Source organism: Sabulicella flocculans (assembly GCF_045449635.1).
GTDB lineage: Bacteria > Pseudomonadota > Alphaproteobacteria > Acetobacterales > Acetobacteraceae > Roseococcus.
Genome location: NZ_JBJJBR010000002.1, coordinates 217,365 through 325,653, shown reverse-complemented (window position 1 = coordinate 325,653; position 108,289 = coordinate 217,365). Strand labels below are relative to the sequence as shown.

The 108,289-nt window shown below is 73.9% G+C and carries 112 protein-coding genes, 1 tRNA gene and 1 pseudogene (2 of these 114 only partly in view); 59 read left to right on the top strand and 55 right to left on the bottom strand.

Going from position 1 to position 108,289, the window contains the following annotated elements; translation table 11 throughout:
* On the top strand, positions 1–998 hold the 3' portion of the coding sequence (locus ACI6QG_RS04445) for an NAD(P)-dependent oxidoreductase (RefSeq protein ID WP_407023358.1). 37 nt of this gene lie to the left of the window's left edge; the window shows 998 of its 1,035 coding nt (coding positions 38–1,035); its start codon lies off the left edge, out of view; it ends in the stop codon at positions 996–998.
* Between the two features lie 7 nt (positions 999–1,005).
* On the opposite strand, the gene ACI6QG_RS04440 is transcribed toward ACI6QG_RS04445, so the two are convergent.
* On the bottom strand, positions 1,006–1,953 hold the full coding sequence (locus ACI6QG_RS04440; RefSeq protein ID WP_407023357.1) for a Bug family tripartite tricarboxylate transporter substrate binding protein: 948 nt from the start codon (positions 1,951–1,953) through the stop codon (positions 1,006–1,008).
* Positions 1,954–2,106: 153 nt separating this feature from the next.
* Between ACI6QG_RS04440 and ACI6QG_RS04435 the strand changes: the two genes are divergently transcribed.
* The gene (locus ACI6QG_RS04435) at positions 2,107–3,093 is read left to right on the top strand and encodes a cysteine synthase A (protein ID WP_407023356.1); all 987 of its coding nucleotides are present in this window, start codon (positions 2,107–2,109) and stop codon (positions 3,091–3,093) included.
* Complete coding sequence (cysE, locus tag ACI6QG_RS04430; RefSeq protein ID WP_407023355.1) at positions 3,090–3,734, top strand: serine O-acetyltransferase; 645 nt, start codon at positions 3,090–3,092, stop codon at positions 3,732–3,734. Before ACI6QG_RS04435 ends, cysE begins: the two co-directional genes overlap by 4 nt.
* Here cysE and curA read toward each other — a convergent pair.
* Both curA and aroB read right to left on the bottom strand, forming a co-directional pair.
* A complete protein-coding gene (curA, locus tag ACI6QG_RS04425) occupies positions 3,724–4,737 on the bottom strand; it encodes an NADPH-dependent curcumin/dihydrocurcumin reductase (protein ID WP_407023354.1) in 1,014 nt (337 codons plus the stop codon). The genes cysE and curA overlap by 11 nt on opposite strands.
* Positions 4,734–6,431, bottom strand: a complete 1,698-nt coding sequence (gene aroB, locus ACI6QG_RS04420) for a 3-dehydroquinate synthase (protein ID WP_407023353.1) — start codon at positions 6,429–6,431, stop codon at positions 4,734–4,736. The genes curA and aroB overlap by 4 nt, the downstream gene beginning before the upstream one ends.
* Positions 6,432–6,486: 55 nt before the next feature.
* On the opposite strand from aroB, the gene ACI6QG_RS04415 reads away from it, so the two are divergent.
* The gene (locus ACI6QG_RS04415) at positions 6,487–6,633 is read left to right on the top strand and encodes a hypothetical protein (protein WP_407023352.1); all 147 of its coding nucleotides are present in this window, start codon (positions 6,487–6,489) and stop codon (positions 6,631–6,633) included.
* 7 nt (positions 6,634–6,640) lie between these two features.
* Positions 6,641–7,555, top strand: a complete 915-nt coding sequence (locus tag ACI6QG_RS04410; RefSeq protein ID WP_407023420.1) for a tyrosine recombinase — start codon at positions 6,641–6,643, stop codon at positions 7,553–7,555.
* On the opposite strand, the gene ACI6QG_RS04405 is transcribed toward ACI6QG_RS04410, so the two are convergent.
* Genes ACI6QG_RS04405 through ACI6QG_RS04395 form a run of 3 tightly spaced genes read right to left on the bottom strand, consistent with a single transcriptional unit; the run spans position 7,523 to position 10,595 of the window.
* Positions 7,523–8,485: an NAD(P)H-dependent flavin oxidoreductase gene (locus ACI6QG_RS04405; protein ID WP_407023351.1), complete on the bottom strand. Its 963-nt coding sequence runs from the start codon at positions 8,483–8,485 to the stop codon at positions 7,523–7,525. The two genes, ACI6QG_RS04410 and ACI6QG_RS04405, sit on opposite strands and share 33 nt — an antisense overlap.
* Positions 8,482–9,438 (bottom strand): tripartite tricarboxylate transporter substrate-binding protein, encoded by a 957-nt coding sequence (locus ACI6QG_RS04400; protein ID WP_407023350.1) that lies wholly within the window; start codon positions 9,436–9,438, stop codon positions 8,482–8,484. Before ACI6QG_RS04400 ends, ACI6QG_RS04405 begins: the two co-directional genes overlap by 4 nt.
* Positions 9,435–10,595 (bottom strand): acyl-CoA dehydrogenase family protein, encoded by a 1,161-nt coding sequence (locus tag ACI6QG_RS04395; RefSeq protein ID WP_407023349.1) that lies wholly within the window; start codon positions 10,593–10,595, stop codon positions 9,435–9,437. The genes ACI6QG_RS04400 and ACI6QG_RS04395 overlap by 4 nt, the downstream gene beginning before the upstream one ends.
* 120 nt (positions 10,596–10,715) lie before the next feature.
* Between ACI6QG_RS04395 and ACI6QG_RS04390 the strand changes: the two genes are divergently transcribed.
* Genes ACI6QG_RS04390 through ACI6QG_RS04360 form a run of 7 tightly spaced genes read left to right on the top strand, consistent with a single transcriptional unit; the run spans position 10,716 to position 17,078 of the window.
* A complete protein-coding gene (locus tag ACI6QG_RS04390) occupies positions 10,716–11,123 on the top strand; it encodes an ATP-binding protein (protein WP_407023348.1) in 408 nt (135 codons plus the stop codon).
* A gap of 31 nt (positions 11,124–11,154) precedes the next feature.
* On the top strand, positions 11,155–11,478 hold the full coding sequence (locus ACI6QG_RS04385) for an STAS domain-containing protein (RefSeq protein WP_407023347.1): 324 nt from the start codon (positions 11,155–11,157) through the stop codon (positions 11,476–11,478).
* Between the two features lie 49 nt (positions 11,479–11,527).
* Positions 11,528–12,232 carry a CheR family methyltransferase gene (locus ACI6QG_RS04380; protein WP_407023346.1) on the top strand — a complete coding sequence of 235 codons (705 nt, stop codon included), beginning with the start codon at positions 11,528–11,530 and terminating at the stop codon, positions 12,230–12,232.
* A complete protein-coding gene (locus ACI6QG_RS04375) occupies positions 12,225–13,127 on the top strand; it encodes a hypothetical protein (RefSeq protein WP_407023345.1) in 903 nt (300 codons plus the stop codon). The genes ACI6QG_RS04380 and ACI6QG_RS04375 overlap by 8 nt, the downstream gene beginning before the upstream one ends.
* Positions 13,124–14,131, top strand: coding sequence for a chemotaxis protein CheB (locus tag ACI6QG_RS04370; RefSeq protein ID WP_407023344.1), 1,008 nt, complete (start codon positions 13,124–13,126; stop codon positions 14,129–14,131). Before ACI6QG_RS04375 ends, ACI6QG_RS04370 begins: the two co-directional genes overlap by 4 nt.
* A complete protein-coding gene (locus tag ACI6QG_RS04365) occupies positions 14,128–14,766 on the top strand; it encodes a response regulator (RefSeq protein ID WP_407023343.1) in 639 nt (212 codons plus the stop codon). Before ACI6QG_RS04370 ends, ACI6QG_RS04365 begins: the two co-directional genes overlap by 4 nt.
* Positions 14,763–17,078 carry a chemotaxis protein CheA gene (locus ACI6QG_RS04360; RefSeq protein ID WP_407023342.1) on the top strand — a complete coding sequence of 772 codons (2,316 nt, stop codon included), beginning with the start codon at positions 14,763–14,765 and terminating at the stop codon, positions 17,076–17,078. Before ACI6QG_RS04365 ends, ACI6QG_RS04360 begins: the two co-directional genes overlap by 4 nt.
* Positions 17,079–17,096: 18 nt before the next feature.
* On the opposite strand, the gene ychF is transcribed toward ACI6QG_RS04360, so the two are convergent.
* The 9 genes from ychF to ACI6QG_RS04315 form a co-directional block, all read right to left on the bottom strand.
* Entirely contained in the window at positions 17,097–18,191 is a 1,095-nt protein-coding gene (gene ychF / locus ACI6QG_RS04355; RefSeq protein WP_407023341.1) for a redox-regulated ATPase YchF, read from the bottom strand.
* Positions 18,192–18,203: 12 nt separating this feature from the next.
* Positions 18,204–18,629, bottom strand: a complete 426-nt coding sequence (locus tag ACI6QG_RS04350) for a hypothetical protein (RefSeq protein WP_407023340.1) — start codon at positions 18,627–18,629, stop codon at positions 18,204–18,206.
* Positions 18,626–19,192 (bottom strand): aminoacyl-tRNA hydrolase, encoded by a 567-nt coding sequence (gene pth, locus ACI6QG_RS04345; RefSeq protein ID WP_407023339.1) that lies wholly within the window; start codon positions 19,190–19,192, stop codon positions 18,626–18,628. The genes ACI6QG_RS04350 and pth overlap by 4 nt, the downstream gene beginning before the upstream one ends.
* Positions 19,193–19,207: 15 nt before the next feature.
* Positions 19,208–19,882, bottom strand: a complete 675-nt coding sequence (locus tag ACI6QG_RS04340; RefSeq protein WP_407023338.1) for a 50S ribosomal protein L25/general stress protein Ctc — start codon at positions 19,880–19,882, stop codon at positions 19,208–19,210.
* 149 nt (positions 19,883–20,031) lie between these two features.
* The gene (locus ACI6QG_RS04335; RefSeq protein WP_407023337.1) at positions 20,032–22,230 is read right to left on the bottom strand and encodes a xanthine dehydrogenase family protein molybdopterin-binding subunit; all 2,199 of its coding nucleotides are present in this window, start codon (positions 22,228–22,230) and stop codon (positions 20,032–20,034) included.
* Positions 22,231–22,233: 3 nt separating this feature from the next.
* Positions 22,234–22,701 carry a (2Fe-2S)-binding protein gene (locus tag ACI6QG_RS04330; protein ID WP_407023336.1) on the bottom strand — a complete coding sequence of 156 codons (468 nt, stop codon included), beginning with the start codon at positions 22,699–22,701 and terminating at the stop codon, positions 22,234–22,236.
* Between the two features lie 122 nt (positions 22,702–22,823).
* A complete protein-coding gene (locus ACI6QG_RS04325; RefSeq protein ID WP_407023335.1) occupies positions 22,824–23,399 on the bottom strand; it encodes a hypothetical protein in 576 nt (191 codons plus the stop codon).
* 129 nt (positions 23,400–23,528) lie between these two features.
* Positions 23,529–24,416 (bottom strand): hydroxymethylglutaryl-CoA lyase, encoded by an 888-nt coding sequence (locus ACI6QG_RS04320; protein WP_407023334.1) that lies wholly within the window; start codon positions 24,414–24,416, stop codon positions 23,529–23,531.
* Complete coding sequence (locus tag ACI6QG_RS04315) at positions 24,413–25,564, bottom strand: CaiB/BaiF CoA transferase family protein (protein ID WP_407023333.1); 1,152 nt, start codon at positions 25,562–25,564, stop codon at positions 24,413–24,415. The genes ACI6QG_RS04320 and ACI6QG_RS04315 overlap by 4 nt, the downstream gene beginning before the upstream one ends.
* Positions 25,565–25,847: 283 nt before the next feature.
* Between ACI6QG_RS04315 and ACI6QG_RS04310 the strand changes: the two genes are divergently transcribed.
* The 4 genes from ACI6QG_RS04310 to ACI6QG_RS04295 are packed head-to-tail and all read left to right on the top strand — an operon-like array spanning position 25,848 to position 28,860.
* Positions 25,848–26,471 carry a phosphorylase family protein gene (locus ACI6QG_RS04310; RefSeq protein WP_407023332.1) on the top strand — a complete coding sequence of 208 codons (624 nt, stop codon included), beginning with the start codon at positions 25,848–25,850 and terminating at the stop codon, positions 26,469–26,471.
* Positions 26,472–26,502: 31 nt separating this feature from the next.
* Entirely contained in the window at positions 26,503–27,477 is a 975-nt protein-coding gene (locus ACI6QG_RS04305) for a Bug family tripartite tricarboxylate transporter substrate binding protein (RefSeq protein ID WP_407023331.1), read from the top strand.
* Between the two features lie 40 nt (positions 27,478–27,517).
* The gene (moaA, locus tag ACI6QG_RS04300) at positions 27,518–28,504 is read left to right on the top strand and encodes a GTP 3',8-cyclase MoaA (RefSeq protein ID WP_407023330.1); all 987 of its coding nucleotides are present in this window, start codon (positions 27,518–27,520) and stop codon (positions 28,502–28,504) included.
* Positions 28,504–28,860: a hypothetical protein gene (locus ACI6QG_RS04295; RefSeq protein ID WP_407023329.1), complete on the top strand. Its 357-nt coding sequence runs from the start codon at positions 28,504–28,506 to the stop codon at positions 28,858–28,860. The genes moaA and ACI6QG_RS04295 overlap by 1 nt, the downstream gene beginning before the upstream one ends.
* On the opposite strand, the gene ACI6QG_RS04290 is transcribed toward ACI6QG_RS04295, so the two are convergent.
* Positions 28,841–29,812: an asparaginase gene (locus ACI6QG_RS04290; RefSeq protein WP_407023328.1), complete on the bottom strand. Its 972-nt coding sequence runs from the start codon at positions 29,810–29,812 to the stop codon at positions 28,841–28,843. The genes ACI6QG_RS04295 and ACI6QG_RS04290 overlap by 20 nt on opposite strands.
* Positions 29,813–29,930: 118 nt before the next feature.
* Here ACI6QG_RS04290 and ACI6QG_RS04285 point away from each other — a divergent pair, with 118 nt between their 5' ends.
* The 5 genes from ACI6QG_RS04285 to ACI6QG_RS04265 all read left to right on the top strand — a co-directional run bounded on the left by ACI6QG_RS04285 (position 29,931) and on the right by ACI6QG_RS04265 (position 37,570).
* A complete protein-coding gene (locus ACI6QG_RS04285) occupies positions 29,931–31,550 on the top strand; it encodes a DcaP family trimeric outer membrane transporter (protein ID WP_407023327.1) in 1,620 nt (539 codons plus the stop codon).
* Between the two features lie 44 nt (positions 31,551–31,594).
* Positions 31,595–32,728 carry a patatin-like phospholipase family protein gene (locus tag ACI6QG_RS04280; protein WP_407023326.1) on the top strand — a complete coding sequence of 378 codons (1,134 nt, stop codon included), beginning with the start codon at positions 31,595–31,597 and terminating at the stop codon, positions 32,726–32,728.
* Between the two features lie 89 nt (positions 32,729–32,817).
* Positions 32,818–34,203, top strand: coding sequence for a M20/M25/M40 family metallo-hydrolase (locus ACI6QG_RS04275; RefSeq protein ID WP_407023325.1), 1,386 nt, complete (start codon positions 32,818–32,820; stop codon positions 34,201–34,203).
* A complete protein-coding gene (locus ACI6QG_RS04270) occupies positions 34,200–35,738 on the top strand; it encodes an AbgT family transporter (protein ID WP_407023324.1) in 1,539 nt (512 codons plus the stop codon). Before ACI6QG_RS04275 ends, ACI6QG_RS04270 begins: the two co-directional genes overlap by 4 nt.
* Positions 35,738–37,570, top strand: coding sequence for an SLC13 family permease (locus ACI6QG_RS04265; RefSeq protein WP_407023323.1), 1,833 nt, complete (start codon positions 35,738–35,740; stop codon positions 37,568–37,570). Before ACI6QG_RS04270 ends, ACI6QG_RS04265 begins: the two co-directional genes overlap by 1 nt.
* 2 nt (positions 37,571–37,572) lie before the next feature.
* On the opposite strand, the gene ACI6QG_RS04260 is transcribed toward ACI6QG_RS04265, so the two are convergent.
* From ACI6QG_RS04260 to ACI6QG_RS04240, 5 genes are read right to left on the bottom strand one after another with little or no spacing between them, the layout of a single operon-like run.
* Positions 37,573–38,064 (bottom strand): hypothetical protein, encoded by a 492-nt coding sequence (locus tag ACI6QG_RS04260; RefSeq protein WP_407023322.1) that lies wholly within the window; start codon positions 38,062–38,064, stop codon positions 37,573–37,575.
* Between the two features lie 24 nt (positions 38,065–38,088).
* Positions 38,089–38,943: a UPF0280 family protein gene (locus tag ACI6QG_RS04255; protein WP_407023321.1), complete on the bottom strand. Its 855-nt coding sequence runs from the start codon at positions 38,941–38,943 to the stop codon at positions 38,089–38,091.
* Positions 38,940–40,403 (bottom strand): 6-hydroxynicotinate reductase, encoded by a 1,464-nt coding sequence (locus ACI6QG_RS04250; protein WP_407023320.1) that lies wholly within the window; start codon positions 40,401–40,403, stop codon positions 38,940–38,942. The genes ACI6QG_RS04255 and ACI6QG_RS04250 overlap by 4 nt, the downstream gene beginning before the upstream one ends.
* Positions 40,396–43,008 (bottom strand): molybdopterin-dependent oxidoreductase, encoded by a 2,613-nt coding sequence (locus ACI6QG_RS04245; protein ID WP_407023319.1) that lies wholly within the window; start codon positions 43,006–43,008, stop codon positions 40,396–40,398. Before ACI6QG_RS04245 ends, ACI6QG_RS04250 begins: the two co-directional genes overlap by 8 nt.
* Positions 43,005–43,763 (bottom strand): FAD binding domain-containing protein, encoded by a 759-nt coding sequence (locus ACI6QG_RS04240; protein ID WP_407023318.1) that lies wholly within the window; start codon positions 43,761–43,763, stop codon positions 43,005–43,007. Before ACI6QG_RS04240 ends, ACI6QG_RS04245 begins: the two co-directional genes overlap by 4 nt.
* Before the next feature lie 85 nt (positions 43,764–43,848).
* Between ACI6QG_RS04240 and ACI6QG_RS04235 the strand changes: the two genes are divergently transcribed.
* The 11 genes from ACI6QG_RS04235 (at position 43,849) to ACI6QG_RS04185 (ending at position 56,634) form a co-directional block, all read left to right on the top strand.
* The gene (locus ACI6QG_RS04235; RefSeq protein ID WP_407023317.1) at positions 43,849–45,000 is read left to right on the top strand and encodes an amidohydrolase family protein; all 1,152 of its coding nucleotides are present in this window, start codon (positions 43,849–43,851) and stop codon (positions 44,998–45,000) included.
* Positions 44,997–45,563, top strand: coding sequence for an amino acid synthesis family protein (locus ACI6QG_RS04230; RefSeq protein ID WP_407023316.1), 567 nt, complete (start codon positions 44,997–44,999; stop codon positions 45,561–45,563). The genes ACI6QG_RS04235 and ACI6QG_RS04230 overlap by 4 nt, the downstream gene beginning before the upstream one ends.
* Before the next feature lie 31 nt (positions 45,564–45,594).
* Positions 45,595–46,929 (top strand): FAD binding domain-containing protein, encoded by a 1,335-nt coding sequence (locus ACI6QG_RS04225; RefSeq protein WP_407023315.1) that lies wholly within the window; start codon positions 45,595–45,597, stop codon positions 46,927–46,929.
* 160 nt (positions 46,930–47,089) lie between these two features.
* Positions 47,090–49,309, top strand: a complete 2,220-nt coding sequence (gene xdhB, locus ACI6QG_RS04220) for a xanthine dehydrogenase molybdopterin binding subunit (RefSeq protein WP_407023314.1) — start codon at positions 47,090–47,092, stop codon at positions 49,307–49,309.
* 113 nt (positions 49,310–49,422) lie between these two features.
* Positions 49,423–50,199, top strand: a complete 777-nt coding sequence (locus ACI6QG_RS04215) for an ABC transporter ATP-binding protein (protein WP_407023313.1) — start codon at positions 49,423–49,425, stop codon at positions 50,197–50,199.
* Positions 50,192–50,896 (top strand): ABC transporter ATP-binding protein, encoded by a 705-nt coding sequence (locus tag ACI6QG_RS04210; RefSeq protein ID WP_407023312.1) that lies wholly within the window; start codon positions 50,192–50,194, stop codon positions 50,894–50,896. Before ACI6QG_RS04215 ends, ACI6QG_RS04210 begins: the two co-directional genes overlap by 8 nt.
* Before the next feature lie 26 nt (positions 50,897–50,922).
* Complete coding sequence (locus ACI6QG_RS04205) at positions 50,923–52,161, top strand: ABC transporter substrate-binding protein (protein ID WP_407023311.1); 1,239 nt, start codon at positions 50,923–50,925, stop codon at positions 52,159–52,161.
* Between the two features lie 69 nt (positions 52,162–52,230).
* Complete coding sequence (locus ACI6QG_RS04200) at positions 52,231–53,463, top strand: ABC transporter substrate-binding protein (protein WP_407023310.1); 1,233 nt, start codon at positions 52,231–52,233, stop codon at positions 53,461–53,463.
* A gap of 66 nt (positions 53,464–53,529) precedes the next feature.
* Positions 53,530–54,750, top strand: coding sequence for an ABC transporter substrate-binding protein (locus ACI6QG_RS04195; RefSeq protein ID WP_407023309.1), 1,221 nt, complete (start codon positions 53,530–53,532; stop codon positions 54,748–54,750).
* A gap of 9 nt (positions 54,751–54,759) precedes the next feature.
* A complete protein-coding gene (locus ACI6QG_RS04190) occupies positions 54,760–55,644 on the top strand; it encodes a branched-chain amino acid ABC transporter permease (RefSeq protein ID WP_407023308.1) in 885 nt (294 codons plus the stop codon).
* A 3-nt stretch (positions 55,645–55,647) separates the two neighbouring features.
* The gene (locus ACI6QG_RS04185) at positions 55,648–56,634 is read left to right on the top strand and encodes a branched-chain amino acid ABC transporter permease (protein WP_407023307.1); all 987 of its coding nucleotides are present in this window, start codon (positions 55,648–55,650) and stop codon (positions 56,632–56,634) included.
* 78 nt (positions 56,635–56,712) lie between these two features.
* On the opposite strand, the gene dksA is transcribed toward ACI6QG_RS04185, so the two are convergent.
* Positions 56,713–57,129 carry an RNA polymerase-binding protein DksA gene (gene dksA / locus ACI6QG_RS04180; protein WP_407023306.1) on the bottom strand — a complete coding sequence of 139 codons (417 nt, stop codon included), beginning with the start codon at positions 57,127–57,129 and terminating at the stop codon, positions 56,713–56,715.
* A gap of 123 nt (positions 57,130–57,252) precedes the next feature.
* Positions 57,253–57,657: a flagellar assembly protein FliX gene (locus ACI6QG_RS04175; RefSeq protein WP_407023305.1), complete on the bottom strand. Its 405-nt coding sequence runs from the start codon at positions 57,655–57,657 to the stop codon at positions 57,253–57,255.
* 129 nt (positions 57,658–57,786) lie between these two features.
* Between ACI6QG_RS04175 and ACI6QG_RS04170 the strand changes: the two genes are divergently transcribed.
* The 18 genes from ACI6QG_RS04170 to ACI6QG_RS04085 all read left to right on the top strand — a co-directional run bounded on the left by ACI6QG_RS04170 (position 57,787) and on the right by ACI6QG_RS04085 (position 69,778).
* Positions 57,787–58,890 (top strand): flagellar basal body P-ring protein FlgI, encoded by a 1,104-nt coding sequence (locus tag ACI6QG_RS04170; RefSeq protein WP_407023304.1) that lies wholly within the window; start codon positions 57,787–57,789, stop codon positions 58,888–58,890.
* Entirely contained in the window at positions 58,890–59,201 is a 312-nt protein-coding gene (locus tag ACI6QG_RS04165; protein ID WP_407023303.1) for a rod-binding protein, read from the top strand. Before ACI6QG_RS04170 ends, ACI6QG_RS04165 begins: the two co-directional genes overlap by 1 nt.
* Positions 59,198–59,599, top strand: a complete 402-nt coding sequence (locus ACI6QG_RS04160; protein ID WP_407023302.1) for a hypothetical protein — start codon at positions 59,198–59,200, stop codon at positions 59,597–59,599. The genes ACI6QG_RS04165 and ACI6QG_RS04160 overlap by 4 nt, the downstream gene beginning before the upstream one ends.
* Positions 59,600–59,612: 13 nt before the next feature.
* Positions 59,613–60,326, top strand: a complete 714-nt coding sequence (locus ACI6QG_RS04155) for a RibD family protein (RefSeq protein ID WP_407023301.1) — start codon at positions 59,613–59,615, stop codon at positions 60,324–60,326.
* On the top strand, positions 60,323–61,276 hold the full coding sequence (locus ACI6QG_RS04150) for a zinc-dependent alcohol dehydrogenase (RefSeq protein ID WP_407023300.1): 954 nt from the start codon (positions 60,323–60,325) through the stop codon (positions 61,274–61,276). Before ACI6QG_RS04155 ends, ACI6QG_RS04150 begins: the two co-directional genes overlap by 4 nt.
* Positions 61,276–61,674, top strand: coding sequence for a 6-pyruvoyl trahydropterin synthase family protein (locus ACI6QG_RS04145; protein ID WP_407023299.1), 399 nt, complete (start codon positions 61,276–61,278; stop codon positions 61,672–61,674). The genes ACI6QG_RS04150 and ACI6QG_RS04145 overlap by 1 nt, the downstream gene beginning before the upstream one ends.
* Positions 61,674–62,699 (top strand): glycosyltransferase family 4 protein, encoded by a 1,026-nt coding sequence (locus ACI6QG_RS04140; protein WP_407023298.1) that lies wholly within the window; start codon positions 61,674–61,676, stop codon positions 62,697–62,699. The genes ACI6QG_RS04145 and ACI6QG_RS04140 overlap by 1 nt, the downstream gene beginning before the upstream one ends.
* Positions 62,692–63,564, top strand: a complete 873-nt coding sequence (locus tag ACI6QG_RS04135; protein ID WP_407023297.1) for a class I SAM-dependent methyltransferase — start codon at positions 62,692–62,694, stop codon at positions 63,562–63,564. The genes ACI6QG_RS04140 and ACI6QG_RS04135 overlap by 8 nt, the downstream gene beginning before the upstream one ends.
* Complete coding sequence (locus tag ACI6QG_RS04130) at positions 63,561–63,746, top strand: hypothetical protein (RefSeq protein ID WP_407023296.1); 186 nt, start codon at positions 63,561–63,563, stop codon at positions 63,744–63,746. Before ACI6QG_RS04135 ends, ACI6QG_RS04130 begins: the two co-directional genes overlap by 4 nt.
* On the top strand, positions 63,747–64,301 hold the full coding sequence (dcd, locus tag ACI6QG_RS04125; RefSeq protein WP_407023295.1) for a dCTP deaminase: 555 nt from the start codon (positions 63,747–63,749) through the stop codon (positions 64,299–64,301). It abuts the gene before it with no gap.
* A 10-nt stretch (positions 64,302–64,311) separates the two neighbouring features.
* Positions 64,312–65,565, top strand: coding sequence for a UDP-N-acetylglucosamine 1-carboxyvinyltransferase (gene murA, locus ACI6QG_RS04120; RefSeq protein ID WP_407023294.1), 1,254 nt, complete (start codon positions 64,312–64,314; stop codon positions 65,563–65,565).
* 41 nt (positions 65,566–65,606) lie between these two features.
* Positions 65,607–66,290: an ATP phosphoribosyltransferase gene (hisG, locus tag ACI6QG_RS04115; protein ID WP_407023419.1), complete on the top strand. Its 684-nt coding sequence runs from the start codon at positions 65,607–65,609 to the stop codon at positions 66,288–66,290.
* Complete coding sequence (gene hisD, locus ACI6QG_RS04110) at positions 66,278–67,570, top strand: histidinol dehydrogenase (RefSeq protein WP_407023293.1); 1,293 nt, start codon at positions 66,278–66,280, stop codon at positions 67,568–67,570. The genes hisG and hisD overlap by 13 nt, the downstream gene beginning before the upstream one ends.
* Before the next feature lie 96 nt (positions 67,571–67,666).
* Entirely contained in the window at positions 67,667–67,885 is a 219-nt protein-coding gene (gene infA, locus ACI6QG_RS04105; RefSeq protein WP_026033499.1) for a translation initiation factor IF-1, read from the top strand.
* A gap of 13 nt (positions 67,886–67,898) precedes the next feature.
* Positions 67,899–68,477 (top strand): Maf family protein, encoded by a 579-nt coding sequence (locus tag ACI6QG_RS04100; RefSeq protein WP_407023292.1) that lies wholly within the window; start codon positions 67,899–67,901, stop codon positions 68,475–68,477.
* Positions 68,462–69,499, top strand: coding sequence for a ribonuclease E/G (locus tag ACI6QG_RS04095; protein WP_407023291.1), 1,038 nt, complete (start codon positions 68,462–68,464; stop codon positions 69,497–69,499). The genes ACI6QG_RS04100 and ACI6QG_RS04095 overlap by 16 nt, the downstream gene beginning before the upstream one ends.
* Positions 69,492–69,671, top strand: a complete 180-nt coding sequence (locus ACI6QG_RS04090; protein ID WP_407023290.1) for a DNA gyrase inhibitor YacG — start codon at positions 69,492–69,494, stop codon at positions 69,669–69,671. The genes ACI6QG_RS04095 and ACI6QG_RS04090 overlap by 8 nt, the downstream gene beginning before the upstream one ends.
* A gap of 31 nt (positions 69,672–69,702) precedes the next feature.
* A tRNA-Phe gene (locus ACI6QG_RS04085) sits at positions 69,703–69,778 on the top strand.
* A 139-nt stretch (positions 69,779–69,917) separates the two neighbouring features.
* Here the strand turns inward: ACI6QG_RS04085 and ACI6QG_RS04080 are convergent.
* From ACI6QG_RS04080 to ACI6QG_RS03975, 22 genes and pseudogenes are all read right to left on the bottom strand, one after another.
* Positions 69,918–70,934: pseudogene (locus tag ACI6QG_RS04080) on the bottom strand (tyrosine-type recombinase/integrase); the annotation flags it as partial.
* Positions 70,931–71,173: a helix-turn-helix transcriptional regulator gene (locus ACI6QG_RS04075; protein WP_407023289.1), complete on the bottom strand. Its 243-nt coding sequence runs from the start codon at positions 71,171–71,173 to the stop codon at positions 70,931–70,933. The gene ACI6QG_RS04075 and the pseudogene ACI6QG_RS04080, both read right to left, overlap by 4 nt.
* Positions 71,174–71,282: 109 nt before the next feature.
* Entirely contained in the window at positions 71,283–72,440 is a 1,158-nt protein-coding gene (locus ACI6QG_RS04070) for a phage portal protein (protein WP_407023288.1), read from the bottom strand.
* On the bottom strand, positions 72,437–72,973 hold the full coding sequence (locus ACI6QG_RS04065) for an HK97 family phage prohead protease (protein ID WP_407023287.1): 537 nt from the start codon (positions 72,971–72,973) through the stop codon (positions 72,437–72,439). The genes ACI6QG_RS04070 and ACI6QG_RS04065 overlap by 4 nt, the downstream gene beginning before the upstream one ends.
* On the bottom strand, positions 72,973–74,241 hold the full coding sequence (locus ACI6QG_RS04060; RefSeq protein ID WP_407023286.1) for a phage major capsid protein: 1,269 nt from the start codon (positions 74,239–74,241) through the stop codon (positions 72,973–72,975). Before ACI6QG_RS04060 ends, ACI6QG_RS04065 begins: the two co-directional genes overlap by 1 nt.
* A 130-nt stretch (positions 74,242–74,371) precedes the next feature.
* The gene (locus ACI6QG_RS04055) at positions 74,372–75,103 is read right to left on the bottom strand and encodes a hypothetical protein (RefSeq protein WP_407023285.1); all 732 of its coding nucleotides are present in this window, start codon (positions 75,101–75,103) and stop codon (positions 74,372–74,374) included.
* 57 nt (positions 75,104–75,160) lie between these two features.
* Positions 75,161–75,490 (bottom strand): hypothetical protein, encoded by a 330-nt coding sequence (locus tag ACI6QG_RS04050; RefSeq protein WP_407023284.1) that lies wholly within the window; start codon positions 75,488–75,490, stop codon positions 75,161–75,163.
* A 292-nt stretch (positions 75,491–75,782) separates the two neighbouring features.
* On the bottom strand, positions 75,783–77,216 hold the full coding sequence (locus ACI6QG_RS04045; protein WP_407023283.1) for a terminase large subunit: 1,434 nt from the start codon (positions 77,214–77,216) through the stop codon (positions 75,783–75,785).
* A 161-nt stretch (positions 77,217–77,377) separates the two neighbouring features.
* A complete protein-coding gene (locus tag ACI6QG_RS04040) occupies positions 77,378–77,746 on the bottom strand; it encodes an HNH endonuclease (protein WP_407023282.1) in 369 nt (122 codons plus the stop codon).
* Between the two features lie 277 nt (positions 77,747–78,023).
* Positions 78,024–79,151 (bottom strand): AAA family ATPase, encoded by a 1,128-nt coding sequence (locus ACI6QG_RS04035; RefSeq protein WP_407023281.1) that lies wholly within the window; start codon positions 79,149–79,151, stop codon positions 78,024–78,026.
* Positions 79,135–80,085, bottom strand: a complete 951-nt coding sequence (locus ACI6QG_RS04030; protein WP_407023280.1) for a DUF7146 domain-containing protein — start codon at positions 80,083–80,085, stop codon at positions 79,135–79,137. Before ACI6QG_RS04030 ends, ACI6QG_RS04035 begins: the two co-directional genes overlap by 17 nt.
* A 193-nt stretch (positions 80,086–80,278) precedes the next feature.
* Entirely contained in the window at positions 80,279–80,656 is a 378-nt protein-coding gene (locus tag ACI6QG_RS04025) for a hypothetical protein (RefSeq protein WP_407023279.1), read from the bottom strand.
* Entirely contained in the window at positions 80,656–82,893 is a 2,238-nt protein-coding gene (parC, locus tag ACI6QG_RS04020; protein ID WP_407023278.1) for a DNA topoisomerase IV subunit A, read from the bottom strand. The genes ACI6QG_RS04025 and parC overlap by 1 nt, the downstream gene beginning before the upstream one ends.
* A gap of 28 nt (positions 82,894–82,921) precedes the next feature.
* Positions 82,922–83,674, bottom strand: a complete 753-nt coding sequence (gene recO, locus ACI6QG_RS04015) for a DNA repair protein RecO (RefSeq protein WP_407023277.1) — start codon at positions 83,672–83,674, stop codon at positions 82,922–82,924.
* Between the two features lie 19 nt (positions 83,675–83,693).
* Complete coding sequence (locus ACI6QG_RS04010; RefSeq protein WP_407023276.1) at positions 83,694–84,218, bottom strand: hypothetical protein; 525 nt, start codon at positions 84,216–84,218, stop codon at positions 83,694–83,696.
* Between the two features lie 81 nt (positions 84,219–84,299).
* A complete protein-coding gene (era, locus tag ACI6QG_RS04005) occupies positions 84,300–85,214 on the bottom strand; it encodes a GTPase Era (RefSeq protein WP_407023275.1) in 915 nt (304 codons plus the stop codon).
* Complete coding sequence (gene rnc, locus ACI6QG_RS04000) at positions 85,211–85,879, bottom strand: ribonuclease III (protein ID WP_407023274.1); 669 nt, start codon at positions 85,877–85,879, stop codon at positions 85,211–85,213. Before rnc ends, era begins: the two co-directional genes overlap by 4 nt.
* A complete protein-coding gene (gene lepB / locus ACI6QG_RS03995; protein WP_407023273.1) occupies positions 85,876–86,631 on the bottom strand; it encodes a signal peptidase I in 756 nt (251 codons plus the stop codon). Before lepB ends, rnc begins: the two co-directional genes overlap by 4 nt.
* A gap of 50 nt (positions 86,632–86,681) precedes the next feature.
* Positions 86,682–87,089: a holo-ACP synthase gene (gene acpS / locus ACI6QG_RS03990; protein WP_407023272.1), complete on the bottom strand. Its 408-nt coding sequence runs from the start codon at positions 87,087–87,089 to the stop codon at positions 86,682–86,684.
* A complete protein-coding gene (locus ACI6QG_RS03985) occupies positions 87,086–89,335 on the bottom strand; it encodes a RelA/SpoT family protein (protein WP_407023271.1) in 2,250 nt (749 codons plus the stop codon). The genes acpS and ACI6QG_RS03985 overlap by 4 nt, the downstream gene beginning before the upstream one ends.
* A 9-nt stretch (positions 89,336–89,344) precedes the next feature.
* Entirely contained in the window at positions 89,345–89,743 is a 399-nt protein-coding gene (gene rpoZ / locus ACI6QG_RS03980; protein WP_407023270.1) for a DNA-directed RNA polymerase subunit omega, read from the bottom strand.
* 112 nt (positions 89,744–89,855) lie between these two features.
* On the bottom strand, positions 89,856–90,440 hold the full coding sequence (locus ACI6QG_RS03975; protein WP_407023269.1) for a hypothetical protein: 585 nt from the start codon (positions 90,438–90,440) through the stop codon (positions 89,856–89,858).
* A 109-nt stretch (positions 90,441–90,549) separates the two neighbouring features.
* Here ACI6QG_RS03975 and ACI6QG_RS03970 point away from each other — a divergent pair, with 109 nt between their 5' ends.
* Positions 90,550–90,975 (top strand): hypothetical protein, encoded by a 426-nt coding sequence (locus tag ACI6QG_RS03970; protein ID WP_407023268.1) that lies wholly within the window; start codon positions 90,550–90,552, stop codon positions 90,973–90,975.
* A 13-nt stretch (positions 90,976–90,988) separates the two neighbouring features.
* Here the strand turns inward: ACI6QG_RS03970 and secA are convergent, their stop codons facing one another.
* The gene (secA, locus tag ACI6QG_RS03965) at positions 90,989–93,694 is read right to left on the bottom strand and encodes a preprotein translocase subunit SecA (protein ID WP_407023267.1); all 2,706 of its coding nucleotides are present in this window, start codon (positions 93,692–93,694) and stop codon (positions 90,989–90,991) included.
* Between the two features lie 189 nt (positions 93,695–93,883).
* Between secA and ACI6QG_RS03960 the strand changes: the two genes are divergently transcribed.
* From ACI6QG_RS03960 to ACI6QG_RS03940, 5 genes are read left to right on the top strand one after another with little or no spacing between them, the layout of a single operon-like run.
* Complete coding sequence (locus ACI6QG_RS03960) at positions 93,884–94,840, top strand: peptidylprolyl isomerase (protein ID WP_407023266.1); 957 nt, start codon at positions 93,884–93,886, stop codon at positions 94,838–94,840.
* An 8-nt stretch (positions 94,841–94,848) separates the two neighbouring features.
* Entirely contained in the window at positions 94,849–95,391 is a 543-nt protein-coding gene (locus ACI6QG_RS03955; protein ID WP_407023265.1) for an NADPH-dependent FMN reductase, read from the top strand.
* Positions 95,391–96,623: a bifunctional glutamate N-acetyltransferase/amino-acid acetyltransferase ArgJ gene (gene argJ / locus ACI6QG_RS03950; RefSeq protein ID WP_407023264.1), complete on the top strand. Its 1,233-nt coding sequence runs from the start codon at positions 95,391–95,393 to the stop codon at positions 96,621–96,623. Before ACI6QG_RS03955 ends, argJ begins: the two co-directional genes overlap by 1 nt.
* A complete protein-coding gene (locus tag ACI6QG_RS03945) occupies positions 96,604–97,548 on the top strand; it encodes a bifunctional GNAT family N-acetyltransferase/(deoxy)nucleoside triphosphate pyrophosphohydrolase (protein WP_407023263.1) in 945 nt (314 codons plus the stop codon). Before argJ ends, ACI6QG_RS03945 begins: the two co-directional genes overlap by 20 nt.
* A 10-nt stretch (positions 97,549–97,558) precedes the next feature.
* Positions 97,559–98,344, top strand: coding sequence for a competence/damage-inducible protein A (locus ACI6QG_RS03940; protein WP_407023262.1), 786 nt, complete (start codon positions 97,559–97,561; stop codon positions 98,342–98,344).
* Between the two features lies 1 nt (position 98,345).
* Here ACI6QG_RS03940 and ACI6QG_RS03935 read toward each other — a convergent pair whose 3' ends face one another.
* Genes ACI6QG_RS03935 through ACI6QG_RS03920 form a run of 4 tightly spaced genes read right to left on the bottom strand, consistent with a single transcriptional unit; the run spans position 98,346 to position 102,410 of the window.
* Positions 98,346–99,656, bottom strand: coding sequence for an MATE family efflux transporter (locus ACI6QG_RS03935; protein WP_407023261.1), 1,311 nt, complete (start codon positions 99,654–99,656; stop codon positions 98,346–98,348).
* On the bottom strand, positions 99,653–100,894 hold the full coding sequence (locus ACI6QG_RS03930; protein WP_407023260.1) for an NAD(P)/FAD-dependent oxidoreductase: 1,242 nt from the start codon (positions 100,892–100,894) through the stop codon (positions 99,653–99,655). The genes ACI6QG_RS03935 and ACI6QG_RS03930 overlap by 4 nt, the downstream gene beginning before the upstream one ends.
* The gene (locus ACI6QG_RS03925; RefSeq protein ID WP_407023259.1) at positions 100,891–101,268 is read right to left on the bottom strand and encodes a nuclear transport factor 2 family protein; all 378 of its coding nucleotides are present in this window, start codon (positions 101,266–101,268) and stop codon (positions 100,891–100,893) included. Before ACI6QG_RS03925 ends, ACI6QG_RS03930 begins: the two co-directional genes overlap by 4 nt.
* A complete protein-coding gene (locus ACI6QG_RS03920; protein WP_407023258.1) occupies positions 101,265–102,410 on the bottom strand; it encodes a nucleotide sugar dehydrogenase in 1,146 nt (381 codons plus the stop codon). The genes ACI6QG_RS03925 and ACI6QG_RS03920 overlap by 4 nt, the downstream gene beginning before the upstream one ends.
* Positions 102,411–102,482: 72 nt before the next feature.
* Here ACI6QG_RS03920 and ACI6QG_RS03915 point away from each other — a divergent pair, with 72 nt between their 5' ends.
* The 3 genes from ACI6QG_RS03915 to ACI6QG_RS03905 are packed head-to-tail and all read left to right on the top strand — an operon-like array spanning position 102,483 to position 104,989.
* Positions 102,483–103,430, top strand: coding sequence for a Bug family tripartite tricarboxylate transporter substrate binding protein (locus tag ACI6QG_RS03915; protein WP_407023257.1), 948 nt, complete (start codon positions 102,483–102,485; stop codon positions 103,428–103,430).
* 9 nt (positions 103,431–103,439) lie between these two features.
* Positions 103,440–104,294: an isocitrate lyase/PEP mutase family protein gene (locus ACI6QG_RS03910; protein WP_407023256.1), complete on the top strand. Its 855-nt coding sequence runs from the start codon at positions 103,440–103,442 to the stop codon at positions 104,292–104,294.
* Positions 104,291–104,989, top strand: a complete 699-nt coding sequence (locus tag ACI6QG_RS03905; protein WP_407023255.1) for a haloacid dehalogenase type II — start codon at positions 104,291–104,293, stop codon at positions 104,987–104,989. Before ACI6QG_RS03910 ends, ACI6QG_RS03905 begins: the two co-directional genes overlap by 4 nt.
* Here ACI6QG_RS03905 and ACI6QG_RS03900 read toward each other — a convergent pair.
* From ACI6QG_RS03900 to ACI6QG_RS03880, 5 genes are all read right to left on the bottom strand, one after another.
* Complete coding sequence (locus ACI6QG_RS03900; RefSeq protein WP_407023254.1) at positions 104,977–105,804, bottom strand: inositol monophosphatase family protein; 828 nt, start codon at positions 105,802–105,804, stop codon at positions 104,977–104,979. The genes ACI6QG_RS03905 and ACI6QG_RS03900 overlap by 13 nt on opposite strands.
* The gene (hflX, locus tag ACI6QG_RS03895) at positions 105,801–107,096 is read right to left on the bottom strand and encodes a GTPase HflX (protein ID WP_407023253.1); all 1,296 of its coding nucleotides are present in this window, start codon (positions 107,094–107,096) and stop codon (positions 105,801–105,803) included. Before hflX ends, ACI6QG_RS03900 begins: the two co-directional genes overlap by 4 nt.
* A 19-nt stretch (positions 107,097–107,115) precedes the next feature.
* Positions 107,116–107,451 (bottom strand): RNA chaperone Hfq, encoded by a 336-nt coding sequence (gene hfq / locus ACI6QG_RS03890; protein ID WP_407023252.1) that lies wholly within the window; start codon positions 107,449–107,451, stop codon positions 107,116–107,118.
* A gap of 72 nt (positions 107,452–107,523) precedes the next feature.
* The gene (locus tag ACI6QG_RS03885) at positions 107,524–108,186 is read right to left on the bottom strand and encodes an HAD family hydrolase (protein ID WP_407023251.1); all 663 of its coding nucleotides are present in this window, start codon (positions 108,184–108,186) and stop codon (positions 107,524–107,526) included.
* Positions 108,173–108,289, bottom strand: partial view of a D-amino-acid transaminase gene (locus ACI6QG_RS03880; protein ID WP_407023250.1) — the 3' end only. 756 nt of this gene lie beyond the right edge of the window; the window shows 117 of its 873 coding nt (coding positions 757–873); the start codon falls outside the window, past its right edge; its stop codon occupies positions 108,173–108,175. Before ACI6QG_RS03880 ends, ACI6QG_RS03885 begins: the two co-directional genes overlap by 14 nt.

Here is a 108,289-nt window from a genome sequence, read left to right as displayed (position 1 = left end):
CGCACCCCAGCTTCGCCGCCACCGTCGCGCAGGACCCGCTGCTGGAGCGGGTGGAGATCCCCCTCGACGCGCCGCTGGAGGCGCAGCTGGAGGCGCTGGCGTCCTGCGACGCCTATTACTGCATGGCCGCGCGCGACGAGCTGCCGCCGCCGCTGCACGTGCACGACGCGCTGCTGGCGCGCCTGCCGCGGCTGCTGATGGCGGCCTCCTACGGCGCCGGCTACGACGCGCTGGACCCTGCCGCCTGCACGCGCGCGGCGGTGGTGCTGGTGAACCAGGCCGGCGGCAATGCCCGCGGCGTGGCGGAGCACGCGGTGGCCATGATGCTGGCCTGCCTGAAGCGCATCCCCGAATCGCACGCGCGGATGCGGGCCGGCACGGCGCGCGACCGCACCGACCAGATGGGCCGCGAGCTGTCGGGGCGCACCGTGGGGCTGGTGGGCTGCGGGCACATCGGCACGCTGGTGTCCGCCATGCTGCGCGCCGCCTTCGGCTGCCGCATCCTGGCCTGCGACCCGGCGCTGGACGCCGCCGCCCTGGCCGCGCGCGGCGCCGGGAAGGTGGTGCTGGAGGAGCTGCTGGAGCGCAGCGACGTGGTCAGCCTGCATTGCCCGCTGGCGCCCGACACCCGCGGCATGCTGGGCGCGGCGGAATTCGCGCGGATGCGTCCGGGCGCGGTGTTCGTCACCACCGCGCGCGGCTCCATCCACGACGAGGCGGCGCTGTTGGCGGCGCTGGACTCCGGGCACCTGGCCGGGGCCGGGCTGGACGTGTGGCAACTGGAGCCGCCGCCGCCGGACCACCCGCTGCTGCACCACCCCAAGGTGGTGGCCAGCCAGCACATCGCCGGCGTGACGCAGGAAAGCCGCTCCAACATCACCCGCATCGCCGCGCTGGCCTTCTCCGACCTCGCGGCCGGCCGGCTGCCGCCGCGCATCGTCAACCCGGACGCCCTGCCCGCCTTCGAGGCGCGGTGGCGGGCGCGCCTGTCGCGCTAGGCGTGGCCTAGCTGGGCTGCATGCCGGTGCGCTGCACCACCGGGGCCCAGCGTTCGTAGTCGGCGCGCATCCGGGCGCCCAGCGCCTCCGGCGGGGCGTCCACCGGCTCGATGCCCAGGGCGCGCAGGCGCTCGGCCACCTCCGGGTTGCGCAGCACCTCGCCCACCGCGGCGTTGACGCGCGCGATCACCGCCGGGTCGGTGCCCTTCGGCGCCACCAGCCCGTGCCAGCCGGCGGCGGCGATGCCCGACAGCCCGGCCTCGGCCAGGGTCGGCACGTCCGGCAGGGCCTGGGTGCGGGCGGGGGTGGACACGGCCAGCCCCTTCAGGCGGCCGCCGCGCACGTGCTCGGTCACCGCGCCGATGTTGATCATCACGCCTTGCAGGGTGCCGCCCAGCAGGTCGTTCACCGCCAGCGCGCCGCCACGGTAGGGGGCGTGGGTCCAGCTGGTTTCCGTGGCCTGCTGGATGACCTCGATGAGCAGGTGGGACAGCTGGCCATTGCCCGGCGTGCCGACCGCCACGGGGCGGCGGCGAGACAATTCCACGAATTCGGCGAGGGTATTGGCGGCGAAATCCGCCCGCACGACCAGGATCTGCGGCACCGACGTCACCTGCGCCACCGGCACCAGGTCGGCCAGGGGATCGAAGGTGAGGCGGGGGAACAGCGCCTTGTTGATGGACAGGCTGTCGGCGCCGGCCACCAGGGTCAGCCCCTCCGTCCGGGCGCGGGCGCCGGCCTCGTAGCCGATGTTGGAGGCGCCGCCGGGCAGGTTCTCCACCAGGATGGAGGTGCCCAGCGCCGGACCCAGGTGCCGCGCCACCAGACGCGCCACCACGTCCTGCGAGCCGCCGGGGGCGACCGGCACGATGAGCCGGATCGGGCGGTCATACTGCGCCAGCGCCGGCAGCGGCAGCAGGGCGGCGGAAGCGGCGAGCAAGGAACGGCGGTTCATCGGAACACCCCATGAAGCACGATGTTGTCGCGTGTTATATGGCGGATTGCGCGCTTCAGCAACGTAGAAACACCTGCGTGCGCCGCACCCCCCTCTGCGATTTCCGCGGGACGGGGATTTCACGGCGGCGCGCGGGTCCATAGATTGCGCGGCATGACCATCGCTCCCGGCCTGCTCGGCGCCATCGGCAACACCCCCCTCATCCGGCTGGAGCGCGCCTCGGCCGCCACCGGCTGCGAGATTCTCGGCAAGGCGGAGTTCATGAACCCCGGCGGCAGCGTGAAGGACCGCGCGGCGCTGGCCATCATCCAGGCCGCGGAAGCGCGGGGCGAGCTGCGGCCCGGCGGCACCATCGTCGAGGGCACCGCCGGCAACACCGGCATCGGCCTGACGCTGGTGGGCAATGCGCGCGGCTACCGCTGCGTCATCGTGATGCCGGAGACCCAGAGCCAGGAGAAGATCGACTTCCTGCGCATGATCGGCGCCGAGCTGCGCCTGGTGCCGGCCAAGCCGTTCCGCGACCCGGGCAACTACGTCCACGTGTCGCGCCGGCTGGCCGAGGAGCAGGGCTGGTTCTGGGCCAACCAGTTCGACAACCTGGACAACCGCGAGGGCCACCGCGCCACCACGGGGCCGGAGATCATCGCCCAGGCCGGCGGGCGGCTCGACGCCTTCACCTGTGCCTGCGGCACGGGCGGCACGCTGGCCGGCGTCGCCATGGCGCTGAAGGCGCACGACCCCGCCACCCGCGTGGTGCTGGCCGACCCGCTGGGCAGCGCCCTGTACGCCTGGCGCAAGACCGGCGAGCCGGTGATGAGCGAGGGCACCTCCGTCGCCGAGGGCATCGGCCAGTCCCGCGTGCCGGCGAACCTGGAGGGCGCGCCGATCGACGACGCCATCCAGGTGACGGATGCCGAGGCGCTGGAACAGGTGTTCGACCTGACCCAGCACGAGGGGCTGTGCGTGGGCGGCAGCGCCGGCATCAACGTGGCGGCGGCGGTGAAGCTGGCCCGCGCCATGGGCCCGGGCCACCGCATCGCCACCGTGCTGTGCGACGGCGGGGCGCGCTACCAGTCCAAGCTGTTCAACCCGGAATTCCTGCGCGGCAAGGGCCTGCCCGTGCCACCCTGGCTGGCATGAGCGCACCCGAGTTCATCGAGCTGGCCCGCGCCATCCGCGCGCGCGACCCGGCCCGGCCGGGCTGGGGGGAGGTCATCCTCTCCTACCCCGGCTACCACGCCGTGCTGTGGCACCGGTTGGCGCACCGGCTGTGGCGCTGGCGGCTGCGCACGCTGGGGCGCTTCGTTTCCCACCTGGGCCGCATGCTGACCGGCATCGAGATCCATCCCGGCGCCACCATCGGCCGCCGACTGTTCATCGATCACGGCATGGGCGTGGTGATCGGCGAGACGGCGGAAATCGGCGACGACGTGCTGATCTACCACGGCGTCACCCTGGGCGGGCTGTCGCTGAAGCCCGGCAAGCGCCACCCCACGGTGCGCGACGGCGCAGTGATCGGCGCCGGGGCGGCGGTGCTGGGGCCCATCACCGTGGGCCGCGGCGCCCGGGTGGGCGCGCATTCCGTGGCGGTGGACCCGGTGCCGGACGGGGTGACGGTGGTGGGCATCCCCGCCCGCTGCCCGCCCGGCCAGTGCGAGGACGAGCGCACCGTCGGCTACGGCATCGCCGAGAGCAAGCCCGACCCGGTGGGCGAGCGGCTGGAGGCGATGGAAGCCGAGATCCGCGCCCTGCGGCAGGAGCTGGCGCGCGTCAGACCTTGACCACCAGCTTGCCGAAATTCTCCCCGCGCAGCAGGCCGATGAAGGCGCGCGGGGCCTTCTCCAGCCCCTCCACCACGTCCTCCCGCCACTTCAACTTGCCGGCGCGGATCATGCCGTCCATCTCGGCCAGGAACTGCCCGTAGCGCGGCCAGCCGGTGTCGAACACGATGAAGCCCTGGATGCGCAGCCGCTTGCGCACCACCGCGCCCAGGTTGGGCCCCGCCGCGGCGCCCGAGGTGTCGGCCCCCGGGGCAGTGTTGTACTGCGCGATCATCCCGCACATCACCATGCGGCCGAAGTCGCGGAAGCGCGGGAAGACGGCGGCCTGCACCGCGCCGCCCACATTCTCCCAGTACACGTCCACCCCGTCCGGGCAGGCGGCGTCCAGCTGGGCGCCGAGGTCGCCGCGGTGGTCCAGGCAGGCGTCGAAGCCCAGCTCCTCCACCGCGAAGCGGCACTTGGCCGGCCCGCCGGCGATGCCCACCACCCGGGCGCCGCGCGCCTTGGCGATTTGCCCCACCACCTGGCCCACCGCGCCGGTGGCGGCGCTGACCACCACGGTCTCGCCCGGCTTGGGCTGGCCGATGTCCTCCAGCCCCACCCAGGCGGTCAGCCCCGGCATGCCCAGCACGCCGGTATAGGCCGAAAGCGGGGCGATGCCGGTGTCCAGCTTGCGCAGCGCCTCGCCGGGCACCACGCAGTACTGCTGCCAGCCCTTGCCGCCCGCCACCAGGTCGCCCACCGCGAAGCGCGGGTCGTTGGAGGCGGCGACCTCGCCCACCGTGGCGCCCTCCATCACCTCGCCCAGCTCGACCGACTTGGCGTAGCTCTTGGCGTCGCTCATCCGCCCGCGCATGTAGGGGTCCAGCGAGAGGAAGTGCGCGCGCACCAGCACCTCGCCCGGGCCGGGCGCGGGGATGGGCGTGCGCACCACCTCGAAGTCGGCCTCCACGGGCTCGCCCACCGGGCGGCGGCGCAGCAGGACCTGGGTGTTCTCGCTCATGGGGTGGCTCCCTCCTCCTCCAGCAGCCGGCGCACCGCGTCCTCGGGCACGTCATCGGCGGTGAAGCATTGGCCCGGGCCGCGCAGCAGCACGAAGCGCATCCGGCCGTCCCGCGCCTTCTTGTCGGCCTTCATGCGGCCGAGCAGCGCCTCGGCGGCGAAGGGGCGCGGCAGGTCGGCCAGGCGCACGCGCATGCCCAGCTCGCGGAAGTGCTCGCGCACGCGGCCGGGCATCTCCTGGCTGCACAGGCCCAGCCGCGCCGAAAGCTCCGTCGCCAGCCCGAGGCCGATCGCCACCGCCTCGCCATGCAGCAGGGTGGCGCCGTAGCCGCACTCGGCCTCCAGCGCGTGGCCGAAGGTGTGGCCCAGGTTCAGCAGGGCGCGGCCGCCCTCCGCCTTGGTCTCGAACTCGTCCTCGGCCACCACGGCGGCCTTGAGGCGGCAGGATTCGCGCACCGCCACCGCCAGCGCCGCGCCGTCGCCGGCCATGGCGGCGGGGCCGTGCTCCTCGCACCACTCCCACATCTCGCCTTGCAGCAGGCCGTGCTTGGCCACCTCGCCCCAGCCGGCCTGCAGCTCGCGCGGCGGCAGGGTGCGCAGGGCGCCCGTGTCGGCCAGCACCAGCCTCGGCTGGTGGAAGGCGCCGACCAGGTTCTTGCCGTGGCGGGTGTTGAGCCCGGTCTTGCCCCCCACCGAGCTGTCCACCTGCGCCAGCAGGGTGGTCGGGCACTGCACCAGCGGCAGGCCGCGCAGCACGGAGGCCGCGGCGAAGCCCGCGAGGTCCCCCACCACGCCGCCGCCCAGGGCGATGACGACCGTGCGCCGGTCGGGGCGGGCGTCCAGGATGGCCTCCACCGTGCGGGCGTATTCGGCCATGCACTTGGCGCCCTCGCCGGACGGCAGCACCACCTCGGCGGCCAGGGCGATGCCGGTCTCGGCCAGGCTGGCGCGCAGGGTGGGCAGGTGGTGCGCCGCCACGTGGCGGTCGGTCACCACCACGGCGCGGCGGCCGTCCAGGCGCTGGGCGATCTCCGCCCCCGCCCGGGCCAGCAGCCCCTCGCCGATCAGGATGTCGTAGGCGCCGCGCGCCAGCTCCACCCGCACGCCGTCCGGGGCGCGGTGGGCCAGGATGGCCTCGGCCACCTTGCGGGTGGTGGCTTCCGCGCTCTCGTCCGGGCAGGCGATGGTCAGGTCCGCCTCGGCGTAGAGGGGGTGGCGGGCAGTCATCAGCCGCTCCAGCACCTCGCGCGGGTCGGCGTTGCGGAACAGCGGGCGGTTGTCGCGGTTGGCGACGCGGCGCAGCAGCACCCGGGCCGGGCACTTCAGCCACACGGTCAGCGCGCCGGCCTGGCGCAGCGCCGCGCGGGTGCGGGCATCGGCGTAGGCGCCGCCGCCGGTGGCCAGGATGATGGGCTCCCGGCCCGTGACCAGGCGGGCGATGACGCGGCGCTCACCCTCGCGGAAATGCGCCTCGCCGTAGCGGGAGAAGATCTCGTGGATGGGGATGCCGGCGGCCTGCTCGATCTCGGTGTCGGCGTCCAGGAAGCGCATGTTCCAGCGCGCGGCCAGCCGGCGGCCGATGGAGGACTTGCCGGCGCCCGGCATGCCGACCAGCACGACGGAGCGGCCCGGCCCCGCCGGCGTGGCGGCGGCGGCGGGCATGGCGGGGTCCTGGGGGGCGAGGTTGCGCGACACGATGCCCTTCGCTAGCACAGGCCGCGCCGCCTGTGAGGGGATGCCCCGTCTTCCGATGTTCCGCCGCCCCTTCCTGCTGATCCTCCTCGTGCTGCTGGGCGCCCTGCTGGCCGGCCTGCTGGCGCTGGGCGCCTTCCCGCCCGCCGTGAACCAGGCGCCCGTGGAGCGCGTGCTGCCCAACGACCGCTTCCAGGTCCGGTAGCGCCACCCTGGCCGCCCACCTCCTCGACGCCTTCCTGGAGATGATGGCGGCCGAGCGGGGCGCGGCGCGCAACACCCTGCTGGCCTACCGCAAGGACCTGGAGGACTACCTGGCGGCGCACGACCCGCTGCGCGCCGACGCCGCCGCGCTGCGCCGCCACGTGGCCGGCCTGGCCGCCCAGGGGCTGGCGCCGCGCACCCAGGCCCGGCGCCTGTCCTCCCTGCGGCAGTTCCACCAGTTCCTCGCGCGCGAGCGCCTGCGCGCCGACGACCCGACCGCCCTGCTGGACAGCCCGCGCCTGCCCGCACCCCTGCCCAAGCCGCTGACCGAGGCGGAGATGGACGCGCTGACCATGGGCGCGGCCTCCCTGCCCGACCGCCAGGCCGCCACCGCCCTTGCCGCCATCGAGCTGCTCTACTCCGCCGGGCTGCGGGTGACCGAGCTGGTGACGCTGCCCGCCGGCGCCCTGCGCGGCGAGCAGCCCCTGGTGGCGGTGCGCGGCAAGGGCGGCAAGGAGCGCCTGGTTCCGGTGTCCCGCCGGGCGCGCGAGGCGGCGGCGATGGCCCGCACCGACCTGCTGGGCCGCGGCAAGGGGCGGCCGCAGGCGCAGAAGTGGCTGCTGCCCTCGCGCGGGGCGGCCGGGCACCTGACGCGCCAGGGCGTCGGCCTGCTGCTGAAGGAGGCGGCGAAGGCCGGCGGGCTGGACCCGGCGCGGGTTTCGCCGCACGTGCTGCGCCATTCCTTCGCCACCCACCTGCTGAGCCGCGGCGCCGACCTGCGCGCCTTGCAGACCCTGCTGGGCCACGCCGACATCGCCACCACCCAGGTCTACACCAAGGTGATGGAGGAGCGGCTGCGCGCGGTGGTGGAGGAGCACCACCCGCTGGCGCTACAGCCGCGCCGCCAGCCCGCCGAGGATTGAGCGAGCCTCCTCGCCCATCCGCCGCACCACCGCGCCGGCCGGCGGCAGGTCGGAAATCAGCCCGACGCATTGCCCGGCCCAGACATAGGCCTCGTCCAGCGCGCCCGCCTCGACGCCGCGCGCATTCGCCTCGCCGGCGATGAGCGGCAGCAGCTCCCCGCCCGCCGCCTCGGCCGCGATGTTTTGGCGCGCCTCCGCCGCGACGATGGCTTCCGCGTGCGGCGAGCGCAGCACGCGGCCCGGCTGGCCGATGCTGCGCTTGATCAGCATCGTGTCCTCCGGCGCCGCTTCCAGCAGCGCCCGCTTGTAGGCGTCATGCGCCTGCGCCTCCTGCGTGGCGACGAAGCGCGTGCCCATCTCCACCCCCTCGGCGCCCAGGGCCAGGGCGGCGGCCAGCCCGTGCCCATCGGCGATGCCGCCCGAGGCCAGCACCGGGATGGACACGGCGCGCACCACGCGCGGCACCATCACCAGCGTGGTTTCCTCGCCGCGGCCGATATGGCCGCCGCCCTCGAAGCCCACGGTGGCGACGAGGTCGGCGCCCGCGCCCTCCGCCTTGCGCGCCAGCTCCGGCCCGGCGATCAGCACCAGGGTCCTGGCCGCGCCGTTGATGCGGCGGATCCAGGGCGCCGGGTTGCCGGCGGTGAGCGCGATCACCGCCACGCCCTCCTCCAGCGCCACCTCCAGCAACGGCGTCACGTCGGTGCGGCCCAGCGGGAAGTTGACGCCAAAGGGGCGCGGCGTGGCGGCCCTCACCTGCCGGATGGCCGCGCGCAAGGCCGCGGCGTCCAGCCCCACCGTCGAGAGCTGGCCCAAGGCGCCCGCCGCGCTGACGGCGGCGCAGAGCGCCGGCCCGGCCACCCGTGCCAGCCCGCCCTGCACGATGGGCCAGTCCAGCCCCAGCATCTCCGTCACCCGCGTGCGGATCATTCGGCGGTCGCTCCCGTCGCGCGCACCAGGGCGGACCAGCGCTCCACCTCCGCGCGGACGAAGGCGCCGAACTCCGCCAGCGCCAGGCCGGAGGGGATGGCGCCCATGGCGCGGATGCGCGCGGCGTTCGCCTCCTCGCGCAGCGCCGCCTGCACGATGCCGGCGGCGCGCTGGAGGATGGCCGGCGGCGTGCCGGCCGGCGCCATCAGCGACTGCCACGCCGTCGGCTCGAAATCCGCCCAGCCGAGCTGCGCGCCCAGCGGCGCGATCTCCGGGAAGTCCGGATGCGCGGCGCGCGAGGAGATGCCGAGCGCCCGCAGCCGGCCTTCGCGGATGAAGGGGGATTGCGGCGGCAGGTTCTCCAGCGTCGCGTCCACGCGCCCGGCCAGCAGCTCCGTCACCGCCGGCACCGAGCCGCGGAAGGGGATGTGCGTGCCGCGCACCCCGGCCCGGCGCAGCATGTCCTCCATCGAGAGGTGCGGGTGCGTGCCCACCCCGGCCGAGCCATAGGTGATGCCCTCGGGCCGGCGGCGCGCCCAGTCCAGGAACTCCGCCGCGCTGCGGGCGGGGTTGGTGGGGTGCACCGTCAGCACGTTGGGCACCATGGCGATCGCCACCACCGGCGCGAAGTCCCGCAGCAGATCGAAGGAGAGGCTGCGGTAGAGCGTCTGGTTGATCGCCGCCGCCGCCGCCACCACGGCGAAATGCTGCCCATCGGCAGGCGAGCGCGCGACGGCCTCCATGCCGATGTTGCCGCCCGCACCCGTGCGGTTCTCCACCACGAAGGTGCCGCCGGTGGCCGCGGCCAGCGCCTGCGTGGCGAAGCGCCCCAGCGTGTCCGAGGCCCCGCCCGGCGCGAAGGGCGAGACGATGCGCACCGGCCCGGCGGGCCAGGATTGCGCGCGGGCCGGCAGCGCCAGCAGCGGCGCGGCGAGGACAACACGCCGGTTCATCGCAGCATCTCCTTGGCGATCAGCAGGCGCTGCACGTCGGAAGCGCCTTCGAAGATGCGCAGCAGGCGCACGTCGCGGAAGAATTGCTCCACCACGCTCCCGCGCATGTAGCCCATGCCGCCATGCACCTGCACCGCGCGGTCGGCCACGCGGCCCACCATCTCGCTGGCGAAGAGCTTGCAGCAGGCGATGTCGCCGATCAGCGGGCCCACCGCCTCGCCGGCCGCGTCGAAGGCGCGCGCTGTTTCCAGCACCATGGAGCGCGCGGCCAGCAGCTCGGCGCGGCTGTCGGCCAGCTGGGCCTGGACCAGCTGGAACTCCGCCAGCGCCTGGCCGAATTGCCGCCGCTGCTTCGCGTAGCCCAGCGCCTCGTCCAGCAGGCGCTGCGCCTGGCCGACGCAGGTGGTGGCGACGTGCAGCCGCGCGTGGTTGATGCCGCGCATGGCGGTCTTGAAGCCGCCGCCCTCGCGCCCGCCGACCAGCGCCGTCTCCGGCACGCGCACGGCGTCGAAATACACCTCGCTGGTGGCGCTGCCGTCCTGGCCCATCTTGCGGTCGGCGGCGCCCATGGTGATGCCGGGCGTGTGGCGCGGCACGATGAAGGAACTGATGCCCGCCGCATCGCGCGAGCCCGGTGCCGTGCGCGCCATGACGATCAGCACATCCGCTTGCCGGGCATTGGTGATGTAGCGCTTGGTGCCGGTGATGACGAACTCGGCGCCATCGCGCACCGCCGCCGTGCGCACGCCGCCGGCGTCGCTGCCGGCCTCGGGCTCCGTCAGGCAGAAGGCGGCGGTGCACTCGCCGCTGGCCATGCGCGGCAGCCATTCGGCGCGCTGCGCCTCGGTGCCGTTGTACAGAATGGGCTGCGAGCCCAGCCCGATGGTGGTGGAGAAGCGGGCGCGGAACACGGCGGAGGCGTAGGTGACCTCCATCATCACCCGCACCTGCTGCTCCATGCTCAGGCCCAGCCCGCCGTATCGCGTGGGGATGGAGATGCCGAACAGCCCGGCTTCGCGCAGTCGCTGCGTGATGTCCTCGGGCAGGGTCTCCGTGCCCTCCAGCCGGGGCTCGGCGGGGATCAGCCGCTCGCGCACCAGGCGGCGGATCGTGCCCAGGTATTCCTCGAAGGCGTCGGCCTGCACCATGCCGTCCATCGGCGCTTTCTCCCCGCTTGCTTTGGGGGAAGCTTGGTGCATCGCGGCACCATCCCGCAACCTCGCCCCCCGACTCCCCGGCTTGCGGCGCGGCGCCGGGCTTGCCAGCCTGGGCGCCGCATGACCGCCTTCGCCCTTCAGCTGCCCGCGACGCTGGCCAGCGTGACCGCCCTGCAGGATGCGCTGGAGGCCTGGGCCGAGGACGCCGACATCCCCAACGCCGCCGCCATGCGCCTCGCCCTGGTCGCGGAGGAACTGGCCGCCAACGTGGCGAGCCACGCCGCGGGCGCCAGCTTCTTCCGCCTGGAGGCGACGCCGCGCCCCGGCGGGCTGGACGTCGCCTTCACCGATGACGGCCCGGCCTACGACCCCCTGGCCAGCGCCGCGCCCGACACCGCGGCGCCGCTGGAGGAGCGCGACCCCGGCGGGCTGGGCGTGCACCTGGTGAAGCAGATGACGGTGGGGGCCCGCCATTCGCGCGAGGCGGGCCTCAACCGGCTGACTTGCACCTTGCCCTTGCCCGGTTGAAAGTCGCGCCGAATCAGCGAGAGGCCGCCCGATGGAGATCACCGAAGCCCAGGAATCCGGCCGCGCCGTCGCGGTGCTGGACGGCCGGCTGGACACCGCCACCGCCCCGATGACCGAGGCGAAGCTGACCGAGATGCTGAAGCAGGGCGGCGTCATCGCCGACCTCGCGGCGGTGCGCTACGTCTCCTCCGCCGGGCTGCGCGTGCTGCTGAAGGCGGCCAAGCTGGCGAAGGAGGCCAAGGTGCCCTTCGCCGTGGTCGGCCTGCAGGCCCCGGTGCGCGAGGTGTTCGAGATCAGCGGCTTCGACAAGATCATCCCCGCCTTCGCCACCCGCGCCGAGGCCGCCGCCGCCTGAGGGCGGCGTTGCCCGCCGCCACGCCGCGCTGCACCCCGGGCGGCCGGGCGTGAGCGGCGGCGTTTCCGCCGGCCTCGCGCTGCTGGCCGGCCTCGCGCCGTCGCCGGTGCTGGACGGGCGGCTGGACCGCGTGCCGGCGCTGGCGGCGCGCTGCGCCGCGGCGCCCCCCGCCCTGGACCACCCCGACTGGGCCGCCTTGCTGGACGCGGTGACGGTGCAGGAGACCCGCCTGTTCCGCCACCCCGCGCAGTTCGCCGCGCTCGACGCCGCCCTGGCCGCGCGCCCGCCCGGCCCGCTGCGCCTGCTGTCCGCCGGCTGCGCCACGGGCGAGGAGGCCTGGAGCCTCGCCGCCCTCGCCCACGCCCACGGGCCGTCGGAGGTGCTGGGCCTCGACCTCTGCCGCCCCGCCCTGGCCACCGCGCGTTCCGGCCAACTGGGCCTGGTGCTGGGGGACCCGCTGGAATGCGTGCCGCCGGCCGCGCGCCGGCTGTTCGCCGATGGCGCCGTCGTGCCGGCCTTGCGGCCGCTGGCGCGCTTCGCCCGCGCCACCCTGCTGGCGCCGCCCCCCGGCGCTTTCGATGTGATCTTCTGCCGGAATGTGCTGATCTACCTGCATGACGCGGCGCGGGAGGCGGTGATGCGGAACCTGGTCGCGGCCCTGCGCCCCGGCGGGCTGCTCGGCCTGGGCCCGACCGACCGCGCCCCCGCCGCCCTGCGCCCCCTGGGCTGCTCGCTGTGGCGCCGCGATGGCTGAGCCCATTCCCCTGCCCGGCGGCGGCGCCGTGCTGCTCGAAGGCGGCCGGGCGACCATCCTGCCGCAGGCCCCGCCGCCCCGCCGGACGGAGCGCCCACGCGCCGAGCCGCTGCCCCTGCCGCCCGCCCCGCGCCGCCGCGCCGGCTTCGCCGCGCTGCACCTGATGCTGGGCCGGGCCAGGCTGGCGGTGCCCGCCGCCCTGGCCTGGCGCATCCATCCCTTCACCGCGCCCACCCCGCTGCCGGCGGCCCCGCCCGGGCTGCTGGGGCTGGCGGTGCTGGGCGGCGCGCCCCTGCCCGTGCTGGCCTGGCCCGGCGCGCCCGGCGCGCCCGAGGCCGCCCACCTAGTGGAACTGCGCAACGCCGGGCGCCGCTTCGCCCTGCCGGCCGCCCGCGTCTCAGCCGGGCCGGAGGGCGGCGGCCCTTTCCTGGCCTGGCTGGAGCGCGAGGCCGCCCCCCTGCTGGCCCTGGCGCCCGCCGCGCAGCCCGCCGCCCCCGCCCCTGCCATCCCCACCCGGGCCCTGGTCGCCTTCATCGCCGGCGGGGTGGAGGCCGCGCTGCCGGCCGAGGCCGTGCTCGCCGCCCTGCCGCCGCAATCCCCGGCCCCGGTGCCCGGCGGCGCCGTGGCCGCGCATCGCGGCGAGGTGCTGCCGGTGCGCGACGCCGGGCCGCTGCTGGGCGGCCCGCCCACCCCGCTGCCCGCGCCGCTGCTGCGGCTGGCCGGGCCGCCCGGGCTGCTGGTGCTGGTTTCCGCCGTGGCCGGCGTGCGCCACCTGCCGGCCGCCGACCTGCACGCCCTCGCCCCCGGCGGGCTGCTGGCCGCGCTGGCCCTGCAGGGCGCGGCGGCGCTGCCGGTGCTCTCGGCCGCCGCGCTGGCGCAGGGGGGCCGGGCATGAGCATCGCCGTGCTGGTGGTGGACGACAGCGCCTTCATGCGCCTGGCCCTGCGCCGCATCATCGAGGCCGATGGCGACCTGCGCGTGGTGGGCGAGGCGGCGGACGGCGCCGCCGCCATCGAGGCCGCGGCGCGGCTGCGCCCGGCGGTGGTGGCGATGGACGTCGAGATGCCCGTGCTCTCGGGCATCGAGGCGACGCGGCGCATCATGGCGCTGCCCGACCCGCCGGCCGTCGTGATGGTGAGCAACCACACGCAGGAGGACAGCCCAGCCGCCCTGGCCGCCCTCGCCGCCGGCGCCAGCGACTACGTCAGCAAGGAAACCGCGCTGGGCACGCCGGACCTGGGCCACCTGGACAAGGAGCTGCGCGACCGCCTGCGCCACTGGGGCCGGCGCCACCGCCGCGCCGCGCCGCCGGTGGCCGCGCAGCCGGGCGCCGCCCCCGCCGCCGCGCCGCGCCTGATCCTGCTGGTGGCCTCCACCGGCGGGCCGGACGCGCTGGAGGCGGTGCTGCGCGCCTGCGGCCCGCCGCCGCTGCCCACCGTCATCGCCCAGCACATGCCCGAAAGGTTGGCGCCGGAGCTGGCGGCGCACCTGGCGCGCCGCGCCGGCGTGCCGGTGCGCGTGGCCGAGGACGGCGCGCCGCTGCGCGCGGGGGAAGCCGCGCTGCTGCCCACCGACGCGGTGCTGCTGCGCCAGGGCGATGGCTTCGCCCTGCGCCTGGCGCCGCGCCGCGACGGGGTGGTGCACCCGTCCGCCGACCTGCTGCTGGGCTCGGCCGCCCTGCTGGGCCTGCCCTGCTGCGCCGCGGTGCTGACCGGCATGGGCGAGGACGGTGCGGAAGGCGCCGCGCGCATCGCCGCGGCCGGCGGCACCGTGCTGGTGCAGGACGCCCGCACCGCCGTGGTGGCCGGCATGCCCGAGGCCGCGCGCGCGCGGGTGCCGCAGGCCCCGGCGCTGACCCCGGAAACGCTGGGCGCGCACCTTGCCCGGCTGGCGCCGTGACCGCGCTGGACGAGGAATTGCGGGCGGCGCTGCGCCCCGAATGGGCCGCCGATTGCGGCGCCCTGGCCGCCGCCCCCGATGCCGCGGCGGCGCAGCGCGCCCTGGCCCGGCTGCGCGCCATGGCCGGCGGGGTGGGCCTGGACGCGCCCTTTCCCGCCGCGGACGCGCCACTGGAAGCGCTGCGCGCCGCCGCCCCCGCCCTGGCCGGCGTGCTGGAGCCGCCGGCCGCCGCCGCGCCGCTGCGGGTCCTGGTGGTGGATGACAGCCGCACCATCCGCCGCCTACTGCGCGAGGTGCTGGACGCCGACCCCGCCCTGGCCTGGGCCGGCGAGGCCAGCGACGGCGCCGAAGGGCTGCGCAAGCTCGCCGCCCTGGCGCCGGACCTGACCCTGCTGGACCTGGAGATGCCGGTGCTGGACGGCATGGGCTTCCTGGCCGAATGGGCGCTCGTCGGCGGCGGGGAGGTCATCATCGTCTCCTCCGCCGCGCCGCCGGGCAGCGCCACGGCGCTGGAGGCGCTGCGGCGCGGCGCGCTGGCCTGCGTGGCCAAGCCCTCCGGCGCCCTGTCGCCCGACCTGGCGGCACGGGCCGGCGACGCCATCCGCGCCGCCTGCCGCCTGGCGCGCGCGCCGTGACGCCCGACGACCCCCTGTTCGCCGAGTTCCTCGCGGAATCGGCCGAGCACCTGGACGCGCTGGAACAGGGCCTGGCCGGCGCCGCCCCGCTGGACGGGCTGTTCCGCGCCATGCACAGCTTGAAGGGCATGGCGAACGCCCTGGGGGCGCGCGGCATGGGCACCCTGGCCCACGCGGCGGAGGAACTGCTGGGCCAGGCCCGCGCCGGCGCCCGCGCGCTGGACAGGGCGGCGCGCGAGGCGCTGCTGCGCGCGGTGGACGCCCTGCGCCTGCAACGCGCCGCCCTCGCCGAGGGCCGCGACCTGCCGGCCGACCCGGCGGCCCTGGCCGCCCTGTCCGGCGCGCCGCCCCCCGGCGCGGCGCCCCCGGTGGCCCCCGGCGCCGACCCGCTCCGGCTCTCCCTCGCCTCGCGCCTGGGGGCAGAGATGCCGCGGCCCTCGCCCACCCTGGCCGGGGCGGCGCGGGAAGCGGGGCTGCCGGCGCTGGGCCGGGCGCTGGACGCCGCCGGCACGCCCGGCGGCTTCGGCCGGCTGCGCATCCTGCTGGCGCTGCTGGAGGCGCAGACCGGGCTGGATTGCGGCAGCCGCCACACCCTGCCGGGCACGCCCGACCCCGGCGCGCTGCTGGCCGCGCTGGACGGGCCGGACGCCAGCGCCGCCGCCCGCGCCTTCGCCGACGCCGCGCACGCCCATGGCGACGCCGCCGCCGAGGCGCTGGGCCGGCAGGTGCAGGACGCCGCCGCCCGCGGCGAGGCGCTGTCCCGCTTCCGCGCCGCCTTGCAGTCCCCCGTGCTGCGGCCGCTGGAGGCCGCGCCGGCCCCGCCGCCGCCGCCGCTGACGCCTTCCCTGGCCGCCGCCCTGCCCCCGGCCGCCCATGCCCGCGCCGCGGCGGCGCTGGCGCAGGGCCGCCGCATCTGGCGGCTGCGCCTCGCCGCCCTGGCCATCGCCGAGGCGGTGGCCGAGAGCTTCCTGCTCCGCGCCGGCGAGGCCCTGGCGAGCGCCGGCCCGCCGGCGGCGCTGGACCTGTTCTTCCTGAGCGACCTCGCCCCCGGCGAGCTGGCCGCCCTGCGCGCCGAGCTAGATCCCGAGGGCGCGGCGCTGCTCGACCTCGCCGCCGCCGACGCGCCGCCGCCCGCGCCGATGCTGCGCGTCCGCCAGGACCGCATCGACGCCGTCATCGCGCTGGAGGCGGAGCTGCGCGCCGCCACCCTGGCCCTGACCGAGAGCCTGTCCGACCCCGCCGCCACCGAGGCGCTGGAAGCGCTGGCCCTGATGCAGCGCGGCCTGCCGCCGGCCGCCGCCGCCCGCGTCGCGCCCATCCTGGAGCGGCTGCGCGCCACGCGCCTGGCCGCCGAGCGCCACGCCGCCCGCCTGCGGCTGACGCTGGGCCAGCTGGACGAGGCGGTGCTGGAGCTGCGGGTGGTGCCCTTCGCGCAGCTGGCCCAGCGCCTGCAGCGCCCGCTGCAGCAGGTGGCCGGGCCGCAGGGCAAGCCGGTGGAGCTGGTGGTGGAAGGCGGCGAGGCGACGCTGGACCGCTCGCTGGCCGACCTGCTGGCCGACCCGCTGCTGCACCTGGTGCGCAACGCGGTGGACCACGGCATCGAGCCCCCGGCGGAGCGCGCCGCCGCCGGCAAGCCGCCGGCCGCCACCCTGCTGCTGCGCGCCGAGCGCCGCGGCGGCCGCCTGCGGGTGACGCTGCGCGACGACGGCCGCGGCGTGGACGAGGCCGCGGTGCTGGCCCGCGCCGCCGCGCGCGGCCTGGTGCCGCCCGGCGCCCGGCTGGAGGGCGAGGCGGTGCGCGCCCTGCTGTTCCTGCCCGGCTTCTCGACCCGCGAGGCGGTGAGCGAGGTGTCGGGCCGCGGGGTGGGGCTGGACGTGGTGCAGGAAGCGGCGCGGCGGGCCGGCGGCACGGTGCGGGTGGACAGCGCGCCCGGCCAGGGCACCACCTTCATCCTCGACCTGCCCTTGAACGCCGCCATCCAGCCCGTGCTGCTGGTGGAGGCCGGCGGCCACCCCTACGCCCTGCCGGCCAGCCGTGTGGAAAGCGTGCTGGAGCCCGGCCACCTCGCGCCCGGCACCCCCGCGCGCTCGCTGGAGGCGCTGCTGGGGCTTACTGAGACAGAGCCCGGCGCGGTGGTGCTGCTGCGCCGGCCCACCGGGCCGCTGTGGCTGGCGGTGCCGCGGGTGGGCCGGCGCACCGACCTGCTGCTGAAGCCCCTGCATCCCGAGCTCGCCGGCCGCCCGGGCGTCGGCGGGGTCGGCGTGCTGGGCCATGGCGAGGCGGTGCTGCTGCTGGAGCCGGACGAGCTGTAGCGCCCCGGCCCCGCGCCGTCAGACGTTGAAGCGGAACAGCATCACGTCGCCATCCTTGACGACGTAGTTCTTGCCCTCGACGCGCATCCGGCCCGCTTCCTTGGCGCCGGCCTCGCCACCCAGCGCCACGTAGTCGTCGTAGGCGATGGTCTCGGCGGCGATGAAGCCGCGCTCGAAGTCGCCGTGGATGACGCCGGCGGCCTGCGGCGCCGTCATGCCGCGGGTGATGGTCCAGGCCCGCGTCTCCTTGGGGCCGACGGTGAAGTAGGTGATGAGGCCCAGCAGGTCGTGCCCGGCGCGGATGACGCGGTCCAGGCCGGAATCCGCCAGCCCCAGCCCTTCCAGGAATTCCGGCCGGTCGGCCTCGTCCATCTGGGCGATCTCGGCCTCGATGGCGGCGCTGACCACCACGGCGCTGGCGCCGCTGGCCTTGGCGAAGGCCAGCACGGCCTCGCTGTGGCGGTTGCCGGTGGCGGCGGCGCCCTCCTCGACGTTGCAGACGTAGAGGACGGGCTTGGTGGTCATCAGCCCCAGCTTGGCGGCCGCCATCTCCTCGCCCTTCGGCACGGCGGTGCGGGCGGCGCGGCCTTCGCTGAGCGCGGGGATCAGCGCCTCGACCAGCGAGAGCTGGGCGGCGGCCTCCTTGTCGTTGCCGCGCGCCTTCTTCTGCAGGGCGGGCACGCGCTTCTCCAGGCTGTCCAGGTCGGCCAGCATCAGCTCGGTCTCGATGATCTCGCGGTCGCGCAGCGGGTCCACGCTGCCTTCCACGTGCGTCACGTCGCCGTCCTCGAAGCAGCGCAGCACGTGGACGATGGCGTCCACCTCGCGGATGTTGGCCAGGAACTGGTTGCCCAGCCCCTCCCCCTTCGAGGCGCCGCGCACCAGCCCGGCGATGTCCACGAACTCCAGGCTGGTGGGGCTGATCCTGGCGCTCTTGCCGATGGCGGCCAGCCGGCCCAGCCGCGGGTCGGGCACCGCGACGCGGCCGACATTGGGCTCGATGGTGCAGAACGGGTAGTTGGCCGCCTGGGCCGCCACCGTCTGCGTCAGCGCGTTGAACAGGGTGGACTTGCCCACGTTGGGCAGGCCGACGATGCCGCAGTTGAAACCCATGGAAGGTGGTCCTCAGTCCAGCGCGGCCACCAGGTTCTGCACCCGGATGGCGGCGGCGATGCGCGCGGAGGCATCGTCGGTGGGAAGCGAGAGCGCGGCGGCGCGCAGCGGCTGCGCCAGGGTGGCGGCGGGCAGGCCCAGCGCCTTGGCGGCCGCGGCCAGGGCGGCGGCGTCGGCGCCGCCGGCCAGCAGGGCGGCGGCCTCCAGCAGCAGCACGGCGCGCATCGCCGCCTCGCCCGCCGCGTGGGCGGCGGCGCGGGCGCGGCGCACGTCGGACAGCACGCCGGCCTCCGCCGGGCCGGGCAGGCAGGCGCGCAGGGCGGCGGCGGCCTGCGCCTCGGTGGCGGCGAAGCCGCGCAGCGCCTGGGCCAGCGCGGCGTCGGCGTTCACCAGGTCGGCCGCCGAGGGGCCGCCGAACATCTCGTCCTCGAAGTTCATCGGGTCGCCTCCGCCACGCGGGTCATGAAGTCCTCGGCGCGGCCCTCGGCCAGCAGGGGCGCGTGGTCGGCCAGCGCGTCGAGCAGCGGCGCCACCCAGGCCTCGTCCTTGGCGAAGTTGCCCAGCACGTGGCCGGTGACGCGCGCCTTGTCGCCCGGGTGGCCGATGCCCAGCCGCACCCGGCCGAAATCGGCGCTGCCGAAGGCGCGCTGCATGTCGCGCAGGCCGTTGTGCCCGGCGGTGCCGCCGCCCTGCTTCACCCGCACCTTGCCGGGCGCCAGGTCCAGCTCGTCATGCCAGGCGGTGACGTCGCGGGGCGGGATCTTGTGGAAAGCGCAGGCGGCCTGCACGGCATCGCCCGAGGCGTTCATGTAGGTCTGCGGCTTCAGCAGCAGCAGCTTGCCGCCGCCCAGCGCGACCTCAGCGGCCTCGCCCTTGAACCTGGCCCGCCAGGGGGTGGCCCCATGGCGCCGGGCGATCGCGTCCAGCGCCATGAAGCCGATGTTGTGCCGCTGCCGCGCGTGCTCCGTGCCCGGGTTGCCCAGGCCGACCCACAGGCGCACGGCAGCGGCCTTCCGTTACTTCTTCTTGGCGGGCGCGGCGGCCGGCTTGGCGGCGCCCTTGCCGCCCTTGCCCTTGGCGTCGGCGGCCGGAGCGGCGACGACCACCGGGGCCTCCTCCTCCACCGTCGGCGCGGCGATGGTGGCCACCACGAAGTCGCGGCCCTGGATCACCGGCTTGGCGCCGGCCTGGTCCTTCACGGCGGACCAGCGCAGGCTGTCGCCGATCTTGGCCTCGGCCAGGTCGATGACGAAGGCCTCGGGCACGGCGTCCACCGCCACCGTCACCTCCAGCTCGCGCCGGACGACGTTGAGCACGCCGCCGGCCTTCAGCCCGGCGGAGGTCTCCTCGTTCACGAAGGTGACGGGCACCTTCACGCGGATGCGCGCGCCGGGCGCCAGGCGCTGGAAGTCCACGTGGATGGGGGCGTCCGACACCGGGTCGAACTGCACGTCGCGCATCAGCGTGGTGACGGTGTCGCCCTCGGCGACGGCCACCTCGAAGACGTGCGACTGCCAGCCGCCGCGGTGCATCTCCTTCATCACGACGCGCGGGTCGAGGGCGATCAGCGTCGCCTCCTGCTTCGCGCCGTAGATGACTCCGGGGACGAGCCCCTCACGCCGGGTCGCGCGCGCCGCCCCCTTACCGGCACGCCCGCGCGCCACGGCCTCGATCCTGATGGTCTGGACCATGCCAAAATTCCTTCTCGCGGTGTGTTCGCCCCCGGATGGGCTGCGCCCAAACGGAAACAGGCGGCCTCCAGGGGTGCCGCCTTGCGGCGGGTTCTAGGCCGCGGCGCCCGCCCTGGCAAGCCGCGGCCGCCCCCTCCCCTGGCGCCCGACTACGCTCCCTGGGCGGCGCGCAGGAACTTCGCCGCGGTGAAGGGCACCGAGCGCATCCGCACCCCCGTCGCGTCGAAGATGGCGTTGCCCACGGCGCTGGGCACCACCGCCGCCGCGGGCTCGCCGGCGCCCCAGGGGCGCTCGGTCGGGCGGTCCACCAGGTCCACCACGATCTCCGGCACCTCGGGGAAGGTGATGACCTGGTAGCTCGCCCAGTCCAGCGAGGTGACGTGGCGGCGGTCGAAGGTCATCTCCTCCTTGAAGGTGCGCGAGAGGGTGTGGATGATGTTGCCCTCCACCTGCGACTTCACGCCATCCGGGTTGATGATCTGCCCGCAATCATGGCTGCACAGGAAGCGGGTCACGCGGATGGCGCCGGTGCGGCGGTTCACCTCCACCTCGGCCACGGCGGCGACGTAGGTGCGCACCAGCTCGTACTTCACGAAGGTGACGCCGCGGCCGCGCAGCACCTCGCCCTCGCGCCCGCCCTGGGGGCTCGGGCGCTGCTGCCAGTTGGCCAGCCGGGCCACGCGCTCCAGCACCTCGCGCCCCCGCGCCTCCTCGCGCGGCAGCAGCGACAGGCGCAGCGCCAACGGGTCCTTGCCCGCCGCCGCCGCCATCTCGTCCAGGAAGCATTCGGAGGCGTAGGTGTTCTGCATCCGCCCGGGCGTGCGGATCCAGGAGGGGCGGAAGGGCGTGGTGTCCAGCCGGTGGCAGGTGGTCTTCACCGCCGGGAAGGCATAGGGCTGGGCCAGGTTGTGCACGATGTTGCCGGGGTGGATGGCGTTCTCCCGCGGCAGGCCGCCGAGTTCCGCCGCCGTCAGGTCCACGTTGCCGCCGGCGCCCTTGGGGATCCAGGCCTCCGCCTCCCAGCCGGTGATGTTGCCCTGGGCGTCCAGGCCGCCGCGCAGCTCCACCAGGTGCGGCGGGCCCTTGGGGTCCCAGCCATGCTCGTCGGCGCGCATCCATTGCACGCGCACCGGCCGGCCCACCGCCTTGGCCAGCAGCGCGGCGTCGGCGGCGGCGTCCTCATGCCCGTTGCGGCCGTAGCAGCCCGAGCCCTCCAGGTAGATGCAGCGCACCTTGTCCACCGGCTCGCCCAGCATCAGCGCCAGCTGCTTGCGGAGGTTGTGCGTGGCCTGGGAGGCGCTCCAGCAAGTCAGCCGGCCATCCACCCATTCCGCCACGGCGCAGGAGGGACCCATGGAGGCGTGGGAGTTGATGCCGAAATCATAGGCGGCGGAAAGCTGGCGGGCGGCGCCGCGCACCGCCGCCGGGGCGTCGCCGCGCTCGCTGGTCACCTGCACCTGCGCCACCGGGGTGGCCTTCACGTGCTCCCACAGCCGCGACTGGTCGGGCAGGCCGGCCCAGTCGGTCCAGTCCACCCGCAGGTCGCGCGCCGCGCGGATGGCGGCCCATTCAGTTTCCGCCACCACGCCGACGAAGGCGCCCTGATGCACCACCCGCACCACGCCGGGGATGTCGCGGATGCTCGCCTCGTCCACCGCACGCGCGGTGGCGCCCAGGGCGGGCGGGCGCACCGGGCGGCCATGCAGCATCCCCGGGCGCTTCAGGTCGTAGATGTATTCGAAGCGGCCGAAGACCTTGGCCGGGATGTCCACGCGCGGGGCGCTGCGGCCCACCACGCGCCGCGCCTCGGGCGGCTTGATCGGGGCATTGGCGTCCAGCGCCAGCTCCACCCGCCCGGCACCGACCAGCTCCGCCAGCGTGGCGCGGCCCTGCGGGGCGATGACCACCCCCTCTTCGATGCGCAGCGTGGCGGGGGCGACGTTGAAGCGCTCGCCGGCGCGGCGCAGCACCTCGCGGCGCAGGGTGGCGGCGGCGGTGCGCAGCGCCACCCCGGCATTCTGGATGGACAGCGAGCCATAGGTCGGCCCCTGGTCGGGCGTCAGGGCGGTGTCGCCCTCCACCACCCGCACCCGGCCCAGCGGGATGTCCAGCTCCTCGGCGGCGATCTGCATGAAGCCGGTGCGCACGCCGGTGCCCAGGTCCACCTTGCCGATGTAGACGGTGCAGCCGCCATCGGATTCCAGCGCCAGGAAGGACTCGACGCGGTCGGCGGCGACGGGCTTCTCCGTCCAGGCCAGGGCGCCGCCCGGGGCGCCGGCGGCGAAGCCGACCAGCAGCGCCCCGCCGGCGCGCAGGAGGGAACGGCGGTCGAGCGTGGGGTGGTCCATGGCTCAGCCCCCCGCCGCGGCGCGCATCACCGCCGCCACCACCCGCGGGTGGGTGCCGCAGCGGCAGATGTTGTTGGCCAGCGCCTCCTTCACCTCCGCCTCGGTCGGGCGCGGGGTCTTCGCCAGGAAGGCGGCGGATTCCATGATCATGCCGTTGGTGCAGTAGCCGCACTGCACCGCGGCCTCGGCGATGAAGGCCTGCTGCAGCCGGTGCGGCGCCTCGGGCGAGCCCAGCCCCTCCAGCGTCACCACCTGCTTGCCGACGGCGGCGGAGGCCGGGACGGAGCAGGAGCGCACGGCCACGCCATCCAGGTGCACGGTGCAGGCGCCGCATTGCGCCAGGCCGCAGCCGTAGTGCGGGCCGGTGACGCCCACCTGGTTGCGCAGCACGTAGAGCAGCGGCTCGGTCGGGTCGTCCACGGTGGCGGTCACGGCGCGGCCGTTGACCGTCAGCGCCAGGCTCTGGCTCATCTCGGTGTCTCCATTCCCAGGTGGCGCGCGCTGCGTGGCGGCGCCTTGCCTCCCAGCAAAGCGCGAAGCGCCGCCCGCGGCAACCGGAGATTCGCCGCGGGCCGCCGCCGCCGGAACGCCGTTCAGCCGGAGAGCCGCATCACGTGGAAGCGCGGCAAGGTCAGGGGCGCCGTCCGCGGATGGACGTAGGTGATGGCGGCCGGCATCACGAAGGGCGGGCGCAGCCCGGCGACCGCCTCCCATTCCGTCAGCAGATCCACCTCGATCACGTTGGTGCGCGAGCGCGGGTCGCGCTTCAGCCGCGCATCCTCCGCCGCATCGAAGCGGTTCGCCCAGCCGGAGGGCTCGGCCCACGAGGTGCTGATGGTGACGCACCACTGGGCGTCGTCATGCGGCCCCTCGCTCAGCACCACGGGCGCGAACACGCGCAGCGCCCATTCCTGGCCGCCCACGGCGTCCACCTCCCGGGCCAGCCCGTAGGCGCGCACGGCGAAGGCCTTCGTCAGCTCCCCGCGCGGGCGGCCGAGGCGGCGCGGCCAGATGATGGCGGAGCCGGCCATGTCCCGCACCAGCCGCAGCCACCTGGGCTGCAGGGCCTCCTGGGGAATCGGCTCGTCGAACGGGACGAGCGGGATGCGGACCTTGCCCTTGAGGAAGGACGGCGTGTCCTTCGCCTCGGTTTCGACTGGAACCTTCATCGTGGCCTCCTCCTGCCTGCCCGGGCAGGATGCGCCGGGGCGGAAGCCAGGGGGGACGAAGCTTTTCCGAAGTCTTCCGTCAGGCCGGACGCGCCGCCGGCAGGTTACGCCCCGCGTGCCGCCGGCACGCTACGCCCCGCGTGCCGCCGGCACGCCGCGCACCCGCCCCCCGGGCAGCGCCCCGGGAATGGCGGCGGCGAGGTCGGCGGCCGCCACCAGCCTGGGCCAGTCCACCCCCGTCTCCAGCCCCATGCGGCGGAAGGTCCAGACGAGGTCCTCCATCGCCGTGTTGCCCGTGGCCCCCGGCGCATAGGGGCAGCCGCCGATGCCGCCCGAGCCGGCGTCGAACACCCGGCACCCGGCGGCGTAGGCCGCCAGGTTGTTGGCCACGCCCAGCCCGTAGGTGTCGTGCCCGTGGAAGGCGAAGCGCGTGCCCCAGCTCTCGATGGCATGGGCGAAGACGCGCTTCACCTGGTCGGGCGCGGCATTTCCGGTGGTGTCGCAGATGCTCACCTCCATCTCGGGGTCCAGCGCCTGCACGCGCTCCACCATGTCCAGCGCGTCGGCCTCGGGCACCACGCCCTCGAAGGGGCAGTGGAAGGCGCAGGACAGGTTCCAGCGCACCTTGGTGCCCTTCGGCACCTCGCGCAGCAGGGCGGCGAGTTCGGCGTAGCTGTCCATCCGGCCGCGATTGAGGTTGGCGCGGTTGTGCGATTCCGTGACGGACATGAAGAAGCCGATGCGGTGCGCGCCGGCCTGCACCGCGGCGTCGAAGCCGCGCCGGTTGGGCACCAGCACGGTGCATTCCAGCCCGGGCAATTCCAGCGCCGCGCGCAGCACATCCGCCGTGTCGGCCATCTGCGGAATCGCCTTGGGGCTGACGAAGCTGCCCACCTCCATCCGCCGCAGCCCGGCCGCGTGCAGGGCCCGCACCAGGGCGATCTTGGTTTCCGTCGGCACCCATTGGGCGATGGGCTGCAGGCCGTCGCGCGGCGACACCTCGGACAGTTCGATCATGCGCGGGGCTCCCGGAGGATCTCGTGGAAGACGTGGTCGTTGTCGGCGCCGGCCTCGCGCCCGGTCCAGCGGATCATCTCCGCCGGGCCGGCGCCGTCCAGCCGGAAGGGCGGCGCCGGGTGCAGCACCGGCCCCAGCAGCGGGTCCTCGACGCGGCTCACGATGCCGCGCGCGATGAAATGCGGGTCCTCCGCCGCGTCCTTGATGTCGTAGAGGCGCGAGCACGGCACCTCCGCGCCTTCCAGCACCTCCTGCGCCTCGGCGGCGCTGCGGGTGCGGGTCCAGGCGGCGATGGCGGCGTCCAGCTCCCCGGCATGGGCGCAGCGGCCGGCATTGCTGGCCATGCGGGGGTCGTCGCGCAGGTCCTCGCGGCCGATCACCGCCATCAGCCGGGCGAAGATCAGGTCGCTGTTGCCGGCGATGCACAGCCACTTGCCGTCGGCGCAGGGATAGGTGTTGGTGGGGGCGGCGGTGGCGATGGCCGCGCCCTGCGGCTGGCGAACCCAGCCGAACAGCCCGTGCTCGGTCAGCATGCCCTCCATCAGCGAGAAGACGGAGGACACGAGGTCGAGGTCCAGCACGCGCCCCTTTCCGCCATTGGCCGCCCGCCCCCAGCAGGCCGACACCACGGCCAGCGCCGCATACATCCCCGCCAGGTCGTCGCTGATGGACACGCCGCAGCGCGGCGGCGGCAGCTCCGTCTGGCCCGGGTTGGCGGTCAGGTGGCGCAGGCCCCCCATCGCCTCGCCGATGGCGCCGAAGGCCGGCTTGTCGCGATAGGGCCCATCCTGGCCATAGCCGCTGATGCGCGCCACCGTCAGGCCCGGATTGGCGGCCTGCAGCGCCTCCGGCCCCAGCCCGATGCGCTCCAGGTAGCCGGGGCGGAAATTCTCCACCACCGCGTCGGCGCGCGCGCACAGCGCCTTCACCCGGCGCTGCCCCTCGGGGGATTTCAGGTCCAGCGTCACGCTCAGCTTGTTGCGGCCATGCACGCTGAACCAGACGGAATGCCCGTCCTTCTGCGCGCCCCAGCCGCGGAACGGGTCGCCGCCCGGGGGCTCCACCTTGATGACCTCGGCGCCCAGGTCGGCCAGCAGCCGGGTGCAGAAGGGGGCGGCGATGTAGTGCCCCAGCTCGACGATCTTCATTCCGGCCAGCGGCAGCATGCGGTCCCTCGGCGTCCTCGGCCGGCATTATCCTCCCCCGCCGCGCGCCGGCCAAGCGGCGGGAGGTTTTTCACCGCCGCGGCCGCAACCCGATGCCCGGCCTCGGCTTTGTAGCCATGCACGGGAGCGGTCCCCCCCGACTCTCCCTTGTCTCTCCCGGATGTGCGCCCGTGGGCCGACTATCCCCGTGGGTGACACCAAACTTGCCGGGGGGTGGGCGCCCCCCGTGCCCACCCCCCGTTTTTTCGTCCATACGCCCCCGGCGATGGCCCCCCTCCCCCCTGGCACCCTCATCTTCTGCGGCCTGCTGGCCGAGGCGCGGCTGTGGCCCGCCGGGACGCCGGTGCTGGCCGTCGGCGGCCGCCCGCGGGCGCCGGACGGGCCGCGCCCTTCCGCCATCCTGTCCTTCGGGCTGTGCGGCGGGCTGGACCCCGCCCTGCCGCCCGGCACGCTGCTGTCCGCTGCCGCCATTCCCGGGCATGGCGGGGTGGATGCCGCCTGGGCCGCCGCCCTGGCCGCGCGGACCGGCGCCCGCCCGGCGGTGCTGGCGCACAGCCCCGCCGCGGTGGCCACGCCCGTTGCCAAGGCCGCGCTGCGTGCCGCCACCGGCGCCGCCGCGGTGGACATGGAATCCGGCTTCGCCGCCGACCTCGCGGCGGCCTGGGGGATTCCCTTCGCGGCGCTGCGCGCGGTGGGCGACGCGGCGGCGGATGCCGTTCCGGCGTCGGCGATGCAGGGCCTGAACGCGGACGGCTCCGCCGCACCCGGCCGCGTGGCCCTGGCGCTGCTGCGCCGTCCGGGCGACCTGCCGGGGTTGCTGCGCGTCGCCTGGAGTTCCCGCGCCGGGATGCGGGCGCTGAAGCTTGCGGCATCGGCCCTGCACGCGTAATCCAGCCGCCAAACGCCAGGGGACCCACGCCATGAACCGTCGCCAGCTCCTCGCCGCGCCCGCCCTGCTCGGGGCCGCCGCCGCCCTGCCGCTGCCCGCGCTGGCGCAGGAATTCCCCTCCGGCCCGGTGCGCGGCATCGTTCCCTTCGCCGCCGGCAGCGCCACCGACACCGTCGCCCGCCTGTTCGGCGAGAAGATGCGCGAGGTGCTGGGCCAGCCCGTGGTGGTGGAGAACCGCGCCGGCGCCAATGGCCTGATCGGCGCCGAGGCGGTGGCCCGCGCCCCGGCCGATGGCCAGACCGTGCTGTTCGGCACCAACAGCACCAACGCCGCCGCCAACGCCCTGTTCCGCCGCGTGCCCTTCGACATGGAGCGCGACTTCGCCCCCGTCTCGCTGCTCTGCTCGGTGCCGCTGCTGGTGGCGGTGGCCGCCAACTCGCCGCACCGCACCCTGGCGGACCTGCTGGCCGCCGCCCGCGCCCGGCCCGAGGGGCTGACCTTCGCCTCCGCCTCCGCCTCCCAGCGCGTCTCGACCGAGATGCTGGCCGCCATGGCCGGGGTGAAGCTGCTGCACGTGCCCTACCGCGCCTCGCCCGCCGCCGTGCAGGACCTGATCGCCGGCCGGGTGGACCTCTTCGTGGCCGACCAGGCGGTGATCCTGCCCGGGGTGCAGGGCGGCCAGCTCCGCGCGCTGGGCGTCACCACCAAGGAGCGCTCGGCCCAGCTGCCCGACGTGCCGAGCGTGGCCGAGCAGGGCCTGCCGGACTACGAGATCTTCGCCTGGTTCGTGCTCTGCGCCCCGGCCAACACCCCGGCGCGCGCCATCGAGCGCCTGAACGCCGCCGCCCGCCACGCCGGCGCCGACGCCACCCTGCGCGAGCGCCTGGGCACCGGCATGGGCATGACGGTGCGCACCGGCAGCCCCGACGAGGCCCGCGCCTTCATGCGCGCCGAGACGGTGAAGTGGACCAACGCCATCCGCGCCGCCGGGATCGAGCCGGAATGACCTTGCGGGAGGGCTGCGGCCACCCCCATGTGAGGCGGCGATGATCGACCCCTTCGGCCGCAGCGTCACCTACCTCCGCGTATCCGTGACGGACCGCTGCGACCTCCGCTGCGTGTATTGCATGGCGGAGGACATGACCTTCCTGCCCAAGAGCGAGGTGCTCTCGCTGGAGGAGCTGGACCGGCTGTGCGGCGCCTTCATCGCCCTGGGCGTGCGCAAGTTGCGGCTCACGGGCGGCGAGCCGCTGGTGCGGCGCGGCGTGATGTCCCTGGTGGAGTCGCTGGGCGCGCGCATCGGCCACGGGCTGGACGAGCTGACGCTGACCACCAACGGCACCCAGCTGGCGAAGCACGCCGAGGGGCTGGCCAAGGCCGGGGTGCGCCGCATTAACGTCTCGCTCGACACGCTGGACGCCGCGCGCTTCACCGCCGCTACCCGCTGGGGCGACATCGCCAAGGTGCTGGACGGCATCTACGCCGCCAAGGCCGCCGGGCTGCACGTCAAGATCAACGCCGTGGCGCTGAAGGGCGTGAACGAGGACGAGTTCGACCGCATGCTGGAATGGGCGGGCGGCCACGGCTTCGACCTTTGCCTGATCGAGACCATGCCGCTGGGCGAGGTCAGCGAGGACCGCACCGACCAGTTCCTGTCGCTGGGCGAGGTGAAGCGCCGGCTGGACCGCCGCTGGACCCTGGCGCCGACCTCCTTCACCACCGGCGGCCCCGCGCGCTACTTCGACGTGGCGGAAACCGGGGCGCGGCTGGGCCTCATCACCCCGCTGACCCACAATTTCTGCGAATCCTGTAACCGCGTGCGCCTCACCTGCACCGGCACCCTCTACATGTGCCTGGGCCAGGACGACGCCGCCGACCTGCGCGCCCCGCTGCGCGACCCCACCCTGGGCGAGGCCGGGTTGCAGGACGCCATCCGCGCCGCCATCGCCCGCAAGCCCAAGGGCCACGACTTCGTGATCGAGCGCGCGCGCGACCCCGCGGTGCGCCGCCACATGAGCGTGACGGGCGGCTGATGCTGGAAGGCCTCGCCGCGCGGCTGACGCCCGCCGGCCTGCCCGAATGGGTGGGTCTGGCCGTGCTGGCGCTGCTGCTGCTGCTGGCGCTGTGCGTCGCGCTGATGCCGTTCAGCGTGTTCGGCGTGAAGGCGCGGCTGGACGCCATCGAGGCCCAGCTGGACGAGCTGCGCGCCGAGATCCGCGGCCTGTCCGTACGCCTGTCCGAGCGCGGCACCCCGCGCGACTGGTCGGGCGGGGCGGATGTGGACCTTCCCGCCCCGGCGGCGCGGCCGGACACGCCGCTTCCCGCCACCCAGCCGCCGCTGCCGCGCGGCGGCCGCAACGAGCCGCGCATCACCTGGCCGCGCGGCTGAACGCCTCGGCGGGGTCGGTGCCCGCCGCCAGGGCCAGCGCCAGCAGCAGCCGCGCCTTGGCGGCCGGCAGCAGCCCGGCGGGCAGCACGCCGCGCGCCAGCAGGTCCATCTCGGCGCCCGGATAGCCGTAGGTGGCGGTGAAGACCGGCCCGGCCCAGCAGCGGCTGGCCAGCACCACCGGCATCGCCCGCGCCAGCGCCGCCACCGCTTCCACCGCCGCCGCCGGCACGTGGCCCGCGCCCATGGCCTCCAGCACCGCGCCGCGGAAGCCCAGCCCCGGCAGGGCGGCCAGCAGCCGGCCGTCCTCGCCCATGCCCCAGCCCAGCAGCGCCACCGGCGGCAGGGGGCCGTCGGGGATGGGCAGCACCGGGCCGCGCGCCACCCGGGCCAGCAGCCGCAGCCGTCCTTCCGCCACCACCCCCAGCGGCCCACCATTGGGCGAGGCGAAGGCCGACGGCAGCGCGGTGTGCCCCTTGCGGACGCGGCGCGCGGCGTGGACCTCGTCGTTCAGCACCGCCAGGGCGCCCAGGCCGCGCGCCGCCGGGTCGGCCGCCACGGTGATGGCGGCCAGCAGGTTGGCCGGCCCGTCCGCGCCGGCCGCGGCGGCGCCGCGCATCGCGCCCGTCACCACCACCGGGCGGTCATCGGCGTGCAGCAGGTCCAGCAGGAAGGCGCTTTCCTCGATGGTGTCGGTGCCCTGCACCACCACCGCGCCCGCGCCGTCGAAGGCGGCGATGCGCCGGGCGCAGCCGGCCAGCACCTCCGGCTCCAGCGAGGGGCTGGCGACGCGGGCCGGGCTCTCGGCCACCACCTCCGCCACCGCCTCCAGCCCCGGCACGGCGGCGACCAGCTCGGCCGCGCCCAGGGTGGGGTTCAGCCCCGGCCCGGCGCCGGGCGTCATGGTGATGGTCCCGCCGAGGGACAGGACGAGGATGCGCGGGCGTGCGGACATGGGGTGCAGCATCCCCCGCGCGGGACGCCCGGCCAAGGGCCGGAACGCCAGGGCGATGCGCGGGGCGCAACCCGCCGGCCATCATGGCGGCAAGCAAGCCTTCCGGGGAGAACGCGCCATGCGCCACGCCGCCATCCTGGGCCTCGGCACCGCCGCGGCCCTGCTGCTCGCCCCCGCTGCGCGGGCGCAGGGCAGCGACGCCGCCACCATCGCCGAGCTGCGGCGCCAGCTGACGGAGATGCAGCGCCGGCTGGAGCAGCTGGAACGCCGCAGCAGCGCCGCCGCGCCCCGCCCGGCCCGCGCCGCCCCGGCCGCGCCGCCTCCCGAGGCGCTGGAAGCCCGCGCCGCCGCCGCCGAGGCACGCGCCGCCGCCGCCGAGGCCGCCGCCGCCCGCCGCGGCGCCGAGCAGGCGCAGCTGGCGCTCTCGCCCGCCGCCATCCCAGGGCTGGAGCCGCCGGAGCCGATGGGCCGCCCCTTCGCCAACGAGGACGCCCTGCGCTCCGACCTGCCGGGCATCGCCTTCCGCGTGCCGGGCACCGACACCCAGGTGCGCCTCTACGGCTTCGCCAAGCTGACCGCCTGGACCGACGCCAATGGCCGCAACCAGACCGACGCGCCGCCGCCCTCGCAGATTCCGCTGCGCGGCAGCCAGGCGGACCGCCAGGGCGGCGACTTCGGCATGACGGCCCGCTTCTCCCGCTTCGGGGTGGACACGCGCACCGCCACCCGCTGGGGCCAGCTGGAAACCCGGCTGGAGGGCGATTTCGGCGGCGGCGCCGCCACCTCCTCCAACGCCGTGTTCCGGCTGCGCCAAGCCTGGGCCGAGTTGGGCACGGAGCGCTTCAGCGTGCTGGCCGGCCAGGCGAACTCCCTGTGGAACGAGGGCATCTTCGAGACGCTGATCGACGCCACCAACCTCAACCAGTCCTTCATCCGCCAGGCGCAGCTGCGCGTCACCGGCCGCCTCGCGCCCGGGCTGACCGGGCAGGTCTCCATCGAGGCGCCGGAGACCGCGGTGGTCACCGGGGTGGGCACCTTCAACCCCGGCAACAACCTGGGCAACGGCGCCAGCCCGGCCTTCAACGCCGCGCCCGACCTGCATGGGCGCCTGACCTACCGCGACAGCGGCTGGGAGCTCGGCTTGCGTGGCATGGTGCGCCAGCTGACGCTGCGGACGGAAGACGTGGGCCTCCCCGGCGAGAACCAGCGCAAGACCGCCGCCGGCTGGGGCTTCGCCGCCCATGCCCGCATGCCGATGCGCGTGCTGTCCGACAGCTTCGGCGGCGACGAGCTGGCGGTGATGGCCCATTACGGCGAGGGCATCGGCCGCTACTTCTTCGGCAACACCGGCGGGCAGGACGCGGTGTCCAACCTCGGCCTGCCGGGCGCCGCGCAGGGGGTCCGGCTGGACGCGCTGCCCACCACCGCCGCCACCATCGCCTATCGCCGCTTCTGGACCGATACGCTGCGCTCCAACTTCTCCTACTCCTGGGCGAGGAACGACTACCCCTCCTACGTGGCCGGCTTCTCCGCCGCCACGCGCGCCACGCTGAACCGGGAGCTGCACCAGGGCTTCGCCAACCTGATCTGGTCGCCCTTCGCCGAATGGCGCAACGGCGTGCTGGCCACCGGCTGGCTCGATGTGGGGCTGGAATACCTCTACACCCGGCGCGACCTGGCGGGGCCGGGCCATGGCGAAGCCAACCGGTTCCTGTTCGGCGCCATCGCCCGCTTCTGAATCCCTGCGTGTGCAGCGCAGCATGTTGGGTTAAGCCGAGGGCCATGCGCCGCTTCCTGCTCCTGCTCGTCCTCCTGCTGCCGGGCTGCGCCGGGCTGGTGCGGCTGCCCGCGCCCCCGGCGGAGGTGGTGCCCGCCCTGCCCGTCACCGGCATCGCCAATGGCCGCTTCTGGCCGGATGGCGACGTCGCGCCCCTGCAGGCCGAGGCGCGTCTCGCCGCCTCCCGCCGCGCGGCGGGGCGGGAGGGGCACTTCCTCGCGCTGTCGGGCGGCGGCGACAACGGGGCCTTCGGCGCCGGGCTGATGCAGGGCTGGACCGAGCGCGGCGACCGGCCGGAGTTCGACGTGGTCACCGGCATCTCCGCCGGCGCGCTGATCGCGCCCTTCGCCTTCCTCGGCCCCGGATATGACGGCCGCCTGCGCGAGGTCTTCACCGAGCAGCGCCCGATCGACCTGATCGCGCTGCGCCGCCTGCCCATCGCCATCCTGTTCGGCGAGGCGCTGGCCGACACCTCGCCCCTCTACCAGCTCATCGCCCGGCAGGCGGACGAGGAGATGCTGGCGGCCATCGCGCGGGAATACCGCCGCGGCCGGCTGCTGCTGATAGGCACCACCAACCTCGACCTGCAACGGCCGGTGGTGTGGAACATCGGCGCCATCGCCGCCTCCGGGCACCCGCTGGCGCTGGCGCTGTTCCGGCGCATCCTTCTGGCCTCCGCCTCCATCCCGGGCGCCTTCCCGCCGGTGATGATCCCGGTCGAGTGGGACGGGCGCGTGTGGCAGGAGATGCACGTGGATGGCGGCGCCACCACCCAGGTCTTCCTCTACCCGCCTGACTTCGACGGCCGGGCCAACCGGCCGCGCACCGTGCACGTGGTGCGCAACGGCCGGCTGGAGGTGGAGGCGGACAGCACCCGGCTGGGCATCTTCAGCATCGCCCGCCGCTCGGCCGCCACGCTGCTGCACTTCGCCGGGCTGGGCGACATCAACCGCATCGCCCTGCTGGCCCACCGCGACGGCATGGGTTTCCGCCTGGCGCGCATCGACCCCGGCTTCGCCCACCCCCGCGCCGAGCCCTTCGACCCCGCCTACATGCGCGCCCTGTTCGAGCACGGGCGCCAGCAGGGACAGAGGGCGGATTCGTGGCTCACCCGGCCGGGACGTCCGGCACAGCCCTGACACCGGCATCCCAGGCGGCCGGGCGCCGGCGGGTGTAGCCTGCTTGCCAAATCCTTGATCAGGGAGGGAGAGGCAAGATGGGAACCACGATGACACGATCCCGCGTGGATGCGGTGCTGGCGCGCGCCGACGCCAACATGGATGCGGCGCTGGAACGCCTGCTGGCGACGCTGCGGCTGAAGTCCATCTCGACCGACCCGGCCTATGCCGGCGAGGTGCGCGCCTGCGCCGAATGGCACGCCGCCGACCTGCGCAGCATCGGCTTCGCGGCGCAGGTGTGCGACACGCCGGGCCACCCCATCGTGCTGGCCAAGCTGCCCGCCCCCGGCAAGCCCACCGCCCTGTTCTACGGCCATTACGACGTGCAGCCGGTGGACCCGCTGGAGCTGTGGACGCGCGACCCCTTCGACCCCGCCGTGCAGGAGCTGGACGGCCGGCAGGTCATCACCGGCCGCGGCAGCGCCGACGACAAGGGCCAGCTGATGACCTTCATCGAGGCGTGCCGCGCCTGGAAGGAAGTGGCGGGCGAGCTGCCGATGGGCATCACCGTGCTACTGGAGGGCGAGGAGGAATCCGGCGGCGTGAACCTGCCCGGCTTCCTGAAGGCCCACGCGGCGGAGCTGAAGGCCGACATCGGCCTGATCTGCGACACCAACATGTGGGATGCCCAGACGCCCGCCATCCAGACCATGCTGCGCGGGCTGTGCGGCGAGGAGATCACCATCCACGCCGCCGACCGCGACCTGCATTCCGGCTTCTACGGCTCGGCCGCCGCCAACCCCAACCGGGTGCTGGCGCGCATCCTCAGCGACCTGCACGACGCCGATGGCCGCGTCACCATCCCGCACTTCTACGACGGCGTGCCGGAACTGGACCCCGCGCTGAAGGCGCAGTGGGAGGCCCTGCCCTTCAGCGAGGAGAAGTTCCTCGGCGCCGTCGGCCTGTCCGTGCCGGCCGGAGAGAAGGGGCGTTCCGTGCTGGAGCAGACATGGTCGCGCCCCACCGCCGAGATCAACGGCATGGGCGGCGGCTACCAGGGCGAGGGCTTCAAGACCGTCATCCCCGCCATGGCCTCGGCCAAGATCTCCTTCCGCCTGGTGTTCGACCAGGACCCGCACGCCATCCGCCGCAACTTCCGGGAATTCGTACAGGCGCGGCTGCCGGCCGATTGCCGGGTGGAGTTCAAGGAGCACGGCTCAGGCCAGGCCATCGGCTTCCCGGTCAACGACCCGGCCTTCGCCCGGGCGCGCGAGGCGCTGTCCGCCGAATGGGGGCGCGACGCCTTCTTCATCGGCGGCGGCGGCTCCATCCCGGTCACCGGGGACATCAAGCGCCACCTGGGCATGGACGTCATCCTGGCCGGCTTCGGGCTGGAGGATGACCGCATCCATTCGCCGAACGAGAAGTACGACCTGCGCTCCTTCCAGAAGGGCATCCGCTCCTGGGTGCGCATCCTCGCGGCGCTGGGCGCATGAGCGCGGCGGCCGAGCCCGGCAAGGGCGGGGGGATGCAGCGCGTCCTCGACGCGGTGGAGCGCGTGGGCAACCGCGTGCCCCACCCGGTGATGATCTTCGTCTACCTCATCCTGCTGGTGATGGCGCTCTCCGCCGTGCTGGGGGCCATCGGCGCCAGCGTCTCGTTCCAGGCCTACAACCCGGCCTCCGGCGACATCGAGCCCGCCTTCGTCGCCGCGCGCTCGCTGCTGACGGTGGAGGGCATCCGCTTCATGTACACCTCCGTGGTGGCCAACTTCATGGGCTTCAACGCGGTGGGCGTCATCATCATCGCCATGGTGGGCGTCGGCGTGGCGGAGGAAGCGGGGCTGGTGAAGGCGCTGATCCGCAAGCTGGTGCTGGTGGCCCCGCCCCGGGCGCTCACCTACATCCTGTGCTTCGTCGGCATCGTGTCCTCCATCGCCGCCGATGCGGGCTACCTGGTGCTGATCCCGCTCGCGGCCGCCGCCTACCTCTCGGTCGGGCGGCACCCGCTGGCGGGGCTGGCGGTGGGCTTCGCCTCGGTGGCGGCGGCCTTCCTGGTCAACGTGCTGATCGTGCCGACCGACGGCATCCTGACCGAGATCACCAACGACGCCATCCGGCTGGTGAACCCCAGCGCGACCATCGACCTCGCGGCGAACCTGTGGTTCTCCATCGGCTCGGTGGTGATGCTCACCATCGTCATCTCCCTCATCACCGAGCGCGTCATCGAGCCCCGCCTGGGCGCCTACACCGGCGGCTACGAGGTGCCGGGCGAGAACGCGATGACGGAGGCCGAGCAGCGCGGGCTGCGCCTGGCGCTGTGGGGCTTCCTGGGCTCGCTGGCCTTCGTGCTCGCCCTCGCCCTGCCCCCTGGGGCGCCGCTGCGCCACCCGGAGACGGGGGCGCTGGTCGGCGCCACGCCCTTCATGAACAGCCTGATCGTCACCATCGCGCTGATCTTCATGGTCTGCGGCATCTGCTACGGCCGCGGCGCCGGCACGCTGAAGACGACGAACGAGGCGATCGGCGCCATGCAGAAGAGCATCGCCGGGCTGTCGGGCCTGATCCTGCTGCTGCTGGTGATCAGCCAGTTCATCGCCTACTTCAACTACACCAACATGGCGACGCTCGCCGCCGTCTCGATGGCCGACGTGCTGAAGACGATGAACCTGCCCCCCGTCGCGCTGCTGGTGGGCTTCGTGGTTGCGGTGTTCGGGCTCGACCTCATCATCACCGCGGCCATCGCCAAGTGGGCCATCTTCGCGCCGGTCTTCGTGCCGCTGCTGATGCAGCTGGGCATGGAGCCCGAGGCGGTGCTGGCGGCCTACCGCGTCGGCGACAGCCCGATGAACGCCATCACGCCGCTGAACGCCTATTTCGCCATGATCGTCACCTTCGCCATCAAGTACCAGAAGGACGCGGGCGTGGGCACCGTGATCGCGCTGATGCTGCCCTACGTGGCGGTGCTCTGCGTGGTCTGGACCCTGTTCCTCGTCGGCTGGTACCTGCTCGGCCTGCCCTGGGGCATCTGATGAACACAGACCTCCTCATCGTCCTTGGCCTGCTCGTCGCGGCGGTGGGGATGTTCATCGTCAACAAGCCGCGCATGGACGCGGTGGCGGTGCTGATGATGGTGCTGCTGCCCTTCACCGGCGTCATCACCGTGAACGAGGCGCTGGCCGGCTTCGCCGACCCCTCGGTGGTCCTGATCGCCGCGCTGTTCGTGGTGGGCGACGGGCTGGTGCGCACCGGCATCGCCCGCATGGCCGGCGACTGGCTGTTCCAGCGCGGCGGCGACAACGAGTCCAAGATGCTCGTGCTGCTGATGCTGGTGGTGGGCGCGCTGGGCGCGGTGCTCTCCTCCACGGCGGTGGTGGCCATCTTCATCCCGGTGGTGCTGCGGATCTGCCAGAACACCGGCACCTCGCCGCGCCAGCTGATGATGCCGCTCTCCATGGCCGCACTCTCCTCGGGCATGGTGACGCTGGTGGCCACCGCGCCGAACCTCGTGGTGCACAGCGCCTTGCAGCAGGCGGGCAACGCCGGCTTCGGCTTCTTCACCATCACGCCCTTCGGCCTCTCCTTCCTGTTGCTCGGCGTGGGCTACATGGTCTTCGCCCGCCGCCTGCTGGGCGGCGCCAAGTCCGCCCCCGGCGCCGGCGCCGGCGGCAAGTCCATGCGCGACTGGATCGCCGCCTACGACCTGCCCGACCGCGAGCACCGCGCGAAGGTGCTGGCCAATTCCTCCCTGCTCGGCCGCCCGCTGGCGGAACTGGACCTGCGCGCGCAGGGCATCAACGTCCTCGCCATCGAGCGCCCGCGTCGCTTCGGCACCGACATCGCCCGGCCCTCCGGCTCCACCGTGCTGGAGGCCGGGGACGTGCTGCTGCTCGACCTGCAGGGCGAACAGCAGACCATCGGCCCCGTCGCCAACACCTACGGGCTGGAGGCACTGCCGCTGGGTGCCGGCGGGCGCTACTTCACCAGCCGCACCCAGGTCGTCGGCATGGTGGAGGCGGTCATCCCCTCCGAGTCCGACCTGGTGGGCCACACCGTCCTGCAGGCCCGCCTGCGCTCCGAGCACGGGCTCACCGCCATCGGGATGCGCCGGGGCAACCGCATCCTGTCCGACGCGCTGCTCTCCACGCCGATGAAGGTGGGCGACACCCTGCTGCTGTTCGGCTTCTGGAGCGACATCCAGAAGATGCGCGCCCACCAGGACGAGCTGGTGCTGCTGAACCTGCCGCAGGAATCCGCCGACGCCCTGCCGGTGCCCGACCGCGCGCCGCACGCGCTGCTGGCGCTGGCGGTCACCATCGGCCTGATGGTCTCGGGCATCGTGCCGAACGCCCAGGCCGCGCTGATCGGCTGCCTGCTGATGGGGCTGTTCGGCGTGGTGGACATGACCAGCGCCTACCGCGCCGTCTCGTGGAAGACGGTGCTGCTGATCGTGGGCATGCTGCCCTTCTCCATCGCCTTGCAGCGCACCGGCGGCGTGGACCTGGCCGCCGACTTCGTGGTGGGCGTGGCCGGCAACGCCTCGCCGCGCATGATCCTGCTGACGCTGTTCGTCCTCACCGCCGGGCTGGGGCTGTTCATCTCCAACACCGCCACGGCGGTGCTGATGGCGCCCGTGGCCATCGCGGTGGCGAGCGACCTCGGCTTCTCGCCCTACCCCTTCGCCATGACGGTGGCGCTGGCGGCTTCCTGCGCCTTCATGACGCCGGTGTCCTCGCCGGTGAACACGCTGGTGGTCGGGCCGGCCGGCTACTCCTTCGGCGACTTCGTGAAGGTGGGCGTGCCGTTCACCGTCCTGTGCATGATCGTCACGCTGGTGCTGGTGCCGATCCTGCTGCCGCTCTGAGGTCAGGTGCTCTTGGTTTCCGGGCCGGGGCCGCGCCCGCGGCCCGCCGGGTCCGTCGGGTCCTGGTCGGTCGGGCCGGCCGGGGTGCGCCCGGGGCCGCCCCGGCCCCGTCCCGGCGGGTCGCTGGGGTCGGCGTCGCTGGCGCCGCGCGGTGCGCTGCCGCCCCGGCCCTGGCCGGGCGGGTCACTCGGGTCGGCGTCGCTGGCGCCGCGCTGGGCGTTGCCGCCGCGCCCCTGGCCCGGGGGGTCGTTCGGGTCGGCATCGCTGGTGCCCGGCGGGCGCTGCGGCGCCGCCCCGCCGCGGCCGCGCCCCGGCGGGTCGCTGGGGTCGCGGTCGGTCGCGCCGCTGCGCGGCTCCTCCGGCGCGCCGCGCTTCGGCGGCAGGCGAGGCGCTGTCTCCCCCTCGCTGCCGCGCTTGGGCTCCTGCGCCAGGGCGGCCGGCGCGGCGGCCAGGTTGAGGATCAGCAGGCGGCGCAGCAGGCGCGGATGGGTCATGTCTCGTCCTTCTCGGTCACCAGCCTAACGCGCCAGGGCCTCCCTGCGGAACACCTCCGCGCCCGCCACGCGGTCCTCCCCCTGCAAGCGCAGACAGGCGGCGCAGATCAACCCGCGGCCGATCAGCGCCTCCGCCACGGCCAGGCCGCGCGCCAGGGCCGCCTCCGCGACGGCGGGCGGCAGGCGGGGCACGTCCACCGTCACCGTCCGCTCCCGCAGGTCGCTGTCCCGGTCCAGGGCGCTGGCCGGCCGCCGCCGGATGCCGGGGTGCTCGGCGTCCACCGCGTTGGCGATGACGGTCGCCGCCGCATCCGCCGCCGCCGCATCCGCCGCCAGCACCGTCACCGCATCGGCGATGCCCAGCGAGAAGGATCGTCCCCGCCAGCCCGAGGTCGCCACGCCCCCCACCCCATCCCCATGCCGCAGCAACGCCACGCCGTCGGCGCGCGGCGCCGCCGGGTCCGCGACCAGCCCGACGCGCAGGCTTTCGCCCGGCGCCAGCATCACCGCGATGTCGCCGCCATTGTTCACGTGGGCCACCCGCAGCCCCGGCACCTGCCTCACCGCCTCGGCCACGTGGTCGGCCACCGCGCCCGCCACCGCCGCCATCGGCGTGATGAAGCCCGCGCGGTGCGGCCAGCAGGCGGCCACCATGCGCCGCGCCACCGGATGCACGGCCTCCGGCCGCTCCCCATCCAGCGGCGCGCGCAGCAGCGGCAATTCGGCGCAGAGCCCGGCCAGCACGCCCTCCAGCGCCGCATGGGCGGCCTCGCGCGCCGCCAGCACCGCCGGGCGCGGCCCCTCCAGGCCGATGACCAGGTTGATCGGCCCGTCGCACAGGTGCAGCCGCCCATCGGGCAGCAGCGCGCGCGCGATCACCCCGGCGCATCCGGCCATGGGTTGGGCGCGATCCAGGGGGCGCGCTCGCTCTCGGCGCCGTGGCGCTCCAGCAGCGTCGCCAGGGGGATGGCGTGCTCCAGGTGGCCGCCCAGCGCGGCGTAAAGCTCGGCGCGCAGGGTGAACTCGATGGGCGCCACCAGCGCGGGCGTCGGCACCGAGCCGAAGGCGTTGTCCGGCATCCGCGCTACATCGGCCATGATGGTGATGCCGCCGCCCGGCCACAGGTAGCAGGGCGCGCCGCCCATGGTCACGCGCACCTCGCCCGCCTGCACGGCGCGGGTCAGCAGGATGGGGTTCTCCGTCACGCCGGCGCGCAGCGAGCCGCCGGCGCCAGCCATGAACACCACCGTGCACAGCGCCGGCTCGCAATTCTCGCCGATGCGCGCCACGGTGCGGGCCACGGCGTCCGGCAGCGGCAGCGGCACCGGGCGAAGCGCGTCGTCGAGGGTGAAGAACAGCGCGTCCTCGCCGGTGGTGCTGGTCATCAGCACGCGCATGCCGGGCCAGGCCAGCCTGGGGTCGAAGGACTCGATGACGCTCAGCGGGTCGGTCACGTCGGTGCCGCCCCAGCCGGTGCCGGGATGCGCCACCTGGAAGTACCGCCCGGGCGTCGAGCGCCGCCCCCGCACCCGCAGGCCGGATGGGCGCATGGACAGGCACTTGCCCGCCTGGTGCTCGGTCAGCACGCCGGTGATGTGGTCGTCCAGCACCACCACCTCGTCCACCTGCCCCTGGAACTGCTGGGCGAAGATGCCGATGGCCGCGCTGCCGCAGCCCACGCGCATGCGCTGCTCCGGCACGCCGTTGACGATGGGTGCGGCGCCGGATCGCAGCACCAGCCGCGCGCCGCCCTGCACCTGCACCTCGATCGCCTCCTTGCGGCACAGCGCCAGCATGGCCGCGCAGGTGACGTTGCCCTCGCGCTTCGAGCCGCCGGTCAGGTGCCGCACCCCGCCGAGCGACAGCATCTGCGAGCCGTATTCCGCCGTGGTGACGTGGCCGATCTGCTCGCCCTCATGCAGCACCGGCGCGCATTCGGCGCCCAGGTGGCGGTCGGTGTCGAGCTTCACCTTCAGCCCGCAGTAGGAGAATATGCCCTCCGTCACCACCGTCACCGTGTCCACCCCCGCCTGCGGGGTCGAGACGATGAAGGGCGCGGGCTTGTAGTCCGGATAGGTGGTGCCGGCGCCGATGGCGGTGACGAAGACCTCCCCTGACCATTCCTCCGCCGCATCCAGGAAGGGCACGGTCGGCGCGCCGGCCTCCACCGTGCGCTCCAGCAGCACCAGCGGGTCGGTGCGGACCAGCCGGCCATCGGCATTGGCGTAGCGGGAGCACGCGCCGGCGCGGCCAGGGCGGATGCGGCACAGCACCGGGCAGGCGTCGCAGCGCACGATGCCGTCGGCCTCGGCGGCGCCGAAGATGCCGGTCCTATCCACCGCGCAGCGCCTCCAGCACCCGGTGCGGCAGCGCCGGCACGCGGCGGATGGAGGCACCCGTGGCGTCGCGGATGGCCGAGAGGATGGCGGGCGCCGTGGCCACCAGCGCCGGCTCGCCCACGCCCTTGGCGCCGTAGGGGCCGAGCGGCTCCGGGTCCTCGACCAGGATCACCTCGATCGGCGGCACGTCGCCGAAGGAAGGGATGAGGTAGTCGTGCAGGTTCTCGGTGCGGCCCGGGATGTACTCCTCCATCAGCGCCAGCCCGATGCCCTGGGCGATGCCGCCATGCACCTGGCCTTCCACCAGCGTCGGGTTCAGCGCGCGGCCCACATCATGCGCCGCCACGAAGCGCTCCAGCGCCACGGTGCCCAGTTCGGTGTCCACGCTGAGCGCGCAGAGCTGCGCGGCGAAGCCATAGGTGGCGTAGGGCACGCCCTGGCCTTCGGCGTCCAGCGGCACGGTGGGCGGGTCGAAGCGGCCGGTGCCGGTGATGGCGCCACCGCGCCACGCCTCGCCATTGACGGTGACGCGCGCGCCATCCCAGCCCAGCACGCCGTTGACCTGCCGCTTGAGGTCCAGCGCCGCCTCCAGCGCCGCTCGGCCGGACACGAAGCTCTGGCGCGAGGCGCTGGTCTTGCCGGCATCCGGCGTCAGCGCGGTGTCGCCATTCACCTCGCGCAGCGCGGCAACCGGCAGGCCCAGCGCCTCCGCCACCACCTGCGCCAGAACGGTGCTGCTGCCCTGCCCGATATCCACCGCGCCGTTCAGGAAGGTCAGCGTGCCACCCTCCAGCACCAGCCGCATTTCGGAGGGGTTGGACATGGCGGTGTTGCCGATGCCGTACCACATTCCGGCCACGCCCACGCCATGCCGCCGGGTGCCGCCCGCTGCGTTGCGCGCCGCGGCCTCGGCACGCAGCGCGGCCCAGGCGGGGCGCAGCGCCTCAAGGCAGGCGGCCTGGCCGGCGGAATGGCGCAGCACCTGGCCGGTGGCCGTGGCGTCGCCGGGCCGCAGGGCGTTGAGGATGCGGAACTCCAGCCGGTCCAGCCCCGCCTGGTCGGCCAGCATGTCCCACAGCGCCTCCTGCGCCAGCGCGGCCTGCGGCACGCCGAAGCCGCGGAAGGCGCCGGAGGGCGGGTTGTGCGTGAACACCGCCCGCGCCCGCGCCGCCACATTGGGCACGCGATAGGGGCCGGAGGCGTGCACCGGCACCCGCCCCGCCACCGTCGGCCCCCAGGAGGCATAGGCGCCGGTGTCGTAGGTGCCGTCGAATTCCAGCGCCAGCAGCCGCCCCTCGGCGTCGCAGCCCGCGCGCGCGGTGATGCGCGCGGGGTGGCGCTTGGTGGAGGCCGCCATGCTTTCGCCCCGCGTCCAGGCGCCGCGCACCGGCTGCCCGGTCACCCAGGCGGCGACGGCTAGCAGCGGCTGCATCCCGGCATCCAGCTTGCCGCCGAAGCCGCCGCCGCAGGCGCTGGGGATGATGCGCACCGCCTCCAGAGGGATGCCCAGCACACCGGCCACCTCCTCGCGGTCCATCGCCGGGGCCTGGGTGGAGCACCAGACCTCCACGCCATCGCCGACGCGGCGCGCCCAGCCGGCCTCGGGCTCGAGATAGGCGTGCTCGACGAAGCCGGTCTCCCACTCGCCCTCGGCCAGATGCGCGGCGCCGACCAGGGCGGCGGCAGCATCACCCCGGCGCACCACGCCCTCCGCCAGCACGTTGCCGGGGAATTGCGCGTGCATGGCGGGCGCTTCCAGCGCGGCGGCGGGTGCCGACAGCGCCGGCAGCGGCTCCAGCACCACCGGCACGGCGGCGCGCGGCACCGCCAGCACCGAAGCGCGCGGGCCGACAAGCGCCGCCACGCAGTCGCCGCGATGCAGCGCCACCTCGGCCAGCACCGGCTGGTCCTTGATGTGCGGGTAGATGCCGAAGCCGTTGCGCCCCGGCACGTCCCGCGCCACCAGCAGCCGGATGCCGGGATGCGCGGCGTGGAAGGCGTCCACCTCGCCCACCACCACCCGCGCATGCGCGTACGGCGAGCGGATGGGCCGCACCCACAGCGCCTCCGCCGGCGCGGCGTCGTCGCCGTAGCGCGCGGTGCCGTCCAGCTTGGCGGCGCCGTCCACCCGCGGCAGCCGCGCGCCGACGCCGCCGATCTCCGCCGCCGGTCCGGTGCCGCAGACGGCCTCGATGATGCGGCGATAGCCGGTGCAGCGGCACAGCACGCCGCCCAGCGCCGCTTCCGCCGCCGCCTCGCGCGGCGCGGGGTCGCGGCGCAGCAATTCCACCGCCGCCACCAGCATCCCCGGCGTGCAGATGCCGCATTGCGCCGCGCCCGCCGTGTGGAAGCGCGCGGCCAGCGCCCGCCCTTCCGGCGATGCGGCGATGCCCTCGACCGTCTCCACGCGCGCATCGGCGCATTGGCCCAGCGGCACCAGGCAGGCGCAGGCCTGGGCGCCGTCCAGCAGCACGGTGCAGGCGCCGCAATCCCCGGCGTCGCAGCCCACCTTGGTGCCGCGCAGCCCCAGCCCCTCGCGCAGCGCCTCGCTCAGCCGGGTGTGCGGCGGCAGGTCCAGCGTGACGGCCTCTCCGTTGACGATCATGCCGCCCTCGCCATCGCGCGGGTGCGCTCCACCAGCACCGCGGCGGCGTGGCGGCGATAGGCGGCATCGGCCCGCACGTCGCCAATCGGGTCCACGCCTTCCTCCCACATCCGCGCCACCTCCGAGCACGCGCCGACCGCCGCGCGCCCCTCGGCATCGGCGGCGACCATGGCGATGGAGATGACCAGGTGCGCCCGCGCCCCCAGCTTGGCGAAGGCGCTGGGCACCGCAGCGCGGGTGGCCGGCACCAGCACCGCCGCCAGCACCTCATCCGCCGCCAGCGCGGTGCGCCGGTTGCCCAGGATGAAGCCGCGCAGCGGCAGCACCCGCACCCCGCGCGGCGAGGCCAATTCCACCGACGCCTCCAGCAGCAGCAGCGGCGGCACCCCATCGGCGGCGGGCGAGGCATTGCACAGGTTGCCGCCCAGCGTGCCGCGCGCCTGCACCTGCCGCCCGCCCACCTGCGCCGCCGCCTGCCGCAGCGCCCGCAGGCCCGGCGGCAGCGCGTCGTCGTCGCGCAGCGCGGCCCAGCTGGTCAGCGCGCCGATGCGCCAGGTATCGCCGTCGCGCGCCACGCCGCGCAGGCCGGCGATGCCGGAAAGGTCCAGCCAGTCCTCCTCGGGCGGCGCGTCCCAGGTGGCGGCGTTGGCGCGGGCGGGCAGGATGTCGGTGGCGCCGGCCAGGGGGCGCGCGCCGGTCTCCGCGCGGATGCGCAGGGCCTCATCCAGCGTCGCCGGCCGCCAGTATCGCGCCATGAAGCCCCCGCCTTGCCTGGGTGCCAGCATGGCGGCGCGGGGCGGGCTTTGACAAGGCGCGCGCGCCGGGGCCAGCCTTGCCGCCATGGCGCGCATCCTCATCCGCAACATCGGCACCCTGTTCAGCGGCGACATCGCCCGGCCGGTGCTGGAGGCCGGCACGCTGCTGCTGGAGGATGGCCGCATCGCCGCCATCGGCGGCCAGCACGAGGCGGAAAAGGTGCTGGACGCCCGTGGCTGCGCCGTGATGCCCGGCCTGCTGGACAACCACGTCCACCCCGCCTTCGGCGACTGGACGCCGCGGCAGAACCAGCTCGGCTGGATCGAGGCGATGGTGCATGGCGGCACCACCACCCTCGTCAGCGCCGGCGAGGTCCACCTGCCCGGCCGCCCGAAGGACCGCGTCGGCGTGAAGGCCCTGGCCATCGCCGCCCAGCGCGCCTTTGCCAATTTCCGCCCGCTCGGCGCCCGCGTACTGGCCGGCGCCCCGGTGCCCGAGCGCGAGCTGACCGAGGCCGATTACCGCGAGATGGCCGAGGCCGGCGTGCGCTGGCTGGGCGAGATCGGCCTGGGCACGGTCAAGGACGAGGCCGAGGTGGTGCAGCACGCGCAATGGGCGCGCGAGGCCGGGCTGAACAGCATGATCCATTGCGGCGGCCCCTCCATCGCCGGCTCCAACCTCATGCAGGCGCCCGTGGTCATCGCGGCGGACGCCGACATCGTGGCGCACATCAATGGCGGCCCCACCTCCCTGCCGCAGCGCGCGCTGGAGCAGGTGGTGGCCGGCACCAGGCGCGCCATCGAGGTGGTGCACAATGGCAACCCGCGCAACGCGCTGTTCGTGATGAACCTGCTGCGCGAGATGGGCCGGCTGGACCGCCTGGTGATCGGCACCGACAGCCCGGCCGGCTCCGGCGTGCAGCCGCTGGGCGTGCTGCGCACGATCTCCCTGCTGTGCGCGGTGGGCGAGCTGGACCCCGGGCTGGCCATCGCCGCCGCCGCCGGCAACGTGGCGCGCTGGCGCGGGCTGGAGGCGGGCATGATCGCGCCCGGCCGCGCCGCCGACCTGGTCTTCCTCGACGCCCCCATCGGCGGCGCCGGCGAGGACGCCGCCGAGGCGCTGCTGATGGGCGAGCTGCCCGGCATCGGCATGGTAATGGTGGATGGCGCCGCCGTGGTGCCCGGCCGCTCCCGCAACACGCCCCCCGCCGCCCGCGTGCCGGAGTGGGCGGCATGATCCGCAAATGGGGCCTGCTGGTGGAGGAGACCGCGATGGAGGCCGGGCGCGCCGTCTCCCCGCCCATCCGCCGCGTCGTCGCCATGGCCGTGCTGGCCAACCCCCATGCCGGCCGCTACGCCGAGGACCTGTCGGACCTCATGGAGCTCGGCGCCACGCTGGGCGCGGAACTCGCCACGCGGGCTTTGGCGGCGCTGGGCGGGCCGGCGCAATCCTTCGGCAAGGCCGCCATCGTCGGCGAGGATGGCGAGCTGGAGCACGCCGCCGCGCTGCTGCACCCGAAGATGGGCGCGCCGGTCCGCGCCGCCTTGGGCAAGGGGCCGGCGCTGATTCCTTCTGCGAAGAAGCGCGGGCCGATGGGCTGCGCGATCGACGTGCCGCTGGGCCACAAGGACGCCGCCTTCGTGCGCTCCCACTTCGACGCCATCGAGGCGCGGATGACCGACGCCCCGCGCCGCGACGAGATCCTGCTCTGCCTGGCGCTGGCGTATGGCGGCCGCCCCCTGCCCCGCATCGGCGGGCTGGCGGTGGCGGACATCATCGGCGAGGACGGTCTCAGATGACAGGGCGTTCATCCCTCGCCATGATGACGGGATGCCGGGACTACGCTTCACCCTGAACGGCGCCGCCGTCACCGCCGGCGACGCGCCGCCGACCACCACCCTGCTGGACTGGCTGCGCGCCCGCGGCCTCTCCGGCACCAAGGAGGGCTGCGCCGAGGGCGATTGCGGCGCCTGCACCGTGGTGCTGGAGGATGGCGACAGCCGCCGGCCCATCAACGCCTGCCTCTGCGTGCTGGGCCAGCTGCACGGCCGTGCCGTGCGCACCGTCGAAGGGCTGGGCCGCGCGCATCCGGTGGTGCAGGCCATGGCGCAGGGCGGGGCCACGCAATGCGGCTTCTGCACGCCGGGCATCGTCATGGCCGCCTGGGCCTGGACGCGCGAGGGCGGCGACCCGCACGCGGCGCTCGCCGGCAATCTGTGCCGCTGCACCGGCTACCGGCCCATCCTCGACGCGCTGGCCACCATGGCCGATGACGGCGCCGCCGCGCCCGCTGCCGTGCCGGACAGCGCACGCTTCGGCGGCTTCCACCTGCCCGCCACGCTGAAGGAGGCGCTGGCGCTGCGCGCGCAGCACCCGCAAGCCATGCTGCTCATGGGCGGCACCGACCTCGGCCTGCGCTTCTCCGAGCACCGCGAGCGCCCGGACACCGTCATCTGCCTGCTGAACGTGGCCGAGATGCAGGGCGTGGCCGCCACGCGCGATGGCCAGCGCATCGGCGCCGCCGCGCCCTATGCCGAATGGCTGGCCGCCTGCCGCGCCGACGCACGCTTCGCCGCGCTGGTGCCCTATCTGGAACGCCTCGGCTCGCGCCAAATCCGCGCGCTGGGCACGGTGGCGGGGAACCTCGGCACCGCCTCGCCCATCGGCGATGCGCTGCCCGTGCTGCTGGCGCTGGATGCCGAGGTGGAAACCAGCGCCCGCCGCCTGCCGGTGGCGGCATTCCTCACCGGCTACCGCCGCAATGCGCTGACACCCGGCGAGCTGATCGTCGCCATCCACCTCCCTGCCCCGCCCGCCGGCGCGCTGCTGGCCGCCGAGAAGCTGTCGCGCCGGCATGACCAGGACATCAGCGCCGTCTCGCTGGCTGCCTGCGTGGAGTTCATGGGTGGCGTGGTCTCTCGCGCCCGCCTGGCCTTCGGCGGCATGGCCGCCACCGCCCTGCGTGCGCCCGAGGCCGAGGCCGCGCTGCTGGGCCGCGCGCTGGACGACGCCGCGGCACAGGCAGCCGGCGCCGCGCTGCGCTTCACGCCGATGGACGACCACCGGGCATCGGCCGCCTATCGCTTGGAAGCAGCCCGCGGCCTGCTGCGCCGCCTGGCGCTGCGCCACACCCACCCGGAACTGCCTGCGGAGGTCCACGCGTGAGCGCCGCCCTTCCCTTGGTCGCGCACGGCGCGGCCCGCCGCCCTAATGCCTGCGTGGCTTTGCGCAACCGTGGTGCGGCGCAAGCCGAGGCCGCGGATGCGGCCGCCCGGCGTTTAAGGGCACAGAAGATACCCATGCGGAGGGCCGCGAGGCCGTCCGCATGAGCGTCGGCCTGCCGCTGCCGCATGACAGCGCCCTGCGCCACGCCGCCGGCGAGGCGCGCTTCCTGGACGACATGCCCGAGCCCGCCGGGTGCTGGCACGCGGCGCTCGCGCTCTCCCCGGTCGCGCATGGCCGGCTGCTCGGCCTGGACCTGCCGCCCGGCGTGCGCGCCATCCTGCCCGCCGATATCCCTGGCGAGAACGACATCGCCCCCATCGCCTGCAACGAGGCGCTGCTGGCCGATGGCCTGGTGGAGCATCACGGCCAGCCCCTCGCCATCCTGGTGGCGCCGACGCGCGACGAAGCCCTGCGCGCCGCCGCCGCCATGCAGGCGCGCATCGAACCGTTGGAGCCGGTGCTGAGCATCGAGGAAGGGCTGGCGCGCGGGCACTATGTGGTGCCGCCCATGGTGCTGTCGGAGGGCGACGCCGCCGCCGCCCTCGCCGCCGCACCCCTCACCACCTCCGGCGAGTTCCGCGCCGGCGGGCAGGAACACTTCTACCTCGAAGGCCAGGTGGCGCTCGCCATCCCGGGGGAGGAGGGCGAGATGCTCGTCCATTCCTCCACCCAGCACCCCACCGAGGTGCAGCACATCGTCGCGCGCGTGCTGGGCGAGCCCTACAGCCGCGTCACCGTGCAATGCCGCCGCATGGGCGGCGCCTTCGGCGGCAAGGAAAGCAACGCCTCCTGGGTGGCCGCCGCCGCCGCCCTCGCCGCGCGGCTCACCGGCCGCCCGGTGAAGCTGCGCCTGCCGCGCCGGGCCGACATGGCCGCCACCGGCAAGCGCCACCCCTTCCTGTATCGCTGGCGGGCCGGCTTCGACGCCGATGGCCGGCTGCTGGCGCTGGATGCGCTGCTGGCCGCCGATGGCGGGCATTCCGCCGACATGTCCGGCGGCGTGGTGTTCCGCGCGCTGACCCACGCGCTGAACTGCTACGGCGCCCCCGCCCTGCGGCTGGAATGCTGCGCGGTGAAGACCAACCACGTCTCCAACACCGCCTTCCGCGGCTTCGGCGGCCCGCAGGGCGCGCTGCTGATGGAGGACGTCCTGCCCGCCATCGCCCGCGCCACGGGCCTGGAGCTGGACGTGGTGCGCGAGCGCAACCTGGCCGCCCGCACCCCCTATGGCCAGGCGCTGGAACCCGCGCTGCCCCTGCGCTGCCTCGCCGAGGCCAAGGCCGATGCCGGGTGGGACGCGCGGCTGGCCGACATCGCCGCCTTCAACGCCGCGCATCCGACGCTGCGCCGCGGCCTGGGCTCCTTCACCTGCGCCTTCGGCATCTCCTTCGGCATCCGCGTGCTCAACCAGGCCGGCGCGCTGGTCAGCGTCTACACCGACGGCTCGGTGCGCTTGGCGCATGGCGGCACCGAGATGGGCCAGGGCCTGTTCATCAAGGTGGCGCAGGTGGTGGCCGAGGTCTTCGGCATCCCGGTGCAGTGCATCAGCCTCGCGCCCACCAGCACCGGCGAGGTTCCCAACACCTCCGCCACCGCCGCCAGCACCGGCAGCGACCTGAATGGCTGGGCGGCGCACGAGGCCGCCGGTGCGGTGAAGGCGCGCATGGCCGTCGTGGCGGCGCAGCGCCTGGGCTGCGCGCCCGAGGCGCTGCGCTGGGAGGACGGCCTGATCCGCCACGGCAACGAAGCCCTGCGCTTCGGCGAGCTGGCGAAGCTGTGCTGGCAGGAGCGCGTGAGCCTGTCCGCCACCGGCTTCTACGCCACGCCCGGCATCCACTGGGATCCCGTCGCACTCCGCGGGGCACCGTTCTTCTACTTCTCCTACGGCGCGGCGGTGGCGGAGGTGCTGCTGGACACGCTCACCGGCGAGCACCGCTGCACTCATGCCTGGCTGGTGCAGGATTGCGGGCGCTCGCTGAACCCGGCGATCGACCTCGGCCAGATCGAGGGCGCCTTCGTGCAGGGCCTGGGCTGGCTGACCAGCGAGGAACTGTGGTGGGACAAGGAGGGCCGCCAGCGCACCCTGGGCCCCTCCACCTACAAGATCCCCGGCTCGCGCGACGTGCCGGCGCTGCACGCCCGGCTGCTGTCCGATTCGCCAGGGCGGGAGGGCACGCTCTACCGCTCCAAGGCGGTGGGAGAGCCGCCGCTGCTGCTGGCCACCGCCGTGGTCAACGCGCTGAAGCACGCTTCGGGCCTGCCCAGCCTGGACCTTCCCGCAACCCCCGAGCGCCTGCTGATGACGATGCCGCGACAGTGACGTGCCTGTTTCTGCGGCACCTGCCGTGACGCTTGCACATGGCTCGTTGCATTGCCATACACGAGGATAACGCAGCGCCCGCAGGGCCGCGACAGGCAGGGAGAACCAACCGGGTGAGCGACACGATCCTTGAGGCGCAAGGGCTGACCAAGGAGTTCCGCGGCTTCGTCGCCGTGAAGGACGTCAACCTGAAGATCCGCCGCGGCACCATCCACGGGCTGATCGGCCCCAATGGCGCGGGCAAGACCACCTGCTTCAACCTGCTCACCAAGTTCCTGATCCCGACGCGCGGCACCATCACCTATGATGGGCGCGACATCACCAGCATGAAGCCCGCCGAGGTGGCGCGGCTGGGCCTCGTGCGCTCCTTCCAGATCAGCGCCGTCTTCCCGCACCTGACGGTGCTTGAGAACGTGAAGATGGCCCTGCAGCGCGAGCGCGGCGGCTCCTACGACTTCTGGCGCAGCGCCTCCGTGCTGGACAAGTACGACGCCCGCGCCCGCGAGCTGCTGGCCGACGTGGCGCTGACCGAATACGCCGAGGCGCAGGCCGGGCAGCTCCCCTACGGCCGCAAGCGCGCGTTGGAGATCGCCACCACGCTGGCGATGGAGCCCACCATGATGCTGCTGGACGAGCCCACCGCCGGGATGACGCATGAGGACGTGGACCGCATCGTTGCCCTGGTGAAGCGCGTGGCCAAGGGCCGCACCGTGCTGCTGGTGGAGCACAACCTCAAGGTCGTTGAAGGCCTGTGCGACGAGATCACCGTGCTGGCGCGCGGCGAGGTGCTGGCCCAGGGCGACTACGCCGCCGTTTCCCGCAACCCCGATGTCCAGAGCGCCTACCTGGGCACCGACCCGAACTTCCAGGGAGACGCCGCGCATGGCTGAGCCGCTGCTGAAGGTCCGCGACCTCGAGGCTTGGTATGGCGAGAGCCACGTGCTGCACGGCGTGAGCCTCGACATCCACGAGGGCGAGGTGGTGACGCTGCTGGGCCGCAACGGCGCCGGCAAGACCTCCACCCTGCGCGCCATCATGGGGCTGGTGGGCCGCCGCGCCGGCTCCATCACCTATGAGGGGCGCGAGACGATCGGACTGCGCTCCGACCTCATCGCCCGCGCCGGCATCGCCTATTGCCCGGAGGAGCGTGGCATCTTCGCCTCGCTCGACGTGACCGAGAACCTGATGCTTCCCCCGGCGGTGCGCGCGGGCGGGCTGAGCGTAGACGAGATCCACACGCTGTTCCCCAACCTGAAGGAGCGCGCGCGCTCGCCCGGCACCAAGCTCTCGGGCGGCGAGCAGCAGATGCTGGCGATCGGCCGCATCCTGCGCACCGGCGCCCGGCTGCTGCTGCTGGACGAGCCGAGCGAGGGCCTCGCGCCCGTCATCGTGCAGCAGATCGGCAAGACCATCCGCGAGCTGAAGGCGCGCGGCTTCACCGTGCTGCTGGTGGAGCAGAATTTCCGCTTCGCCCAGACCGTGGCGGATCGCCACTACGTGATGGAGCATGGCCGCGTGGTCGAGACCGTGACCAACGCCGAGCTCTCCACCTCCCTCGACCGCCTGCACGAATACCTGGGCGTCTGAGAGCAAAGAAAGGAACCGCCGGACCCATGACCCTCGACCGACGCACCCTCCTCGCCGCCGCCGCGGCCACGCCGCTCGCTGCCACGCTGCCTTCCGGGCGGGCGCGGGCGCAGGCCGCCAACACGCTGCGCATCGGCGTGCTGAACGACCAGTCCGGCCTCTACCGCGACCTGTCCGGCCCCGGCTCCGTCCAGGCCGTTCGCCAAGCCATCCAGGACAGCGGCGTCACCGCGCGCGGCATCAACGTCGAGGTCGTGCAGGCCGACCACCAGAACCGCCCCGATGTCGGCTCCACTGTCGCCCGCCAGTGGCTGGACCGTGACGGCGTGGACGTGATCGTGGATGTGCCCACCTCCTCCGTGGCGCTGGCCGTCAACACCGTGGCGCGCGAGCGCAACAAGGTGTTCCTGAACTCCGGCGCCGCCACCTCCGACCTCACCGGCTCGCAGTGCAGCCCCAACACCATCCACTGGACCTACGACACCTGGATGCTGGCGCGCGGCACCGGCGGCGCCATGGTGCGCGCGGGCGGCGACACCTGGTTCTTCCTCACCGCCGACTACGCCTTCGGCCATGCGCTGGAGCGTGACACGGCGGAGTTCGTGCGCGCCAATGGCGGACGCGTGCTGGGCCAGGTCCGCACGCCTTTCCCGGGCAACACGGATTTCTCCTCCTTCCTCATCCAGGCGCAGGCCTCGCGCGCCAAGGTCATCGGGCTGGCCAATGCCGGCGGCGACACCATCAACTCCATCAAGCAGGCCGCCGAATTCGGGCTGACGCGCCGCGGCGTGAAGCTGGCCGGGCTGCTGGTCTTCATCACCGACGTGCACAGCCTGGGCCTGCAGACCGCGCAGGGCCTGGTGCTGACCGAAACCTTCTACTGGGACCTGAACGACCGCACCCGCGCGCTAACCCAGCGCCTGGGCAACATGCCCGGCGGCATCCGCCCCTCCATGGTGCAGGCCGGCTGCTACTCCGCCGTGCTGCACTACCTGAAGGCTGCGGCCGACATGGGCGTGGCCCAGGCCAAGGCCAGCGGCGCCGATGCGGTGGCGCGCATGAAGGCGATGCCGACGGATGACGACGCCTTCGGCCCCGGTTCCATCCGCGCCGATGGCCGCAAGATCCACCCCGCCTACCTGTTCGAGGTGAAGACCCCGCAGGAAAGCCGTGGCGCGTGGGATTACTACAAGCTGCTGTCCACCGTGCCGGCGAACGAGGCGTTCCGGCCGCTCGCCGATGGCAATTGCGCCATCGCCCGCTGACGTGAAACCCCGGGGCGCGGCGGCGCCAAGACCGCCCGCCCCACCACCATCACCAGGGAGGTGACAACCATGGAACTGAACCGCAGAACACTCCTCGGCGGCGCCGCCGCGCTGGGCGCCCTGCCCACGTGGCAGGCCCGCGCGCAGGCGCAGAACACCATCCGCATCGGCGTGCTGAACGACCAGTCGGGCCTATACCGCGACGTGGGCGGTCCGTCCTCGGTCGCCTGCGTCCGCCAGGCCATCGTGGATTCCGGCGTCACCGCGCGCGGCATCAACGTCGAGGTGCTGGTGGGCGACCACCAGAACCGCCCCGATGTCGGCTCCAACATCGCGCGCCAATGGATGGACCGCGACGGCGTGGACGTCATCATGGACGTCCCCACCTCCTCCGTCGCGCTGGCCGTGAACACGGTGGTGCGCGAGCGCAACAAGGTGCACCTGAACTCGGGGGCCGCCACCAGCGACCTGACGGGCGCGCAGTGCAGCCCAAACACGGTCCACTGGACCTACGACACCTACATGCTGGCGAAGTCCACCGGCGCGGCGATGGTGCGCACGGGCGGCGACACCTGGTTCTTCCTCACCGCCGACTACGCCTTCGGCCACGCGCTGGAGCGCGACACCACCGCCTTCGTGCAGGGCGCGGGCGGCCGCGTACTGGGCGGCGTCCGCACTCCCTTCCCGGGGACGGACTTCTCGGGCTTCCTGGTGCAGGCGCAGGCGTCGCGCGCCAAGGTGATCGGGCTGGCCAATGCGGGCGGCGACACCATCAACTCCATCAAGCAGGCGGCCGAGTTCGGGCTGACGCGCCGCGGCGTGAAGCTGGCGGCGCTGCTGATGTTCATCTCCGACGTGAACTCGCTGGGGCTGGAGACGGCGCAGGGCCTGGTCTGCACCGAGACCTTCTACTGGGACCTGAACGACCGCACCCGCGCCTTCACCCGCCGCATCCTGCCCAACATGCCCAACCAGCTGCGCCCCGGCATGGGCTCGGCCGGCTGCTACTCGGCCGCGCTGCACTACCTGAAGGCCGCGGCCGACATGGGCGTGGCCCGGGCCAAGGCCAGCGGCGTCGAGGCGGTGAACCGCATGAAGGCCATGCCGACCGACGACGACGCGATGGGCCAGGGCTCCATCCGCCCCGATGGCCGGCGCCTCCAGCCCTCCTACCTGTTCGAGGTGAAGTCGCCGCGCGAATCCCGCGGCCCGTGGGACTACTACAAGCTGCTCAGCACCACCCCGGCGGAGGAGGCGTTCCGCCCCCTGGCTGAGGGCGGCTGCAGCCTGGTCCGCGCTTAACGTGAGGACGGGGGCGGACATGGCCGGCCAAGAGCCGTGCCGCCCCTCCTTGAGGGAGGAAACCCGATGAACCGACGTCACCTTCTGGCCGGCGCCGCCGCCGCCACCACGCTGCCCTTCTCGGCGCTGCGCGCGCAGCAGGGCGCCACGCTGCGCCTGGGCGTGCTCACCGACATGTCCGGCCCCTATCGCGACCCCACCGGGCCAGGCAGCGCCGTCTGCACCCAGCAGGCGGTGATGGAGTTCGCCTCCCGCCTCGGCATCCAGGCGGAGGTGCTGCAGGCCGACCACCAGAACCGCCCCGACGTGGGCGCCAACATCGCCCGGCAATGGTACGACCAGGGCGTGGACGCGGTGGTGGACGTGCCCACCTCCTCCGTCGCGCTGGCCATCAGCCAGATCGCGCGGGAGAAGAACAAGCTGTTCCTGAACAGCGGGGCGGCGACCAGCGACCTGACGGGCCCGGCCTGCTCGCCCAACACGGTGCACTGGACCTACGACACCTACATGCTGGCCAAGGGCACGGGCGCGGCGCTGGCGCGTTCGGGCGGGGACACCTGGTTCTTCATCACCGCCGACTACGCCTTCGGCCACGCGCTGCAGCGCGACACCTCCGCCTTCGTCGAGCAGGCCGGCGGGCGGGTGCTGGGCGCCGCGCGCTACCCGTTCCCGGCGACCACGGATTTCAGCAGCTTCCTGGTGCAGGCCCAGGCCAGCCGCGCCAAGGTGCTGGCGCTGGCCAATGCCGGCACCGACACCGCCAACTGCATCAAGCAGGCGCGCGAGTTCGGGCTGACGCGCAACATGCAGATCGCCGGCCTGCTGATGTCCTTCATGGAGGTGCACAGCCTGGGCCTGGAAACCGCGCAGGGCCTGCTGCTGACCGAAAGCTTCTACTGGGACAGCAACGACCGCACCCGCGCCTTCAGCCAGCGCGTGCAGCCGCGCATGCCCAACCGCGCCATGCCGGCGCAGGTGCAGGCCGGCTGCTACGGCGCGACGGTCCACTACCTGAAGGCCGCCGCCGCCATGGGCGCCGCCGCCGCCAAGGCCGATGGCCGCGCGGTGGTGGAGCGCATGAAGGCGATGGGAACGGACGACGACGCCTTCGGCGTGGGCCGGATCCGGCCGGATGGGCGCAAGATCCATCCGACCATGCTCTACCAGGTGAAGACGCCGCGGGAGTCGCGCGGCACCTGGGACTACTACAATCTCGTGGCGACGAACCCGGCCGAGGAGGCATTCCGCCCCATGGCCGAGGGGAATTGCCCGCTGGTCAGGGGGTAACAACGACGCATGGATGACATCTTCGGCATCCCCGCACCGCTGCTGTTCGGGCAGCTGCTGCTGGGGCTCATCAACGGGGCGTTCTACGCGCTCCTCTCACTCGGCCTCGCCGTCATCTTCGGGATGCTGAACGTCATCAACTTCACGCACGGCGCCCAGTTCATGCTGGGCGCCTTCGTGGCCTGGCTGCTGCTGAACTTCCTGGGCCTGGGCTACTGGTGGGCGCTGCTGCTGGCGCCGCTGCTGGTCGGCGCCTTCGGCGTGCTGCTCGAGAAGACCATGATCTCGCGCCTCTACAAGCTCGACCACCTCTACGGCCTGCTGCTGACCTTCGGCGTCGGCCTGATCATCGAGGGGCTGGTGCGCAACGAGTTCGGCTCCTCGGGCCTGCCCTACCGCATCCCGGCCGAGCTGACCGGCGCCTGGGACCTGGGCTTCATGTTCATGCCGGTCTATCGCGGCTGGGTGGTGATCGTCGCGCTGGTGGCCTGCATCGCCACCTGGCTGGCGATCGAGAAGACCAAGATCGGCTCCTACCTGCGCGCGGCGACGGAGAACCCGGCGCTGGTGCAGGCCTTCGGCATCAACGTGCCCCGGATGATGACGTTGACCTACGGCGCCGGCGTGGCGCTGGCGGCCTTCGCCGGCGTGCTGGCGGCGCCCATCTACTCGGTGAACCCGCAGATGGGCTCCAACCTCATCATCATCGTGTTCGCCGTGGTGGTGATCGGCGGCATGGGCTCCATCCTCGGCTCGGTGGTCACCGGCTTCGGGCTGGGCATCATCGAGGGGCTGACCAAGGTCTTCTACCCCGAGGCCTCGGCCACGGTGATCTTCGTGGTCATGGCCATCGTGCTGCTCACGCGGCCGGCCGGCCTGTTCGGGAGGGCCTGAGACATGGCGGCTCCCGGCGGTTTCGAGGGCACCGACTTCAAGCAGGAGGCGCCCGCCTTCCTCGGCTTCACCCGCACCCAGCTCATCGCCTTCGGGGTGATGTGCGCGGTGCTGCTGGTGGCGCCCTTCTTCCTGTATCCCGTCTTCCTGATGAAGGTGCTGTGCTTCGCGCTGTTCGCCTGCGCCTTCAACCTGCTGATCGGCTATGTAGGCCTGCTCTCCTTCGGGCATGCGGCGTATTTCGGCATGGGCGGCTACCTGGCCGGCCACGCCGCCAAGGTCTGGGGCTTCACGCCCGAGGTCTCGATCCTCATCGGCGGGCTGGTCGGCGCCGCGCTGGGCCTGGTGATCGGCTGGATCGCCATCCGGCGCCAGGGCATCTACTTCGCCATGATCACCCTGGCCTTCGCGCAGATGGTCTACTTCTTCTGCGTGCAGGCGCCCTTCACGGGGGGCGAGGACGGCATCCAGTCCATCCCGCGCGGCAACCTGTTCGGCGCGGTGCCGCTGGGCAGCGACCTCAGCATGTACTGGGTGACGGCGGCCATCTTCCTTCTCGGCTTCCTGTTCATCCACCGCACCATCCATTCGCCCTTCGGCATGGTGCTGAAGTCCATCCGCGAGAATGAGCCCCGCGCCACCTCCCTGGGCTACCGCACCGACGACTACAAGCTGGTGGCCTTCGTGCTCTCCGCCGCGCTGTCCGGCGTGGCGGGCGGGCTGAAGTCCATCGTGTTCGGCATCGCCACCCTGACGGACGTCTTCTGGACCATGTCGGGCGAGGTGGTGCTGATGTCGCTGGTCGGCGGCCTGGGCACCATCTTCGGGCCCGTGGTGGGGGCGGCCGTCATCATCACCATGCAGAACTACCTGGCCGAGTTCGGCGCCTGGGTGACGGTGATCCAGGGCGTGATCTTCGTGCTCTGCGTGCTGGCCTTCCGCCGTGGCATCGTGGGCGAGATCGGCAACTGGCTGCGCGTCAGGCTCTGACGCGCCTCCGGCCGGACAAGAAGAAGGCCCGGTCCCCGCAAGGGGCCGGGCCTTCGTCGCGTCAGGGCCAGGGCGCGCTCAATCGTCGCGGTGCACCTTCTCCATGCGCTCGTGGCGCTCCTGCGCCTCGATGCTCATGGTGGCGATCGGGCGCGCCTCCAGGCGGCGCAGGCCGATGGGCTCGCCCGTTTCCTCGCAGTAACCGTAGGCGCCGTGGGCGATGCGCTCCAGCGCCTGGTCGATCTTGCTGATCAGCTTGCGCGCGCGGTCGCGCGTGCGAAGCTCCAGCGCGCGGTCGGTCTCGACGCTGGCGCGGTCGGTCAGGTCCGCTTCGGAGATGCCGCCGGCCGAGAGCGAGTTCAGCGTCACGCCCGCCTCGCGCAGCAGCTCGTGGCGCCAGCGCAGCAGCTTCTGGCGGAAGTACTCCAGCTGCAACGCGTTCATGAACTCTTCGTCGTCGGAGGGGCGATAATCGGGAGGAAGGGTGACGACCATCTGGACCTTTGCCTCGCCCCGCTCTTCGGCCCGGCCCGGCGCCGGACACCCAACCCGGGGCGGGCGGACCATACGCATCACCACCGGGCAAGCCAAGTGCCCGTTTGCAACAACTGCATGACTTTACGCTGAATTTCCGTTCCCTGGAATGCGATGGCGCTCCAGCTCCACCCGCGCCCGCAGCGACAGCGCCTCCACCACCTCGCGCAGCGCCGGGTCGGCCCCGGCCTCGCCCTCCGCCAGCACGGCCAGGCGGGACAGCCGCGCCGCCGGCATCGCGCCGCGCAGCAGGTCCCGGCGCAGCGCCTCCATCTCCTCCAGCAGCGCTTGGCCGCGGCGCTGCGCGGCATCGTCGCGCTCGCGCGGGGTCAGCGCCTCCTGCATGGCGAACAGCGCCCCCACCCCCGCGGTGCCAGCCACCCCGCCGGCCGCGGCGGCGGCGTCGGCCGGCAGGTGGAAGCCACCGGCGCGCCGGGCCCGTGCCACCCCGGCCGGGCCGGGCGCGGGCCCGCCGACCGGGCGGATCACGCCCGCCCCCGGCAGCGCCGGCCCTGACCCGGCAGGAAACGCCGCCCCCCACCCGGGGCGTGGCTGGCACGGCGCTTGCGGAAGGTTGCGTGGGGCATGGCTTCTCCATGCGCCGCAACCGGTGAAGCGATGGTGAAGACCCTCCTGCTCGCACTCCTGCTCAGCCTTGGCGCGGCGTGGCCCGCGGCGGCGCAGCCCGTGCGCATCAAGGACATCGCCGACATCGAGGGCGTGCGCGACAACCAGCTGGTCGGCTACGGCCTGGTGGTCGGCCTGCCCGGCACCGGCGACCGGCTGCGCACCGCCATCTTCACCCGCCAGTCCCTGGTGGGGATGCTGGAGCGCCTGGGCGTGAACACCCGCGACAACGAGGCCCGGCTGGACACCCGCAACGTCGCCGCCGTGATGGTCACGGCCAACCTGCCGGCCTTCGCGCAGCCCGGCTCGCGCATCGACATCAGCATCTCCTCGCTCGGCGACGCCTCCAACCTCACCGGCGGCACGCTGCTGGTCACGCCGCTGCTGGGCGCGGACGGGCAGGTCTACGCCGTGGCGCAGGGGGCGGTGGCCACGGGGGCCATCGCGGCGCGCGGCGCCGGCGCCTCCGTGCAGCGCGGCGTTCCCACCTCGGCCCGCATCAGCGCCGGGGCCATCGTGGAGCGCGCGATTCCCTACACCCTGGCCGGGCGCGACCATGTGCGCCTGTCCCTGCGCAACCCCGACCTGACGACGGCGCGTCGGGTCGCGCAGGCGGTGAACCGCGCCGCCGGCAATGGCGCCGCCCGCGCCACCGACCCGCGCACCGTGCTGCTGAGCCTGGGCGGCCGCGACCCCGTCACCTTCCTTACAGACATCGAGCAGCTGCGCGTGGAGCCCGACCAGGTGGCCCGCGTGGTGATCGAGGAAGCCTCCGGCACCATCGTCATGGGGGCGAATGTGCGCGTCTCCACCGTGGCCATCGCGCAGGGCAACCTCACCATCCGCATCACCGAGGCGCCGCAGGTGTCCCAGCCCAACGCCCTGGCCGGCGGGCAGACGGTGGTGACGCCGCGCACCGGCATCGAGGTGGATGACCAGAACGAGCGCCGCATGGGCGTGCTGCCCAGCGGCGTCACCCTGGCCGAGCTGGTGCGCGGGCTGAACAGCCTGGGCGTCGGCCCGCGCGACCTCATCACCATCCTGCAGACCATCCGCGCCGCCGGGGCGCTGCAGGCCGAGCTGGAGGTGCGCTGATGCTGCCCGGCCTCCTCCCCACCCCGCCCTCCGGCGGCGCCCAGACGCCCGCGCGCATGCGCCAGGCGGCCCAGGCCTTCGAGGCGCAGGTGATGGCGCAGCTGCTGCAGCCCGCCTTCGCCGCCGCCGACGCCTCCCGCTCGCCCTTCGGCGGCGGCAGCGCCGAGGCGCAGTGGAAGCCCATGCTGGTGGAGGCGTTCAGCGCCGCCGCCGCCCGTTCCGGACGCGGCCTGGGCCTGCAGGACATGGTCCTGCGGCACATGCTGCGGGTTCAGGAAGCCTCAACCACCCCCCAGGAGAATCGCCCATGATGGACGCCGTGATCGCTGCCGGTGAACGCCTCGCCGAGGCGCTGCGCCAGGAGAACGAGGCCCTGGCCGCGCAGGACCTGCTGCGCGCCGCCGCCATGGCGCAGCACAAGATGCAGGCCTCCGACGCCTTCGCCGCCGCCACCGCCGCGGCCACCCGCGCCCGCGCCCGCGCCGCCGGCGACACCCGCCTCCAGGCCGAGAAGCTGGCCGCCGCGCTGGAGGCGCTGGGCAAGGAGAACCGCAAGCTGCTGGAGGACGCCATCGCCCTGCAGTCCCGCGTCATCGAGGCCATCGCCGGCGCGGCGCGGCCGTTGAACGCCGCGCCGGGCTACGCGCGCTCGGGCGGCCTGCGCGCGCCGCGCCAGGCGGCGGCCCTTGCCGTGGCCACCCGCGCCTGACAGAAGCGCGCCGATGGACGGCGCGCCCCCCGACGCGGAATGGCAGGCGCTGCTGGCGGGCGAGCCCTCGCGCGCCGGCAGCCTGGCGCCGCTGTTCGCGCCGGTGCTGGCGCCCGGCGGCTGCGTGGTCGGCCGGCTGGCGCAGACGCTGGACGGGCGCATCGCCACCCGCGCCGGCCACAGCCAATGGATCGGCGGCGCCGGCGACCTGCGCCACACCCACCGGCTGCGCGCGCTGTGCCAGGCGGTGGTGGTCGGCGCCGGCACGGTGCGCGAGGACGACCCGCGCCTTTCCACGCGCCTCGTCCCCGGCCCCTCGCCGCTGCGGGTGGTGATCGATCCCAGGCGCCGCCTGCCGGCGCATCACCGCGTGTTCAGCGACGGCGCGCCCAGCCTGCTGGTCGCCACCACGCCCGGCCCCGCCACCCACGGCACGGCCGAGGTGCTGGAACTGCCCGCCCCGCTGGACCTCGCGGCCCTGCTGGCGGCGCTGCGCGCGCGCGGCTGCGCGCGCATCTTCGTCGAGGGCGGCGGGCAGACCGTCTCGCGCTTCCTGCTCGCCGGCCTGCTGGACCGGCTGCACGTCACGGTGGCGCCGATGATCCTGGGCAGCGGCCGCCCCGCCTTCGACCTGCCGGAGGTGGCGACGGTGCACGAGGGCCTGCGCTTCGCCTGGACCCCGCACCCCATCGAGCCCGACATGCTGTTCGACGTGGCGCTGCGATGAGCGCGCTCTGGCACGTCGCCCCCGGCGTCGCGGAATTGCGCCCCTGCGCCGCGCCGCAGGGCGAGCGCGTCGTCACCGCCATCTGCTCCGGCATCTCGCGCGGGACGGAGCGGCTGGTGCATCACGGCCGCGTGCCCCCCTCCCAGCACGCGGCGATGCGCGGGCCGATGCAGGAAGGCGATTTCCCCTTCCCGGTGAAGTACGGCTACGCCGTGGTGGGCCGCGACCAGCACGGGCAGCGCGTGTTCTGCCTGCACCCGCACCAGGCGCGCTTCGGCCTGCCCGCCGCGCTGTGCGCCGCCATTCCCGACGCCGTGCCCGACCACCGCGCCGTGCTGGCCGCCAACATGGAGACGGCGCTCAACCTCCTGTGGGACGCCGCGCCCCTGCCGGGCGAGCGCGCCCTGGTGGTCGGCGCGGGGGTGGTGGGGCTGCTGGCGGCCTTCCTGCTGGCGCGCATCCCGGGGATGGAGGTCACCGTGACCGACACCGACCCCGCCCGCCGCGCCGTGGCCGAGGCGCTCGGCGCCCGCTTCGCCGCGCCGGAGCAGGTGGCGGACGGGCAGGAGCTGCTGGTCCACGCCAGCGCCAGCGAGGCCGGGCTGCGCCTCGCGCTGGACCGCGCCGCCTTCGAGGCGCGCATCATCGAGGCGAGCTGGTTCGGCGACCGCGAGCCCGCGCTGCCGCTGGGCGCCGCGTTCCACCAGCGCCGGCTGCGCCTGCTCTCGACGCAGGTGGGCAGCGTGGCGCCCGCCATGCGGGGCCGGCGCAGCCACGCGCAGCGCATGGCGCTGGCGCTGTCCCTGCTGGCCGATGCCCGGCTGGACGCGCTGCTGGGCCCGTTCATCCCGTTCCGCGAGCTGCCGGCCCGGCTGGGCGCCGTGCTGGACCCGCCGCCGGGGGCGCCGCAACCCCTCTGCCCCGTCGTCACCTACGGAGACGCTTCCTGATGTTCAGCCTCACCGTCGTGGACCACATCATGGTGGCCCACTCCTTCCGCGGCGCCGAGTTCGGCCCGGCCCAGCGCCTGCACGGCGCCACCTTCATCGTGGAGGCGGAGTTCCGCGCGCCCAGGCTGGACCACGCCAACCTGCTGGTGGACATCGGCCTGGCGAAGGACGAGCTGCGCAAGGTCCTGGCCGCCATGGACTACCGCAACCTGGACGAGGAGGCCGCCTTCGCCGGGCAGAACACCACCACCGAGCACCTGGCCTTCCACATCCACGGCCTGCTGGCCGCCGCCTGCAAGGACGGCACGCTGGGCGCGGGCGGCCAGGGTGTGAGCGCCATCAAGGTGCTGCTGCGCGAGAGCCACGTCGCCTGGGCCGCCTACGAAGCCGAAATCTGATGCGCCTGGCCTTCCTGGTCCCGGCGCCGCTCTCGGCCACCTCCGGCGGCTACGCCTATGACCGGCGGCTGCTGGCGGGGCTGCGGGCGCTGGGCGTGGCGGTGCGGGTGGAGGAGCTGCCCGGGCGCTTCCCCCTGCCCGACGCGGCGGCCCGCGCCGCCATGGCGGCCGCGCTGGACCGGCTGGCCGCGGACGAGACCCCCGTGCTGGACGGGCTGGGCCTGCCGGCCGCCGACCCCGCCCACCCGGCGCTGGCCCGCGCGGTGGCGCTGATCCACCACCCGACCAGCCTGGAGGCCGGGCAGGACCGCGCGGCCCTGGCGGCGCTGGAGCGCCCGCTGTTCGCCCGGGTGGCGCGGCTGGTCGCCACCTCGCCGATGACGGCGCGCGGCCTGCCGGAGCTGGGCGCCGACCCGGCGCGGGTCGGCGTGGTGGAGCCCGGCACCGACCCCGCCTCCCGCGCCCCCGGCAGCGGCGGCGACGGCTGCCGCATCCTGTCGGTGGGCAGCCTGACGCCCCGCAAGGGCCATGACGTGCTGCTGCGGGCGCTGGCGCGGCTGACCGACCTGGACTGGGCGCTGCGCATCGCCGGCCCGCCAGCCGACCCGGTGCACGCCGCCACCCTGCGCGCCCTGGCGGAGGAGCTGGGGCTGGCGCAGCGCGTCGCCTTCCTGGGCGCCCTGCACGGCGAGGCGCTGGAGGCCGAGTACCAGGCCGCCGACCTCTTCGCCCTGGCCACCCACTGGGAGGGCTATGGCATGGCCGCCGCCGAGGCCCAGGCCCGCGGCCTGCCGCTGGCGCTGTGCACCGGCGGCGCCATCGCCGAGGTCGCCGGGCCGGGCGCCGCCATCCTGGCCGCGCCGGGCAACCACGACAGCCTGTCGCGCGGGATGCGCCGCGTCATCCTCGACCGCGGCCTGCGCGCCCAGATGGCCGAGGCCGCCTGGGCCGCCGGCCAGCGCCTGCCGCGCTGGGAGGACCGCGCCGCGCGCTTCGCCGCCGAGGTGGAGAAGGCGCATGGCTGAGAGCTTCGACGGCGACTGGCTGTCCCTGCGGGAACCGCACGACGCCGCCGCCCGCGCCGAGCCGCTGGCGCGGCTGCTGGCGCAGCGGCTGGCCACGGCCCGCCCGCACCTGCTGGACCTGGGCGCCGGCACCGGCAGCCTGACGCGCTGGCTGGCGCACTACATCCGCAAGCCGCAATCCTGGACGCTGGCGGATGCCGACGCGGAGCTGATGGCCCGCGCCTTCGACGAGATGCAGGAGGCCGCCTGGGCCGTGGGCTGGGCCGCCACCTGGCCCGGCAGGAAGGCGCTGCTGGTGCACGCCCCCGCCGGCGCCTGGCGCATCGAGGGCGTGCTGGTGGACCTGCGCCGCGCCCCGGAGGGGTTGCCGCTGGACAAGGTGCAGGCCGTCACCTGCTCGGCCCTGTGCGACCTGGTGAGCGAGGCCTGGCTGGATCGCCTGGCCGAGGCGCTGGCCCGCCACCGCCTGCCCTTCTACGCCGCGCTGAACGTGACCGGCCGCGAGCGCTTCACCCCGCCGCACCCGGCCGACGCGCTGGTGGCCCGCGGCTTCGCCCGCGACCAGCGGCGGGACAAGGGCTTCGGCGGGATGGCGCTGGGCGCGGCGGCGCCGGCCGCCATCGCCCGCGCCTTCGCCGCCCGGGGCTACGCCATCCACCGCGCCCCCAGCCCCTGGGCCATCCACCGCCGCGACGGCGAGATGGCGGGCGCCCTGGCCGAGGGCCACGCCGAGGCCGCGCTGCGCTGGGAGAAGCGGGACTGGCGCCGCGTGCTGGACTGGCGCGACGCCCGCCGCGACCAGGCGGCGGCGGGCCGGCTGGCCGCGCATGTCGGCCATGAGGACGTGCTGTGCCTGCCCCGGTGAACGACCGCGAGGCCCGGCTGGCCGCCGCCCTGCGGGAGAACCTGCGGCGCCGCAAGGCCCAGGCCCGCGCCCGCGCGGCCGGGCCGGCCGGACCCGCGGCGGCGGAGCCTGCCGATGGACGGAACCTGCCGGAAGGGTCTAATCCCCCCCGCGAGACGGACGAGCCGCCGAAGGACCGCTGAATGCCCATCATGCCCGACCACTGGATCCGCCGCATGGCGACGGAGCACGGCATGATCGCGCCCTTCGTGGAGGCGCAGAAGCGCGAGGGCGTGATCTCCTTCGGCCTGTCCTCCTTCGGCTACGACGCGCGGGCGGCGGACGAGTTCAAGGTGTTCACCAACGTGGACAACGACGTGGTGGACCCCAAGAAGTTCAGCGAGACCGGCTTCGTCACCCGCAAGGGGCCGGTGTGCATCATCCCGCCCAATTCCTTCGCGCTGACCCACACGGTGGAGGTGTTCCGCATCCCGCGCGACGTGCTGGTGATCTGCCTGGGCAAGAGCACCTACGCCCGCTGCGGCCTGATCGTGAACGTCACCCCGCTGGAGCCGGAATGGGAGGGGCAGGTGACCATCGAGATCAGCAACACCACCCCCCTGCCCGCCCGCGTCTACGCCAACGAGGGCATCTGCCAGTTCCTGTTCCTGCGCGGCGACAGCGCGCCGGAGGTCAGCTACGCCGACCGCGCCGGCAAGTACATGGGCCAGCGCGGCGTCGCCCTGCCCCGGCTCTAGGACCCCCCTCATGGACCGCATCCGCATCCGCGGCGGCCGCCCGCTGCAGGGCTCCGTCCCCGTCTCCGGCGCCAAGAACGCCGCCCTGCCGCTGATGGCGGCCGCCCTGCTGGCCGACGGCCCGCTGGTGCTGACCAACGCGCCGGACCTCGCCGACATCGCCACCATGGCGCAGCTGCTGCGCCACCATGGCCTGGTGGTCGAGCACGACAAGGCCGCGCGCACCCTGACCATGTCCGGCGCCGCGACCGAGCTGGAGGCGCCCTACGACATCGTGCGCCGGATGCGCGCCTCGGTGCTGGTGCTGGGGCCGCTGCTGGCGCGCTTCGGCCGCGCCCGCGTCTCGCTGCCCGGCGGCTGCGCCATCGGCACCCGCCCGGTGGACCTGCACATCAAGGCGCTGGAGCAGCTGGGCGCGGAGATCGAGATCAACGCCGGCTACATCGAGGCCAGGGGCAGGCTGCGCGGCGCGCGCATCATCTTCCCCCAGGTCAGCGTCGGCGCCACCGAGAACCTGCTGATGGCCGCCTGCCTGGCGGAAGGCGAGACGGAGCTGGTCAACGCCGCCCGCGAGCCCGAGATCGGCGACCTGGCCATGTGCCTGATGCGCATGGGCGCGCGCATCGAGGGCATCGGGACGGACCGGCTGCGCGTCGAGGGCGGCGCCACCCTGCTGCCCGCCACCCACCCCATCGTGCCCGACCGCATCGAGGCCGGCACCTTCGCCTGCGCCGCCGCCATCACCGGCGGCCAGCTGCACCTGGACGGCGCCCGGCTGGACCACCTGGGCAGCGTGGCCCGCGTGCTGCGCGAGGCCGGGGTGGACGTGGCCGAGACGCACACCGGCCTGCTGGTGACGCGCCGCAACGGCCTGCGCGGCGCCGACGTGATGACCGAGCCCTTCCCCGGCTTCGCCACCGACATGCAGGCGCAGTTCATGGCGCTGATGTGCGTGGCCGAGGGCGCCTCCATGATCACCGAGACCATCTTCGAGAACCGCTTCATGCACGTGCCGGAGCTGGCGCGCATGGGCGCGCGCATCAACTTCCACGGTGCCTCGGCCATCGTGCGCGGGGTGCCCCGGCTGTCCGGCGCCCCGGTGATGGCGACCGACCTGCGCGCCTCCGTCTCCCTGGTGCTGGCCGGGCTGGCGGCGGAGGGTGAGACCATCGTCAACCGCGTCTACCACCTCGACCGCGGCTACGAGCACATCGAGGCCAAGCTGGCCGCCGTGGGGGCGGAGATCGAGCGCCTGCCGCGATGATGCCCTCGCAAGACCCCGCCACGGCGGCCCCCGCGCCGGCGATGCCCGCCCCGGCCCTCGGCCGCGCCGGGCGCACGCTGGTCCTCGCCCTGCCCAAGGGGCGCATCCTGAAGGAGCTGGGCCCGGTGCTGCGCGGCGCCGGCATCGAGCCGGCGGCCGACATGCACGACGAGGACAGCCGCCGGCTGCGCTTCGAGACCAACCACCCGGAGCTGGACGTGGTGCGGGTGCGCCCCTTCGACGTCGCGGCCTTCGTGGCGCATGGCGGCGCGCAGATCGGCGTGTGCGGCGGCGACGTGCTGATGGAGTACGACACCGGCCAGATCTACGCCCCGCTGGACCTGGGCATCGGCGCCTGCCGCGTCAGCGTGGCCGAGGCCGCCGCCACCGCCGGCACCGACGACCCGGCGCGCTGGTCCCGCGTGGCGGTGGCCACCAAGTATCCCAACATCGCCCGGCGCCACTACGCCGCCCGCGGCATCCAGGCCGACATCGTCCACCTGAACGGCGCGATGGAGCTGGCCCCCTCCCTCGGCCTGGCGCGGGTGATCGTGGACCTGGTGCAGACCGGCTCGACCCTGCGCGCCAACGGGCTGGTGGAGACGGAGGTCATCGCCCCCGTCACCTCGCGCCTCATCGTCAACCGCACCGCGCTCAAGACCCGGCCGGAAGAGATCGGCCACTGGATCGCGCGCTTCCGCGAGGGACTGGCATGCAGCGCCTGACCACCGCCGACCCCGGCTTCGAACCCGCCTTCCGCGCCATCATCGAGGACGGGCGCGACACGACGGCGCGGGTGGACGGCGCCGTTTCCGCCATCATCGCCCAGGTGCGCGAGGCCGGCGACGCCGCCCTGCTGGCGCTGACGGCGCGCTTCGACGGCTGGGCGCCGGCCGACGCCGCGGCGCTGCGCGTGACGGAGGCCGAGGTGGACGCGGCCTGCGCCGCCGTGCCGCCCGCCCTGCATTCCGCGCTGGACGTCGCGGCCACCCGCATCGAGCGCTTCCACCGCGCGCAGATGCCCCAGGACCTGGAGCTTCCGGACGAGGACGGCGTGGCGCTGGGCCTGCGCTGGGGGCCGCTGGACGCGGTGGGCCTCTACGTGCCCGGCGGCAAGGCGGCCTACCCGTCCTCCGTGCTGATGAACGCCCTGCCGGCGCGGGTGGCGGGGGTGGGGCGCATCGCCATGGCGGTGCCCACGCCCGGCGGCACGCTGAACCCGCTGGTGCTGGCCGCCGCCCGCCGCGCCGGCGTGACGGAGATCTGGCGCATCGGCGGCGCCCAGGCCGTCGCCGCGCTGGCCTGGGGCACCGCCGCCATCGCCCCGGTGGACCGCATCGTCGGCCCCGGCAACGCCTACGTCGCCGAGGCCAAGCGCCAGGTGTTCGGGCGGGTGGGCATCGACTCCATCGCCGGCCCCTCGGAGGTGGTCATCATCGCCGACGGCGCCAACGACCCGGCCCACGTGGCGATGGACCTGCTGGCCCAGGCCGAGCACGACGAGGCCGCCCAGGCCATCCTGCTGACCCCCGACGCCGCCCTGGCCGAGGCGGTGGCCGGCGCCGTCGCGGCGGCGCTGGCGCGGCTGCCGCGCGCGGCCATCGCCGGCGAATCCTGGCGCCGCCACGGCGCCATCATCCTCACCCGCGACCTGGAGGAGGCCGCCGAACTGGCCAACCGCCTGGCCGCCGAGCACCTGCAGGTGATGACCGCCGAGCCGCGCGCCGTCTTCGCGCGCATCCGGCATGCCGGCGCCGGCTTCCTGGGCCGCTGGACGCCCGAGGCGCTGGGCGACTACGTCGCCGGGCCCAACCACGTGCTGCCCACCGGGCGCTCCGCCCGCTTCTCCTCCGGCCTGTCGGTGTTCGACTTCCTGAAGCGCACCACCTGGATCGAGGCGAGCGAGGCGGGGCTGCGCGCCATCGGCCCCGCCGCCGTCCTGCTGGCCGAGGCCGAGGGGCTGGACGCCCATGCGCGCAGCCTGGACCACCGCCTCGCGCCTTGACTTGCCGGCATCGGGGGCGCATCTGACGCGCGCCGGCGCCGGGGGCCTGACCGCGGCGCGAACCCGCACGCCCCCAGGCATTGCACAAGGAATCTGATGTCCAAAGAGGATATGATCGAGTTCAGCGGCCAGGTCGTCGAACTCCTGCCCAACGCCATGTTCCGCGTGAAGCTGGACAATGACCACATGGTGCTCGCCCACACCTCGGGGAAGATGCGCAAGAACCGCATCCGCGTCCTCGCCGGCGACCGCGTGAACGTCGAGATGACGCCCTATGACCTGACCAAGGGGCGCATCACCTTCCGCTTCAAGTGAGCGGCCGCTTCCAGTGAGCGACCGCCCCCGGCTGGTCCTCGCCTCCGCCTCGCCGCGCCGGCTGGAGCTGCTGGCGCGCATCGGCGTCGTCCCCGATGCGGTGCAGCCGGCCGAGCTGGACGAATCCCCCCTCCGCAGCGAGATGCCGCGCCGCCTGGCGCAGCGCCTTTCTTCGGCCAAGGCCGCCGCGCTGGAGGCGCCGGGCGCCCTGGTGCTGGCCGCCGACACGGTGGTGGGCGTGGGCCGCCGCATCCTGGGCAAGCCGGCCAGCCGCGAGGAGGCGCGCCGCTTCCTGGGGCTGATGTCGGGCCGCCGCCACCAGGTGCACACCGGCGTGGCGCTGCGCCGGCCGGATGGCAGCCTGGGCACGCGCCTCGTCACCTCCGTCGTGGCCTTCCAGCGGCTGACGGCGCAGCAGGTCGAGGCCTACCTCGACTCCGGCGAATGGGAGGGCAAGGCCGGCGGCTACGCCATCCAGGGCCGGGCCGAGATGTTCGTGCGCTTCCTGTCCGGCTCGCACTCCAACGTGGTCGGGCTGCCGCTGTTCGAGACGGCGCAGCTGCTGCGCGGCTGCGGATGGCTGCGCCCGTAGAGATCCGCGTCGCGCGCTCGCCCGGCGAGCGGCGGGTGGCGCTGCTGCGCGGCGGGGTGCTGGCCGGCTATCGCGTCGAGCGACCGGCCCGGCCGGACGGCGTGGGCGACGTGCTGCGCGGGCGGGTGGAGGCGCGCACGCCGGCGCTGGGGGGCGGCTTCGTCGCCCTGCCCGGCGGCGCCACCGGCTTCCTGCCGGAATCGGAATGCGCCGGCCGCCGCCTGCCGCCGGAGGGCAGCTGGCTGACCCTGCGCGTCATCCGCGCGGCGCAGAACGGCAAGGGGCTGCGCGTGTCCGCCCGGCTGCCGCAGCAGCCCGGCAGCGGCCTGGCCCTGCTGGAGCGGGGCCCGGACCAGGCGCGGCGCTGGATGGCCGCCTTCCCTGCCGCCGCCATCACCTGCGACGACGCCGCCGAGGCGGCGCGGCTGGGCGCCCGCCACGCCCCCGCCTTCGACGACGCCCTGGAAGCGGAGGCTGAAGCCCTGGCGGAGCCGGAGGTGCCGCTGGCCGGCGGTGGCCGCCTCATCCTCTCGCCCCTGCCGGCGCTGACCGCGGTGGACGTGGATTCGGGCGCGGCCGACCCGCGGGACGCGAACCGCCGCGCCATCGCGGAGTTCGCGCGCCAGCTGGTGCTGCGCGACCTGTCGGGACCCATCCTGTTGGACCTGGCCGGCCTGTCGGTGAAGCAGCGCGCGGCGCTGGAGCCGGAGCTGCGCGCCGCCCTGGCGCCGGACGGGCTGGCGCAGCCGCTGGGCTTCGGGCCGCTGGGCCTGTTCGAGCTGCGCCGGGCGCGCATCTACCCGCCGCTGCACGAGGTGCTGGCCGACCGCCCGCTGGCCCGTGGCCTGGCCCTGCTGCGCCGCGCATCGCGCGAGCGCGCGGCGGAGCCGCACCGCCGGCTGGCGCTGCAGGCCCCGGCGGCGGTGCTGGCGGCCATCCGCGGCCTGCCCGGCGCGTTGGAGGAGTTCGGCGGGCCGCTCGCGCTGCGGGAATCGGCCCAGGAGGAGGTGGCCGATGCCTGACGCCAAGTGCCCGGTCTGCGGCCGGCCCTCGCGCCCGCGCGGCGCCGGGGCGCCCTTCTGCTCCGACCGGTGCCGTCAGGTGGACCTGGGCCGCTGGTTCACCGGTGCCTACGCCCTGCCGGCCGAGGAAGCCGAGCCCGACGAGGACGACCCCCCGGCTGGACAGGGCTGACGCCCTCGGCTAATGACCGCCCACCAACGGCGCCCAGGTAGCTCAGTTGGTAGAGCATGCGACTGAAAATCGCAGTGTCGCTGGTTCGATTCCGGCCCTGGGCACCATTGGTTCATTTTCTGTAGTCCTTTCAGTCAGTTGGATTGCGTTTTCGTCCCACTCCGGCCTGGCAGGGCTGAAGTGGGACTTTTTGTTTGCGCTCAGCCGCCCGAGGGCAGCGTCGGCAAGCCGTTCCTGATCCGCCTTCTTCGTGTAGTGCGTGGGCTGCTTGAGGTTCGCCCAGCCGAAGGCGGCCATCAGCTCATGCGCGGACGCGCCCAGCTCGGCGAGCCGGGTTGCCGCGGCCTTCCTGAGGCCGTGAGGGGAGCATTCCGGAAGGCCGGCCTGGCGGCACCAGCGGCGGAAGGCGTTGCCGAAGGTCTCGGCCGTGAAGGGCCGCCCCAGGTCGTTGACCAGGAAGTGCAGCTCGCCGCAGGGCGAGGCCGCGATGATCCGCTCCAGCTCGGGAATGATGGGAAGCGCGAGGTCCTTGGGCTGGCGCTTCCGGCCCTTCTGCACCCGGAAGTGCACCCGGCCGTCCCGCACGTGCTGGCGGCCGAGCTGCACGGCGTCGCTGCGCCGGATGCCCAGGTACAGCAGCAAGGCAAGCGCGAGCCGCGGCTTCGTCCCCACCGGCCACCGGGCCTCGAACTGCTCCACCTCTTCGATCGTCCAGGCGTGCAGCCCATCCGGATTCGCGGAGGGCAGGTAGGCCACGTGAGCGGCCGGGTTGTCCTTCACCAGCCCCAGGCGGATGCCCGCCTTGTACGTGGCCCGCAGCGCCTTCAGGAGCGAGTTGAAGGCCTCGGGCGTCTCGACGCGCTGATCCTTCAGCCGCTCGAGGAAGGTGGGCGGCAGGGTGGCGGCCGCGCGCTCGCCCAGGGGCTTGCCGTTCTTCCCCAGCTCGGCGCGGAACCGATCGAGGATCAGCCGGCGCACGTGCTGCGAGCGGGTGTCCAGGCCCTTCTTGAAGTCGGAGCTGCCGTAGTACGCGATGCAGAGGTCATCGAGGCTGCCGGGCAGCACGGCGCCCTTGCGCGCCGGCTTGGCGGCCGGCGGCTTGGCGTCCAGGGCCCGCCGGTACTCGGCATCGAAGGCATCGCTGCCCGGCTCTTCCTGAAGGCGCACCTTCGCCTTGCCCGGGACGCGCAGATAGGTCCGCACGTTGCCGTGCCGGTCGCGGTCCTGGACGACGTAGCGGTATCGGCGCGCCACCTGGATCATGCGTCGTCCCACTCATTCGCCGGGCGGGAGAGCTGCCTTTCCTTCTGGGCGTCAATCCAGGCGTCGAGGTCGCGCCGGTCCCAGCGAAGCAGGCCCTCGGTCGTGCGGAAGCCGGCGGGGATGCGCCCCTCCTTCACCTCGCGGTCGAAGGTGCTGACGCCCATGCTGAGGTACAGCGCGGCCAGGTCTCGCGGCATCAGCCTGGGCACGAAGGGCAGGGTGGAAGCTTCGGTACTCACGGTCGTTCCCCGCCGAACGCGGGGCCCCAGGTCGGATCATCACTGCGCCCAAAGTTACCGGGCGCGGATGTGCCACCCCAAGAAAGTCGGAAATTAGAAGCGCCCCCGATCATGCGGCGGCGCCCTCCCCTTCCGGCATCGGGTTGAAGCCCTCGATCTCTCGCACCTCGTTGGGCGTGAGGATCTTCGCGTCCACCGCGATCTTGTGGGACTGCCACCGGGTTTCGGCATCGCCGCGCATCAGCGCGGACATGTCCACCTCCAGGGCGAAGGCAGGATCGGTGAAGACGCTGCGCGCGAACTCCGCTTCGATCTTCCGCACCCACGGCGCGAGGGTGAACTGGGCGAACCAGCGCCCGGCCTCGCGGGAGTTGGTGAAGGTGCCGTGGCTGAGGTCCTGCACGATGGGCGGCGGCACCTGGTAGAGGCGGCACAGCTCTTCCACCGTGAACCGGCGCGAGGCCAGCACCTCGGCATCCTCGGGGCTGACGCTGAGCGCCTGCCACTCCGCACCCGATTCCAGGATCAGCACCTTGCGCGCGTTCTGCGGCCCGGCGAAGCCCTCGCGCAGCGCCGCGCCCAGCCGCGCCCGCGCGTCCGCCCCCATGGTGCCGGAGACCTTGATGGCCCCGCTGGGCGTGGCCTGGTTGCGCCACAGGCTGCCGGACCATTCCTGCAACGCCTGGGCGGTGCCGATCACCTCCCGCGCGCGCGAGATGCGGGAACGGCCGATCAGCCCGTCATCGCTGCGGTCCTTCAGGTGCAGGAACTCGCCGGGCAGCAGGCGGCGGGAACGGCCGGTGCCGCCGAACGGCCCCTGCCAGGCCACCACGTCGAAGGCCAGCCGCCCCGAAGGCAGCAGGACGGGCGTCACGTTGCCCCAGGGGATCGGCGTCAGCGCCACCGGCCGCCCTGCCCCGTCCAGGACGATCTCGGCCAGGGCGTTGCCGTGAAGGAGGGCCTGGGCAAGCAGCCATTCCACGAAGTCGGGCCAGGTCTGCCGCTCGTTCGGCTGGCGGGTCAGGCGGGCCACCGGATGCGCCGGGGCTTCCTGGCGCCTGCCATCCACGCTGCGGTACACGTAGGCGGGCAGGCTGCCCGCGGCCGAGGCGATGGCGTTCACGCAGGCCAGCACGGCGGCCAGGTTCTCGGCGGTGTGCGAGCTGACCGCCTGCCCCGAAGACGTGCCGATGGGCAGGCCCGGGAAGTCGGAGAGCGCGCGGGCCTCAGGGCGGCCCCACAGGCGGCTCAGGGCGGCGCGGATCATCGCAGGGTCTCCACGTACCGCCGCCGCCACTGGCAGCCGCCCAGCGTGGCCGAACGGGCCGCCACGGCGGTTCCCGCGTAGGCGGGGAATGCCTGGACGATGGAGACTTCGATCAGGTCCACATCGTGCAGCTCCCGCCGCTCGGCCGCGGGCCACGTCTCCTTGCGGGCAACGAAGGAGAAGGACATCCCGCCAAGGTCGCGCCGCTCGGCCAGCGCCAGCATGTCCCGGCCCAGGGCGGTGTCGGGCACGTCCAGGCTGAAGGAGAGGCCGCGGGCATCCTCGGCCAGGCGCAGCGTGCCGGAGCCGGTGCGGCCCAGCAGGCGGGCGGGGTCATGGTCAACCAGCGCCAGGACATCGCGCTTGGCGGCCAGCGAACGGGAGAAGGCGCCGCGCCGGATCGTCTCGGAGAAGCCGCCGATGGTGGCGGCCTCCCCGAAGACGGCGGCATAGCCCTCCAGGCGGCGGCCCGCCGCCCGCAGCTCGGCCGCGATCCGGCGTTCCGTGCCGTCCGGGAAGCGGGCCGCGGCCATCACGCCTGGATGTCCCGGATGGCGGCGAAGGACGCGGCCTGCCGCACCGCGATATCCACCGTCATCATCGCCCGGATGGAGACGTTGCCCTTCGGGTAGGCGGTCGCCTCATAGGGGTTCACCAGGATATCCAGCTCGGACCACATGCCGATCAGCAGGTCGGACCACCCGCCGTAGATCAGCGCCGAGAGGTTGGTTCCGGTGCCCTTGGTGAGGTTGGCGGGCACCACGTTGGAGACCTGGGGCGCCATGCCCTGGAAGACCGTCTCCAGGCCCAGCGGCAGGCCGGTGGTGTCCTTCAGCTTGGCGGCGGCGCGGCGGACCCTGGTGTTGGTGAGGAAGCCCGTGCCGGTGGCGTTGGCATCATCCACCGCCCCCACCAGGTCGGCCACGTGGTCGAAGGCCAGGGCGCCGCCATTGGTGCCGATGGCCACGCTGCCGATGCCCGAGGTGCTGAGGATGCCGCGCGGCTCGGCGCCCGTGCCGCTGCCGGAGATGGCGGCGCGGTCCAGCGTCTCGGCCAGCACCAGGGCCATGTCGGCGCGGGTGAGCTGTTCCACGTCCGGGCTGGCCTGCATCAGCATGTTGCGCGAGTACTCGGTGAGCGCCCCCGCGTGACGCGGCGCCAGGGTCACGGCGTCGAACTGGGGATCGCTGGCGGTGATGGCGGCATCCTCGGCCACCCACGCGCCGGTCACGCTGGCCTTGCGGCGGGGGATGGTGACGTTGCCCGACAGGCCCGCCAGCACCGTGGCGCCCAGCGCGCGGACTCGGGTGGCGTTCCGCAGGCGGTCAATGAAGAGGTCGCCGCGGAAGTCGGTGGGCACCAGGTTGGACCCAGGCCCGCCCGCGGGCGCCGTGGTGGTCAGGGTGCGGGATTCGGCCGGGGCGCCCATGTGCCAGAACAGGCCCTCGGCGCGGCGGCCGGAGCGGCGCTCCAGCTCGCCCGACATCTCGCGCGCGCGGCCCGCCGCCTGGTCGGTGGCGCCCAGCCCGGCGCGGATCACGTCTAGGATGCCCACCTGGCGCAGCTCGGCGTCAAAGCGGGCATCGCCCGTGCCCACCGGCTGCGCGGCGGCGCGGCGCTCGGCATCGTCCACGGCGGCCTGCCGGGCGATGCGCTGCTCCAGGGTGTCCAGCTCGGCCTTCAGGGCGTCGAACTTGCCGCGCTGCTCGGCGGTGAAGTCGTTGTCGCCCGCGGCGTCGTTGATCTGGCGCATCTCGGCGGCCAGCGCCGCGCGGCGTTCAAGGAGGTGGCGAAGGGTCATTGGTCGTGGTCTCCATCGAAGGGATCGGCCGCCATCCCGGCGGGCGTGGTGAAGGGGTGGGCATCCATCGAAGGGACGGGGCGCCTCCCGGCGCTCCATGCCGTGCCCAGCGGCATCTGGGCGGGGCGCATCACGCCCCGGACTTCTTGAGCTGTTCGGCGGCGATCCGTTGATGCCGGGCGCGCTCATGCTTGTCGTGAAGCTCGAAGTACCGGCGGGATTCCTCATCCGTTTCCGGCGAGCCTGCCGACAACGCCTCCAGCTCGGCCGTCTCCAGGTAGGTCAGGCCAGTGCGGACCTTCCGGCCCCTCGCGTCCTTCTCGTAGATCAGCAGGAAGTCCGCGACGGCATCGCCGTCCTGCGCGGGTTCGGGGGGCGGTGCAGCAGCATCGGATAGGAGCTGTTCGACCCGTCCAAGGGTGCGCCGGATGAAGCTATCGGTCCTGAAAAGCACCAGCACATCCGGTGCGTCCTCGCGCTCAAGGCCATCGTCGCCTGAGGCAGTGACCGGGCGGAAATCCAGATCGCCAGTGATGGGGTTGATGTGGAGAAGGAGGGCCTGTTCCTCATCTCCCGGCATGGGCGATTGAAGCTGCATCAGCCGGAGATTGACCAGGTTCCACACCATGCGCGCCTTGGCAGGCGAGTAGATACTCTGACGGGCGAGCGCCCAGGCCGTGGCTGTTTGCAGCACGTCATGGGGGGAGAACATCCGGCGGCGCCCCTTCCCTGGCGGCTCGCCGGAGGTGGGCACGATGTGCCCCCTGGCGAGCCACTGGCGGAACTGTTCCTCCGGCAGACCAGGGATGCAGGCCAACAGATCGGCCGTGGTCAGGGCAGGATCATGAAGGGCTGCGTTCATGCCGTCGAAAATACGACCGTCATTCCTCCGGCGTCAAGCATGAAGTGACGGATGTCACTAATCGGCGTTTGCCTCTAGCCGTCGCTTCGCGCCCTCATCCATGGCGGGCAGGAACTCGGGATGCTCATGCATCGCGCGATCCAGGCAGACTTGCGCGCGGGCGGAGACCGCATCGAAAATCTGCGCGCGCTGGCGGAGGTTCTCCGCAAGATCGTGGAAGCCTTCGATCATCGCCATGAGGCTTTCCCAATTGGCGGGATCACTGCCCTTCGCGCACCACCGCTTGAAAGCGGCCTCGGCGTCATCCTGCATGGCGACATAGGCGATGCGGACCGCTACCAACTCTTTCTCCGCTTCCGCGGTCCACACGTGGTTCGGTGGCGGCATCGGGAGGTGGGTGCCCTCCCAACGAAGATCACGCGTGCGACGAGGGCGGCGACGCGGGGACTTCGCAGCGGACAGATTCGGGGTGCTATGCTGCTTCGCAGCCATGACGATGTTCTCCGAGAACTCGTTGCGGTCAGGCCGGGCGGGGTGGTTCCAACACCCCGTCCGGCCGCTGCCACCCTACATGCCGCGGACTCCCCCGCGCAATGGTCATCCGCACCCCGCCGCGTTGTCCCCCCGTTACTCCCGGCCGGAGAAACGACTTCCGGCAGTCGCGTAACGGATCGCAGCATCACACCGCCAGCCACCCCACGCCCTCATAGGTCGGCGCGGGCGGCTCCCTGGACGCGAAGCCCACCGCCATCACGGCGGCGATCAGCGGGTCTATCCGCCCCCGCGCCCGGGCCTTGCTGAGCTTGCGCGATCCGGCCGGGTCCATGTCCACCACGGCATTCGCCACCGCCCAGCGCAGCAGCGGGTTGCCCCCGTGCGCCAGGTGGCGTTGCAGCACCGCCGCTTCGAAGGCGCCGATGGATGGCGACATGTCCCGGAAGCCCTGCCCGTGCGGCTTCATGGGCAGCACCACCCCTTCCCGGTCCATCACCTGAAGGAGGTCGTTCAGCCCCCACCGGTCATGGGCCACCGCCGCCAGCTCAAGCCCGTCCAGCTCGGCGGCCAGCCACCCCACCAGCCATGCCCGATCAATGGCCCGGCCGGGGATGGGGACGATCAGCCCGCGCGCCTGCCACTCCCGGTAGGGGGCGCGGTCTTCCTGCATCTTCCGCTCCAGTTGTTCGGCCGGGATGAATCCCACCACCCGCAGCTTGCCCGTCTCCGGCCAGTAGCAGGCGAAGGCCGTGAGGTCCGCGGCGCCGCTGGCGAGGTCCAGCGCCGCGAAGCAGGGGCCGCGCGCCTCCCCTTCCTCATCGCAGGCGTCCCATTCGGCCGGGCCGATGAAGCGGTCATCGGGCGCGATGGGCTGGTTGAGGGTGTAGGCGCGGAAGGCCGCCTCCTTGCTGGGCAGGCCGCGCGCCTGCATCGCCTGGGCGCGCACATCGTCCAGGGATCGGAAGTCGCCCAGCGCCGGGTTCGCCAGGTGCCAGGTGCTTTCCGCCCAGGGGTCCGCTTCCAGCGGCGCCGTCCACACGAAGGAGCGGAAGGTGGGATCGGCGATGGTGCCCGCCGCCACCTGTTCGCCATAGCGGATCAGCTCCTCCAGGGGATTCTCGGGATCAGGGGACCGGGTGGAAATGGCGAGGAGGAGGGCCTCGGCATGGGCGCCCATGCCGGTCTGCAACGCCTCCAGCAGCTCCCGCCCGCGCCACTGCGCCACCTCATCCGCGATGGCGAAGGTGGGGCTGAGGCCATGGGCCTTGCGGGCATCGGCCGAAAGCGCGGCGAAGGTGCTGCCCGTGACCACATCCTCGGCCGTCTTGTTGAAGTCGCGGAAGATCAGCCGATCCGCGATGGCGGGATTCGCCAGGGCGAAGGCGCGCAGCTCGGCGAAGATGATGGACGCCTGCCCGCGATCCGCCGCGGCCGAGACTACCTGACCGCGCGGCACCGCCTCCGGCCCCACCAGGTGCGCCAGCGCCAGCGCCGAGGCCAAGCCGGACTTCCCGCCCTTGCGCGCCATGCTGACCACGCCCGTCCGCACCAGGCGGCGCCCGGCGGCGTCGGCGGCGTACAGCCCCTCCAGGATGCCGCGCTGCCAGGGGCGCAGCACCAGGGGGCGCCCAGCGTGCGCGCCGCTGGTGACGGTCAGGCCCTCGCACCAGGCGATCAGGCGCTCAGCCCGGGTGCTGCCCCGTGCCAGGGGTGGCGCGGCACGCCGGGGCGGGTTCCGCAGGGCGCGGGCAGGCTTTGCGCCGGGGCCACGGGCACCCATCAGCCGCCCTCCCCGGATGGGTCCGGATCGGAACTAACTGCGGGTGGCTCCCCCCAGACGGTCCCGGCCCCCAGCCCTGAGAGATTTCCCGCGCCCGGCTGGTTCCACCAGTGCCGTGGGTCCATCGGCTGGCCGCTGGCGGCCGTCCAGGCGCGCGGCTCCCCACCCTGGCGCCGCTGGTTGTGGCAGCGCAGGCAGAGGCCGCGCAGATTGTGCAGGGCATCCGCCCCGCCCCTGCTGCGCGGGATGATGTGGTCGGCTACCACGGCACGCTCCAGGCAACCCGGCGTGGCGCAATGGGGCTGGCGGGCCAGGCAGGCGGCCCGCAGCTCCCGCCACTCGCGGGAGCGGTAGAAGGGGTCGCTCACCGGCTGCCCTCCCTCACGCGGTGCTGAAGGTCCACAAGCGCGCCCACCAGCTCGCCCTTGTCTTCGTGGAACTGCTCAGGGTTCCGGGCACTCGGCGCCCTCAGCCGACGCGCCCGCTCCACGATGTCGGCCACGAGCTCGGCCAGCTCTCGCGGACCCTCCAGCACCCGGCGTGAGGGTGTGTGAGGTCCCCCTAAAGGGGGAACCTCACGACCCTCACGCTCACGGGGGAGTGCCAGGGACAACCTCACGCGACCCTCACGAGCCTCACGCGCGGTCATACGAGCCACACCAGATCGGGCGTCATCCCGATAAAGCCCTGATCCTTCAGCCAATTCAGGTTCTCGCTGAGGCGGCGCCGCTGAGCATCCGTGAGGGTCGCGTGAGTGTCCGCGTCCAGCCTCACCCTCACGCGCCAGTGAGAGCGGAGCTGATCCCGCGTCAGCGTGAGGGTCGGCTTCATGCCCTGAAGGGGTACGCGCAGCACCGGAAGGTCAGGCTCGGCGAAGGCCTCGCGGAGGTCCTGAAGCCACCCGGCCTTGGCCTGAGGCACCGTGCGCTTCTGGCGGCCAGGGGCGTCGGCTTCTTCCGCGATGCAGGTCACGCGAGGGTCGCCTTCCTCGTCGCGGCCAATCTCCACCTCCCTGAGGCGGAACGGGTAGGACGCGCCATCAGCCTCGTCCTTCGCCAGCTCCACGGTCGCGGTCCTGATCCCCTCCCCGCCGGAGGGTGCCACCTTCACCACCACGTCGGCCGCGCCCACCAGCGCCACGGAACCGCGAGGGGCCTTGGCCTCGGCGTCCTTCGGGCCGTGGTGCACGATCGCGACGTGGCACCGGCAGTCCTCGCGGATGGTGTCGGCCGCGGCGACGAAGCGGCCCATGTCCTGGGTCGCATCCTCGTTTCCCTCACCGAAGGTCCGGGCGAGGGTATCCAGCACGATCAGGTCCGCGCGGTGGTCCAGGATCGCGGCCTTCAGGCTCTCGAGGTCGGCTGACGGCGGGCCCACCTGGAACCGCTGAGCGATGTAGCGAAAGGCCGGCGCGGGCCCCAGCTCCATCCGTAACGCCGTGATGCGGGCGGCAAGCCCGGCCTCGCCCTCGGCGGCGGCGTAGATCACGCGGCAGGGCCTCGCCCTCAGCCCCCACATGCCGCGCCCCTGGGACAGGCGGTAGGCGAGGCTGAGTAGGAGGAAGGACTTGGCGGCCTTCTTCGGTTGTCCCCACCAGACGCTCAGCTCCCGCGGGGCCATCAGGCCCTTCAGCAGGTAGGAGCGCGGCGGCGCCACCACGGCGTCATCCGCAGCCAGCAGGCGCAGCCGGCCGAACCCCTTGCCCCGCGGCGGCTCGAATGCCTCGGTGGTCGCGCCAGCCGCTTCAAGAATCTGCTCAGGCAGCGCGTCCATGGTGGCGCCCTCCCTGAACCAGGTCGTTGAAGTCGCCGGCCGGCGGCGTGATCAGCAGCGCCTCACGCCCGGCATCGGCCCAGCGGGTGCAGCAGGCCCGGGCCGCATTCATGCCGGCCTGGCCGGTGTCGGCGAAGACCGAGATGCACTCGACGCCAGGCAGCAGCGGAAAGCGGGCGATCGCGCCGGCGCTGCCTGCCGCCCACATGGGCCGCCAGCCGAAGCCCTGCATCACGGCAAGCCCCGTCTCGATCCCCTCGGCGATGCCCAGCCCCACCGTCACGTCGTCATCCGGGCTGAGGCGGATGCAGCCGGCCGAACCGAGGAACAGCTTGCCGCCCCAATCGCGGAGCCGATCGCGGCCGTGGGGCTCGAGGAAGGTCCGGTGGACGCCGCACGGCTCGCCGGTCTCGGGCGAGGTCATCAGCGCCACCATGGCGGGCAGCCGCTCGGCCTTGTCGCGCGGGCACCGCGGATGGAACCGCAGCGGAACCCCCGGCTCGAGCCTCAGCCCACGGGCGGCCAGGTACGTCTCCACCGGCGTCCCCGCGGCCGCGCTGCACTCGCCCCAGATGCGGCGGGCCAGCTCCAGCGTGGTCCTGGGCGGCGCTGGCGGCCGCGCGGGCTTGGGGGGTGGCGAGAAGCGCGACGGGTCGCCCAGCCAGTCCAGCGCCCACTGGAAGGCATCACGCATGGGCCGGCGGATCAGGTGCGCCACGAAGCCCAGGGCATCGCCGCCCACGCCGGCTTCGTGGTCGTACCAGGTGCCGCGGCGATTGCCGGCCACCACGACGGCCAGGCTGCCGCGCGTGCGGAACCTCAGCTCATCGCGGCACCGGTGGGAGGGCTCGCCAGCGAGGGCCAGCGCCAGCGAGGCCATGCGGTCGGCCAGCCGCTCGTTGACGGTCGGGATGTCGGGACGGTCGGGCGTCATCGCGCACCGCCTTCCGGGCGCGTGGCCCCGCTCCCAACGCACAGAACCGCTTGCCGAGGTGGGACACCGGCCCTATAGAAGCCCTTGGAATTCCTTGGGTTCGGCTTCAGTCCCACCAAAGCGGAAGCAGTTGATTCAGCCTCGGTTCTTCTTCCCGGCCCTGGGCACCATCCTTCCCCTCGCCGGGCGGCCTTCAGCGCCGCCGTTGCCGCAGAAGCTCGTGCACCATGGTGCAGCGCCCGCGTCCGGGGTGGTTCACCACGATGCGCCGGGCGTTGTTCGCACCCTCGAACAGCTGCGCCTCGCCGGGGCGGAAGGCGCCGAAGGGCGGCAGCTGCGCCTTGCCGTCCTCGCCGATGCGCCCCTCGATCGGCGGGTCGCCCGGCAGGGCGGGCAGCCGCAGCACGCCGCCACGCACCTCCGCCGTCGCGCGCTCCCGCCCCACCTTGCCGGCCGAGCCGCAATCCTGGAAGCGCGTGCCCTCGTAGAAGCCGTCATGCGGGGACGGGCCGCGCTGCGCCGCCGCCGGGAGCGCCAGCAGCGACAGGGTCAGGACCAGGGCCGAGCGCATCACGCCTCCTCTCCGAAGCTGTTGGACCGCGGGAAGCCGTTGGGCACCATCCGGCCCGCCCCGGCGCGCTGGCCGCGCCAGGCGGTCAGGTCGGTCTCGCTGCGGGTGCGCTCGCCCAGCTTCCAGGTCAGGCCCTCCTTGCGGGTGAACACCTTGGCGTCGGCCAGCCCGCCATCCTTGAAGGATTGCAGCTGCACGCCGCGGCCGCGCGTCATCACCGGCAACTGGTCCAGCGGGAACAGCAGCAGCTTGCGGTTGTCGCCCAGGCTGGCCACCGTGTCGCCCTCGGCGCGGCGCAGCAGCAGGGCGCGCGCCGGCGCCTCCACCGCCAGCACCTGCTTGCCGGTGCGCTTCTCGGCCAGCAACTCGCTCCCCTCCACCAGGAAGCCCTTGCCGTCGCTGGCCGCCACCAGCCAGCGCGAGCCCTCCTCCGGCAGCACCAGGGCCAGGATGGATTCCTCGTTCGGCAGCTCCACCATCAGGCGCAACGGCTGGCCGTCGCCGCGGCCGCGCGGCAGGGCGTCGGCCTTCACCGTGTAGGCCTTGCCGTTGGAAGCGAAGGCGACCAGCCGGTCGGTGCTCAGGCAGTGCAGGCGGAAGGCGGGGCCGTCGCCCTCCTTGAACTTCACCTCCTGCTCGGGCGGCAGGTGGCCCTTGAAGGCGCGGATCCAGCCCTTCTCGGAGAGGATGACGGTCAGCGGCTCCTTCTCCACGAAGGCGCTCTCATCCACGGTGATGGCGGGCAGCGGGCTGCCGGCGGTGGTGCGCCGCGCGCCCAGGGCGCCGTCGCCGAACTTCGCGCGCGTCTCCTCGATCTCCTTGCCGATGGCGGCCCAGCGCTTCGACTCGCTGCCCATCAGGGCGTTCAGCCCCTTCTGCTCCTTCGCCAGCTTCTCGTGCTCGCGGCGGATCTCCATCTCCTCCAGCTTGCGCAGGGCGCGCAGCCGCATGTTGAGGATGGCCTCGGCCTGCGCCTCGGTCAGCGAGAAGGCGGCGATCAGCCTGGCCTTGGGCTCGTCCTCCTGGCGGATAATGCGGATCACCTCGTCCAGGTTCAGGTAGGCGACGAGGTAGCCGTCCAGCACCTCCAGCCGGCGGGCGATGGCGGCCAAGCGGTGGCGGGTGCGGCGCTCCAGCACCACCAGCCGGTGGTCCAGCCAGGCGCGCAGCACCTCCTTCAGCCCCATCACCCGCGGGGTGCGGCTGGCGTCCAGCACGTTCATGTTCAGCGGGATGCGGGATTCCAGCGCGGTGGCGCGGAACAGCGTCTCCATCATCACCGCCGGGTCCACCACGCGGGACTTCGGCTCCAGCACCAGGCGCACCTGCTCCGTGCTCTCGTCGCGCACGTCGCCCAGCAGGGGCAGCTTCTTCTCCTCCAGCAGCTGCGCCACCTGCTCGATCAGGCGGGACTTGGCGACCTGGTAGGGGATCTCCGTCACCACCACGTTCCAGGTGCCGTTCTTCTGCTTCTCCACCTCCCAGCGCGCGCGCAGGCGGAAGCCGCCGCGGCCGGTCTCGTAGGCGTCGGCGATGCTTTCGGCGGATTCCACCAGCACCCCGCCCGTGGGGAAGTCGGGCCCCGGCAGGTGGGCCAGCAGGTCGCGCGAGGTGGCGGCCGGGTTGGCGACCAGCGCCAGGGCGGCGGCGCACAGCTCGCCCGCATTGTGCGGCGGGATGGAGGTGGCCATGCCGACGGCGATGCCGTTGGCGCCGTTGGCCAGCAGGTTGGGGAAGGCGGCGGGAAGGACGACGGGCTCCTTGTCCTCGCCGTCGTAGGTGGCGCGGAAGTCCACCGTGTCCTCGTCGATCTGCGCCAGCAGCGCCTGCGCGACGGCCGTCAGCCGGCTTTCGGTGTAGCGCATGGCGGCGGCATTGTCGCCGTCGATGTTGCCGAAGTTGCCCTGCCCCTCCACCAGCGGGTAGCGGGCGGCGAAATCCTGCGCGAGGCGCACCAGCGCCTCGTACACCGCGCTGTCGCCGTGCGGGTGGTACTTGCCGATGACGTCGCCCACCACGCGCGCGCACTTCTTGAAGCCGCTGGCGGGGTCGAGCTTCAGCTGGTGCATGGCCCACAGCAGGCGCCGGTGCACCGGCTTCAGCCCGTCGCGCACGTCGGGCAGGCTGCGCGCCATGATGGTGCTCATGGCGTAGGCCAGGTAACGCTCGCTCAGCGCCTCGCTCAGCCGGGTCTCGCGGATGGCGCCGCCATCCTTGGGGATGATGTCGTCAGGCATCGTGTTTCACGTTTGTTCCGCGGCTTATCTAGGGCTTCGGGTCCGCCAGCGCCAGGGCGGCGACGCGGTCTTGCAGCCTTTCGCGCGCCGGCGGAAGGGGGCGGTGCTGCTGGCCGAAGGCGTCGCGTTCCAGGAAATGCCCCGTGATGGCCAGCCCCTGCGCCCATTCCGCCGGCCCGCCCGAAGCCGCGGGGTCGCGCAGCAAGGCCGGCAGGGGCAGCAGCCGGTCCCGCCAGGGCTCGGCGGCGGCGGCGCTGACCGCGCGGCCGGAACGCGGCGAGACATGGGTCAGACCCTCCCGCGCCCCGGTGGCGGCGCAGGTGTCCAGGTCCAGCCCGTAGCCCAGCTCGGCCAGCAGCAGCGCCTCCCAGCGGATGTAGGGCGCCACCCCGGCGGCACCGCCGCGCGCCAGTTCGCGCACCACGCCCACCAGCCCGTCGAACACCGCCGGGTGCGGCTCGCGCTCCGGCAGGGCGGCGTCGGCCATGGCGCAGCCGGCGGACAGCACCGCCAGGGCCAGCGCGTCCTCCATGGCGAAGGCGGCGGCCTGGTGCACCGGCTCGGCGGTGTAGGCCCCCAGTTGGTCGGGCAGGCGCGCCACCCAGCGCGCCTCCAGCAGGTTGCCGGGCTGCCACAGCGCCACCTGCCGGCGCGACTGACCGCCGCGCGCCAGCCCGGCGTGGCGGCCCTGCGCCGCCGTCAGCAGCGTCACGTGCAGGTCCGCGTCGCCCATCGGGCGGGCAGAGAGGCAGATGGCGGGGGCGGTCCACTCGACGCTCACCCGCCACCATGTAGCGCAGCTAGCCGCGCGCGTCCCGCGCCGCCTGGGCCCGCGCCCCGGCCTTGGTGACGCTGCCGACGCGCCCGCCCTGCACGATGGCCGGGCGGCCCCGGCGCCGCTGCGCCCGCACGCCCGCGTGGGCGGTGTCGCCGGCGCCGGGATGGGCCGGCGCCTGGGCCTGCACCCGCGCCAGGGCGGCGCGCAGCCGTTCGGTGTTGCGGCGGCGCCTCTCCTCCGCCGCCAGCGCGTCCAGCCGGGCGTTCACCCGCTTCAGCGCGCGGGCCAGCACCTGCTTCTTGTCGGAAACGCCGCGCTTGTTGCCCGGCTCGTTCACCGCGCCGCGGGCCTCGCCCTTGCCCAGCTTGGCGCGGCGGCGGTCGTGCAGCGCATCGCGCGCGCGGTCGCGGCGGGCGCGAAGCCAGCGGGCCAGCTCCCTCGCCGCCTCCAGGTCCAGCGCCTCCAGCGCCGGATAGTGGCTGCGCAGCACCGGCTCGCGCTCCTCCTCGGACAGCAGGCCGGCTTCGTAGGCAAAGGCGACACCCATGCGACATCCTCCCGTTTTGCGCCGGAGGAGATGGGCCAACCGGCCCGGCATGTCACCGGGGCCGGGACGCTCGGCACAGGTTCAGCCCTCATCCTCCAGGCCCAGGGCGCGCAGCCGGCCGCGCTCCTCGTCCCAGCCCGGGCGTTCCTTGACGTTCAGGAACAGGTGGATGGGGCGTTCCAGCAGCGCCACCAGCTCCAGCCGCGCCCGCCGGCCGATCTCGCGGATGCGCGAGCCCTTGTCGCCGATGATGATGGCCTTCTGCCCGGCCCGGCCGACATAGATGGTGCAATCCACCCGCGCGGAGCCGTCGGCGTTCTCCGTCCAGCTTTCCGTCTCCACCGTGGCGTGGTGGGGGACCTCCTCGTGCGTCTGGCGCAGGATCTGCTCGCGCACCACCTCGGCCGCCAGCATGCGGTTGGGCAGGTCGCTCAGCTCGTCCTCGGGGAACATCCAGGGGCCCGGCGGCACCGCCTCCGCCAGCTTCGCCCGCAGGCGGTCCAGCCCGTTGCTCTTGGAGGCGCTGACCATGAAGGTCTCGGCGAAGTCCAGCTCGGCGTGCAGCGCGGCCGAGAGGGGCAGCAGCTCCTCGCGCGGCAGCAGGTCCACCTTGTTCAGCGCCAGCCACAGCGGCCGGCGCCCGCCAACCTCCTTCAGCCTGGCCAGGATGGCCCGCAGCGGCTCGGTCAGGCCGGACTTGGCGTCCACCACCAGCAGGGCGAAGTCGGCGTCCTGCGCGCCGCCCCAGGCGGCGCTGACCATGGCGCGGTCCAGCCGGCGCTTCGGCGCGAAGATGCCGGGCGTGTCCACCAGCACCACCTGCGCCGCGCCCTCCATCAGCACCGCGCGGATGCGGAAGCGGGTGGTCTGCGGCTTGGGCGAGACGATGGAGACCTTGGTGCCCGCCAGCGCGTTCACCAGGGTGGACTTGCCCGCGTTGGGCGCGCCGACGACGGCGACGAAGCCGCAGCGGCGCTCGCTCTCCGGGATGCTCATCGCCCCAGCCCCGCCAGCCAGGCTTCGGCGGCCGCCAGTTCCGCCGCGCGCTTGCTCTCGCCCATGCCTTCCGCCTCGCGCCCCGCCGCGCTCACCGCCACCACGAAGACCGGCGCGTGCGGCGGCCCGGCCTGCGACACCATCCGGTACTCGGGCAGGCCCTTGCCCTTGCCCAGCGTCCATTCCTGCAGCCGGTTCTTGGCCGAGGCCGGGGGCCGCGCCGGGGCCTCCAGCGCCGCCGCCCATTCGCGCCGCACCAGGGCGCGGGCGGGTTCCAGCCCGCCATCCAGGTAGAGGGCGCCCAGCACCGCCTCCAGCGCGTCGCACAGCACGGTGGCCCGCGCGCGCAGCCCGGTGCGGCCCTCGGCCGGCGGGACGGTCAGCGCCTCGGCCAGGCCCAGCTCCTCGGCGATGGGGGCGATGGTTTCCTGCGCGCACAGCATGGCCAGGCGCTTGCCCAGGTCGCCCTCGCGCTCCTCCGGGAAGCGTTCCGCCAGCCACTCGGCCATCAGCAGGCCGAGCACCCGGTCGCCCAGGAACTCCAGGCGTTCGTTGCTGTCGAGCATCTTGCGCCGCGGGTCGGCGGCCGAGCGGTGGGTCAGCGCGCGCGCCAGCAGCGCCGGGTCGCGGAAGGCGTGGCCCAGGCGCTGCTCCAGCGCCGTCAACGCACCGCGCTCAGCAGCCGGGTCCAGCGGATGGCGAAGGGCCAGTTCCACACCTCCCAGATGCGGGCCGAGCCGTCCACGGAGAAGAAGATGAACTCCGCCCGGCCAACCAGGTTCTCCCAGGGGATCATGCCGACGGCGGAGGGCACGCGGCTGTCCAGGCTGTTGTCGCGGTTGTCGCCCATGGCGAAGACGTGGCCGTCGGGCACGGTGAAGCTGGGCGTGTTGTCCAGCGGCGCGTCGTCCCCCTGCTCGACGATGAGGTGCGCGCGGCCGCCGGGCAGGAACTCGCGGAACAGCTGCACGGTCATGCGCGGGCCGTCGCCTTCCACCAGGAAGGGCCCCAGCCCCTCGCGCCGCACCGCCTGGCCGTTGACGTGCAGGATGCCGCGCCGGACCTGGATGGTGTCGCCCGGCAGGCCGATGATGCGCTTGATGTAGTCCTGCCGGGTGTCGCGCGGCAGCTTGAACACCGCCACGTCGCCGCGCTGGGGCATGGCGCCCCAGATGCGCCCGTTGAACAGGCTGGGGCTGAACGGCATCGAGTGCCGCGAGTAGCCGTAGGAGAACTTGGAGACGAAGAGGTAGTCGCCCACCAGCAGGGTGGGGATCATCGAGCCCGACGGGATGTTGAACGGCTCGAAGGCCACGGTGCGGATGCCGATGGCGATCAGCGCCGCGTAGACGATGGTCTTGACGCTTTCCAGCCAGCCGCCGGACTTCTTCTTCGCCAGTGTGGGGGTCTTCGACATTCCGGGGGCCTCGGGGGATGGCGGCGAGAAAGCGCGGCGCGCCGGGGAAGTCAAGGAACGGGGATCGCTTCGATCACCACCTGCGCCTCGGCATAGGGGTACTCGTCCGTCATGGTCAGGTGCACGACCGCGCGGTGCCCGGGCGGCGTCAGCGCCGCCAGCCGCGCCGCCGCGCCCCCCGTCATCCGCAGGGTGGGCTGGCCGGAGGGCAGGTTCACCACCCCCAGGTCCTTGTGGAACACCCCCTGGCGGAAGCCGGTGCCCAGCGCCTTGGACGCCGCCTCCTTCGCCGCGAAGCGCTTGGCGTAGGTGCCGGCGCGCAGGCGCTCGGCGCGGCGCTCGGCCTTCGCGCGCTCGGTTTCGGTGAACACGCGATGCGTGAAGCGCTCGCCGTGCCGGGCCAGCACGGATTCGACCCGCCGGATGTCGCAGATGTCGTTGCCGATGCCCAGGATCACCCGCGCGACCTGTCCACCCGGATCACGCCCTCGGAGGCGCGCAGCGTGCCCATCAGCTCCGCCAGGTGGCGGGTGTCGCGCACCTCCACGTCTAGCTGCAGCTCGCACTCGTCGTCCTCGCGCTTGCCCAGGCGCAGGTTGGTCAGCACGCCCTTCTGCTTGGAGATGGCGTTGGCCACGCCCGAGAGGAGCTGCGGCCCGTTCACCGCCTGCAGCGCCAGCCGCACCGTGTGCCCGGCCCCGCCCAGCGCCGCATCGTCCCAGTCCACGTCCAGGAAGCGCTCCGGCGTGGCGGAGAAGTTCTCCAGCATGTGGCAATCGGCGGTGTGGACGGTGACGCCCTTGCCGGTGGTGACGATGCCGATGATGCGGTCGCCGGGGATGGGGTGGCAGCAATGGGCGAAGTGCAGCTGCATCCCCGCCACCACGCCGGTGATGGGCTGGTGCGGCACCCCGCGCTGGCCGTCCTTGCGGCCGCTGCGGTTGGCGATCAGCGCCGCCGGCTCGATGGCGCGCTGCGGGCCGCGCAGCTCCGGGAAGGCGGCGTGCACCACGTCGCGCGCCGTCAGGCTGCCGGAGGCGACGGCGTGGAACAGCTCCTCCACCCCCGATTGCCGCAGCGCCTTGGCGGCCGGTTCCAGCAGCTTCTCCTGGAAGTCCAGCCCGTTGGCGCGGAAGGCCTTGACGATGGCGGTGCGGCCCTCGTCGCGCTGGCGCGCCTTCTCCTCGGCCTGGGCGTAGCGGCGGATGCGCGCCTGCGCCTTGCCCGAGACGACGAACTTCATCCAGGCCGGGTTGGGCTTGCCGCCCTTGGCGGTGATGATCTCCACCTGGTCGCCGTTGTCGAGCTTGTGGTCGAGCTTGACGATGCGCCCGTTCACCTTGGCGCCCACGCAGGCGTCGCCCACCTGGGAATGGACCTGGTAGGCGAAGTCCACCGGCGTGGCGCCCTGCGGCAGCTCGATCAGGTCTCCCTTGGGCGAGAAGCAGAAGACATGCTCGCGATGAAGCTCGAGCTTGGTGCTCTCCATCGCGTCATTGGCCTCGGCCTCCGTCTCCAGGATGTCGATCAGCGCGCGCACCCAGGGGTAGGAGCGCGCGGGCGCCGCATCCCCGGCCTGCTTGTACACCCAGTGCGCCGCCAGGCCGTACTCGGCGACGTGGTGCATCTCGCGCGTGCGGATCTGCACCTCGATCTTCGCCTCGTCGCGCCGGCCGGGCAAAAGCACGCCGGTGTGCAGCGACTGGTAGCCGTTGGTCTTGGGCGTGGAGATGTAGTCCTTGAACCGCCCGGCGATCACCTTGAAGGCGTCGTGGATGGCGCCGAGCGCCATGTAGCAGGCCGGCTTCTCCGTCACGATGACGCGGAAGGCCATCACGTCGGACAGCCCCTCGAAGGCCACGTTCTTGGCCTGCATCTTGCGCCAGATGGAATAGGGCGACTTCGCCCGCCCCGATACCTCCTCAAAGGGCACGCCGGACAGCGCCAGCGCGTCGCGCAGCTCCTGCTCGATCTCGGCGATGATGTCGCCGGAGCGGCCGCGCAGGTAGGTCATGCGCTGGGCGATGCTGGACCAGGCTTCGGGGTTCTGCTCGCGGAAGGCCAGCGTCTCCAGCTCGGTCTTCAGCGCCTCCATGCCGATTCGCTCGGCCAGCGGGGCGTAGATCTCCAGCGTCTCGCGCGCGGTCCGCTGGCGCTTCTCCGGCTTGGGCACGAAGCTCAGCGTGCGCATGTTGTGCAGCCGGTCCGCCAGCTTCACCAGCAGCACCCGCAGGTCCTCGCTCAGCGCCAGCAGCAGCTTGCGCAGGTTCTCGGCCTGCTTGGTGCGCTCGCTCTGCACCTCGATGCGCGAGAGCTTGGTGACGCCGTCCACCAGCCGCGCCACCTCGGCGCCGAAGCGGCGCTCCACCTCGCCCAGCCCGTGCGGGGTGTCCTCCACCACGTCGTGCAGCAGGGCGGTGGCGATGGTGGCGCTGTCCAGCCGGTAGCCGGCCAGGATCTCGGCCACGGCGACGGGATGGATGATGTAGGGCTCGCCGTTCTGGCGCGCCTGGGGCGCATGGGCCTCGGCGGCGAAGCGCCCGGCGCGGGCGATGAGGTCGCGGTCCAGCCGCGGGTCGGCGGTGCAGACGCGGTCGCAGAAGGCCAGCACGGCGTCCAGCCCCGGCGGGGGCGCGGCCTGGGTGGCCGCGCCGTCGGGGGCGCGCGCCATCCCCGGGGCGTCGGGGGCGGCGCGCTCGCTCAAGGGGACCCCTTACTCCTGGCCGCCGCCGCCCAGCTCCGCGGCCAGCGACGCTTCCAGGTCGTCGGGGTTGAACTCGTCCACCTGCATGTCGGCGGGCAGTTCCTCGTTCACGTCCATGACGCCGAAGATGTTCTCGTTGGTGGAGATGAGGTCCATCACCTCGTCCTCCACCGGCTCCGGCTCCGGCGCGCGGGTCAGGGATTTCACCAGGTCCTCCTCCAGCGCGCCGAGGTCGATGGTCGTCTCGGCGATCTCGCGCAGGGCGACGACCGGGTTCTTGTCGTTGTCGCGCTCCAGCGTCAGGCTTTCCCCGCGGGAGATGTTGCGGGCGCGCTGCGCCGCCTTCAGCACCAGCTCGAAGCGGTTGGGGATCTGGAGGATGCAGTCCTCGACGGTGACGCGGGCCATGGGGAACCTCGGAGCACGGGGGCGCGGCGCAAGCCATGCTGCGCCGCGGCGAACCCCCTAGATAAGCCGGCGTGGCGCGCGAAGCAAGGCACAGCTTGCGGACAAACCGCCCCTACCCGGCCTCCCGCCACCCCTGCCCTTCCTCCTCCAGCGCGCCCTGGGCGGCGCGCCAGGCCAGCACGCGCGGTGCGCCGCGGCCGTGCGCCACCTCCCATCGCGGGTCGGCGAGGCGCGCGGCGGACACCTCCCGCACGCGCCAGCAGGGCGGCGGGGCGTCAGGGCACAGCAGCAAGGCCATGGCGCCGCCCGCCTCCGCCGCCAGCCGCAGGCGGCGCAGCGCGGCTTCCTCCGGCGCAGCGGCCAGCACCACGCCGCCGAAACCCGGCGCGCCCAACGCGGCCTCGGCGGCCCCCACCGCCTCCTCCGCACTCCAGGTGCGCACCACCAGCACCCGCGCGGGCGCCACCCCCAGCCGCGACCAGGGCGGCAGCGGCGCCGCGCCGTCCCACACCCAGGCGAGACGTCCGCCGGCCAGGCCGGCCAGGGTGGCGGCCAGCCCGGCCCCGTCCCCGGCCAGCACGTGCAGCGCCGCGGCGCGGAACCCGGACACGGATCCGGCAGCCGGCCCGGCCGGGCTGGCCGCCAGAGCGGCAGCCAGGGCAGCGCGGTCCAGGGCAGGCGACATCAGGGGCGTCATCAGCCGCCCATCATGCGGGGCCGTGCCGAACATTGCAAGAACAACCGCCGATGTTGCGAGTTACTCGCATTTGCATCATGGTGGCGCTTTCTGCATGGAGTTCCTGCCCATGGCCACCCAAGGCCTTCCCGTCTGGCCGCTCCTTCTCGCCGACGCCGCCTCGCTGCCTCCTGGCGAGTCCCTGCTGCTGGACGCCGCCCGTGGCTGGGCGCATCCCGGCCCGGCCGGACCGATGCCGCAGGCCGCGCTCGTCCTCGCCGCTGCCGGCGCCGAGGGCGCGGCCCTGCCGCTGGATGGCGCGCTGCGCCGCCTGGGCCTGCCGGGGCTGGCGCCGCCGCTGTGCCCGCGCATGCGCCCCGTGGAGTCGGATTTCCTGCTGGCGGTGGCCGCGGCGCAGGGCGGCCGGCGCTCGGTGGCGCTGGCGCTGCTGGCGCGGCTGGCGCCGCCGCTGGCCGCCTACCGCGCCATGCCCGACATCATCGCGCTGGCGCTGGCGCTGCGCCGCGCAGGGGTCGCGCTGGCGCCGCGCCTGTGAGGCGCCCGGGCCGTCAGGCCCGGCCGTGGCAGTGCTTGTACTTCTTGCCCGACCCGCACGGGCAGGGCGCGTTGCGCGGCGTGGCGGCCCAGGTCGCCGGGTCCTCGGGGTCCACGCCCTGCGCGGCGCGGGGCTCCACCGCCACCGCGGCGCCGTAGCCCATCGGCGCCGGCTCGAAGGCCGCCTCGGGCGCCTCGTGGCGCATGTCGGTCACGCGCACCGGCTCTGGCTCCGGCAGGGGCTGGCCCGGGTTGAACTCCAGGCGCAGCAGCAGGCCGGTGGTGCGCTCGCGCAGCTCGGCCAGCATGGTGTTGAACAGCGCGAAGGCCTCGCGCTTGTACTCGTTCAGCGGGTCGCGCTGGCCATAGGCGCGCAGGCCGATGCCCTGGCGCAGGTGGTCCAGCTGCAGCAGGTGCTCCTTCCACACCTGGTCGAAGATCTGCAGCAGGATGGACTTCTCCACCATGCGCATGAAGTCCGGGCCCAGGTTGGCGGCCTTGGCGGCGGCCACGCGGTCGGCAGCCTCCGAGATGCGCTCGCGGATCACGCCGTCGTCGATGCCCTCCTCGCGGCCCCAGGCTTCCACCGGCAGGTCCAGGCCCAGCTCCTCTCGCACCCGCTTCTCCAGCCCCGGCAGGTCCCACTGCTCGGGGTAGGCGTTCTCCGGGATGGCGCGGCCGACCATCTCCTCGATGGTCTCGCGGCGGAAATCCTCCACCGTCTCCGACAGGTCGGCGGCTTCCATGAACAGGCGGCGCTGGCTGTACACCTCGCGCCGCTGGTCGTTCATCACGTCGTCGTACTTCAGCAGGTTCTTGCGCGTGTCGAAGTTGCGCGCCTCCACCTTCTTCTGCGCCTTCTCCAGCGCCTTGTTGATCCAGGGGTGGACGATGGCCTCGCCTTCCTTCAGCCCCAGCTTCTGCAGCATCCCGCCCATGCGGTCGCTGCCGAAGATGCGCATCAGGTCGTCCTCCAGGCTCAGGAAGAAGCGGCTGTTGCCCGGGTCGCCCTGGCGGCCGGAGCGGCCGCGCAGCTGGTTGTCGATGCGGCGGCTCTCGTGGCGCTCTGTGCCGATGACGAACAGGCCGCCGGCGGCCTTCACCGCCTCCTGCGCCCGGGCGACCTCGGCCTTGTGGCGCGCCAGCACCGCCTCGTAGTCCGGGCCGTCGCCGGCCTCGGCGCGGGCCAGCATCTCGGCGTTGCCGCCCAGCTTGATGTCGGTCCCGCGCCCGGCCATGTTGGTGGCGATGGTCACCGCGCCCGGCCGCCCGGCCTGGGCCACGATGCTGGCCTCCTGCTCGTGGTAGCGCGCGTTCAGCACGGCGTGCGGGATGCCCTTGGCCTTCAGCAACGCGGAGATCACCTCGCTCTTCTCGATGGAGGTGGTGCCCACCAGGCAGGGCTGGCCGCGGCCGCGGCACTCCTCCACCAGCTTGCTGACCGCCTCGTACTTCTCCTCGGCGGTGCGGTACACCTCGTCATCCTCGTCCACGCGCGCCACCGGCACGTTGGTCGGGATCTCCATCACCTCCAGCTTGTAGATCTCGGCGAACTCGTCGGCCTCGGTGGCCGCGGTGCCGGTCATGCCGGACAGCTTGGGGTACAGGCGGAAGTAGTTCTGGAAGGTGATGGAGGCGAGGGTCTGGTTCTCCGGCTGGACGGTCACGTCCTCCTTCGCCTCCAGCGCCTGGTGCAGCCCGTCGGAGTAGCGGCGGCCTTCCATCATGCGGCCGGTGAACTCGTCGATGATGACGATCTTGTCGTCGCGCACCACGTACTCCACGTCGCGGCGGAACAGCACGTGGGCGCGCAGGCTCTGGTTCACGTGGTGGACGATGGACACGTTCTGCGGGTCGTAGAGGTCGCCCTCCTCCAGCACGCCGAACTCGCGCAGCAGGCGCTCGATGTCCTCGCCGCCCTGCTCGGTCATCGCCACGGTCCGCTGCTTCTCGTCCTTCTCGAAGCGCGCCTCGTCCTTCACGAACTCCGCCATCACCGCGTCCACGCGGCGGTACAGGTCGGAGGTGTCGTCGGTGGGGCCGGAGATGATGAGCGGCGTGCGCGCCTCGTCCACCAGGATGGAGTCCACCTCGTCCACGATGGCGTAGGCGAAGGGGCGCTGGACCATCTCCTCCAGCCGGTACTTCATGTTGTCGCGCAGGTAGTCGAAGCCGAACTCGTTGTTGGTGCCGTAGGTGATGTCGCAGGCGTAGGCAGCGCGCCGCTCCTCGTCCGTCAGCCCGTGGACGATGACGCCGGTGGTCAGCCCCAGGAAGCCGTAGACCTGGCCCATCCACTCGCTGTCGCGCCTGGCCAGGTAGTCGTTCACCGTCACCACGTGCACGCCCTTCGCGGGCAGCGCGTTCAGGTACACCGGCAGCGTGGCGACCAGGGTCTTGCCCTCGCCGGTCTTCATCTCGGCGATCTTGCCGTCGTGCAGCACCATGCCGCCGATCATCTGCACGTCGAAGTGGCGCAGGCCGATGACGCGGCGCGCCGCCTCGCGCACCGTGGCGAAGGCCTCCTCCAGCAGGTCGTCCAGCGTCTCGCCCGCCGCCAGCCGGGCGCGGAACCCGGCGGTCTTGCCGCGCAACTCCTCGTCCGACAGGGGCTGCAGCTTCGCCTCCCACGCCGCGATGGCGGGCACGCGCCTCTCGAAGCGCTTCAGGGCGCGGTCGTTGGAGGAGCCGAAGATGGCGCGGGCGAGGCGGGCGAACATGGGGCGGGGAATCTCTCCGGGGCGCCGCGAAACGGGGGCGCCAGGGCCAGCGGGACAGGTAGGCGCTGGGGGCCCGCCGGTCAACGCGGCCCGGGGCGCGGGCAGCCACCCCAGGCTGGCGGCGCCGGGTTCCCAGCCGGCCCGGCGGCTGCCATTGTCCCGGCCCGAAGCCCCGGATATGCCCGCCCCATGACGCGACTCCCCCTGGCCGCCCTGCTGCTGGCCGCCACCGCCCTGCCGGCCCTCGCCCAGGGGCAGCGCCCGCCCGTCCCGCCGGCCGCCGCGGCCCCGGCGGCCGTGCCGGTTCCCCCGCCCGCCGCGGTCGCCGACCCCAACCCGGTGCTCGCCCGCGTGGACGGGCAGGAGATCCGGCTGGACGAGGTGATGGCCGCCGCCGCCGAGGCCCTGCCGGCCGAGCTGCGCCAGGTGCCCCCCGCCACCCTGCGCGCCATGCTGCCGCCGCAGGTCTTCGCCCAGCTGGTGGACCGCGCCGTGACCGACCGCGTGATGCTGGCCGCCGCCCGCCGCGCCGGGCTGGAGCGCGACGCCGAGCTGCGCCGCCGCGTCGCCGCCTTCGAGGAGAACGAGCTGCGCGACGCCCTGCTGCGGCAGGAGGTGCTGCCGCGCCTGACCGACGACGCCCTGCGCGCCCGCTTCGAGCGCGACCGCGCCGCCCGCCCGGCCGAGGAGGAGGTGCGCGCCCGCCACATCCTGCTGCGCGAGGAGGCCGAGGCCCGCGCCGTCATCCAGGAGATCCAGCGCGGCGCCGCCTTCGACGAGGTGGCGCGCCGCCGCTCCACCGACCCCGCCGGGCGCACCAATGGCGGCGACCTGGGCTTCTTCCGCCGCGGCGACATGGTGCCGGACTTCGCCACCGCCGCCTTCGCGCTGCAGCCCGGGCAGATGACCCCCAACCCGGTGCGCACCCAGTTCGGCTGGCACGTCATCCGCGTCGAGGAAAAGCGCACCGGCCAGGGCCCCGGCTTCGAGGAGAGCAAGGAGGCCCTGCGCCAGTCCATGATCGAGGAGGAGGTGCAGGCGGTCGTCGCCCGCCTGCGCGGCCAGGCCCGCGTGGAGCTGCTGGAGGCCCCGGCGCCCGCCCCCGCCGGGATCCAGGCCGACCCCCCCGCCCCGCAACGGAGATAGACGACCCCATGCCCAGGATCCTCGCCCTCTGCGGCTCGCTGCGCGCCGCCTCCCTCAACCGCCGGCTGCTGCGGGCCGGCATCGCCATGCTGCCCGCGGGCGTCGAGGCCGAGATCGCCGACTGGCGCGACCTGCCCGTCTACGACGAGGACCTGGAGGCGCAGGGCATGCCCGCCCCGGTGGCGGCGCTGCGCGCGCAGGCCATGGCCGCGCAGGGCTTCCTCTTCGCCACGCCGGAATACAACTGGTCGATCCCGGGCGGGCTGAAGAACGCCATCGACTGGCTGTCCCGCAAGCCGGACGGCACCCAGCCCTTCGCCGGCAAGCCGGTGGCGCTGATGGGCGCCACGCCGGGGCCGGGCGGCACGGTGAACGCGCAATCCCACCTGCGGCAGGTGCTCTACCTGCTGGGCGGGCAGGTGCTGCCGCCGCCGGGCGTGTTCGTGCAGGGGGCGGGCGGGCGCTTCGACGACGCCGGCGCCATCACCGACGAGCCGACGCGCAAGGCGGTGGAGACGCTGATGGCGGCCCTGGGCAAGGCGGTGGCCTGATGGCCCACCCCCCCTCCCCCCTCGCGCTGCCCCTGCCGGCGATGCCGGCGGTGGCGGGGGTCGAGATCGCCTCGGTGGCGGCCGGCATCCGCTACAAGGGGCGCGAGGACATGACGGTGTTCCGCTTCGCCCCCGGCACGGCGGTGGCGGGCGTGTTCACCCGCAACAAGTGCCCCGGCGCCCCGGTGGACTGGTGCCGCGCCGCGCTGCCCGCCGGCAAGGCCCGCGCCCTGGTGGTGAACGCCGGCAACTCCAACGTCTTCACCGGCAGGGCGGGGCGCGAGACCTGCGAGCGCACCGCCCGGGACACCGCCGCCCTGCTGGGCTGCCGGCCGAAGGAGGTCTTCCTGGCCTCCACCGGCACCATCGGCGAGCGCCTGCCGACCGACACCCTGCTGGCCGCCCTGCCCCGCGCCGTCGAGGGGCTGGCAACGGATGCCTGGGAAGCCGCCGCGCGCGCCATCATGACCACCGACACCTTCCCAAAGGCCGCCACGCGCACCGCGCGCATAGGCGAGGCGGAGGTGACGATCTGCGGCATCGCCAAGGGCAGCGGCATGATCGCGCCCGACATGGCGACCATGCTCTCCTTCCTCGCCACCGACGCGAAGATCCCCGCCCCCGTCCTGCAATCCATGCTGAAGGCCGGGTGCGACCGCAGCTTCAACTGCGTCACGGTGGACAGCGACACCTCCACCTCCGACACCGTGCTGCTGTTCGCCACCGGGCAGGCGAAGCACCCCCGCATCCCCGCCGAGGGCGCCGCCGCCCTGCTGCGCGACTTCCGCCGCGCGCTGGAGGAGGTGCTGCACGACCTCGCCCTGATGGTGGCGCGCGACGGCGAGGGGGCGCAGAAGCTCATCACCGTGCAGGTGACGGGCGCCGCCTCCGCGCGCTCGGCCAGGCGCATCGCCATGAGCATCGCCAACTCGCCCCTGGTCAAGACCGCGGTGGCCGGCGAGGACGCCAACTGGGGCCGCGTCGTCATGGCGGTGGGCAAGGCGGGCGAGCCGGCGGACCGCGACCTCCTTTCCGTCTCCATGGGCGGGGTGCGCATCGCCGAGAAGGGCGGGGCGGTGGAAGGCTATGACGAGGCCCCCGTCGTCGCCCACATGAAGGGGCGAGAGGTCGAGATCGCGGTGGACATCGGCCTGGGACGCGGCAAGGCCACGGTCTGGACCTGCGACCTGACGCATGGCTACGTGGACATCAATGGCAGCTACCGCAGCTGAGCTGCCGATCCGCACGGAGCGGCTGGAGCTGCGCCCGCTGCGGCGGGCGGACGCCGCGGCGATGACGCGGCTGGTGAACGACTACTCGGTGGCCGGCAACCTGGCCCGCGTCCCCTTTCCCTATCGCGAGGAACTGGCCGAGGAGTGGATCGCCGCCACCCACCGCCAGCACGAGGCCGGGGACGCCTGGCACCTGGCCATCACGCTGGACGGCGCGCTGGTCGGCTGCGTCGGGCTGACGCGCAAGGCAGGCGCGGCGCCGGAACTGGGCTACTGGGTCGGCCGCCGTTTCTGGGGCCAGGGAATCGCGCGCGAGGCCGCGGGCGCCCTGCTGGACTGGGCGGCGCGCGCGCACGGCCACGCCGCCTTCCGCGCCTCGGCGCTGACGGACAACGCCGCCTCGCGCCGCGTGCTGGAGGCGCTGGGCTTCCGCGAGCACGGCCAAGGGCAGGAGCCCTTCCTGTCGCGCAACCGCGCCATGCCCGTCACCTACTACGAGCGCGCCGCCGCCCCCGCCCCGGCCGCCAAGCCGCTGCTTCTGGTGGTGGCCTGCGCCCTGGTGGACGTGGAGGGCCGGGTGCTGCTGGCCCGCCGCCCGCCCGGCAAGCCGATGGCTGGCCTGTGGGAGTTCCCCGGCGGCAAGCTGCACGAGGGCGAGACGCCCGAGGCCGCGCTGATCCGCGAGCTGCGCGAGGAGCTGGGCATCGGCACCTGGCATTCCTGCCTGGCGCCGCTGGTCTTCGCCTCCCACGCCTATGAGCGCTTCCACCTGCTGATGCCGCTGTTCGCCTGCCGCAAGTGGGAGGGGCGCCCGACGCCCCGCGAAGGCCAGGAACTGGCCTGGGTGGCGCCGGAGCGCCTGGGCGACTACCCGATGCCGCCGGCCGACATCCCGCTGATTCCCCTGCTGCGCGACTTCCTGTGAGGACAAGCCGATGAACCCCACCGCCTGCCTGCTCATCATCGGCAACGAGGTGCTCTCGGGGCGCACCAGGGACGCCAACCTGCAATTCCTGGCCCAGCGCCTCGGCGAGCTGGGCATCCCCCTGCGCGAGGCCCGCGTGATCCCGGATGTGCGCGAGACCATCATCGCCACGCTGAACGAGGTGCGGGCGAACTTCACCTACGTCTTCACCACCGGCGGCATCGGGCCGACGCATGACGACATCACCAGCGAATGCGTCGCCGCCGCCTTCGGCGTGCCCTGGGTGGTGCACGAGCCGAGCCGCGCCAAGATGGCAGCCGACTACGCCCGCCGCGACCCGCCGGTGGAGTTCAACGCCGCCCGCCTGCGCATGGCCACCCTGCCCGAGGGCGCCACGCCGATCGAGACGGCGATGACCTCCGCGCCCGGCTTCACCATGGGCAATGTCCACGTCATGGCCGGCGTGCCGCGCATCATGCAGGCGATGTTCGAGGCGGTGGCGCCGACGCTCGCGCGCGGCACGCCCGTCACCTCCGCCACCGTCCACGCGCTGGGCGTCTTCGAGGGCAACATCGCCGCGGGCCTTGAAGCGGTGCAGGCGCGCTTCCCGGCGCTGGATATCGGCTCCTACCCCTTCTACCGCAGCCACGGGCCGGGGGGCTTCAACGGCGGCGGCGTGGCGCTGGTCGCCAAGGGCACCGACGCCGCGGCGGTGTCCGAAGCCGCCGCCGCCATCACCGCCATGCTGGAGGGCATGGGCGCCGAACCCGTCCAGGGCGAGCCGCCGGCCCCCTGACCTACCGCCACACCCCCGGCCGCACCGCCGAGGCCGCCAGCAGCCCATAGGCGGTGATGCCCAGCGCCACCGCCAGGAACTGCCCCGGCATCCCCCAGCCCAGCGCATCGGCCAGCCACCAGCCGCCGCCCACCGCGATGCCCAGCCGCGCCAGCCCGGCCGCCACCGGCCAGCCCATGCGCCCGGCCCCCATGGCGGCGAAATACATTGCCATCCCCAGCCCGAAGCCGCCGAAGGCCGGCCCGATGATCCGCAGCGCCCCGGCGGCGATCAGCGCCACCTCCTCATCCGAAGCGAAGACGCGCGCGAATGGCAGCGGGAAGGCCGCCACCAGCAGCCCCACCGCGCTGCATGCCGCGAAGGCCATGCCGCCGCCCACCCAGGCGGTGCGGCGCGCCGTCTCCCAGTCGCCCTGCCCCACCGCGCGCCCCACCAGCGCCGTCAGCGCCGAGCCGACGCCGAAGGCCAGCGGGATCATCATGAATTCCAGCCGCGCCGAGACGCCATAGGCCGCCACCGCCGCCGCGCCATGGGCGGCCAGCCGCGCCGTCACCAGGATGGTGGCGAGGTTCGCCACCGCCGCCAGCGCGCAGGCCACGGCGCCCACGGCCAGGATACGCCGGAACAGCGCCCATTGCAGCGGCGCCCGCAGCTCCGGCCGGAAGCCCGCCGCGCCGGAGGCCACCACGACGCCCATCGCCAGCGCGCCCACCCAGAAGCAGGCGGCGAAGGCCATGCCCAGCCCCGGCAGGCCCAGGCCCAGCGGCTCGGCCAGCAGCCAGCCCAGCGGCGGATAGGCGATCCAGCAGCCATTCAGCACCCGCGCCGCCAGCGCATGCTTGCCGCCGCCGCGCAGGATGGAGGCGAGCGTGTTCGCCAGCCAGGCCGGCACCGCCCCGGCGCCGAACAGCCAGGCCGCATAGGGCGCGCCGGCCGCCGCGGCTTCCGCGCCGCCGATGGCCGTCAGCACCGGCCGCCCCCACACCGCCAGCAGCAGCACGAAGCCGGTGGCGAAGCCCATCGCGATCAGCAGCGCGTGCAGCGCCAGCCGCGCGGCTTCCTCCGGCTTGCCGGCGCCCAGCGCGCGGGCGATGGCGCTGACCACGCCGCCGCCCATGGCGCCCGCGCTCATCTGCCCCAGCAGCAGGGCGAAGGGCAGCACCACCGCCCAGCCGGCCAGGGCGTAGCGGCCCTGGCGCGCGGCCAGCCACGTTTCCACCAGCAGCGCCACCACCTGCAGGGCGCTCAGCAGCGTGGTGGGGGCGGCCAGCGCCAGGATGCGCCGCGCCAGCTCGCGCGCGGTGGGCCTCACCCGAAGCGTTCCACGGCGAAGGGTTCCAGCCCGGCATTGGCCGGCGGCCCCAGCATGGCGCGCGCCAGCAGCGCGCCGGCGGGCGCCGAGGCCGTCAGCCCCAGGTGGCCATGCCCGAAGCAGCACCACAGCCCGGGCACGGCCTTGGCCTCACCCATCACCGGCAGGGTGTCGGGCAGGCAGGGGCGCTGGCCCATCCAGAAGGGCCGGGCCGAGTCCAGCCGCGCGGCGGGCAGCACGCCGCGCAGGTCCTCCAGCAGCAGGGCCGCACGCTCCGGGCTGGGCGGGGCGTCGGCATCGGCGATCTCCACCGTGCCGGCCACCCGCAGGCCCTCCTCCATCGGCGTGATGAAGGCCTTGCGGTCCGCCGGCACCAGCGGCCGCCGGGGCATCGCCCTCGGCTCGGGGATCATGACGTGATAGCCGCGCTGCGCCGCCAGGGGCACGCGCAGCCCCAGGGGCCGCAGCAGCCGTGCCGACCAGGCGCCCGCCGCCACCACCACGGCATCGGCGCGCAGCGTCTCGCCGCCCGCGCGCACGCCGGTCACCCGCCCGTTCTCCCGCAGCAGCGCCGACACCTCGGCGCGGCGGATGGTCCCGCCCATCCGCTCCACCCCGCGCGCCACGACGCGGGCATGGCGCAGCGGGTTCACCACGTGCCCTTGCTCGGGCAGGAACACGCCGATCCGGTAGGCGGGGGCGATCCCGCCTTCCAGCGCCTCGATGCCCGCGCGGTCCAGCACTTCGGCCCGCTGGCCATGGCGGCGGCGCAGCGCCCAGGCGGCGTCGTCCTTCGCCAGCTGCGCGGCGTCGCGGTAGAGGTACAACTGCCCCTCGTCGCGCAGCAGATCCTCCGCGCCCTCGGCGCGCAGGATGTCGCGGTGGCGCTGCTCGGCGCCGTCCAGCAGCTGGGCCATGCCGGCGGCGATCCGCTCCACCTCCACCGGCCGGGCCGCCAGCACGAAGCGCCACAGCCACGGCAGCGCCGCCGGCCAAGCGCGGGCCGGCACCGTCAGCGCGCCCTTGCGGTCCAGCAGCATGCCCGGCACCTGCCGCAGCACCCCCGGCATCGCCAGCGGCGCGACCGACCCCTGCGAGATCGCGCCCGCATTGCCGGCGCTGGTCCCCTCGCCGGGCGCGATGCGGTCCAGCACCGTCACCGCCGCGCCGCCGCGTGCCAAATGCCAGGCGACGCAGAGGCCGACGATGCCGGCGCCGACGACGATGACGCGCGTCACCGCAGCTCCGTGTGGAAGGACTTGGCGACGATGCGCCAGCCATCGGCCACGCGCAGCAGCAGCAGGTAGTCGGTGAAGAAGCGCGGCGGCAGGGCGCATTCCAGCTTCACGCAGGCGGCATCCGGCCCGTTCTGGTCCACCGCCAGGATGCGGTCGTGCCGCGCCATCCCGCTGGCCGCGGGCGAGGGGCGGTTGCGCACGCGCTCCAGCCACTCCGCGCGCGGCACGTCGGTCACGCCGCCGTCCTCGGCCACGGAATACAGGTGGGCGCAGGGGTGGAAGGCGGCGGCGATCTTCTCCGCGTCGCCCTCATGCAGACCGTCCAGGTAGAGCTGCACGCAGGCGGTGATGGCGGCGTGGCTTTCGGCGTTCATGCGTCCCTCCAGGCGCCGCGGGGGTCCAGCACCACCTTGCCGCGCCGCGCCTCCGGCGGCACGGCGCGGAAGGGCGCGTGGTCCACCAGCAGCAGCAGCGCGTCGGCCCCCGCCAGCGCGGCGTCGAGCGTGGACGCGAGGAGGCCATCCGGCAAGCGCTCCAGCATCGGCTCCACGCAGCGCACCTGGCCGGGGTGGCGGCGCGTGAGTTCGCCGGCGATCCACAGCGCCGGGCTTTCCCGCAGGTCGGCCACGTCGGCCTTGTAGGCCAGGCCCAGGCAGGACACGCCCATCCCGGCGGCGCACAGCGCCGAGGCCGCCTCCAGCCAATGCGCGCGCGTCGCCGCGTCCACCGCGCGCGCGGCGGGGATCAGGCGCGCGGCGTCGCCGGCGCCATGCGCCAGGAACCACGGGTCCAGCGCGATGCAATGCCCGCCCACCCCCGGCCCGGGCCGCAGCACCGACACGCGCGGGTGCCGGTTGGCGAGGCCGATGACGTGGTGCGCATCCAGCCCGTGCCGCGCAGCCAGCAGCGCCACCTCGTTGGCGAAGCCGATGTTCACGTCGCGGAAGCTGTTCTCCACCAGCTTGGCCATCTCGGCGCTGGCGGCGTCGGTCTCCGTCACCTCCCCCTCGACGAAGGATTCGTAGAAGGCGCGGGCGCGGGCGGCGGCGCGCGGCGTGACGCCGCCGACGATGCGCGGGTTGCGGCGCAGCTCCGCCAGGATGTTGCCGGGCAGCACGCGCTCCGGCGCATGGGCCACCTCGGCGCCGGGCAGCGCGGCGGCCAGGGCGGCGGTGGCGCCCACCGGCACGGTGCTTTCCAGCAGCACCAGGTCGCCCGGCGACAGCACAGCCAGCAGCGACTCCGCCGCCGCTTGGACGAAGCGCAGCTCGGGCGTGCGGTCCTCGCGCAGCGGCGTCGGCACGGCGATGACGTGGACCTCCGCCGGGCCGGGCTCGGCAGCCAGCTCCAGCGGCACGCGGCGCAGGATGGCGCGCAGCCCCTCGTCATCGGCGAAGAAGCGGCCCTCGGCGATGGCCGCGCGGCGCGACGCATCCGCCTCCACCCCGCGCACGGCGTGGCCGGCCTCGGCCAGCAGCGCCGCCGCCGGCAGGCCGACATATCCGAGGCCGAGCACCTGAACCCGCATGGCCCCAGCTTGGCAGCACCGCCGCAGGGCGCAAGGATGGCGCGAAGGAGGAACGAACCCATGCGACGCCGCGCCCTGCTCGCCACGCCCATCCTGCTGCCCGGCCTCGCGCGCGCGCAGGCGCAGCGGCCCATCCGCATCATCGTGCCCTACGCGGCCGGCGGCGGCACCGACATCCTGGCCCGCGCGCTGGCCGAGGCGCTGCGCCCCGCCATGGGCGCGCAGCCCATCGTGGTGGAGAACCGCGCCGGTGGCGCCGGCGTCGTGGGCAGCGAGGCCGTGGCCCGCGCCGAGCCCGACGGCACCACGCTGTGCGCCGTCGTCTCCACCCACGTGATGAACAAGCACGTGATGGCGCAGATGCCCTTCGACCCGCTGCGCGATTTTTCCCCGGTGGCGATGCTGGCGCGCAACACCATGGTGCTGGCCGCCTCCAGCGCGCTGCCCTTCACCGATGTGCGCGGCCTGGCAGCCCATGCCCGCGCCAACCCGCGCGCGCTGTCCACCGGCAGCACGGAGGCGCTGTCCTCCTTCATCGGCCAGGAATTCGCCCGCCGCCTGGGGGTGGAGCTGCCGGATGTCGCCTACCGCGCCGGCTCGCAGTTGATGACCGACGTGGTGGCCGGCCACCTGCCGCTGGGCTGGACCAGCACCGCCAGCGCCACCCCGCACATGGCCACCGGCCGCGCGCGCATCATCGCCGTGAGCACCGCCACCCGCACCCCCTTCTTCCCCGACGTGCCCACGGTGCAGGAGCAAGGCGTGGCCGAGTTCGACCTGGCCGGCTGGGTAGCCCTGCTGGGCCCCGCCGCCCTGCCCGACGCCGTGGCGCAGCGGCTGCACGGCGCCATCGCCGCCGCCTATGCCGAGCCCGCCTTCCAGTCGCGCCTCGCCGCCATGGGCATCGAGCCCGACCTGCGCGACCCCGCCGCCACCCGCGCGGCGATGGCGCGCGAGGACCGCATCTGGGCCGCGGCGCGCGCCGCCGGCCACCTCACCCCGCAATAAGGAGCCATCATGGCTGACGCCTCCCTCAAGGCCCGCTTCGACCGGCGCGACTTCGTCGTCGCCCCCGGCATCTTCGACATGATCTCGACCAAGGTGGCGGATGGCATGGGCTTCCCCTGCCTCTACGTCACCGGCTTCGGCACCGTGGCCTCGCATCTCGGCGTGGCCGATGCCGGCATCGCCACCTACAGCGACATGGTGGGCCGCGCCGGCGCCTTCGCGCGCATGGCGAAGACGCCCGTCATCGCCGATGCCGACACAGGTTACGGCGGCCTGCTGAACGTGCGCCACACCGTCATGGGCTACGAGGCCGCGGGCATCACCGGCATCCAGCTGGAGGACCAGGAGGTGCCGAAGAAATGCGGCCACACCCCCGGCCGCCGCGTCATCCCCGCCGAGGAGATGGCGCTGAAGATCCAGGTGGCGGTCGAGGCGCGCCGCGACCCCAACTTCCTCATCGTCGCCCGAACCGATGCCCGCACCAGCCTGGGGCTGGAGGAAGCCATCCGCCGCGGCCGCATCTACGGCGAGGCCGGGGCCGACATCGTCTTCGTCGAGAGCCCGGAAAGCGAGGCGGAGATGGCCGCCATCTGCAAGGCCATCGACAAGCCGCTGCTGGCCAACATGGTGGAGGGCGGCCGCACCCCCGTCCTGCCGGTGGCGCGCCTGAAGGAGCTGGGCTACGCCATCGCCATCTACCCCGCCGTCGGCTTCCTGGCCGTGGCGAAGGCGCTGGAGGATGCCTACGCCACCCTGCGCGACAGCGGCATGCCGCCCGCCGAATCCTACGGCTTCGCCCGCATCTGCGAGCTGATGGGCTTCCCCGAGGTGTGGGCGTTCGAGAAGAAGTGGGCGCGCGAATGAGGGCGCTCGTCTTCGACGTCTTCGGCACGGTGGTGGACTGGCGCTCCGGCGTCGCGCGCGAGCTTGCGCCGTTCCTCTCCGCCATCGGCCGCGACGACCTCGACCCCTTCGCGCTGGCCGATGCCTGGCGCCGCCGCTACCAGCCGGCCATGGAGGAATGCCGCACCGGCCGCCGCCCCTTCACCCGGCTGGACGTGCTGCACCGGGAGAACCTGGAGGCGATGCTGGCCGACCACGGCATCACCGGCATCGCTTCCGCCGACCTCGATGAGCTGAACCTCGCCTGGCACCGGCTGGACCCCTGGCCGGACGTGCTGCTTGGCCTGCACCGGCTGAAGCGCCGCTTCTTCCTGGCGCCGCTGTCCAACGGCAACATCGCGCTGCTGGCCAACATGGCCAAGCGCGCCCGCATCCCCTGGGACGCCATCCTGGGCGCCGAGCCGGTGCGCGCCTACAAGCCGCAGCCCGAAGCCTATCTCCGCACCGCGGAATTGCTGGCGATGCGCCCCGACGAGGTCTGCCTGGTCGCCGCCCACAATGGCGACCTGCGCGCCGCCCGCGCCGCCGGGCTGCGCACCGCCTTCATCCCCCGCCCCACCGAGCACGGCCCGGGCCAGACGGTGGACCTGACGGCGGAAGACCCCTGGGACTGGGTGGCGACGGACTTCGTGGACCTCGCCGTTCAGCTCAGCTGAAGCGCGTCTATCGCGGCGTCCCAGCAAGCGCGGTCGGGCGCGCAGAGCAGCCCGCCCTGGTGCACGCGCGGCGAATAGGCGCGGCGGTCGAATTGCGCGCTGAACCCACCGGCCTCGGCATGCAGCAGCACGCCCGCCGCGTGGTCCCAGGGCATCAGGCGGTTGTAGGCCAGGAGGTGCAGCCCGCCCGTGGCCGCCAGCCGGTATTCATGCGCGGCGCAGCGGAAGTTCAGCGTGCCGCCCAGCCGCGCCAAAGCCGGCAACACCCGCGCCTTGCGCCCGGCTTCCATGTAGCCCCAGGACACGGCGCCCAGCATGGCGCCGACCTCCGCCGGTGCCGCCACCCGGCAATCGGCGCGGTGGCCGGAGGGCGCCTCGATCCATGCCCCCTCGCCGCGCAGCGCGATCGCGGTGTCGTCGCCCATCGGGTCGTGGATCCAGGCGCCGATCGTCTCGCCATTCCACACCGCCGCGGCCATCACCCCGAACATCGGCGCCCCGGCGGCGAAGTTCGCGGTGCCGTCCACCGGGTCCAGCACGAAGGCCAGCCCTTCGCGGTCCAGGAGCCGCAGCGCCGCCGGGTCGGAAGCGGCGGCTTCCTCGCCCAGGATCGCCGCTTGGGGAAAGATCGCGCGCAGCCCGGCGGTCAGCCGGCGCTCCGCGGCCTCGTCGGCCTCGGTGACGAGGTCGAAGGCGCTGGACTTGGTGCGGACCTCCCCGGCGGCGAGGCGGCGGAAGCGCGGCAGGACTTCCAGCCGCGCCGCCTCGCGCAGCAGGGCGGCGACCTGGGCCGCCTGCCCGGCCGTGATCCTCACCGCGGCAGCTGCGCGAAGCGCGCGTGATCCGCCGGGGACAGCCGGGCGGTCAGGCGGATGCCGTCCTCGCCATCGGTGCGCGCCACCACCTCGCCGTGGCGGTACAGCCAGGCGAGGCGCGCGCCATCCTCGGGGCCCAGCAGGTAGTCGCGCTCCACCATGCCGGCGGCCAGGCGCTCATCGAGCGCGGCCAGCAGCGTCTCCATCCCCTCGCCGGTCAGCGCCGAGATGGCGATGGCGCCCTCCGCGCGCGCGGCCACGGCCTCCGGCCCGCCGAACAGGTCGGCCTTGTTCAGCACCTCGATGGTGCGGCCGCGCCAGCCGGGGTCCAGCGCGGCGTTCGGGCCTTCGGCCAGCCCGTCCAGCACCGTCACCACATCCTGCTTCTGCGCCGCGCTGTCCGGGTGGGCGGCGTCGCGCACGTGCAGGATGATGTCGGCGCTCGCCACCTCCTCCAGCGTCGCGCGGAAGGCCTCGATCAGCTGCGTCGGCAGCTCGGAAATGAAGCCCACCGTGTCGCTCAAAATCGCCTGCCGGCCGGAGGGCAGCGCGATCTCGCGCATCGTCGGGTCCAGCGTGGCGAAGAGCTGGTCGCGGGCGTAGACGCCGGCGCCGGTCAGCGCATTGAACAGCGTGGACTTGCCGGCATTGGTGTAGCCCACCAGAGCGATCACCGGGTAGGGCACGCGCTCGCGCGCCTTGCGGTGCAGTCCGCGGGTGCGGCGCACCTGCTCCAGCTCGCGCTTCAGCTTGACGATGCGCTCGCCGATCAGCCGGCGGTCAATCTCGATCTGGGATTCGCCCGGCCCGCCCAGGAAGCCGAAGCCGCCGCGCTGCCGCTCCAGGTGCGTCCAGGAACGCACGAGGCGGGTGCGCTGGTATTCCAGGTGCGCGAGTTCCACCTGCAGCGTGCCCTCGCGCGTGCGCGCGCGCTCGCCGAAGATCTCCAGGATCAAGCCGGTGCGGTCGATGACCTTCACGCCCCATGCGCGCTCCAGGTTGCGCTGCTGCACCGGGGTCAGCGCCGCGTCCACCACCACCAGCCCGGCCTGCTGCTCCTCGATGGCGGCCTTGACCATCGCCACCTGCCCCTCGCCCAGCAGGGTGGAGGGGCGGCGCTGGCGCAGCGGGTGGATCGCCTCGTGAACGATGGTGACGCCGATGGAGGCGGCGAGGCCCACTGCCTCGGCCAGCCGCGCCTCGGCGGCGCGGGGCATGGCCTCGCGCGGGGCGAATTCCAGCACGTTGCCGCGCTGGCTGCGCTCATAGGGCAGCACCACGGCGCAGCGCATGGGCTGCGCCTGGGTGTCCTCACTCGTCCCGGGCAGGGGCGGGCTCCCGGTTCATGGTCAGCGTGCTCTCGCGCACCGGGCGCGGCTCGCCGGCGGCGGCCCCCTGCCCGGCGGCGGCGCCCGCCGCCTGCGGGTCGAACAGCATGATGGGCGCGCCGGGCATCACCGTGCTGATGGCGTGCTTGTACACCAGCTGGGTGTGGCCATCCCGGCGCAGCAGCACGGAGAAGTTGTCGAACCAGGTGATGATGCCCTGCAGCTTCACCCCGTTCACCAGGAACACCGTCACCGGCGTCTTGCTCTTGCGCACGTGGTTCAGGAACACGTCCTGAACGTTCTGGGACTTTTCGGGCATGCGCCCCCCTTCCTCTTGTCTCTCGCCCGCGGAACGCGCCCGCCTCGACCTGCAAGGCGGAATGTCGGGTTTTCAGGCCACCTTGTCCAGCGCTCCCACATGCGCGGCAAGCGCGCGGGCGTCCGGGAAATGCAGGTCGGGCGCGCAGGTCGTGACGCCGCCGTCATGCGCCGCGTCGCCCAGCAGCACGGCGGTGCAGCCGGCGGCGCGTGCCGCCTGCATGTCCAGCGCGGTGTCGCCCACGTACCAGATGGCGGCCCCCGGCGCGTGCCCCATCGCGGCCAGCGCCATGCGCAGGGGGGCGGCATCGGGCTTGTCGGCGGCGGCGTCGCCCGCGCCCACCAGGGCGCCGAAGCGCCAGCCCAGATGGGCGGCCTCGGCCCGCAGCAGCGGCCCCTGCTTGTTGGACACGACGCCCATCGGCCAGCCCTCCAGCGCCGCCAGCATGGCCGGCACACCGGGCATCGGGCGCAGCACCTCCAGGTGGCAGGCGCGCACGCCGGCGTAGAAGACGTCCCGCGCCTCCTCCCACCGCGCGCCGAACATCTCCGGGAAGGACTCGCGCAGGGAGCGGCGGACGTTGGCCAGCACTTGCGTGCGGTCCCATTCCGGCATCGCGAAGTGGCGGAAGGCGGCGTTCAGCCCGTGCTGGATGGCTGCCCAGCCATCCACCAGCGTGTTGTCCCAGTCGAACAGGAGGCAGCGGGGCCTCCCCCGGCCCTCAGGCGGCGGCATTGCGGCCGCCCTGCACCCGCCGCGCGAACAGGTCGAACAGGCGCCGGGCCACCGGTCCCACCTGCCCGTTGCCCACCGGCGCGCCGTCCAGCCGCAACATCGG

Bases quoted from the DNA above. Each gene is read 5' to 3' on its own strand.
- ACI6QG_RS04170 (WP_407023304.1), top strand. From the start codon at position 57,787: ATGGTGAAGACCCTCCTGCTCGCACTCCTGCTCAGCCTTGGCGCGGCG.
- ACI6QG_RS03905 (WP_407023255.1), top strand. From the start codon at position 104,291: ATGAGGGCGCTCGTCTTCGACGTCTTCGGCACGGTGGTGGACTGGCGC.
- ACI6QG_RS04070 (WP_407023288.1), bottom strand. From the start codon at position 72,440: ATGATCCGCGCCGCCCTGAGCCGCCTGTGGGGCCGCCCTGAGGCCCGC.
- ACI6QG_RS04035 (WP_407023281.1), bottom strand. From the start codon at position 79,151: ATGGACGCGCTGCCTGAGCAGATTCTTGAAGCGGCTGGCGCGACCACC.
- ACI6QG_RS03910 (WP_407023256.1), top strand. From the start codon at position 103,440: ATGGCTGACGCCTCCCTCAAGGCCCGCTTCGACCGGCGCGACTTCGTC.
- ACI6QG_RS04315 (WP_407023333.1), bottom strand. From the start codon at position 25,564: ATGAAGATCGTCGAGCTGGGGCACTACATCGCCGCCCCCTTCTGCACC.
- ACI6QG_RS04160 (WP_407023302.1), top strand. From the start codon at position 59,198: ATGATGGACGCCGTGATCGCTGCCGGTGAACGCCTCGCCGAGGCGCTG.
- ACI6QG_RS03885 (WP_407023251.1), bottom strand. From the start codon at position 108,186: ATGCCGCCGCCTGAGGGCCGGGGGAGGCCCCGCTGCCTCCTGTTCGAC.
- hflX (WP_407023253.1), bottom strand. From the start codon at position 107,096: ATGCGCTGCGCCGTGGTGCTGCCCTATGAGCGCAGCCAGCGCGGCAAC.
- ACI6QG_RS04030 (WP_407023280.1), bottom strand. From the start codon at position 80,085: ATGACGCCCGACCGTCCCGACATCCCGACCGTCAACGAGCGGCTGGCC.
- ACI6QG_RS04155 (WP_407023301.1), top strand. From the start codon at position 59,613: ATGGACGGCGCGCCCCCCGACGCGGAATGGCAGGCGCTGCTGGCGGGC.
- argJ (WP_407023264.1), top strand. From the start codon at position 95,391: ATGGCCCACCCCCCCTCCCCCCTCGCGCTGCCCCTGCCGGCGATGCCG.
- ACI6QG_RS04190 (WP_407023308.1), top strand. From the start codon at position 54,760: ATGGATGACATCTTCGGCATCCCCGCACCGCTGCTGTTCGGGCAGCTG.
- hfq (WP_407023252.1), bottom strand. From the start codon at position 107,451: ATGCCCGAAAAGTCCCAGAACGTTCAGGACGTGTTCCTGAACCACGTG.
- ACI6QG_RS04010 (WP_407023276.1), bottom strand. From the start codon at position 84,218: ATGGGTGTCGCCTTTGCCTACGAAGCCGGCCTGCTGTCCGAGGAGGAG.
- ACI6QG_RS04165 (WP_407023303.1), top strand. From the start codon at position 58,890: ATGCTGCCCGGCCTCCTCCCCACCCCGCCCTCCGGCGGCGCCCAGACG.
- ACI6QG_RS04060 (WP_407023286.1), bottom strand. From the start codon at position 74,241: ATGACCCTTCGCCACCTCCTTGAACGCCGCGCGGCGCTGGCCGCCGAG.
- ACI6QG_RS04415 (WP_407023352.1), top strand. From the start codon at position 6,487: ATGTTCCGCCGCCCCTTCCTGCTGATCCTCCTCGTGCTGCTGGGCGCC.
- hisD (WP_407023293.1), top strand. From the start codon at position 66,278: ATGCAGCGCCTGACCACCGCCGACCCCGGCTTCGAACCCGCCTTCCGC.
- ACI6QG_RS04095 (WP_407023291.1), top strand. From the start codon at position 68,462: ATGGCTGCGCCCGTAGAGATCCGCGTCGCGCGCTCGCCCGGCGAGCGG.
- ACI6QG_RS04330 (WP_407023336.1), bottom strand. From the start codon at position 22,701: ATGAGCCAGAGCCTGGCGCTGACGGTCAACGGCCGCGCCGTGACCGCC.
- ACI6QG_RS04305 (WP_407023331.1), top strand. From the start codon at position 26,503: ATGAACCGTCGCCAGCTCCTCGCCGCGCCCGCCCTGCTCGGGGCCGCC.
- ACI6QG_RS03970 (WP_407023268.1), top strand. From the start codon at position 90,550: ATGGCCACCCAAGGCCTTCCCGTCTGGCCGCTCCTTCTCGCCGACGCC.
- ACI6QG_RS03960 (WP_407023266.1), top strand. From the start codon at position 93,884: ATGACGCGACTCCCCCTGGCCGCCCTGCTGCTGGCCGCCACCGCCCTG.
- ACI6QG_RS04440 (WP_407023357.1), bottom strand. From the start codon at position 1,953: ATGAACCGCCGTTCCTTGCTCGCCGCTTCCGCCGCCCTGCTGCCGCTG.
- ACI6QG_RS03975 (WP_407023269.1), bottom strand. From the start codon at position 90,440: ATGACGCCCCTGATGTCGCCTGCCCTGGACCGCGCTGCCCTGGCTGCC.
- ACI6QG_RS03945 (WP_407023263.1), top strand. From the start codon at position 96,604: ATGGCAGCTACCGCAGCTGAGCTGCCGATCCGCACGGAGCGGCTGGAG.
- ACI6QG_RS04195 (WP_407023309.1), top strand. From the start codon at position 53,530: ATGAACCGACGTCACCTTCTGGCCGGCGCCGCCGCCGCCACCACGCTG.
- murA (WP_407023294.1), top strand. From the start codon at position 64,312: ATGGACCGCATCCGCATCCGCGGCGGCCGCCCGCTGCAGGGCTCCGTC.
- curA (WP_407023354.1), bottom strand. From the start codon at position 4,737: ATGAGCGAGAACACCCAGGTCCTGCTGCGCCGCCGCCCGGTGGGCGAG.
- ACI6QG_RS04310 (WP_407023332.1), top strand. From the start codon at position 25,848: ATGGCCCCCCTCCCCCCTGGCACCCTCATCTTCTGCGGCCTGCTGGCC.
- ACI6QG_RS04140 (WP_407023298.1), top strand. From the start codon at position 61,674: ATGCGCCTGGCCTTCCTGGTCCCGGCGCCGCTCTCGGCCACCTCCGGC.
- ACI6QG_RS04145 (WP_407023299.1), top strand. From the start codon at position 61,276: ATGTTCAGCCTCACCGTCGTGGACCACATCATGGTGGCCCACTCCTTC.
- ACI6QG_RS04350 (WP_407023340.1), bottom strand. From the start codon at position 18,629: ATGAACTTCGAGGACGAGATGTTCGGCGGCCCCTCGGCGGCCGACCTG.
- ACI6QG_RS04325 (WP_407023335.1), bottom strand. From the start codon at position 23,399: ATGAAGGTTCCAGTCGAAACCGAGGCGAAGGACACGCCGTCCTTCCTC.
- ychF (WP_407023341.1), bottom strand. From the start codon at position 18,191: ATGGGTTTCAACTGCGGCATCGTCGGCCTGCCCAACGTGGGCAAGTCC.
- ACI6QG_RS04285 (WP_407023327.1), top strand. From the start codon at position 29,931: ATGCGCCACGCCGCCATCCTGGGCCTCGGCACCGCCGCGGCCCTGCTG.
- ACI6QG_RS04280 (WP_407023326.1), top strand. From the start codon at position 31,595: ATGCGCCGCTTCCTGCTCCTGCTCGTCCTCCTGCTGCCGGGCTGCGCC.
- infA (WP_026033499.1), top strand. From the start codon at position 67,667: ATGTCCAAAGAGGATATGATCGAGTTCAGCGGCCAGGTCGTCGAACTC.
- ACI6QG_RS04055 (WP_407023285.1), bottom strand. From the start codon at position 75,103: ATGAACGCAGCCCTTCATGATCCTGCCCTGACCACGGCCGATCTGTTG.
- dksA (WP_407023306.1), bottom strand. From the start codon at position 57,129: ATGGTCGTCACCCTTCCTCCCGATTATCGCCCCTCCGACGACGAAGAG.
- ACI6QG_RS04050 (WP_407023284.1), bottom strand. From the start codon at position 75,490: ATGCCGCCACCGAACCACGTGTGGACCGCGGAAGCGGAGAAAGAGTTG.
- ACI6QG_RS04150 (WP_407023300.1), top strand. From the start codon at position 60,323: ATGAGCGCGCTCTGGCACGTCGCCCCCGGCGTCGCGGAATTGCGCCCC.
- ACI6QG_RS04385 (WP_407023347.1), top strand. From the start codon at position 11,155: ATGGAGATCACCGAAGCCCAGGAATCCGGCCGCGCCGTCGCGGTGCTG.
- ACI6QG_RS04090 (WP_407023290.1), top strand. From the start codon at position 69,492: ATGCCTGACGCCAAGTGCCCGGTCTGCGGCCGGCCCTCGCGCCCGCGC.
- ACI6QG_RS03915 (WP_407023257.1), top strand. From the start codon at position 102,483: ATGCGACGCCGCGCCCTGCTCGCCACGCCCATCCTGCTGCCCGGCCTC.
- ACI6QG_RS03940 (WP_407023262.1), top strand. From the start codon at position 97,559: ATGAACCCCACCGCCTGCCTGCTCATCATCGGCAACGAGGTGCTCTCG.
- ACI6QG_RS04200 (WP_407023310.1), top strand. From the start codon at position 52,231: ATGGAACTGAACCGCAGAACACTCCTCGGCGGCGCCGCCGCGCTGGGC.
- ACI6QG_RS04235 (WP_407023317.1), top strand. From the start codon at position 43,849: ATGGCGCGCATCCTCATCCGCAACATCGGCACCCTGTTCAGCGGCGAC.
- ACI6QG_RS04320 (WP_407023334.1), bottom strand. From the start codon at position 24,416: ATGATCGAACTGTCCGAGGTGTCGCCGCGCGACGGCCTGCAGCCCATC.
- era (WP_407023275.1), bottom strand. From the start codon at position 85,214: ATGAGCATCCCGGAGAGCGAGCGCCGCTGCGGCTTCGTCGCCGTCGTC.
- ACI6QG_RS04025 (WP_407023279.1), bottom strand. From the start codon at position 80,656: ATGCGCTCGGCCCTGGTCCTGACCCTGTCGCTGCTGGCGCTCCCGGCG.
- ACI6QG_RS04370 (WP_407023344.1), top strand. From the start codon at position 13,124: ATGAGCATCGCCGTGCTGGTGGTGGACGACAGCGCCTTCATGCGCCTG.
- ACI6QG_RS04340 (WP_407023338.1), bottom strand. From the start codon at position 19,882: ATGGTCCAGACCATCAGGATCGAGGCCGTGGCGCGCGGGCGTGCCGGT.
- secA (WP_407023267.1), bottom strand. From the start codon at position 93,694: ATGTTCGCCCGCCTCGCCCGCGCCATCTTCGGCTCCTCCAACGACCGC.
- ACI6QG_RS04435 (WP_407023356.1), top strand. From the start codon at position 2,107: ATGACCATCGCTCCCGGCCTGCTCGGCGCCATCGGCAACACCCCCCTC.
- ACI6QG_RS04185 (WP_407023307.1), top strand. From the start codon at position 55,648: ATGGCGGCTCCCGGCGGTTTCGAGGGCACCGACTTCAAGCAGGAGGCG.
- ACI6QG_RS04290 (WP_407023328.1), bottom strand. From the start codon at position 29,812: ATGTCCGCACGCCCGCGCATCCTCGTCCTGTCCCTCGGCGGGACCATC.
- ACI6QG_RS04210 (WP_407023312.1), top strand. From the start codon at position 50,192: ATGGCTGAGCCGCTGCTGAAGGTCCGCGACCTCGAGGCTTGGTATGGC.
- ACI6QG_RS04295 (WP_407023329.1), top strand. From the start codon at position 28,504: ATGCTGGAAGGCCTCGCCGCGCGGCTGACGCCCGCCGGCCTGCCCGAA.
- ACI6QG_RS04405 (WP_407023351.1), bottom strand. From the start codon at position 8,485: ATGATCCGCACGCGGGTGACGGAGATGCTGGGGCTGGACTGGCCCATC.
- lepB (WP_407023273.1), bottom strand. From the start codon at position 86,631: ATGTCGAAGACCCCCACACTGGCGAAGAAGAAGTCCGGCGGCTGGCTG.
- ACI6QG_RS04265 (WP_407023323.1), top strand. From the start codon at position 35,738: ATGAACACAGACCTCCTCATCGTCCTTGGCCTGCTCGTCGCGGCGGTG.
- ACI6QG_RS04270 (WP_407023324.1), top strand. From the start codon at position 34,200: ATGAGCGCGGCGGCCGAGCCCGGCAAGGGCGGGGGGATGCAGCGCGTC.
- ACI6QG_RS04225 (WP_407023315.1), top strand. From the start codon at position 45,595: ATGCCGGGACTACGCTTCACCCTGAACGGCGCCGCCGTCACCGCCGGC.
- ACI6QG_RS04135 (WP_407023297.1), top strand. From the start codon at position 62,692: ATGGCTGAGAGCTTCGACGGCGACTGGCTGTCCCTGCGGGAACCGCAC.
- xdhB (WP_407023314.1), top strand. From the start codon at position 47,090: ATGAGCGTCGGCCTGCCGCTGCCGCATGACAGCGCCCTGCGCCACGCC.
- ACI6QG_RS04395 (WP_407023349.1), bottom strand. From the start codon at position 10,595: ATGGACGGCATGGTGCAGGCCGACGCCTTCGAGGAATACCTGGGCACG.
- rpoZ (WP_407023270.1), bottom strand. From the start codon at position 89,743: ATGGCCCGCGTCACCGTCGAGGACTGCATCCTCCAGATCCCCAACCGC.
- ACI6QG_RS04245 (WP_407023319.1), bottom strand. From the start codon at position 43,008: ATGATCGTCAACGGAGAGGCCGTCACGCTGGACCTGCCGCCGCACACC.
- ACI6QG_RS04260 (WP_407023322.1), bottom strand. From the start codon at position 38,064: ATGACCCATCCGCGCCTGCTGCGCCGCCTGCTGATCCTCAACCTGGCC.
- ACI6QG_RS04335 (WP_407023337.1), bottom strand. From the start codon at position 22,230: ATGGACCACCCCACGCTCGACCGCCGTTCCCTCCTGCGCGCCGGCGGG.
- ACI6QG_RS04275 (WP_407023325.1), top strand. From the start codon at position 32,818: ATGACACGATCCCGCGTGGATGCGGTGCTGGCGCGCGCCGACGCCAAC.
- ACI6QG_RS04065 (WP_407023287.1), bottom strand. From the start codon at position 72,973: ATGGCCGCGGCCCGCTTCCCGGACGGCACGGAACGCCGGATCGCGGCC.
- ACI6QG_RS04375 (WP_407023345.1), top strand. From the start codon at position 12,225: ATGGCTGAGCCCATTCCCCTGCCCGGCGGCGGCGCCGTGCTGCTCGAA.
- ACI6QG_RS04390 (WP_407023348.1), top strand. From the start codon at position 10,716: ATGACCGCCTTCGCCCTTCAGCTGCCCGCGACGCTGGCCAGCGTGACC.
- ACI6QG_RS03925 (WP_407023259.1), bottom strand. From the start codon at position 101,268: ATGAACGCCGAAAGCCACGCCGCCATCACCGCCTGCGTGCAGCTCTAC.
- hisG (WP_407023419.1), top strand. From the start codon at position 65,607: ATGCCCGCCCCGGCCCTCGGCCGCGCCGGGCGCACGCTGGTCCTCGCC.
- ACI6QG_RS04205 (WP_407023311.1), top strand. From the start codon at position 50,923: ATGACCCTCGACCGACGCACCCTCCTCGCCGCCGCCGCGGCCACGCCG.
- ACI6QG_RS04230 (WP_407023316.1), top strand. From the start codon at position 44,997: ATGATCCGCAAATGGGGCCTGCTGGTGGAGGAGACCGCGATGGAGGCC.
- parC (WP_407023278.1), bottom strand. From the start codon at position 82,893: ATGCCTGACGACATCATCCCCAAGGATGGCGGCGCCATCCGCGAGACC.
- ACI6QG_RS03955 (WP_407023265.1), top strand. From the start codon at position 94,849: ATGCCCAGGATCCTCGCCCTCTGCGGCTCGCTGCGCGCCGCCTCCCTC.
- ACI6QG_RS04240 (WP_407023318.1), bottom strand. From the start codon at position 43,763: ATGGCGCGATACTGGCGGCCGGCGACGCTGGATGAGGCCCTGCGCATC.
- moaA (WP_407023330.1), top strand. From the start codon at position 27,518: ATGATCGACCCCTTCGGCCGCAGCGTCACCTACCTCCGCGTATCCGTG.
- ACI6QG_RS04400 (WP_407023350.1), bottom strand. From the start codon at position 9,438: ATGAACCGGCGTGTTGTCCTCGCCGCGCCGCTGCTGGCGCTGCCGGCC.
- dcd (WP_407023295.1), top strand. From the start codon at position 63,747: ATGCCCATCATGCCCGACCACTGGATCCGCCGCATGGCGACGGAGCAC.
- cysE (WP_407023355.1), top strand. From the start codon at position 3,090: ATGAGCGCACCCGAGTTCATCGAGCTGGCCCGCGCCATCCGCGCGCGC.